The sequence below is a fragment of the Pseudonocardia sp. C8 genome (assembly GCF_014267175.1).
In the GTDB taxonomy this organism is placed as follows: Bacteria; Actinomycetota; Actinomycetes; order Mycobacteriales; family Pseudonocardiaceae; genus Pseudonocardia.
On the sequence record NZ_JACMTR010000002.1, the window covers coordinates 1,340,464 to 1,455,806 of the forward strand.

The 115,343-nt window shown below is 74.2% G+C and carries 104 protein-coding genes (2 of these 104 only partly in view); 65 read left to right on the top strand and 39 right to left on the bottom strand.

Going from position 1 to position 115,343, the window contains the following annotated elements; all coding sequences use genetic code 11:
- Positions 1–452: the 3' portion of a G/U mismatch-specific DNA glycosylase gene (gene mug, locus H7X46_RS06905; RefSeq protein ID WP_186358606.1), read on the top strand. It extends 106 nt beyond the left edge of the window; 452 of the gene's 558 nt are visible here — the last part of the coding sequence; its start codon lies beyond the left edge, outside the window; the stop codon is at positions 450–452.
- Between the two features lie 24 nt (positions 453–476).
- On the opposite strand, the gene ligD is transcribed toward mug, so the two are convergent.
- Together ligD and H7X46_RS06915 are read right to left on the bottom strand one after the other, a co-directional pair.
- Positions 477–1,451: a non-homologous end-joining DNA ligase gene (gene ligD, locus H7X46_RS06910; protein WP_186358607.1), complete on the bottom strand. Its 975-nt coding sequence runs from the start codon at positions 1,449–1,451 to the stop codon at positions 477–479.
- Between the two features lie 16 nt (positions 1,452–1,467).
- Positions 1,468–1,728: a DUF2631 domain-containing protein gene (locus H7X46_RS06915; protein ID WP_186358608.1), complete on the bottom strand. Its 261-nt coding sequence runs from the start codon at positions 1,726–1,728 to the stop codon at positions 1,468–1,470.
- A gap of 87 nt (positions 1,729–1,815) precedes the next feature.
- Here H7X46_RS06915 and dxr point away from each other — a divergent pair, with 87 nt between their 5' ends.
- The 9 genes from dxr (at position 1,816) to H7X46_RS06960 (ending at position 11,160) form a co-directional block, all read left to right on the top strand.
- Positions 1,816–2,961: a 1-deoxy-D-xylulose-5-phosphate reductoisomerase gene (gene dxr / locus H7X46_RS06920; protein ID WP_186358609.1), complete on the top strand. Its 1,146-nt coding sequence runs from the start codon at positions 1,816–1,818 to the stop codon at positions 2,959–2,961.
- A complete protein-coding gene (locus H7X46_RS06925; protein ID WP_186358610.1) occupies positions 2,958–4,280 on the top strand; it encodes a site-2 protease family protein in 1,323 nt (440 codons plus the stop codon). The genes dxr and H7X46_RS06925 overlap by 4 nt, the downstream gene beginning before the upstream one ends.
- Positions 4,277–4,765 carry a hypothetical protein gene (locus H7X46_RS06930; RefSeq protein WP_186358611.1) on the top strand — a complete coding sequence of 163 codons (489 nt, stop codon included), beginning with the start codon at positions 4,277–4,279 and terminating at the stop codon, positions 4,763–4,765. Before H7X46_RS06925 ends, H7X46_RS06930 begins: the two co-directional genes overlap by 4 nt.
- Before the next feature lie 121 nt (positions 4,766–4,886).
- Entirely contained in the window at positions 4,887–6,041 is a 1,155-nt protein-coding gene (gene ispG, locus H7X46_RS06935; protein WP_186358612.1) for a flavodoxin-dependent (E)-4-hydroxy-3-methylbut-2-enyl-diphosphate synthase, read from the top strand.
- A 51-nt stretch (positions 6,042–6,092) separates the two neighbouring features.
- Positions 6,093–6,926 (top strand): GNAT family N-acetyltransferase, encoded by an 834-nt coding sequence (locus H7X46_RS06940; protein WP_186362497.1) that lies wholly within the window; start codon positions 6,093–6,095, stop codon positions 6,924–6,926.
- A 57-nt stretch (positions 6,927–6,983) separates the two neighbouring features.
- Positions 6,984–8,816, top strand: coding sequence for a penicillin-binding transpeptidase domain-containing protein (locus H7X46_RS06945; RefSeq protein WP_186358613.1), 1,833 nt, complete (start codon positions 6,984–6,986; stop codon positions 8,814–8,816).
- A gap of 8 nt (positions 8,817–8,824) precedes the next feature.
- Complete coding sequence (locus tag H7X46_RS06950) at positions 8,825–9,238, top strand: DUF3054 domain-containing protein (protein WP_255426088.1); 414 nt, start codon at positions 8,825–8,827, stop codon at positions 9,236–9,238.
- Between the two features lie 52 nt (positions 9,239–9,290).
- Positions 9,291–10,148 (top strand): type I methionyl aminopeptidase, encoded by an 858-nt coding sequence (gene map / locus H7X46_RS06955; RefSeq protein WP_186358615.1) that lies wholly within the window; start codon positions 9,291–9,293, stop codon positions 10,146–10,148.
- A 202-nt stretch (positions 10,149–10,350) separates the two neighbouring features.
- Positions 10,351–11,160, top strand: a complete 810-nt coding sequence (locus H7X46_RS06960) for a 1-acyl-sn-glycerol-3-phosphate acyltransferase (protein WP_255426089.1) — start codon at positions 10,351–10,353, stop codon at positions 11,158–11,160.
- Positions 11,161–11,163: 3 nt separating this feature from the next.
- Here H7X46_RS06960 and H7X46_RS06965 read toward each other — a convergent pair whose 3' ends face one another.
- Entirely contained in the window at positions 11,164–12,555 is a 1,392-nt protein-coding gene (locus H7X46_RS06965; protein WP_186358616.1) for a mycothione reductase, read from the bottom strand.
- Between the two features lie 55 nt (positions 12,556–12,610).
- Between H7X46_RS06965 and H7X46_RS06970 the strand changes: the two genes are divergently transcribed.
- Positions 12,611–13,072, top strand: a complete 462-nt coding sequence (locus tag H7X46_RS06970) for a GNAT family N-acetyltransferase (RefSeq protein ID WP_186358617.1) — start codon at positions 12,611–12,613, stop codon at positions 13,070–13,072.
- Between the two features lie 102 nt (positions 13,073–13,174).
- Positions 13,175–13,615, top strand: a complete 441-nt coding sequence (locus H7X46_RS06975) for a lipopolysaccharide assembly LapA domain-containing protein (RefSeq protein WP_255426090.1) — start codon at positions 13,175–13,177, stop codon at positions 13,613–13,615.
- 48 nt (positions 13,616–13,663) lie between these two features.
- Here H7X46_RS06975 and H7X46_RS06980 read toward each other — a convergent pair whose 3' ends face one another.
- The 3 genes from H7X46_RS06980 to yaaA all read right to left on the bottom strand — a co-directional run bounded on the left by H7X46_RS06980 (position 13,664) and on the right by yaaA (position 18,125).
- On the bottom strand, positions 13,664–14,902 hold the full coding sequence (locus H7X46_RS06980) for a DEAD/DEAH box helicase (protein WP_186362499.1): 1,239 nt from the start codon (positions 14,900–14,902) through the stop codon (positions 13,664–13,666).
- Between the two features lie 1,108 nt (positions 14,903–16,010).
- Entirely contained in the window at positions 16,011–16,838 is an 828-nt protein-coding gene (locus tag H7X46_RS06985) for a serine protein kinase RIO (protein ID WP_370588646.1), read from the bottom strand.
- A gap of 537 nt (positions 16,839–17,375) precedes the next feature.
- Positions 17,376–18,125, bottom strand: a complete 750-nt coding sequence (gene yaaA, locus H7X46_RS06990) for a peroxide stress protein YaaA (protein ID WP_186358619.1) — start codon at positions 18,123–18,125, stop codon at positions 17,376–17,378.
- Between the two features lie 309 nt (positions 18,126–18,434).
- Between yaaA and H7X46_RS06995 the strand changes: the two genes are divergently transcribed.
- The 3 genes from H7X46_RS06995 to H7X46_RS07005 all read left to right on the top strand — a co-directional run bounded on the left by H7X46_RS06995 (position 18,435) and on the right by H7X46_RS07005 (position 22,175).
- The gene (locus tag H7X46_RS06995; protein WP_186358620.1) at positions 18,435–19,739 is read left to right on the top strand and encodes a bifunctional o-acetylhomoserine/o-acetylserine sulfhydrylase; all 1,305 of its coding nucleotides are present in this window, start codon (positions 18,435–18,437) and stop codon (positions 19,737–19,739) included.
- Positions 19,740–19,747: 8 nt separating this feature from the next.
- A complete protein-coding gene (locus tag H7X46_RS07000) occupies positions 19,748–20,890 on the top strand; it encodes a homoserine O-acetyltransferase (protein WP_186358621.1) in 1,143 nt (380 codons plus the stop codon).
- Between the two features lie 172 nt (positions 20,891–21,062).
- Positions 21,063–22,175, top strand: a complete 1,113-nt coding sequence (locus H7X46_RS07005; RefSeq protein ID WP_186358622.1) for an acyltransferase family protein — start codon at positions 21,063–21,065, stop codon at positions 22,173–22,175.
- On the opposite strand, the gene solA is transcribed toward H7X46_RS07005, so the two are convergent.
- From solA to H7X46_RS07025, 4 genes are read right to left on the bottom strand one after another with little or no spacing between them, the layout of a single operon-like run.
- The gene (solA, locus tag H7X46_RS07010; RefSeq protein WP_186358623.1) at positions 22,130–23,359 is read right to left on the bottom strand and encodes an N-methyl-L-tryptophan oxidase; all 1,230 of its coding nucleotides are present in this window, start codon (positions 23,357–23,359) and stop codon (positions 22,130–22,132) included. The genes H7X46_RS07005 and solA overlap by 46 nt on opposite strands.
- On the bottom strand, positions 23,356–24,603 hold the full coding sequence (locus tag H7X46_RS07015; protein WP_186358624.1) for an MFS transporter: 1,248 nt from the start codon (positions 24,601–24,603) through the stop codon (positions 23,356–23,358). Before H7X46_RS07015 ends, solA begins: the two co-directional genes overlap by 4 nt.
- Entirely contained in the window at positions 24,600–26,231 is a 1,632-nt protein-coding gene (locus tag H7X46_RS07020) for a hydantoinase B/oxoprolinase family protein (protein WP_186358625.1), read from the bottom strand. Before H7X46_RS07020 ends, H7X46_RS07015 begins: the two co-directional genes overlap by 4 nt.
- Positions 26,228–28,285 carry a hydantoinase/oxoprolinase family protein gene (locus H7X46_RS07025; RefSeq protein WP_186358626.1) on the bottom strand — a complete coding sequence of 686 codons (2,058 nt, stop codon included), beginning with the start codon at positions 28,283–28,285 and terminating at the stop codon, positions 26,228–26,230. The genes H7X46_RS07020 and H7X46_RS07025 overlap by 4 nt, the downstream gene beginning before the upstream one ends.
- A gap of 115 nt (positions 28,286–28,400) precedes the next feature.
- Between H7X46_RS07025 and H7X46_RS07030 the strand changes: the two genes are divergently transcribed.
- On the top strand, positions 28,401–29,291 hold the full coding sequence (locus H7X46_RS07030; RefSeq protein ID WP_186358627.1) for a LysR substrate-binding domain-containing protein: 891 nt from the start codon (positions 28,401–28,403) through the stop codon (positions 29,289–29,291).
- Here the strand turns inward: H7X46_RS07030 and H7X46_RS07035 are convergent, their stop codons facing one another.
- Positions 29,292–29,714, bottom strand: coding sequence for a PPOX class F420-dependent oxidoreductase (locus H7X46_RS07035; protein ID WP_186358628.1), 423 nt, complete (start codon positions 29,712–29,714; stop codon positions 29,292–29,294).
- A 149-nt stretch (positions 29,715–29,863) separates the two neighbouring features.
- On the opposite strand from H7X46_RS07035, the gene H7X46_RS07040 reads away from it, so the two are divergent.
- The gene (locus tag H7X46_RS07040) at positions 29,864–31,642 is read left to right on the top strand and encodes a proline--tRNA ligase (protein ID WP_186358629.1); all 1,779 of its coding nucleotides are present in this window, start codon (positions 29,864–29,866) and stop codon (positions 31,640–31,642) included.
- A gap of 15 nt (positions 31,643–31,657) precedes the next feature.
- Here the strand turns inward: H7X46_RS07040 and H7X46_RS07045 are convergent, their stop codons facing one another.
- On the bottom strand, positions 31,658–32,446 hold the full coding sequence (locus tag H7X46_RS07045) for a hypothetical protein (RefSeq protein WP_186358630.1): 789 nt from the start codon (positions 32,444–32,446) through the stop codon (positions 31,658–31,660).
- Between the two features lie 88 nt (positions 32,447–32,534).
- Entirely contained in the window at positions 32,535–32,945 is a 411-nt protein-coding gene (locus H7X46_RS07050; protein WP_186358631.1) for a secondary thiamine-phosphate synthase enzyme YjbQ, read from the bottom strand.
- Positions 32,946–32,982: 37 nt separating this feature from the next.
- Here H7X46_RS07050 and H7X46_RS07055 point away from each other — a divergent pair, with 37 nt between their 5' ends.
- Positions 32,983–34,053 (top strand): aminotransferase class V-fold PLP-dependent enzyme, encoded by a 1,071-nt coding sequence (locus tag H7X46_RS07055; protein ID WP_370588647.1) that lies wholly within the window; start codon positions 32,983–32,985, stop codon positions 34,051–34,053.
- Between the two features lie 10 nt (positions 34,054–34,063).
- Here the strand turns inward: H7X46_RS07055 and H7X46_RS07060 are convergent, their stop codons facing one another.
- Together H7X46_RS07060 and H7X46_RS07065 are read right to left on the bottom strand one after the other, a co-directional pair.
- Positions 34,064–34,534, bottom strand: coding sequence for a ferritin-like domain-containing protein (locus tag H7X46_RS07060; protein WP_186358632.1), 471 nt, complete (start codon positions 34,532–34,534; stop codon positions 34,064–34,066).
- The gene (locus tag H7X46_RS07065; RefSeq protein WP_186358633.1) at positions 34,531–34,980 is read right to left on the bottom strand and encodes a hypothetical protein; all 450 of its coding nucleotides are present in this window, start codon (positions 34,978–34,980) and stop codon (positions 34,531–34,533) included. Before H7X46_RS07065 ends, H7X46_RS07060 begins: the two co-directional genes overlap by 4 nt.
- 287 nt (positions 34,981–35,267) lie before the next feature.
- Here H7X46_RS07065 and rimP point away from each other — a divergent pair, with 287 nt between their 5' ends.
- From rimP to H7X46_RS07110, 9 genes are all read left to right on the top strand, one after another.
- On the top strand, positions 35,268–35,840 hold the full coding sequence (gene rimP / locus H7X46_RS07070; RefSeq protein WP_186358634.1) for a ribosome maturation factor RimP: 573 nt from the start codon (positions 35,268–35,270) through the stop codon (positions 35,838–35,840).
- The gene (gene nusA / locus H7X46_RS07075) at positions 35,837–36,877 is read left to right on the top strand and encodes a transcription termination factor NusA (protein WP_186358635.1); all 1,041 of its coding nucleotides are present in this window, start codon (positions 35,837–35,839) and stop codon (positions 36,875–36,877) included. Before rimP ends, nusA begins: the two co-directional genes overlap by 4 nt.
- A 41-nt stretch (positions 36,878–36,918) precedes the next feature.
- Positions 36,919–37,296, top strand: coding sequence for a YlxR family protein (locus H7X46_RS07080; protein WP_186358636.1), 378 nt, complete (start codon positions 36,919–36,921; stop codon positions 37,294–37,296).
- A gap of 97 nt (positions 37,297–37,393) precedes the next feature.
- Positions 37,394–40,423 (top strand): translation initiation factor IF-2, encoded by a 3,030-nt coding sequence (infB, locus tag H7X46_RS07085; RefSeq protein ID WP_186358637.1) that lies wholly within the window; start codon positions 37,394–37,396, stop codon positions 40,421–40,423.
- Between the two features lie 144 nt (positions 40,424–40,567).
- Complete coding sequence (locus H7X46_RS07090) at positions 40,568–40,864, top strand: DUF503 domain-containing protein (RefSeq protein ID WP_186358638.1); 297 nt, start codon at positions 40,568–40,570, stop codon at positions 40,862–40,864.
- 65 nt (positions 40,865–40,929) lie between these two features.
- Entirely contained in the window at positions 40,930–41,376 is a 447-nt protein-coding gene (gene rbfA / locus H7X46_RS07095) for a 30S ribosome-binding factor RbfA (RefSeq protein WP_186358639.1), read from the top strand.
- Entirely contained in the window at positions 41,373–42,419 is a 1,047-nt protein-coding gene (locus H7X46_RS07100; protein WP_186358640.1) for a DHH family phosphoesterase, read from the top strand. Before rbfA ends, H7X46_RS07100 begins: the two co-directional genes overlap by 4 nt.
- 71 nt (positions 42,420–42,490) lie before the next feature.
- Complete coding sequence (locus H7X46_RS07105) at positions 42,491–43,114, top strand: methyltransferase domain-containing protein (RefSeq protein ID WP_186358641.1); 624 nt, start codon at positions 42,491–42,493, stop codon at positions 43,112–43,114.
- Positions 43,111–44,478 carry an MATE family efflux transporter gene (locus H7X46_RS07110; RefSeq protein ID WP_186358642.1) on the top strand — a complete coding sequence of 456 codons (1,368 nt, stop codon included), beginning with the start codon at positions 43,111–43,113 and terminating at the stop codon, positions 44,476–44,478. The genes H7X46_RS07105 and H7X46_RS07110 overlap by 4 nt, the downstream gene beginning before the upstream one ends.
- Before the next feature lie 309 nt (positions 44,479–44,787).
- Here the strand turns inward: H7X46_RS07110 and H7X46_RS07115 are convergent, their stop codons facing one another.
- Both H7X46_RS07115 and H7X46_RS07120 read right to left on the bottom strand, forming a co-directional pair.
- Positions 44,788–46,482: an ATP-binding protein gene (locus tag H7X46_RS07115; RefSeq protein WP_186358643.1), complete on the bottom strand. Its 1,695-nt coding sequence runs from the start codon at positions 46,480–46,482 to the stop codon at positions 44,788–44,790.
- Between the two features lie 143 nt (positions 46,483–46,625).
- Positions 46,626–48,050, bottom strand: coding sequence for a cation:dicarboxylate symporter family transporter (locus tag H7X46_RS07120; protein WP_186358644.1), 1,425 nt, complete (start codon positions 48,048–48,050; stop codon positions 46,626–46,628).
- 115 nt (positions 48,051–48,165) lie between these two features.
- Here H7X46_RS07120 and H7X46_RS07125 point away from each other — a divergent pair, with 115 nt between their 5' ends.
- The 9 genes from H7X46_RS07125 to dapB all read left to right on the top strand — a co-directional run bounded on the left by H7X46_RS07125 (position 48,166) and on the right by dapB (position 57,130).
- Positions 48,166–48,825: a response regulator transcription factor gene (locus H7X46_RS07125; protein WP_186358645.1), complete on the top strand. Its 660-nt coding sequence runs from the start codon at positions 48,166–48,168 to the stop codon at positions 48,823–48,825.
- Positions 48,826–48,843: 18 nt separating this feature from the next.
- Entirely contained in the window at positions 48,844–49,740 is an 897-nt protein-coding gene (truB, locus tag H7X46_RS07130; protein ID WP_186358646.1) for a tRNA pseudouridine(55) synthase TruB, read from the top strand.
- Between the two features lie 51 nt (positions 49,741–49,791).
- The gene (locus tag H7X46_RS07135) at positions 49,792–50,847 is read left to right on the top strand and encodes a bifunctional riboflavin kinase/FAD synthetase (protein WP_186358647.1); all 1,056 of its coding nucleotides are present in this window, start codon (positions 49,792–49,794) and stop codon (positions 50,845–50,847) included.
- Positions 50,848–50,912: 65 nt separating this feature from the next.
- Complete coding sequence (locus H7X46_RS07140) at positions 50,913–51,449, top strand: helix-turn-helix domain-containing protein (protein WP_186358648.1); 537 nt, start codon at positions 50,913–50,915, stop codon at positions 51,447–51,449.
- 200 nt (positions 51,450–51,649) lie between these two features.
- Positions 51,650–51,919 carry a 30S ribosomal protein S15 gene (gene rpsO, locus H7X46_RS07145; protein WP_186358649.1) on the top strand — a complete coding sequence of 90 codons (270 nt, stop codon included), beginning with the start codon at positions 51,650–51,652 and terminating at the stop codon, positions 51,917–51,919.
- 240 nt (positions 51,920–52,159) lie between these two features.
- Entirely contained in the window at positions 52,160–54,448 is a 2,289-nt protein-coding gene (locus H7X46_RS07150) for a polyribonucleotide nucleotidyltransferase (protein WP_186358650.1), read from the top strand.
- Positions 54,449–54,518: 70 nt separating this feature from the next.
- On the top strand, positions 54,519–55,826 hold the full coding sequence (locus H7X46_RS07155) for a pitrilysin family protein (RefSeq protein WP_186358651.1): 1,308 nt from the start codon (positions 54,519–54,521) through the stop codon (positions 55,824–55,826).
- A gap of 62 nt (positions 55,827–55,888) precedes the next feature.
- Positions 55,889–56,338: a DUF456 domain-containing protein gene (locus H7X46_RS07160; RefSeq protein ID WP_186362502.1), complete on the top strand. Its 450-nt coding sequence runs from the start codon at positions 55,889–55,891 to the stop codon at positions 56,336–56,338.
- A gap of 42 nt (positions 56,339–56,380) precedes the next feature.
- Positions 56,381–57,130, top strand: a complete 750-nt coding sequence (gene dapB / locus H7X46_RS07165; RefSeq protein WP_186358652.1) for a 4-hydroxy-tetrahydrodipicolinate reductase — start codon at positions 56,381–56,383, stop codon at positions 57,128–57,130.
- Between the two features lie 3 nt (positions 57,131–57,133).
- On the opposite strand, the gene H7X46_RS07170 is transcribed toward dapB, so the two are convergent.
- Positions 57,134–57,664, bottom strand: coding sequence for a GNAT family N-acetyltransferase (locus H7X46_RS07170; protein WP_186358653.1), 531 nt, complete (start codon positions 57,662–57,664; stop codon positions 57,134–57,136).
- Between the two features lie 114 nt (positions 57,665–57,778).
- Between H7X46_RS07170 and H7X46_RS07175 the strand changes: the two genes are divergently transcribed.
- Positions 57,779–58,606, top strand: coding sequence for a 3,4-dioxygenase subunit beta (locus H7X46_RS07175; protein WP_186358654.1), 828 nt, complete (start codon positions 57,779–57,781; stop codon positions 58,604–58,606).
- Positions 58,607–58,698: 92 nt separating this feature from the next.
- Complete coding sequence (locus H7X46_RS07180) at positions 58,699–59,946, top strand: DNA glycosylase AlkZ-like family protein (RefSeq protein WP_186358655.1); 1,248 nt, start codon at positions 58,699–58,701, stop codon at positions 59,944–59,946.
- Positions 59,947–61,024: 1,078 nt separating this feature from the next.
- Here H7X46_RS07180 and H7X46_RS07185 read toward each other — a convergent pair.
- Both H7X46_RS07185 and H7X46_RS07190 read right to left on the bottom strand, forming a co-directional pair.
- A complete protein-coding gene (locus H7X46_RS07185) occupies positions 61,025–62,245 on the bottom strand; it encodes a DUF4097 family beta strand repeat-containing protein (RefSeq protein ID WP_186358656.1) in 1,221 nt (406 codons plus the stop codon).
- Positions 62,242–62,787: a toxin-antitoxin system HicB family antitoxin gene (locus H7X46_RS07190; protein ID WP_186358657.1), complete on the bottom strand. Its 546-nt coding sequence runs from the start codon at positions 62,785–62,787 to the stop codon at positions 62,242–62,244. Before H7X46_RS07190 ends, H7X46_RS07185 begins: the two co-directional genes overlap by 4 nt.
- Before the next feature lie 97 nt (positions 62,788–62,884).
- Here H7X46_RS07190 and thyX point away from each other — a divergent pair, with 97 nt between their 5' ends.
- Positions 62,885–63,649, top strand: a complete 765-nt coding sequence (thyX, locus tag H7X46_RS07195) for an FAD-dependent thymidylate synthase (RefSeq protein WP_186358658.1) — start codon at positions 62,885–62,887, stop codon at positions 63,647–63,649.
- A 15-nt stretch (positions 63,650–63,664) separates the two neighbouring features.
- Here the strand turns inward: thyX and H7X46_RS07200 are convergent, their stop codons facing one another.
- Together H7X46_RS07200 and H7X46_RS07205 are read right to left on the bottom strand one after the other, a co-directional pair.
- The gene (locus H7X46_RS07200; RefSeq protein WP_186358659.1) at positions 63,665–64,399 is read right to left on the bottom strand and encodes a Crp/Fnr family transcriptional regulator; all 735 of its coding nucleotides are present in this window, start codon (positions 64,397–64,399) and stop codon (positions 63,665–63,667) included.
- A 153-nt stretch (positions 64,400–64,552) separates the two neighbouring features.
- The gene (locus H7X46_RS07205; RefSeq protein WP_255426091.1) at positions 64,553–65,809 is read right to left on the bottom strand and encodes an MFS transporter; all 1,257 of its coding nucleotides are present in this window, start codon (positions 65,807–65,809) and stop codon (positions 64,553–64,555) included.
- A gap of 253 nt (positions 65,810–66,062) precedes the next feature.
- On the opposite strand from H7X46_RS07205, the gene H7X46_RS07210 reads away from it, so the two are divergent.
- The 5 genes from H7X46_RS07210 (at position 66,063) to H7X46_RS07230 (ending at position 73,259) form a co-directional block, all read left to right on the top strand.
- The gene (locus H7X46_RS07210) at positions 66,063–66,689 is read left to right on the top strand and encodes a TIGR03085 family metal-binding protein (protein ID WP_186358660.1); all 627 of its coding nucleotides are present in this window, start codon (positions 66,063–66,065) and stop codon (positions 66,687–66,689) included.
- Positions 66,690–66,726: 37 nt separating this feature from the next.
- A complete protein-coding gene (gene dapA, locus H7X46_RS07215; RefSeq protein ID WP_186358661.1) occupies positions 66,727–67,755 on the top strand; it encodes a 4-hydroxy-tetrahydrodipicolinate synthase in 1,029 nt (342 codons plus the stop codon).
- An 88-nt stretch (positions 67,756–67,843) separates the two neighbouring features.
- Positions 67,844–69,553, top strand: a complete 1,710-nt coding sequence (locus tag H7X46_RS07220) for a ribonuclease J (RefSeq protein WP_370589056.1) — start codon at positions 67,844–67,846, stop codon at positions 69,551–69,553.
- Between the two features lie 98 nt (positions 69,554–69,651).
- Positions 69,652–72,201: a DNA translocase FtsK gene (locus tag H7X46_RS07225; protein ID WP_222131223.1), complete on the top strand. Its 2,550-nt coding sequence runs from the start codon at positions 69,652–69,654 to the stop codon at positions 72,199–72,201.
- Positions 72,202–72,380: 179 nt separating this feature from the next.
- Complete coding sequence (locus tag H7X46_RS07230; protein ID WP_186358662.1) at positions 72,381–73,259, top strand: YceI family protein; 879 nt, start codon at positions 72,381–72,383, stop codon at positions 73,257–73,259.
- Here the strand turns inward: H7X46_RS07230 and H7X46_RS07235 are convergent.
- The 3 genes from H7X46_RS07235 to H7X46_RS07245 are packed head-to-tail and all read right to left on the bottom strand — an operon-like array spanning position 73,253 to position 75,550.
- Positions 73,253–74,176 carry a LysR family transcriptional regulator gene (locus tag H7X46_RS07235; RefSeq protein ID WP_186358663.1) on the bottom strand — a complete coding sequence of 308 codons (924 nt, stop codon included), beginning with the start codon at positions 74,174–74,176 and terminating at the stop codon, positions 73,253–73,255. The two genes, H7X46_RS07230 and H7X46_RS07235, sit on opposite strands and share 7 nt — an antisense overlap.
- Positions 74,177–74,186: 10 nt before the next feature.
- Entirely contained in the window at positions 74,187–75,035 is an 849-nt protein-coding gene (locus H7X46_RS07240; RefSeq protein ID WP_186358664.1) for an AraC family transcriptional regulator, read from the bottom strand.
- Between the two features lie 5 nt (positions 75,036–75,040).
- Positions 75,041–75,550 (bottom strand): amino-acid N-acetyltransferase, encoded by a 510-nt coding sequence (locus tag H7X46_RS07245; RefSeq protein WP_186358665.1) that lies wholly within the window; start codon positions 75,548–75,550, stop codon positions 75,041–75,043.
- 135 nt (positions 75,551–75,685) lie between these two features.
- Between H7X46_RS07245 and rimO the strand changes: the two genes are divergently transcribed.
- The 4 genes from rimO to H7X46_RS07265 all read left to right on the top strand — a co-directional run bounded on the left by rimO (position 75,686) and on the right by H7X46_RS07265 (position 79,365).
- Complete coding sequence (gene rimO / locus H7X46_RS07250; protein WP_186358666.1) at positions 75,686–77,176, top strand: 30S ribosomal protein S12 methylthiotransferase RimO; 1,491 nt, start codon at positions 75,686–75,688, stop codon at positions 77,174–77,176.
- Positions 77,173–77,781 (top strand): CDP-diacylglycerol--glycerol-3-phosphate 3-phosphatidyltransferase, encoded by a 609-nt coding sequence (gene pgsA / locus H7X46_RS07255; RefSeq protein WP_186358667.1) that lies wholly within the window; start codon positions 77,173–77,175, stop codon positions 77,779–77,781. The genes rimO and pgsA overlap by 4 nt, the downstream gene beginning before the upstream one ends.
- 189 nt (positions 77,782–77,970) lie before the next feature.
- Entirely contained in the window at positions 77,971–78,324 is a 354-nt protein-coding gene (locus tag H7X46_RS07260) for a helix-turn-helix domain-containing protein (protein WP_186358668.1), read from the top strand.
- A gap of 189 nt (positions 78,325–78,513) precedes the next feature.
- A complete protein-coding gene (locus H7X46_RS07265) occupies positions 78,514–79,365 on the top strand; it encodes a PspA/IM30 family protein (RefSeq protein WP_186358669.1) in 852 nt (283 codons plus the stop codon).
- A 248-nt stretch (positions 79,366–79,613) separates the two neighbouring features.
- Here the strand turns inward: H7X46_RS07265 and H7X46_RS07270 are convergent, their stop codons facing one another.
- The 4 genes from H7X46_RS07270 to H7X46_RS07285 all read right to left on the bottom strand — a co-directional run bounded on the left by H7X46_RS07270 (position 79,614) and on the right by H7X46_RS07285 (position 87,725).
- The gene (locus tag H7X46_RS07270) at positions 79,614–80,486 is read right to left on the bottom strand and encodes a DNA-formamidopyrimidine glycosylase family protein (RefSeq protein ID WP_186358670.1); all 873 of its coding nucleotides are present in this window, start codon (positions 80,484–80,486) and stop codon (positions 79,614–79,616) included.
- A 40-nt stretch (positions 80,487–80,526) separates the two neighbouring features.
- Entirely contained in the window at positions 80,527–82,017 is a 1,491-nt protein-coding gene (locus H7X46_RS07275; protein ID WP_186358671.1) for a glycosyltransferase family 39 protein, read from the bottom strand.
- Between the two features lie 203 nt (positions 82,018–82,220).
- A complete protein-coding gene (locus H7X46_RS07280; RefSeq protein ID WP_370589057.1) occupies positions 82,221–87,182 on the bottom strand; it encodes an ATP-dependent helicase in 4,962 nt (1,653 codons plus the stop codon).
- Between the two features lie 39 nt (positions 87,183–87,221).
- Entirely contained in the window at positions 87,222–87,725 is a 504-nt protein-coding gene (locus H7X46_RS07285) for a hypothetical protein (RefSeq protein ID WP_186358673.1), read from the bottom strand.
- A 91-nt stretch (positions 87,726–87,816) separates the two neighbouring features.
- On the opposite strand from H7X46_RS07285, the gene H7X46_RS07290 reads away from it, so the two are divergent.
- Positions 87,817–89,067, top strand: a complete 1,251-nt coding sequence (locus H7X46_RS07290) for an MFS transporter (RefSeq protein WP_186358674.1) — start codon at positions 87,817–87,819, stop codon at positions 89,065–89,067.
- Between the two features lie 9 nt (positions 89,068–89,076).
- Here H7X46_RS07290 and H7X46_RS07295 read toward each other — a convergent pair whose 3' ends face one another.
- Positions 89,077–89,238, bottom strand: coding sequence for a hypothetical protein (locus tag H7X46_RS07295; protein WP_186358675.1), 162 nt, complete (start codon positions 89,236–89,238; stop codon positions 89,077–89,079).
- Positions 89,239–89,312: 74 nt separating this feature from the next.
- Here H7X46_RS07295 and H7X46_RS07300 point away from each other — a divergent pair, with 74 nt between their 5' ends.
- From H7X46_RS07300 to H7X46_RS30545, 3 genes are all read left to right on the top strand, one after another.
- Complete coding sequence (locus tag H7X46_RS07300) at positions 89,313–89,507, top strand: DUF3046 domain-containing protein (protein ID WP_186358676.1); 195 nt, start codon at positions 89,313–89,315, stop codon at positions 89,505–89,507.
- A gap of 298 nt (positions 89,508–89,805) precedes the next feature.
- The gene (recA, locus tag H7X46_RS07305; protein WP_186358677.1) at positions 89,806–90,858 is read left to right on the top strand and encodes a recombinase RecA; all 1,053 of its coding nucleotides are present in this window, start codon (positions 89,806–89,808) and stop codon (positions 90,856–90,858) included.
- A gap of 2 nt (positions 90,859–90,860) precedes the next feature.
- Positions 90,861–92,003, top strand: coding sequence for a RecX family transcriptional regulator (locus H7X46_RS30545; protein ID WP_370588648.1), 1,143 nt, complete (start codon positions 90,861–90,863; stop codon positions 92,001–92,003).
- Positions 92,004–92,172: 169 nt separating this feature from the next.
- Here H7X46_RS30545 and H7X46_RS07315 read toward each other — a convergent pair whose 3' ends face one another.
- Positions 92,173–93,132: a LysR family transcriptional regulator gene (locus tag H7X46_RS07315; protein WP_370588649.1), complete on the bottom strand. Its 960-nt coding sequence runs from the start codon at positions 93,130–93,132 to the stop codon at positions 92,173–92,175.
- A gap of 87 nt (positions 93,133–93,219) precedes the next feature.
- Between H7X46_RS07315 and H7X46_RS07320 the strand changes: the two genes are divergently transcribed.
- The 3 genes from H7X46_RS07320 to H7X46_RS07330 are packed head-to-tail and all read left to right on the top strand — an operon-like array spanning position 93,220 to position 96,671.
- A complete protein-coding gene (locus H7X46_RS07320; protein WP_186362508.1) occupies positions 93,220–93,933 on the top strand; it encodes a succinate dehydrogenase cytochrome b subunit in 714 nt (237 codons plus the stop codon).
- Positions 93,934–93,936: 3 nt separating this feature from the next.
- On the top strand, positions 93,937–95,904 hold the full coding sequence (locus H7X46_RS07325) for a fumarate reductase/succinate dehydrogenase flavoprotein subunit (protein ID WP_186358678.1): 1,968 nt from the start codon (positions 93,937–93,939) through the stop codon (positions 95,902–95,904).
- 14 nt (positions 95,905–95,918) lie between these two features.
- A complete protein-coding gene (locus H7X46_RS07330; RefSeq protein WP_186358679.1) occupies positions 95,919–96,671 on the top strand; it encodes a succinate dehydrogenase/fumarate reductase iron-sulfur subunit in 753 nt (250 codons plus the stop codon).
- Between the two features lie 65 nt (positions 96,672–96,736).
- Here H7X46_RS07330 and gdhA read toward each other — a convergent pair whose 3' ends face one another.
- Positions 96,737–98,074: an NADP-specific glutamate dehydrogenase gene (gene gdhA / locus H7X46_RS07335; protein ID WP_186358680.1), complete on the bottom strand. Its 1,338-nt coding sequence runs from the start codon at positions 98,072–98,074 to the stop codon at positions 96,737–96,739.
- 302 nt (positions 98,075–98,376) lie between these two features.
- Between gdhA and H7X46_RS07340 the strand changes: the two genes are divergently transcribed.
- From H7X46_RS07340 to H7X46_RS07350, 3 genes are read left to right on the top strand one after another with little or no spacing between them, the layout of a single operon-like run.
- Positions 98,377–99,195 carry a hypothetical protein gene (locus tag H7X46_RS07340; RefSeq protein ID WP_186358681.1) on the top strand — a complete coding sequence of 273 codons (819 nt, stop codon included), beginning with the start codon at positions 98,377–98,379 and terminating at the stop codon, positions 99,193–99,195.
- A gap of 7 nt (positions 99,196–99,202) precedes the next feature.
- A complete protein-coding gene (locus tag H7X46_RS07345) occupies positions 99,203–101,101 on the top strand; it encodes a fumarate reductase/succinate dehydrogenase flavoprotein subunit (RefSeq protein WP_186358682.1) in 1,899 nt (632 codons plus the stop codon).
- 28 nt (positions 101,102–101,129) lie between these two features.
- On the top strand, positions 101,130–101,903 hold the full coding sequence (locus H7X46_RS07350) for a succinate dehydrogenase/fumarate reductase iron-sulfur subunit (protein ID WP_186358683.1): 774 nt from the start codon (positions 101,130–101,132) through the stop codon (positions 101,901–101,903).
- A gap of 4 nt (positions 101,904–101,907) precedes the next feature.
- Here H7X46_RS07350 and H7X46_RS07355 read toward each other — a convergent pair whose 3' ends face one another.
- The gene (locus H7X46_RS07355; RefSeq protein ID WP_186358684.1) at positions 101,908–102,147 is read right to left on the bottom strand and encodes a hypothetical protein; all 240 of its coding nucleotides are present in this window, start codon (positions 102,145–102,147) and stop codon (positions 101,908–101,910) included.
- 69 nt (positions 102,148–102,216) lie between these two features.
- Here H7X46_RS07355 and H7X46_RS07360 point away from each other — a divergent pair, with 69 nt between their 5' ends.
- The 3 genes from H7X46_RS07360 (at position 102,217) to H7X46_RS07370 (ending at position 106,298) form a co-directional block, all read left to right on the top strand.
- On the top strand, positions 102,217–102,909 hold the full coding sequence (locus H7X46_RS07360) for an alpha/beta fold hydrolase (RefSeq protein WP_186358685.1): 693 nt from the start codon (positions 102,217–102,219) through the stop codon (positions 102,907–102,909).
- A gap of 173 nt (positions 102,910–103,082) precedes the next feature.
- Positions 103,083–103,412, top strand: a complete 330-nt coding sequence (locus H7X46_RS07365; protein ID WP_186358686.1) for a hypothetical protein — start codon at positions 103,083–103,085, stop codon at positions 103,410–103,412.
- A gap of 882 nt (positions 103,413–104,294) precedes the next feature.
- Entirely contained in the window at positions 104,295–106,298 is a 2,004-nt protein-coding gene (locus tag H7X46_RS07370) for a prolyl oligopeptidase family serine peptidase (protein ID WP_370588650.1), read from the top strand.
- 4 nt (positions 106,299–106,302) lie between these two features.
- On the opposite strand, the gene H7X46_RS07375 is transcribed toward H7X46_RS07370, so the two are convergent.
- The 4 genes from H7X46_RS07375 to H7X46_RS07390 all read right to left on the bottom strand — a co-directional run bounded on the left by H7X46_RS07375 (position 106,303) and on the right by H7X46_RS07390 (position 109,538).
- Positions 106,303–107,154 carry an amino acid ABC transporter permease gene (locus H7X46_RS07375; RefSeq protein WP_186358688.1) on the bottom strand — a complete coding sequence of 284 codons (852 nt, stop codon included), beginning with the start codon at positions 107,152–107,154 and terminating at the stop codon, positions 106,303–106,305.
- Positions 107,151–107,798: an amino acid ABC transporter permease gene (locus H7X46_RS07380; protein WP_186358689.1), complete on the bottom strand. Its 648-nt coding sequence runs from the start codon at positions 107,796–107,798 to the stop codon at positions 107,151–107,153. The genes H7X46_RS07375 and H7X46_RS07380 overlap by 4 nt, the downstream gene beginning before the upstream one ends.
- Positions 107,799–107,878: 80 nt before the next feature.
- Positions 107,879–108,763, bottom strand: coding sequence for a glutamate ABC transporter substrate-binding protein (locus H7X46_RS07385; protein ID WP_186358690.1), 885 nt, complete (start codon positions 108,761–108,763; stop codon positions 107,879–107,881).
- Positions 108,764–108,809: 46 nt separating this feature from the next.
- Entirely contained in the window at positions 108,810–109,538 is a 729-nt protein-coding gene (locus tag H7X46_RS07390) for an amino acid ABC transporter ATP-binding protein (RefSeq protein WP_186362509.1), read from the bottom strand.
- 133 nt (positions 109,539–109,671) lie between these two features.
- Between H7X46_RS07390 and H7X46_RS07395 the strand changes: the two genes are divergently transcribed.
- Together H7X46_RS07395 and H7X46_RS07400 are read left to right on the top strand one after the other, a co-directional pair.
- Positions 109,672–110,355 carry a response regulator transcription factor gene (locus H7X46_RS07395; RefSeq protein ID WP_186358691.1) on the top strand — a complete coding sequence of 228 codons (684 nt, stop codon included), beginning with the start codon at positions 109,672–109,674 and terminating at the stop codon, positions 110,353–110,355.
- Between the two features lie 2 nt (positions 110,356–110,357).
- Positions 110,358–111,782 (top strand): HAMP domain-containing sensor histidine kinase, encoded by a 1,425-nt coding sequence (locus H7X46_RS07400; RefSeq protein WP_186358692.1) that lies wholly within the window; start codon positions 110,358–110,360, stop codon positions 111,780–111,782.
- Here the strand turns inward: H7X46_RS07400 and H7X46_RS07405 are convergent.
- Entirely contained in the window at positions 111,776–112,747 is a 972-nt protein-coding gene (locus H7X46_RS07405; RefSeq protein WP_186358693.1) for a TAXI family TRAP transporter solute-binding subunit, read from the bottom strand. The genes H7X46_RS07400 and H7X46_RS07405 overlap by 7 nt on opposite strands.
- Positions 112,748–112,829: 82 nt before the next feature.
- Between H7X46_RS07405 and miaB the strand changes: the two genes are divergently transcribed.
- Together miaB and H7X46_RS07415 are read left to right on the top strand one after the other, a co-directional pair.
- Positions 112,830–114,371 (top strand): tRNA (N6-isopentenyl adenosine(37)-C2)-methylthiotransferase MiaB, encoded by a 1,542-nt coding sequence (miaB, locus tag H7X46_RS07410; RefSeq protein ID WP_186358694.1) that lies wholly within the window; start codon positions 112,830–112,832, stop codon positions 114,369–114,371.
- Positions 114,368–114,805: a hypothetical protein gene (locus tag H7X46_RS07415; protein WP_186358695.1), complete on the top strand. Its 438-nt coding sequence runs from the start codon at positions 114,368–114,370 to the stop codon at positions 114,803–114,805. Before miaB ends, H7X46_RS07415 begins: the two co-directional genes overlap by 4 nt.
- Before the next feature lie 32 nt (positions 114,806–114,837).
- On the opposite strand, the gene H7X46_RS07420 is transcribed toward H7X46_RS07415, so the two are convergent.
- Positions 114,838–115,343 carry the 3' portion of a DUF349 domain-containing protein gene (locus H7X46_RS07420; RefSeq protein WP_186358696.1) on the bottom strand. 886 nt of this gene lie beyond the right edge of the window, so only the last 506 of its 1,392 coding nucleotides appear in the window; its start codon lies beyond the right edge, outside the window; its stop codon occupies positions 114,838–114,840.

Below are 115,343 nucleotides of genomic sequence, written 5' to 3' on the forward strand. Positions count from 1 at the left end.
GGATCAACCCGGGCCTGGTGTCCGCGGCGACCGGGCACCACTTCGCCCGGCCCGGGAACCGGTTCTGGCCGGTGCTGCACGAGTCCGGGTTCACCCCGCGCCTGCTGTCCCCCGACGAGCAGGGCGAGCTCGCCCACCTGGGGCTGGGCATCACGAACATGGCGGCGCGGGCGACCGCCCGGGCCGACGAGCTCACCGGCGCCGAGCTGGTCGCCGGCGGGGAACGGCTGCGCGCGCTCGTGCGCGAGCACCGCCCGGGGTGGCTGGCCGTGGTCGGGATCGGGGCCTTCCGGACCGCGTTCGGCCGCCGCGACGCCGTCGTGGGGGAGCAGGACGACCGGCTCGGCGACACCCGGATCTGGGTGCTGCCCAACCCGTCCGGGCTGAACGCGCACTGGTCCCGGGCGGCGATGGTCGCGGAGTTCACCCGCCTGCGGCTCGTGAGTGCTTAGCAGGGCCCGGGCCCTGCTAAGCACTCACGAGCCCGCATCGAGGTCCGGGAGGTCCGGGGGCGGGGCACCCTCGCGGGCGTCCCGGTCGGCCCACTCCAGCAGCGGGTCGAGGGCGAAGACCGCCTCGTCGATCCCCGCGTGCAGGTCACCGAGCTCGGCGTAGCGGGCCGGCACCGTCGCGATGGTGAAGTCACCGGGCTCGCAGTCGTCGATCTCGTCCCAGCGGACCGGCGTGGACACCCGGGCGTCCGGTGTCCCGCGGACCGAGTAGGCGCAGGCGATCGTGTGGTCGCGGGCGTTCTGGTTGTAGTCGACGAAGATCTTCGTGGGATCCCGGTCCTTGCGCCACCAGGACAGGTCCACCCGGTCGCAGCGCCGCCCCACCTCCCGGGCGAACGCGTGCGCGGCCCGGCGGACGTCGGCGAACCCGTGGTCCGGCGGGATCCGCACGTAGACGTGCAGCCCGGCCCCGCCCGAGGTCTTGGGGAAGCCGGTGGCGCCGAGCTCGTCGAGGACCTCGTGCACGACCGCGGCCACCCGCCGGACGTCGGCCCAGCTCGCGGACGGCATCGGGTCGAGGTCGATCCGCCACTCGTCGGGGGACTCGACGTCGGCGGCGCGCGAGTTCCAGGGGTGGAACTCCACGGTGGACATCTGCACCGCCCAGACCACATCGGCCAGATGGCGCACGCACAGCTCGTCCGCGGTCCGGTTGAACCGCGGGAAGTGCACACGCACGGTGCGGACCCAGTCCGGGGCGCCACGCGGGAGCCGCTTCTGGTGCACCTTCTCGCCGGTGACCCCGGTGGGGAAGCGGTGCAGCATGCACGGCCGGTCCCGCAGCGCCCGGACGATCCCGTCGCCGACCGAGCAGTAGTACTCGGCGAGGTCCCGCTTGGTCTCGCCGCGGGCCGGGAAGTACACGCGGTCCGGGTTGGACAGGCGCACCGTCCGGTCGCCGATCGTCAGCTCGACCGGCTCGCCCGCGCCCGCGGCCATCGGGGGATCGGCCCGGTCAGTGACGCCAGCTGCGCCGCTTGTAGATCGGGTAGGCCACGGCGCCGGCCAGGCAGGCGAAGGCCGGGATCGCCATGTAGAGGAACTCGGTCCAGCTGAGCGGATGCCCGATCAGGAACAGCAGCAGCATGATGCCGGAGACGGCGGCCGCGATCGGGAGGCCCTTCGTGAAGTTCTGGTGCCAGCCCCAGTCGACCGAGGGCTCCTCGGCCGGGTCCACGCCGGACCGGATCGCGACCTCGCGTGTCTTGCTCGCCACGTGCTTCCTCCCGCTACGACCGATGCGACCACCTGACGGTCGGGGTCATCGTCGCACAACCTCCGGACCGGAGGATGATGCGAGGTGATGAAGTCACTCGTCGTGTTGGGCAGCACCGGGTCGATCGGCACCCAGGCCCTCGAGGTGATCACCAAGGCCGGTGGGTTCACCGTCACCGGGCTGGCCGCGGGTGGGTCGGACCTGCCGCTGCTGATCGCGCAGGCCCGGGAGCACCGGGTCCCGCGGGTCGCGGTGCCGTCCCCGGCGGCCGCCGCCGAGCTCCGGGCGGCGCTGCCCGGCGTCGAGGTGCTGGACGGGCCGTCCGCGGCCGCCGAGCTGGTGACGGCCGCCGGCGCCGACATCGTGCTCAACGGCATCACCGGGTCCCGCGGCCTCGGGCCCACCCTGGCCGCGCTCGGGACCGGGGCCCGGCTGGCGCTGGCGAACAAGGAGTCGCTGATCGCGGGCGGCCCCCTGGTGCTCGCGGCGGCCGCGCCCGGGCAGATCGTGCCGGTCGACTCGGAGCACTCGGCGCTGGCGCAGTGCCTGCGCGGCGGGCGGGCCGGGGAGGTGGAACGCCTCGTCCTCACCGCGTCCGGCGGGCCGTTCCGCGGCCGGGCCCGGGAGTCGTTGCGCGGCGTCACCGTGGAGCAGGCGCTGCAGCACCCCACCTGGGACATGGGCCCGGTCATCACGATCAACTCGGCGACGCTGGTCAACAAGGGGCTCGAGGTCATCGAGGCGCACCTGCTGTTCGGCATCCCCTACGACCGGATCGACGTCACCGTGCACCCGCAGTCGATCGTCCACTCGATGGTGACGTTCAGCGACGGTTCGACGATCGCGCAGGCGTCCCCGCCGGACATGCGGCTCCCGATCGCGCTGGCGCTGGGATGGCCGGACCGCATCCCCGGCGCCTCGACGCCGTGCACCTGGGACACCGCGCAGACCTGGACCTTCGAGCCGCTCGACGACGACGCGTTCCCCGGTGTCCGGCTCGCCCGCGCGGCCGGCCGCGCCGGCGGGTGCGTCCCGGCCGTCCTCAACGCCGCCAACGAGGAGCTCGTGGAGGCGTTCGTGCGGGGGAGGATCGGGTACCTCGGGGTCACCGACCTGCTGGAAGGGGTGCTGGAGGCGGCCGACGCCTGGACCGGTGATCCGGCTACCGTGGCGGACGTGCTGGCGGCCGAGGAGTGGGCCCGCGCCCACGCGCGGGAGAAGGCGGGATCGTGAGCGTGCTCTGGACGGTCGTCGGGATCGCGATCTTCTTCTTCGGGCTGCTCGTCTCGATCGCCTGGCACGAGCTCGGGCACTTCGCCACCGCCCGCTGGTTCGGGATCAAGGTCCCGGAGTTCATGGTCGGGTTCGGCCGGACCGTCTGGTCGGTGCGGCGTGGCGAGACCGAGTACGGCATCAAGGCCATCCCGCTCGGCGGCTACGTCCGGATGATCGGGATGCTGCCGCCGGCCCCCGGTGGCGGCCGGCTCGGCCGCAGCCGCCGGACCGGCCCGTTCCAGGGGCTGATGGACGACGCGCGCCGGCAGTCCCAGGCCGACGTGCTGCCGCAGGACGAGGACCGGCAGTTCTGGACCCGGGCGCCGTGGAAGCGGATCATCGTCATGTTCGCCGGGCCGTTCATGAACCTGGTCCTGGCCGTGGCCCTGTTCTTCGTGACGCTGATGGGCGTCGGCGTGCTCACCCCGAACACCCAGGTCGCGGCGCTCGAGGAGTGCGTGGTGCCGGTGACGGCGGTGCAGAACGGCGCGCCCGACCGCTGCCCGACCGGTGCGCCGCACGCGCCGGCCCTGGCCGCCGGCATGCAGCCCGACGACCGCATCGTGTCGGTGCGCGGCCAGGCGTTCGGACCGGACGACGGCGAGGCCCTGCAGGACGCGATCCGGGCGTCCTCCGGGCCGACGCCGGTCGTCGTCGAACGGGCTGGGCAGCAGGTCCCGCTCATGGTGAACGTGATCCCGAACACCCTTCCGGACCGCGACTCGGACGACCCGAACGCCACGGTCACCGCCGGGTACCTCGGCGTGCTGCTCGACACGAGCTACCAGCCGATGAGCGCGGGCGAGACGGTCGCGCAGATCGGTGACGGTATCGGCCGGACCGCCGAGGCGATCACTCAGATCCCGGCCCGGATCCCGGCGTTGTTCGGCGCGGCGTTCCTCGGGGAGGAGCGCGGCGAGGACAGCCCGATGGGCGTGGTCGGGGTGTCCCGGATCGGCGGCGAGATCCTCGCCCAGCAGGACGCGCCGTGGCAGCAGGACGTGGGCCTGTTCCTCAACATGCTCGCCGCGGTGAACCTGTCGCTGTTCCTGCTGAACCTGCTCCCGATCCCGCCGCTGGACGGCGGCCAGATCGTCCCGGCGATCTGGGAGTCGATCAAGCGGAACACCGCCCGGGCGTTCGGCAGGCCCGACCCCGGCCCGGTCGACGCGGCCAAGCTGCTGCCCTTCGCGTACGTGTTCGTCCTGGTGTTCCTCGGTTTCTCGGTGATGGTCGCCATCGCCGACATCGTCAACCCGGTGCGGATCTTCGGGTGAGCCCGGGGGACGACGCCCGCCCGCTCGCGGTCTTCGACATCGACGGCGTCCTGGCCGACGTGTCGCACCGGCTGCACCACCTCGACCGCTACCGGTGGGACATGTTCTTCGCCGCCGCCGAGGCCGACCCGCTGCTCGACGAGGGCGCCGAGCGGCTGCGCGCGGCCCAGGAGGACCACGACGTCGTCTACCTCACCGGGCGCCCCGAACGGAACCGACGGCTGACCCAGACCTGGCTGGCCCGGTTCGGCCTGCCCACCGGCCCGCTGTTCATGCGTTCCGACGACGACCGCCGGCCCGCCCGGTACGTCAAGCGCGAGGTGCTGCGGCTGCTCGCCCGGGAACGGAAGGTCGCGATGATCATCGACGACGACCCGGCCGTCGTCCGGGTGCTCGAGGCCGACGGCTGGCCGGTCGAGCTGGCCACCTGGCTGCCGCACTCGTCGACGTTGCTGGACGCGCAGGAGCGGCAGGGCCGCACCTAAGGGGCGCTCCGCGCCCGTGAGTGGTTATCAGGGTCCTGGCCCTGATAACCACTCACGAGCACGCAGTGCCACACCTCACGGGGTACGGCGGCGTGTCGACGGCGATGGGATAGTGGGCTCCGTGAGCGTCTCCCTGGGTATGCCGTCCGCGCCCGCGCCGACCCTGGCCCCGCGCCGGAAGACCCGGCAGCTGCAGGTCGGGCCGGTCGGTGTCGGCTCCGACCACCCGATCTCCGTCCAGTCGATGACGACCACCCTGACCGCCGACGTCAACGCGACGCTGCAGCAGATCGCGGAGCTGACCGCGTCCGGCTGCGACATCGTCCGGGTGGCGTGCCCGTCGGCCGACGACGCCGAGGCCCTCCCGGCCATCGCGACGAAGTCGCAGATCCCGGTGATCGCCGACATCCACTTCCAGCCCAAGTACGTGTTCGCCGCGATCGAGGCAGGCTGCGCCGCGGTCCGGGTGAACCCCGGCAACATCCGGAAGTTCGACGACCAGGTCAAGGAGATCGCGCAGGCCGCGAAGGACCGCGGCACGCCGATCCGGATCGGGGTCAACGCCGGCTCGCTCGACAAGCGCCTGCTGGAGAAGCACGGCAAGGCCACCCCGGAGGCCCTGGCCGAGTCGGCGCTGTGGGAGGCGAGCCTGTTCGCCGAGCACGACTTCCACGACATCAAGATCTCGGTGAAGCACAACGACCCGGTCGTGATGGTGCGGGCCTACGAGCTGCTCGCCGAGCAGTGCGACTACCCGCTGCACCTCGGCGTCACCGAGGCCGGTCCGGCGTTCCAGGGCACGATCAAGTCCGCGGTCGCGTTCGGGGCGCTGCTGCGCCAGGGGATCGGCGACACGATCCGGGTGTCGCTGTCCGCGCCGCCGGTCGAGGAGATCAAGGTCGGACAGCAGATCCTGGAGTCGCTGAACCTGCGCCCGCGCCGCCTGGAGATCGTCTCCTGCCCGTCCTGCGGCCGCGCCCAGGTCGACGTCTACAAGCTCGCCGACGAGGTCACCGCCGGCCTGACCGGTATGGAGGTCCCGCTGCGGGTGGCCGTCATGGGGTGCGTCGTGAACGGGCCGGGGGAGGCCCGCGAGGCGGACCTGGGCGTCGCGTCCGGCAACGGCAAGGGCCAGATCTTCGTCAAGGGCGAGGTCATCAAGACCGTCCCCGAGCACAAGATCGTGGAGACGCTGATCGACGAGGCGATGCGGATCGCCGAGGGCATGGAGATCGCCGACGGGGCGTCCGGCGAGCCCCAGGTGACGGTGGGCTGAGCGGAGCGAGCATCTGCACCGACCACCCGCCCTCATGGCATCATGACACCCGTGCTGAGGGTGGCCGGGCCGCGGCTTCTCGACGATCGTCACCGCTCCGGGGTGCACGACGTGCTCGACGCGGACCCGGTCGCGTCCTGCATGGTCGCCGCCCGCGTCGAGGCGGTCGGCCTGGATCCGTGGCGGCTGGGTGGCGAGCTGTGGGCCTACGGCGCCCCGGTCGACGGACTCTGCTTCTCCGGCGCCAACCTCGTCCCGCTGCGCGGTGAGCGTTCCGCCATCCGCGCGTTCGCCGACCGGGCCCGCCGCGGCGGGCGGGTCTGCTCGTCGCTGGTCGGCCGCGCCGAGCTGGTGCTCCCGCTGTGGGAGGAGCTCGCTCCCGTCTGGGGGCCGGCCCGGGAGGTCCGGGCGGACCAGCCCCTGATGACGATGCACGGCATGCCCGCGATCGCGCCGGACCCGCAGGTACGTCCCGTCCGGATCGACGAGCTCGACCGCTACCTGCCCGCCGCCGTCTCGATGTTCGTCGAGGAGGTCGGTGTCGACCCGCGGGACGGCGACGGCGGGGCCGGCTACCGCGCCCGGGTCGCCGAGCTGATCACGTCGGGCCGGGCGTTCGCCCGGTTCCACGACGGCGAGGTCGTCTTCAAGGCCGAGATCGGTGCGATGTCGCGGTCGGTGGGGCAGATCCAGGGCGTGTGGGTGCACCCGGCCTGGCGCGGGCACGGGCTGGGTACGGCCGGGACCGCCAGCGTCACCCTGGCGCTGGCGTCGATGGGGCGCTGCGCGAGCCTCTACGTCAACGCCTTCAACTCGCCCGCCCGGGCCGCGTACCGGCGGGTGGGGTTCACCCAGGTCGGCCGGTTCGCGACCGTCCTGTTCTGACGCAGCTCCCGGGGGCTTCAACTCCCCATGATCCCCCGGTGGGCATACTCGGGGACCGTGCTGCGCTCCCTGCGGAACCGTCCCCTCGTCCTCGTCGCCGTGATCGCCGTGCTGGCCGCGGCCGGCGCCGTCGTGGCGCTGCTGCGCCCGTGGGGCGGCGCGGGCTCGACGGCGGAGGAGTACGTCGCGGCGTGGGCGGCCGGGAACGCCCCGGCGGCGGCCGCGCTCACGACCGACCCGCCGGGTGCGGGCGAGTACCTGGAACGGGCCCGGGGCGACCTGTCGGCGACCGCGATGACGGCCCGGGTCACCGGCACCCGGACCGATGGCGAGCGGGCGACGTCGACCGTCGAGGTGCACTGGGACCTCGGCGAGGGCCGGACCTGGGACTACACCCTGGAGCTGCCGCTGGTCGCGGCCGCCGAGACCGGCGCGAACGACACCGGGTGGGCGGTCGACTGGTCCCCGGCGGCGTTCGCGCCGGGCCTCGGTGACGGGCAGCGCCCGGTGAACCGCACGGTCACGGCCAACCCCGCACCGGTGCTGGACGCGAGCGGCGCCACGCTGCTCGCCCCCACCCCGGTCGTGACGGTCATGCTGGACAAGCGTGCCACCGGCCAGGCCGCGGGGCCGCTGGGTTCGGCACTGGGCACCGTCGACCCGTCGATCACCCGGACCTCGATCACGAACGGGGCGAACGCGACGCCGGACGGGCAGGCGTACACCGTCGCCGTCCTGCGCGAGCCGGACTACCAGCGGGTCCGCGACCGGATCCACGACCTGCCCGGGGTGCGGTTCGTGTCGTCGACCCGCCTGCTGCCCCCGGACTCCGGTTTCGCGGGCCAGGTGATCCAGGGTGCGCGTGCCGACATCGAGAAGGCCGCCGGGGGCACGCCCGGCTGGTCGGTCGACGCCGTCGGACCGGACGGCGCCACGGTCCGCTCGCTGGCCGGCACCCCGCCCGGGCCGGGGAAGCCGGTCACGCTGGAGCTGGACCGGGCCGTCCAGGACGCCGCGCAGGCCGCCGTGAACGGCGAGTCGAGGCAGGCCATGATCGTGGCGGTGCGGCCGTCGACCGGTGCGGTGCTCGCCGTCGCGCAGAACCCCGCCGCGGACCGGGACGGGGCGCTGGCCCTGACCGGCCGCTACCCGCCGGGATCCACGTTCAAGATCGTCACCGCGTACGGGGCGATGCCGGCGCAGAACCTCACCCCGCAGTCGCCCGTGGACTGCCCGGGCACCACCGTGATCGACGGGCGCACGATCCCGAACGAGGACACGTTCGCGCTCGGGACCGTCCCGCTGCAGCAGGCGTTCGCGCGGTCGTGCAACACGACGTTCTCCCGGCTCGCGCTCGCCCTGCCGCCGGACGGGCTGCCGCGGGCGGGGAAGGCGCTCGGCTTCGGCGCGGACTGGAAGGTCCCGGGGATGACGACGATCACGGGCACGGTCGACGCGGCCACCGACGACCTGCAGCGGGCCTCCGACGGCTTCGGCCAGGGCGACGTGCTGGCGTCCCCGTTCGGGATGGCGATGGTGTCGGCGACGGTCGCGCGCGGCGCCCCGGTCACGCCGACCCTCATCCGCGGCACGACCACCGAGGCCACGGTGGCCCCGGGCGCCCCGGACCCGGCGGTGCTGGACCGGCTGCGGCCGATGATGCGGGCCGTCGTGACGTCCGGCACCGCGACCGCGGCGAACGGGCAGGGCGAGGTGTTCGGCAAGACCGGCACCGCCGAGTACGCCGGCCCGGACGGCCGCAACCGGTCGCACGGCTGGTTCACCGGCTACCGCGGCGACCTGGCCTTCGCCACCCTGATCGTGGACGGCGGCTCGTCCGGTCCGGCGGTGCAGCTGAGCGCGCGGTTCCTGGGCGACGTCCCGCGATGAGGGCTCCCTTGCCCGCACCGCTTACCCTGGTCGTCGTGCATCCGAGCCGGATCCCCGCCCTGGCGCTGGCCACCGACCTGGTCGCGGTCGTGGTCTTCGCCGCCCTCGGCCGGGTCAGCCACGCCGAGGCCGGCAGCCTCACCGGTCTGATCGGCACCGCGCTGCCGTTCCTGGTGGGGGCCGGGGCGGCGTGGGCGACGCCGTGGGTGCGGGCCGACCCCGTCTCGGTGCGGGCCGGCCTGGTGGTGCTGGTACTGGCCGCCGGCATCGGCTTCCTGCTGCGCTGGGGGTTCCTCGGGCGGCTGCCGCTGTCGTTCGCGATCGTCGCGGTGTCCGCGCTCGGCGTGCTGCTGCTGGGCTGGCGCGGGCTGTCCGCCGGGGTGGCGCGGATGCGGGGCCCGCGGGAGACGTCACGCAGCTGAGCGGAGCGAGCATCTGCGCTGCGCGGCACGGGCGAGGCCTACCATGGTCGCCATGGCCACCCGCACGCTGCTCGTCCCCGGCACGCCGACCCCGATCCGCGAGGTGCCCGCCCACATTCCGCGCCCCGAGTACGTCGGCAAGCCGGCCCCGGCACGCAGCCGCGCCGGCGACGTCCAGACCGCCGAGACGATCGAGCTCATGCGCCACGCCGGCCGGATCGCCGCGCAGGCGCTGCGGCTGGCCGGCGAGACGGTGCAGCCGGGCGTCACCACCGACGAGATCGACCGGGTCGTCCACGAGTTCCTGATCGACCACGACGCCTACCCGTCGACGCTGGGCTACCGCGGCTTCCCGAAGTCCTGCTGCACCAGCCTCAACGAGGTGATCTGCCACGGCATCCCGGACACCACGGTGATCAACGACGGCGACATCGTCAACGTCGACGTCACCGCGTTCGTCGGCGGCGTGCACGGGGACACCAACGCGACGTTCCTGGCCGGGGACGTCGCCGAGGACGCCCGGCTGCTCGTCGAGCGCACCCGGGAGGCGACCATGCGGGCGATCAAGGCCGTCCGCCCGGGCCGCGAGCTCAACGTCGTCGGCCGGGTCATCGAGTCCTACGCGAAGCGGTTCGGCTACGGCGTCGTCCGCGACTTCACCGGCCACGGGATCGCGCACGAGTTCCACTCCGGGCTGGTCGTGCTGCACTACGACCGGCCCGACGTGCAGACCGTCCTGGAGCCGGGCATGACGTTCACCATCGAGCCGATGATCACGCTGGGCGGGATCGAGCACGACACCTGGGACGACGACTGGACCGTCGTCACGAAGGACAAGTCCTGGGTGGCCCAGTTCGAGCACACCATCGTGGTGACCGACGACGGCGCGGAGATCCTCACCCTTCCGTGAGCCCCGGTGAGGCGCTGCGAGTGGTGTCACAGCGCCCGAGGTGGACCGCGGGCCGCTCGTGCCGGTGAGATGCCTACGGCTCGGTAGCAGTACGGGCGCGGCCGCCCGGCCGGGCGCCGATGATGGTCGCCGGATGCCGCCGGCCGAGGCGGGCACCGGCCGGACGAGGGCGACACGACCTGACCCGGGAAGGGGCGGAACGATGGGGATGCCACCGGAGCTGACGGTGTGGCAGCGGATCGTGGCGACGCTGCGCCACCGCCGACGCGGATCAAGGTTCTGGTTCGGCCTGGCGATCGAGGTGCTCTGGCCGTTCGTGCTGTGGGGCACCCGGATCGGCTGGCGCGGCGGCGAGCACCTGCCGCGGACCGGTGGCGCGCTGCTGGTCGGCAACCACGTCTCGTTCTCCGACCCGCTGTTCGACATCGCGTTCGGGACGGTGCACGGCCGGATGCCGCGGTTCATGGCGAAGTCCGAGCTGTGGTCGGTCCCGGTCGTGAAGTGGGTGCTCGGCCACGGCGGGCACATCCCGGTGTACCGGGCGTCCAAGCGGGCCGGGGAGTCGTTCACCGCGGCACTCGACGCGCTGGCCCGGGGCGAGATCGTCGCGGTCTACCCGGAGGGCACCTACACCGCCGACCCCGAGTTCTGGCCGATGAAGCCGAAGAACGGGGTCGCCCGGATCGCGCTGAAGTCCGGTGCACCGGTCATCCCGATGGCGAACTGGGGCACCCAGGAGTTCCTGCCCGAGGACGGCAAGCCCCAGTTCTTCCCGCGGAAGCGGATCGGGATCGTGCTCGGCCCGCCCGTGGACCTGTCGGAGTTCGCGGGCAGGCCGCTGACCCGCACCACGCTGGACGCGGCCACGAAGAAGATCATGGACGAGGTCACGACACTGCTCGAGGGCATGCGCGACGAGACCCGGCCTGCGGTGCCGTACGACCCGGACCTGCCGGGCCGCCCGGAGGCTCCCGGCGAGCCGGTGGACCCGGTCGAGCGGGCCGCGAGCTAGCAGCTACACGTCCAGGCCGAGCAGGGCGTTCTCGATCACCTCGGGCAGTGCCGGGTGGATCCAGTACTGCCCGGTGGCGATCTGGCCGACGGTCTGCCCGAACGCCATGGCCTGGATGAGCTGCTGAACCAGGGTGGACGCCTGCGGGCCGAGCAGGTGCGCGCCCAGCAGCCGGCCGGTGCCCCGCTCGGCCACCAGCTTGCAGATCCCGGTGCGGTCCTCCATGGCCCAGCCGAAGGCGACGTCGCCGAAGTCCTGCACCTTGACGGCGACGTCTAACCCGGCCGTGCGGGCCTGCGCCTCGGTCATCCCGACCGACGCGATCTGCGGCTCGGTGAACACCGCGGCCGGCACCAGGTCGTGGTTGGCGGCCCGCAGGTCGTCCGGGTGCGCCAGGTTGTGCCCGACGATCTTCGCCTCGTGGTTGGCGACGTGCTTGAGCTGGTGCGTCGACGACACGTCGCCGAGCGCCCACACGCCGTCGGCGGAGACGCTGCGCTGGTGCTCGTCGACGGCGACCCGGCCGTCGGCGTGCACGGTGATCCCGGCCCGGTCGAGATCCATCCGGTCGCCGTTCGGGATCCGGCCGGTCGCGACGAGCAGGGTGTCGGCGACGACCTCGGTGCCGTCGTCCAGGGCCAGCCGGACCTCGCCGGGGCCACCGGAGCCGTCCCCGGTGACCGCCGTGACCTGGGTGCGGAGCCGGCAGTCCCAGCGCGCGGTGGCGATCTCGGTGAAGCGTTCGGAGATCGTGTCGTCGAGGTGGCGCAGGAGCTTCGGCCCGCGGGCGATGACGGTGACCTCGGCACCGAGGGCGGAGAACACGTGCGCGAACTCGGCCGCGATGTAGCCGCCGCCGAGGATGGCCAGCCGGCGCGGCACGGCGTCGATCCGCATCACGGTGTCGGACGTCTCGTACGGCACCCCGGAGGTGGTGATCACCGGGGGGATGCTCGGCCGGGACCCGGCGGCCACGACGACCCGGTCGGCGGTGATCGTGTCGGTGCCGGAGCCGTCGGTGCGGTCGACCGCGAGCGCCCGCTCGCCGGTGAAGCGGGCGTGCCCGAAGTAGACGGTGACGTTCGGGCTGCGCTCCACCCGGTACTCCCGGCCGCCCGACGAGATCGGGTCGATCCGGCCGAACACCCGGTCCCGGACGTCGGTCCAGCGGATCTTGTCGATGCTCGCGTCGACGCCGTAGGTGTGGGCGTGCCGGACGATCTCGGCGACGTCGGCGGCGTAGACGTACATCTTGGTCGGGATGCACCCGACGTTCAGGCAGGTCCCGCCGAACACGCCGTGCTCGACCAGCGCGACGTCGAGGCCGCTGAACCGCTCGTCGAGGAAGGTGTTGCCGGAGCCGGTGCCGATCACGACCAGATCATGGTGGGCCACCACCCGAGGCTAACCGCTCCCGCCGGGCCGGCGGGTTTCTGGTACCCATCGAAGGATGACCGTGCACACCCCGGGCGCGACGGTGCGCCGCAGCTGGGTCCCGGACCTGGACCTCGCGACCTTCTACGCCCTGCTCGCCCTGCGCGCGCAGGTGTTCGTCGTCGAGCAGCAGTGCGCCTACCAGGAGCTCGACGGCCGGGACCTGGAGCAGGGGACCCGGCACTACTGGCTGGCCGACCCGGACACCGCCGAGGTCCTCGCCACGCTCCGGCTGCTGGAGGAACCGGGCGGCGGGTACCGGATCGGGCGGGTCTGCACCCGGGCCGACGCCCGTGGCCGCGGGTTCGGGCACCGGCTGATGGAGGCGGCGCTGGCCGAGGCCGGCTCCGGCCGCTGCGTGCTCGACGCCCAGGAAGCCCAGGTGGGGTTCTACGCCCGGCACGGTTTCGCGGTCGCGGGGGAGACGTTCGTCGAGGACGGCATCCCGCACGTCCCCATGGTGCGCGCGGGCCGCTGAGGAGATGCCGTCCGTCACGCTGGCGTGCCACGCGCGTCGGCGGCGTGCCGGGCGGTCGTGCGCGATACTCCCCGCGCGACGACGACCGGGAGGGCGGATCGGATGAGCGAGGATCGACGGGGCGGGGACTCGCCGGCGTGGGGCCGGGTCGGGCCGGCCGACCCGACGGCGGACCCGGCGACGTACCCGGCGATGAAGGTTCCCTCGATCGAGGTGGAGCCGTCGGAGCAGCCGACGGCCGCCGTCCCCACCGGTGACGACCAGCCGTCCGGGGACGACACCCCGACGGTCCGGCGGAAGGTCCCGAACTCCCGAATCGGCGGGCTGTGGGCGGCGCTGATCCTCTCGGCGATCGTGCTGATCTTCCTGCTGGTGTTCATCGTGCAGAACACCGAGCCGGTCGCGATCAACTTCCTGTGGATGACCGGCACGCTGCCCACCGGGGTGGCCTTGCTGTTCGCAGCGATCGCCGGGATCCTGCTGGTCGCCGTGCCGGGAACCGGCCGGATCATGCAGCTGCGCCGCGAGGCGCGGAAGCGCTGACCCCCCGGTGCGCCCGGCCGCGGGGCCGGGCACACCGGACGGGTGGGATCAGCGGCGGCGCCGGCCGCCCTGCTTCGGCCGGGCGGTGCGGGCCGGCTGGTCGCGGCGCGGCGCGGGGATCGGCTCCCCGGACGGTGCGCGCGAGCCGGTCACCCGCACCAGGTCCGGGTGCCCGGGCCGGACCACGGCGACGTCCGGCCGCACGCCCGCCTGCGTGGTGAGCTGGTTCACCTCGGACCGCTGGTCCGGCGTGGCCAGCGTGACGACGACGCCGTCCTCGCCGGCCCGGGCCGTCCGCCCGGCCCGGTGCAGGTAGGCCTTCGGGTCGGCCGGCGGGTCGACGTGCACGACCAGGCCGACGTCGTCGATGTGGATGCCCCGGGCCGCGACGTCCGTCGCGACCAGCACCGGGACCTCACCGGACCGGAACTCGTCGAGCGCGCGGTTGCGCTGGTTCTGCGAGCGCCCGCCGTGCAGCGGCCCGGCCGCGACACCCTGGCGGCGCAGCACCCGCACCATCCGGTCGGCGCCGTGCTTGGTGCGCACGAACAGGATCGTCCGGCCCTCCCGGGCGGCGATCTCGGCGACCACCTGGGAGCGGTCGTCGCGGTCGACGACGAGCACGTGGTGCTCCATGGTGTCGACGCTGGCGGTCGCCGGGGCCACCGACCGGGTGACCGGGTCGGTGAGGTGCCGGCGCACCAGCGTGTCGACCTCGCCGTCCAGGGTGGCGGAGAACAGCAGGCGCTGCCCGTCGGCCGGGGTGCGGTCCAGGATCGCGCGGACCTGCGGCAGGAAGCCCATGTCGGCCATCCGGTCCGCCTCGTCCAGGGCGGTGACCGCGACCTCGGAGAGGTCGCAGGTGCCTTGCTGCAGGTGGTCGGCGAGCCGCCCCGGGGTGGCGACGAGCAGGTCGACCCCGCGGCGCAGCTCGGTGATCTGCCTGTTCATCGACAGCCCGCCGACGACGGCGGAGACCCGCAGGTCGACGGCCGCGGCGAGCGGTGCGAGGACGTCGACGACCTGGGTGGCGAGCTCCCGGGTCGGGACCAGGACCAGCCCCAGCGGGGCCTTCGGGCGGGCGCGGTCCCCGGCGAGCCGGGCGAGCAGTGCCAGCCCGAACGCGAGGGTCTTGCCGGAGCCGGTCTGGCCGCGACCGAGCAGGTCCCGCCCGGCGAGCGTGTCCGGCAGGGTCGCGGCCTGGACCGGGAACGGGGCGGTGAAACCCTGCTCGGCGAGCACCGCCACCAGGCGCTCGGGCAGGCCGAGCTCGGCGAACGAGGGCATGCCGGAGGGTGGGGGAGTCCACTGGACGACGTCCGCGTCCGCGCTCGGCGACGGCCGCCCCGCCGGGCCGGTGGCGGGGCGGCCGCCGCGGCGGGGGCCCTGCCGGCCGCCCCGGGACCGCTCGGTGCCGCGGTCGAGCGGTCCCGGCGTGCTGCCGGTCCCGCGGGGTCCGGTCGCGCCCGTCTGCTGCGTGCCGCGCCGGTCGTCGGCCCCGGCCCGGCCGCCGGCGCGGCGGCGCCCGCCCCGCCGTGACCCGGTCTCTCCGGTGGTGCGGTGCTCGCCGTCGCGGTGCGGCGCGCGTTCCGCGGAACGCGGCGCGCGTTCCGCGGGACCGGCGTGCCGGTCGCGCCGGGGCGCGGGAGTCTCGGCACTTGGCCCGGCCGGGCGGGTGGCGCGGCGGCGCGGGCGTCGTTCGGGGGCGTCCGCGGCGGGTGACGGCGGCTGGAACTGGGGCCTGGACACAGGTCTCCTTGCGTGACGTGGCACGTCACGCGGAGACCTCACGGGGGAGGGTGCTCGGCCGACGGGCCCGGGTGCGCGGCTCGGCGTTGTCGCGGCGCGCAGTCCGTGGTGGAAGGTTCGGCCCGGCGACTCGGGGCCGGGCGCTCGCCCACCGACACTACAGGCCGGAGCGGGCCCGTGATCCGTGTGGGCCGTCACCTGCGGATCAGCCGGCACGGCGTGCGGGAGGTCGTTCACCGTGCGATCGCGGACCCGGGCTCCCGGCAGCGCGGGCAGTCGTCCCCGGCGGGCGGAATCGTGCGGTCCGGTCCGGTCCGGGCGCGGCGTTCGGGTAGCGCGGTGTCGCCCCGACGAGGACGACAACGTGCAGTTCGCTCCGGGGGCGGTGCTCGGGATGCGCGTTGTCGCCCTGCCCGGGGCTACATCGTGCTGATCGACTCGTGGTCGAGGGGTGGGATGCACGTTGTCGCCCCGATGAGGGCGACAGCGTGCTGATCGACTCGTGGTCGACGGGTGGGAAGCACGGTGTCGCCCCGGTGGGGGCTGGTTCGTGCTGATCGACCGTGGCGTGGGGTTCGGGCCCGTCGCCTCCCGGGTGGGATCGAGCTGATCGATCGCGGCGTTCGAGGTGGGCGCGCCGTGGGCGTCACGGGGACAGGTGGGCCCGCTCGCGCAGCTCGGCGAGCAGCTGCTCCGGCGCCCCGGGAGGCAGCCCGCGGGCGGTGAACCACTCCCCGATCCGCCGGACGTCGCGATCCAGGAAGGCCGGCCCCTGCGGGTTCCCGACGACGTCCACCACCTGTGGCAGGTCGATCAGGACGGGGCGGCCGCCGTGCACGAGGACGTTGTAGGCGGACAGGTCGCCGTGCGCGTACCCGAGATCCGCGAGGAGCCCGAGCGCGCCGGCGAGCTCACCCCACAGCGCGGCCAGCTCGTCCGGGCCGGGACGGGTCGCGGCGAGCCGCGGTGCCGCGACGCCGTCGGGTGTGCCGACGAACTCGAGGAGCACCTCGGTGCCGGCGACCGACACCGGGTAGGGGACGGGCGCGCCCGCCCGGTGGAACCGGGCCAGCGCCGCGAACTCGGCGTCCGCCCACTGCCCGGCGATCAGCGCGCGGCCGGTCGCCGTGCGCTTCGCCATGGCCCGGGTCTCGCGGGACCGGCGCACCCGGCGTCCCTCCAGGTAGCCGGCGTCGCGGTGGAACATCCGGTGCGCGGGGTCGCGGTAGCGCTTGGCGGCGAGCAGCACGCCGGGACGGCCGGGCAGGCCGCGTTCGAGGAGGTGGACGTCGGCCTCCTTGCCGGTCTTGAGCAGCCCGCGGTCCCGGTCGACGGCGCCGGCGTCGGTGACCAGCCAGGGCGGCCACGGGCGCGGGCCGCGTGCCCCGGCCGGGACCGACGGCCAGGTGCTCCAGCGGTCGCCCTCGGGCGGGGCGTCCGGGTCGTGCCCGGCACGCCCGTCCAGATCGTCCACGGTGGACGGCGGTCGGATGGGAAGGTCGTCGTCAGCGAGATCGTCGTCGAAGCGGCGGCGACGGCGGCGGACGGGTTCGGTCCGACGGGAGGAATGCACTCTCGGGCTCCGGAGGGCAGCAGGGTGCCGCGCGGCGCCCTCGGGAGCTACCCGGGTCGGCCGCGGGGCGGGGACGGGCGGAGCGGGTGCGCGACACGCACCCGGGCACGGGTGACGGCCATCGGTCCGCACCTCCCCACTCGCGTCGCGCGGTCGTCCCGCGCACCGGTCCCTCCGGCTGCGGCCACCCTGCCCGGCGCCACGCCGCCGCGCCACCGGATTTCCGCGCGACGCCGGCCGGAACCGGATCGGCGCGGTCCTCGCGACCCGGCGGCGTCGGCGTTCGGCCGGGGATGCGGTCCGCACACCCGTTCGCCGCTCGTCACACCCGTCGCTGCGGGTGTGAAGCGGGGCGAAAGGGTGTGAGGCAGGGCGAACGGGTGTGAGGCGGGGCTGACGGGTGTGGAGCGGGGCCGATGGGAGGGAGCCGAGCGCCGCTCAGGCCGGGATCACCAGGTCCAGGTGGTCACCGGTCCGCTCCACGGTGTGCCCCGCCCGGCGGGCGATCCGGGCGACCGCACCGGCGTCGGACGGCTCGGCCCGCGAGGTCGCGAGCAGGCGTGCCAGGGCACCCTTGTGCGACTTGTTGTGGTGGCTGACCACCGAACGGCTGCCGTCGGCGCGCTCCGCGAGGACGTTCACCGTCACCGCACCCGGGACCGCGCCGAGCGCCGCGTAGCCGCCGGACCGCAGGTCGACGACGAGCTCGCCACCGGAGATGCGGTGCAGCAGCGGGTCCAGCACCGGCCGCCACCGGGCCGCGAGGGTGCCCGCCCCGGGCAGCTTCGACCCCGCGGACAGCCGGTAGGCCGGGATCGGGTCGTCCGCGCCGACCAGGCCGAACAGGGCCGAGCAGACCGCGAGCCGGGACCGCGCCCGGTCCCGGGTGGCCCGGGTGAACGACCCGGGGTCGAGCGCGTCGTACAGGACCCCGATGTAGCGGTCCAGCGCGGGCAGGGTCGGGGAGTTCCACAGCGCCGCGTTGCGGTCGATCTCGGACGACTGCCGCTCGGACACGCCCAGCGCCCGCATCGCGGCGGGCCGGTCGGCGGCGAGCGCCACCAGCTCGGCGACCAGCTCCTTGCGGACCGCCCCGAGCTCGGCGTCGTGGGAGAGGGCGGCAAGATCGAGCGGATCCCCGGCCCCTCCGGAACGTTTCGTCTCCGACGGCGGCAGCAGCACGAGCACGGCGGGCCAGCCTAGATCACTCTCGGTGGGCCCACCGGCCCCGGCCGGGCGTTGTGCGGGGTGGGGTGCCCGACTAGGTTCGGCCCCGTGACCTGCCTGGTGGCGCGCCTCCACGTCGACTGCATGCGGATCACGAGTGCGTCCTGTCGCGCCTGTCGCTGACCCCGCGCTCGTCCGGGGGCGGGCGTTCCGCGCCGGCCCCCGCCCGTGACCACGACCCCACCTGCCGACGCCGCAGAGGCCACGCGCCGATCCCCGCACGATCGGCGCCGACCGCCGGCGGTGCCGGCCGACACCGAGGAGTTCCTCATGACCGATCCCACCGCCTCCTGGTCCTTCGAGACCAAGCAGGTGCACGCCGGTGCCTCCCCCGACCCGACCACCGGCGCCCGGGCGACCCCGATCTACCAGACGACGTCGTACGCGTTCCGGGACACCGAGCACGCCGCGAACCTGTTCGGGCTCGCCGAGCTGGGCAACATCTACACCCGCATCATGAACCCGACCCAGGACGTGCTGGAGCAGCGCGTCGCCGCCCTCGAGGGCGGTCTCGGGGCGGTCGCGTTCGCGTCCGGTCAGGCCGCGCAGACCCTGGCGCTGCTCAACATCGCCGAGGCCGGTTCGCACATCGTGTCCTCCGCGTCGCTCTACGGCGGCACGTACAACCTGTTCCACTACACGTTCCCGAAGATGGGGATCGAGGTCTCGTTCGTCGAGAACCCGGACGACCCCGAGGAGTGGAAGGCCGCGATCCGGCCGAACACGAAGGCCGTCTACGGCGAGACGCTGGGCAACCCGCGCGGCAACGTGCTCGACATCGCCGCCGTCGCGCAGGTCGCGCACGACCACGGGCTGCCGCTGGTCGTCGACAACACGGTCCCGTCGCCGTACCTGCTGCGCCCGATCGAGCACGGCGCCGACATCGTCGTCCACTCGGCCACGAAGTTCCTCGGCGGCCACGGCACCACCATCGGCGGGATCGTCGTCGACTCCGGGAACTTCGACTGGGGCGCCCACGCCGATCGCTACCCGGGGCTCACCACACCGGACCCGAGCTACCACGGCCTGAACTACTGGGAGGCGCTCGGCGCGCAGTCGTACCTGATCAAGCTGCGGGTACAGCTGCTGCGTGATCTCGGCCCCGCGATCTCGCCGCAGAACAGCTTCCTGCTGCTGCAGGGCATCGAGACGCTGTCGCTGCGCATCGAGCGGCACAACCAGAACGCGCAGGCGCTGGCCGAGTGGCTGGAGCAGCGCGACGAGGTCGAGAAGGTGCACTACGCGGGCCTTCCGTCGAGCCCGTGGCACGCGCTGCAGCAGCGCTACCTGCCGAAGGGCGGGGGCGCGATCGTCTCCTTCGAGCTGCGCGGCGGCGTCGAGGCCGGCCGGAAGTTCGTCGACGCCCTCGAGCTGCACAGCCACCTCGCCAACATCGGTGACGTCCGCAGCCTGGTGATCCACCCGGCGTCCACCACGCACAGCCAGCTCTCCGGGGAGGAGCAGCTGGCCGCCGGCGCCGCCCCGGGCCTGGTCCGGCTGTCGGTGGGGCTGGAGGGCATCGAGGACATCAAGGCCGACCTGGATCTCGGGTTCCGCGCGTCGAAGGGTGCGTGAAAGTAGCTTTGACGAGCACGGACCGTCTCCCTCCCGCCAGCGGTGCCTGGCGGGAGGGAGACGACCCCGGCCGGCGCCGGTTCCTCGACCTGCCCGCCCCGCTCAAGCTGGAGGCGGGGGGTGAGCTGCCCGGTGTCCGACTGTCCTACGAGACCTGGGGCGAGCTCGCCCCGGACGGCTCCAACGCCGTCCTCGTGCTGCACGCCCTGACCGGGGACACGCACATCGAGGGGCCGGCCGGGCCCGGGCACCCGACGGCCGGGTGGTGGCCGGGGCTCATCACACCGGGCGGGCCGCTGGACCCGGCGCGCTGGTTCGTCGTCGCCCCCAACGCGATCGGCGGCTGCCAGGGCAGCACCGGGCCGGCGTCCACCGCGCCGGACGGCCGGCCGTGGGGGAGCCGGTTCCCGCTGGTCACCGCGCGGGACACGGTGGCCGCGGAGCAGCACCTCGCCGACGCGCTCGGCATCGACGCGTTCGCGTGCGTGATCGGCGGTTCGATGGGGTCGATGCGCTCGCTGGAATGGGCCGCGACCGAGCCGGACCGGGTGCAGCGGCTGTTCCTGCTGGCCGGGCCGGCGGCGTCGTCGGCGGACCAGATCGGCTGGGCGAACCCGCAGATCGCGGCGATCCGCTCCGATCCGCACTGGCACGGCGGCGACTATCACCTCCTCCCGGAGGGGCCGTGGCGCGGTCTCGGCGTCGCCCGCCGGATCGCGCACCTGAGCTACCGGTCCGGTTACGAGCTGGGGACCCGGTTCGGCCGCGACCCGCAGCACGGCGAGGACCCGTTCGACGGGGGCCGGTACGCCGTCGAGTCCTACCTGGACCACCACGCGGCCAAGCTGGTCCGGCGGTTCGACGCCGCGTCCTACGTCCGGCTCACCCAGCTCATGAACCACCACGACGTCGGCCGCGACCGCGGCGGGACGGCCGCCGCGCTGAGCCGGGTGCGGGCCCGGACCTACGTCGCCGGTGTCACCTCGGACCGGCTGTACCCGATGTCCGAGCAGGAGGAGCTGGTCGAGGGCATCCCGCTCGCCGACCCGCTCAAGGTGATCGACTCGCCGTACGGGCACGACGGCTTCCTGGTCGAGACCGCCACCGTCGCGGGGCTGCTCGGGGAGCTGCTCGACGAGCCGGCCCCCTGACGACCAGGGCGCTCAGCATCGATGTGCGCTCCGCAAGCTCCGCTCAGCATCGATGTGCGCTCCGCAAGCTCCGCTCAGCATCGATGTTCGCTCCGCAAGCTCCGCTCAGCGTTCTCTCAGGTTCGGTGTCCTACGGTTCCTCCGTCCGTGGCCCCGACGCCGGAGCTCCCCCATGGCGCGTCATCGAGCCGAGCCCGACCGGACCGCGCCGACCGCACCGCTCGGCACGGTCCCCGACACCTACCCGCCCCCGCGACGGCCCGGTGACGACCGCGCACCCGGCCGCACCGTCTGGGTGGACGCCGCGAAGGGGCTCTGCATCGTCCTCGTGGTGCTGCACCACGCGGTGATGTTCCTGGAGCCCCAGGGGCTGGTCCCCGGCCCGCTGTACCTGCTCAACACGGCGATCGCCTCGCTGCGGATGCCGCTGTTCTTCCTCGCGTCCGGCCTGTTCCTGGCGTCGGTGCTGAACCGGCCGTGGCGGGTCCTGCTGCACAAGCGGGTCGCGCTGTTCGCCTGGCTCTACCTGCTGTGGACGTGCCTGCAGTACGCCGTGCTGGCCGCGCTGCCTCACGGGATCGCGCCCCCGCTCGCCACGCAGACCTGGGAACGGCTGCTGCTGAGCCCGCTGCTCCCGGCGCCGTCGATGTGGTTCCTGTACGCCCTGGCCCTGTTCTCGGTCGCGGCGCGGCTGCTGCGCCGGGTCCCCGCCGCGGTCCTGCTCACCGCGACCGGGGTGCTCAGCGCCGTGGCCGCGGCCGGGATGCTCGAGTTCCCGTCCTTCGCCTGGGGCAGCATGTCCCGCTACGCGTTCTTCTTCGTGCTCGGCTGGCACGGCCGCGCGCTCGTCGAGCGGCTGGCGGCCGCGACCTCGCCGCTGCGGGTGCTCGTCGCCGCGGTGGTCGCCGCCGGCGCGGCCACCGCGTCGGTGGTGTTCGGGCTGCGCGACATCCCCGGTGTCGCGTTCGGCCTGAACGTCGTCGCCGTCACCGGTGGCGTGCTGGCCGCCGCCGAGCTCGCGCGGTGGCGGATCGGCCGGGTCGCGATCGGGCTGGGCCGCCGGACGCTCCCGATCTACCTGGCGAACATCCTCGTGATCGGCGTGCTGACCACGCTGCTCGCCGGGGTCCGCCTCCCGGCACCGGCGCAGTACGTGCTGGTCGCCCTGGTCACCGCGACGACCGTCGTGCTGACGCTGGGCGTGCAGCGGCTCCTGCTCACCGTCCGCGCGGGATGGCTCTACGACCTGCCGGGGCGCTGGGCGGTCCGCCCCACGACGAGCTGATCCGCCCCGGCGAGTGAACGTCCACCGGGCCGGTCCCCGCCGAAGCGCGCCGGGTCGAGGTAGCCGGTCTCGACCTCCTGGGGCTCGCCGGTGACGGCGCGGGCGACGATCTCGCCCACTCCCGGCGCGTGCTTGAACCCGTGGCCCGAGCACGCCCCGGCCAGGAGCACCTCCGGGCGGCCGGGCACCGGCCCCGCGAGGAACTGCCCGTCCGCGCTGTTCGTGATCATGCAGGGTGCGGCCCGGGCCGGGACGGGATCCAGCCCGGGCAGCGCGGACCCGAGGACGGCGGACAGGTGGGCCCAGTCGGTCGCCGCGTCGACCGAGCGGTCCAGGTGATCCGGGTCGACCCGCGGCTGGTGGCGCGGATCGGGGGACAGGCCGACCTTGGCCGGTTCGCCGAGCGTCGCTCCGTGCCCCCAGATCGTCCGCTCCTCGTCGTAGTGCCGGATGAACACGCCGAACCGGTCCAGCGTGAACCCGGCCGGGTCGGACCTGGCCGCGAACCACAGCAGCGGGACCCGGACCGGCTCGGCGACGACGCCCGGGACCAGTGCCGTCAGCCAGGCCCCGGTCGAGACGACCACCCGGTCGGCCCGCAGCGCGCCGGTGGCGGTGCGCACGACCGCGCCGGAACCGTCCGGGTCGATCGCCCGCACCCGGACACCGTCGAACACCGTGGCGCCCGACGCGCCGGCCGCCTCCACCGCGGCCCGGACCGCGGCTTCCGGGCGGAGGATGCCCGCGTCGGGGTCCCACACCCCACCCCAGTGCGGGGCGAGCCCGGCGTGCTGGGGGAACCGTTCGGACACCTCGGCCGGGGACAGCGTGGTGACGGCGAGGGCGTGGCGGTCCGCGGCGCGCACGGTTCCCGCGACCGCCCGCCCCTCCGGCGGCCCGATCATGATCCCGCCGGTCTGCTGCAGCAGGTCCGTGCCGGTCGCCGCCTCGAGCTCGCGCCACAGCCGTCGTGACGCCGTGGCCAGCGCGGGCAGCTCGGGGTGCTCCAGGCAGGCCAGCCGGAACAGCCGGGTCGCCCCGTGGCTGGACCCGAGCGCGTGCGCGAGCCCGAACTGCTCGACCCCGGCGACCCGCAGGCCCCGGCGGGCGAGCCGCCAGAGGGCCTGCGAGCCGAACGCGCCGAGCCCGACGACGACCACGTCGTACCTGCCGCCGACCGTCACACGATCTCCTTGCCGAGCGTCTCCGGCATCAGCCACAGCATCACCGTCGCCAGCCCTGCCAGGGCGGAGCCGACCAGGAGCACCGACGTGCCGAGGCCCCAGGACGCGGCCATGAGCCCGATGACCATCGGGCCGAGGGCCGCGAACCCGCGCCCCACGTTGTAGGAGAAGCCGAGCCCGGACGAGCGCACCCGGGTCGGGAACTGCTCGGACAGGATCGCGCCGAGCCCGCCCGCACAGGACGACACGCACATGCCCACCAGGAAGATCAACAGGTAGCCGACGGCCGGGGCCGGCACCGGGACCAGCAGGAACGCCACCATGCTCGACACCGCCAGCAGGTAGGCCGTGGTCTGCGTCGGACGGCGGCCGAACCGGTCGTGGAACCAGCCGCTGGACACGTACCCGACGAACCCGCCGACGATCTGCACGAGCAGGTACGTCGTCGTGCCGGAGACCTGCAGGCCGCGCTCGGTCGACAGGTACAGCGGCAGGAACGACACCACCGCGTAGTAGTTGCCGTGCCCGCCGACCATGAACAGGGTCGACACGATCGTCGTGCGGCGCAGACCCGGCGCGAACAGGGCACCGAGCCCGGCGAACGGGTTCGCGCTCCGGGACCGCTCCCGGTGCACCGCGTCGGTGACGTTGCGGCGGATCCACAGCACGAACAGCGCGGGCACGATCCCGACCAGGAACAGCACCCGCCACGCGAGCTCCTGCGGCAGCAACGAGAAGATCGCGAAGTAGGAGATCGTGGAGGCCGCCCAGCCGATCGAGTAGACGCTCTGCATGAACGCCATCACCCGCCCGCGCCGTTCCGGGGCGGTGTACTCCGACAGCAGCGCGACCCCGACCGGCCACTCGGCACCGAAGAACAGGCCCTCCAGCACCCGCCACACGATCAGCTGCTCGATGTTCTGCGCGGTCGCGGTCAGGGCGGTGAACACGCTGAACCCGATGATCACCCAGATCAGGGTGCGCGCCCGGCCGAACCGGTCGCCCAGCACACCGCCGGCCATCCCACCGACCGCCGAGGCGACCAGGCTGATCGTGGTGACCGTGCCGCCGGCCGCGGTGGAGATGCCCAGGGTCGCCAGGATCGCGCCCAGTGCCAGCGGGAACATCGTGTGGTCGAAGCCGTCGAGCCCCCACCCGATGGAGGACGCCGTCAGCGCCCGCCGGTAGGAGCGCCGGTGCTCGGGCGTCCCGGGCTGCAGCCGGGTCGTCGCGGGGGCGCTCACGAGGCCACCCGCTCGAGGTCCGAGGCCGGCCGGCGGCGGTCCCGCACGTCCGCGGCGACGAGCTCCGCGGCCCGCTCGGACGGTGGACCGTAGCCACCCGCGCCGGCAGTGCGCACGTCGACGGCCTCGCCGTGGTGCAGCGTCGTCGCGCTGCTGGACCGGCCGGTCACCGCACCGGTCGTGTCGAGCACGTCCACCCGGGTGGAGGCTCCGGGCTCGCCGCCGGCCAGGCCCCACGGCCGGGACAGCAGCCGGCTGGTGGAGACCTCGACCCGGCAGTCGTCGTGCCCGACCTCCAGGACCCGCCGGATCCCCATGCCGCCCCTGGTCCGCCCGGCACCACCGGAACCGTCCACCAGCTCGTAACGGCGGACCGTCAGCGGGTACTCGGACTCGAGGCATTCGACCGGCAGGTTCGAGGTGTTGGTCATGTGCACCTGGACCCCGTCCAGACCGTCGTGGGTCGCGCCGGCGCCCATCCCACCGCCGACCGTCTCGAGGTAGACGTAGAACTCGCCGGTGCGGGGATCGGTGCCGGAGAACGTGAGCGCCGTGACCGCGCCGTTGCCGGCCGCCGGCACGCGGTCCGGTACGGCCTGCGCGAGCGCGCCGTGCACCAGGTCGACCACGCGCTGGCAGGCGAGGATCCGGTTGTTCACCGCGGCCGGGGGCGTGCACTGCAGCAGCGAGCCCTCCGGTGCGGTGACCGTGAGCGGACGGAACATCCCGTCGTTGGCCGGGACGTCCGGTCCGACGATCGTCTTCACCGCGTAGAACACGGTGACCAGCAGCGCGGTCCGCACCATGTTGAGGCTGTTGGGCAGCTGTGGCGGCGCGTCGAAGTCCAGCTCCATCGCCGCACCCCGGACGGTGATCCGCACGCCGAGCTCGATCTCGCCGTCGTGCTCGTCGGAGTCGAAGACGTCGGTGAAGGCGTAGGTGCCGTCCGGGATCCCGGCGATCCCGGCCCGGATCATCCGCTCCGTGTGGTCCATCAGCAGCTCACCCGCCTCGGTGAGGGTGCCGGCACCGTAGCGGTCGCACAGCTCGCGTACCCGCCGCACCCCGAGCCGGTTCGCGGCCAGCTGGGCGCGGAAGTCGGCGATCCGCTCCTTCGGGACCTGGCAGTTGAGCAGGATCAGGTCCAGCACGTCGCGCTCGATCACGTCGCCGCGGGCGAACCGGACCGGGGGGATGCGGATGCCCTCGACGAAGATGTGCGCGTGCGTGCGGTCGACGAAGTCGGCGTGGTGGGCCAGGTTCGTGACCCACGCGACCAGCTCGCCGTCGTGGAACACCGGGGTGGCGAGCACGATGTCGGGCAGGTGGGTGCCGCCGCCGGTGTGCGGGTCGTTGCCGACGAAGGTGTCACCGTCGTGGATCTCGTCGGGGGCGTACCGCTCGGTGATCGCGGCGACGATGCCCATCAGCGAGCCGAGGTGCAGCGGGATGTGCTCGGCCTGGGCCAGTGTGCGGCCGCGGGCGTCGAAGATGCAGGTGGTGCAGTCGCGTCGTTCCTTGATGTTCGGCGAGTACGAGGCCTTGACCAGCATCTCGCCCATCTCCTCGGCGACCGAGGCGAGCGCCGAGCCGATGACCTCGACGCGGACCGGATCCAGGGTGCTCATGAGGCCCTCCCGAGCGTGGTGACCAGCGTGGCGGTGGCATCGACGCGGACGTGCTCGCCGGGGAGCACCAGCGTCGTCGCGTCGTACTGCTCGACGGTGGCCGGCCCGGTGAACTCGTGGCCCGGCCGGAGCAGACCGCGGTCGTAGACCGGCGCGTCGACGTGACGTCCGAGCTCCGGCAGGTACAGCGGTCGCGTCCCGGCCCGGGCCGCGGACGGGTCGGCGCCGCCGGGCTCGGCCCGGTCGAACCTCAGCAGCGGCGTGCGGCCGGTGGCCTCCAGCCGGAACGTGACCGCCTCCACCGGTTCGTCGGGGACGGCGTAGCCGTAGCGCTGCTCGTGGAGCTCGTCGAACGCCTCCCGGGCCGTCTTGAGCGCGATCTCGTCCAGCGTCGGCGGCACCGGAACGGGTAGCTCGTAGTTCTGGCCGACGTAGCGCACGTCGATCACGGCCCGCAGCGCCCGGTCGTGCTCGGCGACACCCTCGTGCGCGAACCAGCGGGCGGCCTCGGCGCGGAGCTCGGCCTGCACGGCGTCGAAGTCGGCGGCCCGTGCGGCGTCGAGGGGAAGGATCCGGGTCCGGGAGGTGTCGCTGCGGAGGTCGGTCATCAGCATCCCGAGCGCGGAGAGGGCGCCGGGCTTCTGGGGGACGAGCGTGCGGGTCATGCCGAGTTCGCGGGCCAGGCGCGACGAGTGCAGCGGGCCCGCACCGCCGAACGCGACCAGTGCGTAGTCGCGCGGGTCGTGCCCGCGCTGCACCGAGATCACCCGGATCGCCCGGGCGGTGCTCGCGACGACGACGTCGACGATGCCCTGCGCGGTCGCCTCCCGGGACATGCCGAGCCGGGCCGCGAGCCGGTCGACGGCGGCGAACGAGCGGTCGGCGTCGATCTCCATCGTGCCGCCGAGCAGGTGGGTCCGGTTCAGCACGCCGAGGACGACGTTGGCGTCGGTGACGGTCGGCTCGTCGTTCCCGCGCCCGTAGCAGGCGGGGCCGGGGTCGGCTCCTGCGCTCTGCGGCCCGACCTTCAGGTGCCCGCCGGCGTCGATCCAGGCCAGCGATCCGCCGCCGGCTCCGACCGTGTGGATGTCCAGCATGGGGGCCTGGATCGGGCGGCCGTCCATCTCCATGCCGGGAGCGGTGCCGGGTACCCCGCCGGCGACCAGCGCGACGTCGGAGCTCGTCCCGCCCATGTCGAACGTGATCAGGTCGGGGTGCCCGCACTGTGCGGCGACCTTCGTGGCACCCACGACGCCGGTGCTCGGCCCGGACAGGACCGTCCGGACGGGCAGTGCCTCGGCGGCCGGGAACGACATCATGCCGCCGTTCGACTGGGTGACCTGCGGCGTGCAGGCCAGCCCTGCGTCCGCGAGCCGCGTGCGCAGGCGGGACAGGTACCGCGACATGACCGGGCCGATGAACGCGTTGGTGACCACGGTGGACAGCCGCTCGAACTCCCGGAACTCGGGCAGCACCTCGCTCGACACCGACAGGAACGCCTCCGGGAGCTCCTCGGCGACGACCTCCCGCACCAGCCGTTCGTGGGCCGGCGACAGGTAGCTGTAGAGCAGGCAGACCGCGACCGCCTCGACCCCCTCGTCGCGCAGCTTCCGCACCTGGTCCCGGATCTGTGCGCGGTCGGCGGGAACGGCGACCGTGCCGTCGTGGCGGACCCGCTCGGTCACCTCGAGCCGGCGGTGCCGGGGCACCAGCGGGTCGCCCTTGCGGGCGGTCTGGTCGTACAGCTTCGGCCGGCGCTGGCGGGCCAGCTCGAGCAGGTCGGCGAACCCCTCGGTGGTGAGCAGCCCGGTCCGCGCGCCGCGGCCCTGCAGCAGGGCGTTGGTGGCGACGGTCGTGCCGTGCGCGAAGTGCCCGATCCCGTCGACCCCGGCCCCGGCGCGTTCCAGGATCCGGCGCACCCCGGCGAGCACCGCCTCGCCGGGGTCGTGCGGTGTGCTGGCCACCTTGGTGATCGTGAACGTGCCGCTGTCCTCGTCGAACAGGCAGACGTCGGTGAACGTGCCGCCGGTGTCGACGCCGAGCCGCCAGGCCATCGCGTCCTCCTGCTGTGGTCGCCCTCACTCGTGCGAGGCAGTGCAGCAGCGGAGGAATCATCGAGTCCAATACTGATTCCGTTGACGATCACATGATCTGCTTATAGTGAGGGGCGTGGAGACCCGGCGTCTGGAGTACTTCCGCGTGCTCGCCGAGGACGGGAACTTCAGCCGTGCCGCCGAACGGCTCCGCATCTCCCAGCCGGCCCTGTCCCAGCAGATCCAGCGGCTGGAGGCGGAGGTGGGGGCACCGCTGGTGGACCGGACGTCGCGGCCGGTGGCCCTGACCGAGGTCGGCCGCCGGTTGCTCGAGCAGACCGCGGAGCTGCTCGACCAGGTCCGGTCGATCGAACGGCTCGCGACCGCGGCCGGGCGCGGCGAGACGGGCAGCCTGCGGATCGGGGTCATCCCGCTCGCGCTGCTCGGGCCGGTGCCGGGGTGCCTGCGCGCGTTCCGCGGGACGCACCCCGACGTCCTCGTCAGCCTGCACCGCTCGGACTCGGCGCCGTTGCTGGACCTGCTCGGGTCCGGGCGGCTCGACGCCGGGTTCCTCACCGCCGCTCCGCACCCGTCGACCGGACTGCACGGCACCGACCTGTGGGAGACCGAGCTGGAGCTCGCGGTGCCCGACGACCACCGGCTCGCCGGAACCGGCCCGGTGGCACTGCGCGAGCTCGCACGGGAGCACCTCGTGCTGTTCCCGCGCGAGGCCGCACCGGAGAACTACGACCTGGTGATCACCGCGTGCGCGGCGGCGGGGTTCTCCCCGCGCCTGGTCACGACGACCGGTGGGTACGCCGACCAGATCGGCTACGTCGCCGCCGGGGTCGGGGTGGCGCTGGTGCCGCGCGAGGTCGGCGTGGTGCACGCCGAGGGAGTGGCCCGGCTCCCGCTGGCCGAGCCGCTCGGACTGACCATGCGGGTGGTGTGGAATCCGGGCCGGCCCAACCCGGCGCTGCGCGCGTTCCTCGCGGTGCTGGGCCGGGCGGCCGGCACCGGGACGTGATCAGCCGACCCGCTCGCCGTAGACCCGCTGCACGTGCATGGTCATCAGCACCCGCCGGTCGCGCACCATGACCTCGCGGTACTCGTCCCAGTCCGGGTGCTCGCCGGCAGCCGCGCGGTACCAGTCGACGAGGGCCTGCACGGCGGGGCCGTCGGGGGAGTCGTCCGGTCCGATCAGCTCGACGGGGCCCTCCGCGGTGGCCCAGGCCCGACCGTCCTCGCTCTCCACCGACAGTGCGGCCCGCGGGTCGCGACGCAGGTTGGCGGTCTTCGCCCGGCCGTCGGTCATGGAGACCTGGATCGTGCCCGCGGCGCGGTCGTAGTACGGCGTGACCGGTGACAGCTGCGGCATCCCGCTGCGCTTGATCGTCGCCAGGATGCCCTGCCGGGCCTTCTCGAGCAGCTCGTACTGTTCGTCTCCCATGCCCGGGAAACGCCCGGGACGCGGGCCGCTGTTCCCGCCGGTGCACCGGGACGAAGCACCCCCATCGCGCGAGGTACCGATGTGAGCTCCGCAAGCTGCGCTCGGTGCCGATGTGAGCTCCGCAAGCTCCGCTCGCTACCCTGACCCGGGTGTTGACCCGGATGTCGTCGCTGTTCCTGCGCACCCTGCGCGAGGACCCGGCCGACGCGGAGGTGCCCAGCCACAAGCTGCTGGTCCGCGCCGGCTACGTCCGTCGCGTCGCCCCGGGTGGCTACTCCTGGCTGCCGCTGGGCCTCAAGGTGCTCCGCCGCATCGAGAACGTGGTGCGCGAGGAGATGGACGCCATGGGCGGCCAGGAGATCCAGTTCCCGGCGCTGCTGCCGCGGGAACCGTACGAGGCGACCAACCGCTGGACCGAGTACGGCCCGGCCCTGTTCCGGATCAAGGACCGCAAGGGCGCCGACTACCTGCTCGGCCCCACCCACGAGGAGCTGTTCACCCTCGCGGTGAAGGGCGAGTACTCGTCCTACAAGGACTACCCGGTCATCCTGTACCAGATCCAGACCAAGTACCGGGACGAGGAGCGGCCGCGCGCCGGCATCCTGCGCGGGCGCGAGTTCCTGATGAAGGACTCGTACTCGTTCGACCTGTCCGACGAGGGGCTCGGCGAGTCCTACCGCAAGCACCGCGACGCCTACGTGCGGATCTTCGACCGGCTCGGCCTGAAGTACGTGATCGTCTCGGCCACGTCGGGGGCGATGGGCGGGTCGGCGTCCGAGGAGTTCCTGGCCGAGTCCGAGACCGGTGAGGACACCTATGTCCGCGGGCCCGGCGGCTACGCGGCGAACGTCGAGGCCGTGACCACGCCCGCGCCGCCGGAGATCCCCCTGGAGGGGCTGCCGGCCGCGCAGGTGCACCACACGCCGGACACCCCGACCATCGAGACGCTGGTCGACTACCTCAACGCCCATGCCGAGAGGAGCGTCAGCGGAACGAGCATCGGCACCGACCGGACGTTCACCGCGGCGGACACGCTGAAGAACGTGCTCGTCAAGATCAAGCAACCGGGCTCGGACGAGTGGGAGCTGCTCGGCATCGGCGTGCCCGGCGACCGCGAGGTCGACATGAAGCGGCTCGAGGCGTCGCTGGAGCCCGCGCAGGTGGCCCTGCTCGAGGAGGCCGACTTCGCGCGGCACCCGTTCCTGGTCAAGGGCTACATCGGCCCGGGCGCGCTGGCCGCCAACGGGGTCCGGTTCCTGGTCGACCCGCGGATCGTCACCGGCACCGCCTGGGTGACCGGCGCCGACAAGGCCGACCACCACGTCGTCGACCTGGTGTGCGGGCGGGACTTCACCCCGGACGGCACCATCGAGGCCGCCGAGGTGCGCGCCGGGGACCCGTCGCCGGACGGGACCGGCGTGCTGGAGGCCGCCCGCGGCATCGAGATCGGCCACATCTTCCAGCTGGGCCGCAAGTACGCCGACGCGTTCTCCCTCGACGCGCTCGGCCCGGACGCGAAGCCGGTCCGGATCACCATGGGCTCCTACGGGATCGGTGTCTCCCGGCTGGTCGCCGCGATCGCGGAGCAGTGCCACGACGAGCACGGCCTGGTCTGGCCGCGGTCGGTGGCGCCGTTCGACGTGCACGTCGTCGTCGCCGGGAAGTCCGCGGAGCTCCTCGAGGGCGGCGAGGCGGTGGCCGCGGAGCTGGAGGCCCAGGGCCTGTCGGTGCTGCTGGACGACCGCAAGGCCAGCCCCGGGGTGAAGTTCGCCGACGCGGAGCTGGTCGGCGTCCCGACGATCGTCGTCGTCGGGCGCGGGCTGGCCGGTGGCACGGTCGAGATCAAGGACCGGGCGACGGGGGAGCGCACCGAGATCCCGCGGGACGGGATGGCCGCGCACGTGGCCGGGATCGTCCGCGGCGCCTGACCCGGGCGCCGTTCCTCAGGGGCCGGGGCGCACGGCCGAGGACTCGAGCGCGGTGAGGTCATCGCCCGGGACCGGGTCGCCCGGCCCGCCCCCGGCGTCCGCGGCGACGACGAGCATCGCCACGCCGGTCGACCCGTCCTGGGCGTGCGTGCGGGGCACCGCGAGCACACCCACCGAGCCGTCGGTCGCCCGGCATCCGGGAACCCCGCTCGCCGTGCCGTCGGTGCGCACGGTCGCCTCCACCCAGAACCCCGGTTCGGCTCCCTCCGCGGCGGGCCGCGGGGCGGCCGGACCGACGGCCACCTGCGGCGCGGCCCCGGCGTAGGCCGACTCCCCGGCGCCGCGCGCGAACGCCTGCGCGGCCTGCTCCACCGTCGTCCCCGCCGGGACGGCGACGAGCGCGGCCGCGGCGACCCCGCGCGGCGCGGCACCGAGCGGGCACTGCCCGGCGGAGAACGGCGGGACCTCGGCCAGCCGCACGAACGGCACCCCGAAGACGTCCAGCGGCGGCGCCTGGGCGCGAGTGGCGGTCCAGCCCGCGGGTGGGGTGACCGCGAACGCATCGGACCGCGCCGCGGGCGCGTCGGCGGCAGGTGCGTCGGCCGCGGGCTCGGGAGATTCGGCGAGCCCGGGGGAGGGCCCCGGGCCGGTCGTCAGGGCGGCGGCCGCCCCGGCGAGGAGCAGCAGCACCACGACGGCGGCGAGCACCGGGCGGAACCGGCGCCCGGGATCGGGGGCGGAGCCGTGCGGGCCGGCCTGGGGTGCCGCACCCGGACGGCGGGTCGTCGTCCGGCCGGAGGTCACCGGCGCAGCGTACGTCGGTGTCGCCTGCCCCCGATCGGCGGGACGGCGGGCGGCCGGGCCCCGTCGCCGGGCGGCTCCGGTGCGCCGGTCAGCCCGGCAGCAGGGAGAGCCGGACCGAGCGGGTCGGGTTGTCCACGTTGGTGTCGACCAGGCAGATCGACTGCCAGGTCCCCAGCGCGGGCCGGCCGCCGAGCACCGGCACCGTCGTCGACGGCGGCACGAACGCCGGGAGCACGTGGTCACGGCCGTGCCCCACGCTGCCGTGCCGGTGCCGCCACCGCTCGTCGGCGGGCAGCAGCTCCCGCAGCCGCGCCAGCAGGTCGGCGTCGCTGCCCGCGCCCGTCTCGATCACGGCGATCCCGGCCGTCGCGTGCGGGACGAACACGTTGAGCAGGCCGTCCCCGGCGCCGCTGTCGGACAGGAACCCCTCGATCCGGCTCGTCAGGTCGACCACGGTCTCCTCGGAACCGGTGCGGATCTCGATCAGCTCGCTGTGCACGCCGTCCAACCTAGGACCGTCGGTAGGTTCGGGCAGCGTGGAACCTGCGGTGACGGTCTTCGGGTGGGAGCTGCCCCGGCGGCCCGGCTATCTCAACACGGCGAGCATCGGCGTCCCGCCGCTGCGCGCGTCCGCGGCGGTCGCCGAGGTGGTGCGGCGGTGGGCGGCCGCCGGCACCGCACCCGCGGAGTTCGACGCCGACGTCGAGGCCGCCCGCGCCGGGTTCGCGGCGATCACCGGGGTGCCGGTCGCCGACGTGGCCCAGGGCGCGACGGCGTCCGGGCTGATCGGGCCGCTCGCGGCGGCGGTCCCGGACGGCACCCGGGTGCTGGTCGCGGCGGGCGAGTTCTCGTCGGTCACCCGGCCGTTCGCCGGGCAGGCGCACCGCGGGGTGCGGGTCACCGAGGTGCCCCTGCCCGAGCTCGCGGCGCACGCCGGGGAGCACGACCTCGTGGCCGTCTCGGTGGTGCAGTCCGCCGACGGCCGGATCGCCGACCTCGACGCCCTGTGGGCCGCCCGGGAGCGGCACGGCGTGCGGGTGCTGCTCGACGTCACCCAGGCGGCCGGCTGGCTGCCGCTGCGGCTCGACCGGGCCGACGCCGTCGTCGGGGCCGGCTACAAGTGGCTGCTCGGGCCGCGCGGCACCGCATGGCTGGCCCAGCGGCCGTCCTGGGTGGACGGGCCGCCGGGCGGGCAGCGGTGGCCGGAGGTCGTCCGGCACGGCGCCGGCTGGTACGGCGCCCGCGACCGCTGGGGCTCCGGGCTGTACACGCCGGACCCACCGGCCCGGCCCGGACCGGCCGGCGGCGAGGAGGCGCCGGTGTGGTTCGCGCAGGCCGGCTCGGCGGTGACGGTGCCGTGGCTGGCCTCGCTGGACCCGGAGGCGCTGCGGGCGCACTGCGTCGGGCTCGCCGACGGCCTCCGGGAGCGGCTCGGGATGCCACCTGCCGGGTCGGCGATCGTGTCCGTGCGCGCCGGCGGCGCGGCGGAGCGGTTGGCCGCCGCCGGGATCGCCGCGGCCGTCCGGGACGGCGCGGTGCGACTGTCGTTCCACCTGGCCAACACCGGGTCCGACGTCGAGCTGGCCGCGCGCGTGCTGCGGTCCTGACCGGCGCGGGTCAGGAGCGGCCCGGGAACACCGGCACGACCGGGGTGCGCTCGGTCACGGTGCGCCAGTAGGCGAGCCGCCCGGTGCACTCGATCATCGCCCGCAGCCCGGCCTGCCGCAGCGGCACCTGGGTGGACCGCTCGGTCACCGACCGCCAGGCGGCGATCGCGTCGGTCTCGGCCGCCACCAGCAGCGCCCCGGCCGACGCCGCGTCGACCACCGGCTGCGGCGGCGCGTAGGCCGGCTGCGCGGAGATCGGCCGCTGGCCGAGCTGGGTCAGCGTCTCGTTGACCTGCCCGCGCAGCGTGGTGTGCGCCTCGACGTCGGCCCGGGCCCGGGCCGCCCAGTCGGGCGGCACGAACGCCACGGCCATCTTGTACGCCCACAGCGCCGCGTGCTCGCTGGCCAGCGCCCGCTGCAGCGCCTCCACCGTCACGGCGGGGACGGCCGGCTCGTCCTGCTCCTGCGCGGGGGCCCTCACCGCTGCAACACCGCCGCGTAGGTCGCGCAGCAGGCGGCCACCTCGGCCACCAGCCCGACCTGCTGGGCGGACGCCCGGGGGACGACCTCGCCCGCGGTGCGGGCCGACGCGGCGACCGAGTCCCGCACCGCGGCCAGGTCCGCGGCCGGCGGCGTCGCGGGCACGGGCACCGAGCCGGGCGCCCGCCCCCCGGCCTGGTCGAGCGCGGCGGCGTGCTCCATCCGGGCCGCCCGCAGCGGCTCCAGCCGCCCGGCCAGGCCCGGGTCCCCGGTGACGGCCGCGGCCACGAGCGCCGCGTCCCGCCGGGCCCCGTCGGCCATGGCCAGCAGCGCGTCGGTGGCGTCGTCGCGGCGGGGGGCGCCCGGTGAGCAGGCCGCGAGGGCCGGCGGGAGCGTGGCGGCGGCCGCCGCCGTCACCAGCACCTGGCGGCGGGTGAACGCGCGCACGGTTGGTCTCCGGTCCCTCACGAACGGTCATGCTGCCAGCCCGGCCCGGGCACCGGTGCACCGACCGGGCGACCCCGCCCGGCACCGTCGCCGACCGCGGCCGACGCGGACGGGGACGAACGCGCTAGGCTCGTCGGCCGTCCCTGCCGTCGTCCGGGCCGGCGTCCGCCGCCCGTGACGGTGCCCGCATCCGAGCCGAGCCGCCCCCGCGGCGGTGCCCGGGCGCGGCCGGCGACGGCCAGGCGACGGCGGCCGGCGACGAACGCGACCACGAGGAGAAGCACCCGATGCGCAGTACGGACCCCACACAGCTGGCCGACCAGCTGCGCGGAGTGCTCGGGCCCGTCGTCACCGACGCCGGGCTGGAGATCGACGCCGTGGAGGTCCGCACCGCCGGCCGGCGGCACGCGGTCAAGCTCGTCGTCGACCTGCCGGAGGGGTCGGCCGCCACCGGCATCGACCTGGACGAGATCGCCCGGCTCAGCCGGACCGCCGCGGCCGAGCTCGACGCGCACGAGCACCTCATCGAGGGCTCGTACACGCTCGAGGTCACCTCGCCCGGTGTCGACCGGCCGCTCACCCGCCCCCGCCACTGGCGGCGGAACTTCCTGCGCCTGGCCCGGATCACCCTCGCCGACGGCGGCTGCCTCGACGCCCGGATCGGCCGGGCCGGCGACGAGCGGGTGCAGGTGGCGGTGCCCGGCCGACCGCGGCCCGAGCTGCGCGAGATCGCCTACAGCGACGTGAAGCACGCCCAGGTGCAGGTGGAGTTCAAGGCGGCACCGAAGGCCGAGACCGCCCTGCTCGACCCGGGTGCCGGCGAGACCAGCGAGACCAGCGCGAACGAGGAGAACCGGTGAACGTCGACATCCCCGCACTGCGGGCCATCGAGCGGGACAAGGAGATCCCGTTCGAGACGGTGCTGGAGGCCATCGAGACCGCGCTGCTGACCGCGTACAAGCACACCGAGGGCCACCACCCGGACGCCCGGATCGACATCGACCGCAAGACCGGCGTCGTCCGCGTGATGGCCCGCGACGCCGCCGACCGGGCCGAGGACGGCACCCCCGGGCCCGAGTTCGACGACACCCCCGAGGGCTTCGGCCGGATCGCGGCCGCCACCGCCCGGCAGGTGATCGTCCAGCGGCTCCGCGACGCCGAGCACGAGCGGACCTACGGCGAGTTCTCGACCAAGGAGGGCGAGGTCGTCGCGGGCATCGTGCAGCGCGACGCCCGCGCCAACGCCCGCGGTGTGGTCGTCGTCGAGCTGGGCGGTGCCGGGGGCACCGAGGCCGTGCTGCCCGCCGCGGAGCAGGTGCCCGGCGAGGTCTACCGGCACGGCGACCGGATCCGCTGCTACGTGGTCGGGGTGAACCGCGGCCCGCGCGGGACGTCGATCACGCTGTCCCGGACGCATCCCAACCTGGTGCGCAAGCTGTTCGCGCTCGAGGTGCCGGAGCTCGTGGACGGTTCGGTGGAGATCGTGTCGGTGGCCCGCGAGTCCGGGTTCCGGTCCAAGATCGCCGTCCGGTCCACCCGGCCGGGGCTCAACGCCAAGGGCGCCTGCATCGGCCCCATGGGCGCGCGGGTGCGCGGGGTGATGGGCGAGCTCGGTGGCGAGAAGATCGACATCATCGACTGGTCCGAGGACCCGGCGGAGTTCGTCGGGAACGCGCTCTCGCCGTCGAAGGTGGTCTCGGTCACGGTGCTGGACGAGCGGGCCCGGGTCGCCCGCGTGGTCGTCCCGGACTTCCAGCTGTCGCTGGCCATCGGCAAGGAGGGGCAGAACGCCCGGCTCGCCGCCCGGCTCACCGGCTGGAAGATCGACATCCGGAGCGACGCCGACCCGCGCTCCCCGGTCGGCCCGGACGGGGACCCGGTCGAGGAGACGTCGTAGCCGGGAGGGCGCAGGCGTCCGGCCACGGGCCGGGCGAGGGAATGCCGGACGACGACGCTGCGCTACACTCACAGGCGGCCCGCGGTCGCGGACCGTCGCCCGCTCGCACCCGGTCGGTTCCGATCCGGACTTGTGTGGGGTGCCGGACCCGGGAACGGGCCGCCGCACTGTTGCGGGTGGTCGCGGAGAACGGACGTCTCGTCCCGGATCCGCGTCGCCGCCTCCCCGGCCGGGGTGCCTGGTTGCACCCGGTGCCGGGGTGCCTGGACAAAGCCGAGCGCCGCTCGGCGTTCGCCCGGGCGCTGCGCCTCCGGGGCAAGCCGGAGACCGGCGCCGTACGGCGATGGGTACAGGATCAGCAGGGGACCGGGAGCCTCCCGGTCCCGTCATCGGAAGAAAGCAAGGTCGACCAGTCATGAGCCAGCAGTGAAGATCGCACCATGAACGTGCTTCGACACTAGGTTCGAGGTCGAGCGGGAACCTGCCGCCCGGCCTCCGGTCAGGACAAGGAGAGCAGTGGCAGGCAAGGCCCGCGTGCATGAGCTCGCGAAGGAGCTCGGACTCAGCAGCAAGCAGGTCCTGAGCAAGCTGCAGGACCTCGGGGAGTACGTGAAGTCTCCCTCCTCCACCGTGGAGGCCCCGGTCGCGCGCAAGCTGCGCGACGCGATGGCCGCCGGTGGATCCGGCGGGGCCGGCAACGGTCAGCGCCGTGGCTCCGGCGCGCCCGGCGCCGGTCGTCCCCGTGCCGGTGGCGCCCCGCGTGGCGGCTCCGGCGCCCCCTCACCGTCCCGCCCGAGCGCGCCCAAGCCCGGTCCGACCCCGGGCACGGCCTCGCCCGGGCCGGCACCGAAGCCGGGCCCGCGTCCGGGCCCGCCCGCCCCGTCGCAGCCGGCCGCCGGCGCGCCGAAGCCGGGACCGGCCGCGCCCAAGCCCGGCCCGAAGCCCCAGGCCCCGGCCGCGGACTCCGCGCCGGCGCCGCAGCGGCCCGCTGCGGACTCCGCCCCGGCGCCCCAGCGGCCCGCTGCGGACTCCGCCCCGCCGGCTCCGAAGCCCGGCCCCGCCGCGCCCAAGCCCGGCCCGAAGCCGGGCCCGGCCGCGCCGAAGCCCGGCCCGAAGCCGGGTGGCCAGGGTCGTCCCGGTGGCGAGGACCAGCGCGGCTCGAAGCCGGGTCCGCGCCAGCCGCGGGTCGGCAACAACCCGTTCGGCGTCGGCCAGGGCTCGCCCAAGCCGGGGCCGCGTCCCGGCCCGCCCGCCCAGCAGGGTGGGCAGCAGGGCGGCGGTGCCCCGCAGCAGCCGGCCGCGCGGTCCGGTGAGGCCCCGCCGCGTCCGCCCCGTCCGGGCGGTGGCGCCGGTGGCCCGCGTCCGACCCCGAACAGCATGCCCCCGCGGCCGAACCCGGGCATGATGCCCGCGCGTCCGGCGGCCGGGCGGCCCGGCGCCGGTGGCCGTGGTGGCCCCGGTGGCGGTCGTGGCGGCCCCGGCGGCGGCCGTGGTGGCCCCGGTGGCGGCGGCCGTCCCGGCGGTGGCGGTGGCTTCCGCCCCGGTGGCGGCGGCGCTCCGGCCGGGGGGCCGCCCGCGGGCGGCTTCCGCGGCCGTCCCGGCGGTGGCGGCGGTCGTGGCCGCGGCGGTGCCGCAGGCGCGTTCGGCCGTCCCGGCGGCCCGGCCCGCAAGGGCCGCAAGTCGAAGCGGCAGAAGCGCCAGGAGTTCGACTCGATGGCCGCACCCTCGGTGGGCGGCGTCCGCCTGCCGAAGGGCAACGGCGAGACGATCCGGCTGCCGCGCGGCGCGTCGCTGACCGACTTCGCCGAGAAGATCAACGCCAACCCGGCGTCGCTGGTGCAGGTGTTGTTCCACCTCGGCGAGATGGTCACGGCCACCGCGTCGGTGTCCGACGAGGTCCTGGAGCTGCTCGGCCAGGAGATGAACTACCGGGTCCAGGTCGTGTCCCCCGAGGAGGAGGACCGCGAGCTGCTCGAGTCGTTCGACATCGAGTTCGGCGACGAGGGGTCCGACGAGGACCTGGCGGCCCGGCCGCCGGTCGTGACCATCATGGGTCACGTCGACCACGGCAAGACGCGCCTGCTGGACACGATCCGCAAGGCCAACGTCCGCGAGGGCGAGGCCGGCGGCATCACCCAGCACATCGGCGCGTACCAGGTGCAGTCGGAGCTGGAGGGCGAGGAGCGCTCCATCACGTTCATCGACACCCCGGGTCACGAGGCGTTCACCGCCATGCGTGCCCGCGGTGCGAAGTCCACCGACATCGCGGTGATCGTGGTGGCGGCGGACGACGGCGTGATGCCGCAGACCGTCGAGTCGATCAACCACGCGCAGGCGGCGGAGCTGCCGATCGTGGTCGCGGTCAACAAGATCGACGTCGAGGGCGCGAACCCGCAGAAGATCCGCCAGCAGCTCACCGAGTACAACCTGGTGGCCGAGGAGTACGGCGGCGACACCATGTTCGTCGACATCTCCGCCAAGCAGGGCACCAACATCGAGTCGCTGCTCGAGGCGATCCTGCTGACCGCGGACGCGGCGCTCGACCTGCGGGCCAACCCCGACATGGACGCCCAGGGCGTCACCATCGAGGGGCACCTGGACCGCGGCCGCGGCCCGGTGGCCACGGTGCTGGTCCAGCGCGGCACGCTGCGGGTCGGCGACTCGGTCGTCGCCGGCGACGCCTCCGGGCGCGTCCGGCGGATGGTCGACGAGCACGGCGAGGACGTCACCGAGGCCCTGCCGTCGCGTCCGGTGCAGGTCATCGGCCTCACGTCGGTGCCGGGCGCGGGTGACACGTTCCTCGTCGTCGACGAGGACCGGGTGGCCCGCCAGATCGCCGACCGGCGGCGCGCCCGCGAGCGGAACGCCGAGCTGGCGAGCCGGCGCAAGCGCGTCAGCCTGGAGGACCTGGACGCCGCGCTGAAGGAGACCAACACCCTCAACCTGATCATCAAGGGTGACAACTCGGGCACCGTGGAGGCGCTCGAGGAGGCCCTGATGAAGCTGGACGTGGGTGAGGAGGTCGAGCTGCGGGTCATCCACCGCGGCGTGGGTGGCATCACCGAGGGCGACATCAACCTCGCCATCGCGGACAACGTCATCGTCATGGGCTTCAACGTCCGTGCCGAGGGCAAGGCCACGGAGCTGGCCAACCGCGAGGGCGTCGAGATCCGCTACTACTCGGTGATCTACCAGGCGATCGAGGAGATCGAGGCGGCCCTCAAGGGCATGCTGAAGCCGGAGTACGAGGAGGTCGAGCTGGGCCGCGCGGAGGTCCGCGAGGTCTTCAAGTCCTCCAAGTTCGGCACGATCGCCGGTTGCCTCGTGCAGTCCGGGGAGATCCGCCGGAACGCCCGGGCGCGCCTGCTGCGCGACTCGCGGGTGGTCCAGGAGAACCTCCCGGTGTCGTCGCTGCGCCGGTTCAAGGACGACGTGGTCGAGGTCCGCGAGGGCTTCGAGTGCGGTCTGACGCTGGGCAGCTACTCCGACATCAAGATCGACGACGTCATCGAGACGTACGAGATGCGGGAGAAGCCCCGGGCCTGACGGCCCTGGTCGGTCGGGGACGGTCGCTGCGGCGGCCGTCCCCGACTTTCGTGCTGCGGGGCCGGGTCCGTGTGTTCGGGTGCGGTGCGGCCGGGGTTGCGTGGCCGGGCGCGTCGAGCGCTGTGCTGGTTCGGGAGGTGCGGGGTGTACGTCGGAGCCCTGGAGTGCGACGTCCTGCTCGGGGACGTCCGGTCGCTCAAGCAGAAGCGGTCCGCGGTGCGCCCGGTGCTGGCCGAGCTGCGCCGGTTCGAGGTCGCCGCGGCCGAGGCCGGTCACCAGGACCTGTACCGCCGCGCGTTGATCGGCGTGAGCTGCGTCTCGGCCGACGCCGGGCACGTGCGGACCCTGCTCGAACGGTGCGAGCGGCTCGTCGCCGCCCGCCCGGAACTGGAACTGCTGTCGGCGCGGATCCGGCTGTTCGGCCCCGACGACGACTCCTGACGCCCCGGCCGCCGGGCCGGGGCCGCGCTTAGACTCGCCCGGTACGCCGGTGGAAGGAGCACGACATGGTCGACCAGGCGCGCGCACGCAAGCTCGCCAAGCGGATCTCGCAGATCGTCGCGGAGGCCCTGGAGCACGAGGTCAAGGACCCTCGCCTGTCGATGGTGACGATCACCGACACCCGGGTCACCGGCGACCTGCGGGAGGCCACCGTCTACTACACGGTGATGGGGACGTCGCTGGAGGAGGCCCCGGACACCGCCGGTGCGGCGGCCGCGCTGGACAGCGCGGCCGGCGTCCTGCGCAGCCGGGTCGGACAGCGGACCGGCGTCCGGTACACGCCGAGCCTCACGTTCGTCCTGGACCAGGTCCCGGACGAGGCCCGCCGGATGGAGGAGCTACTGGCCCGGACCCGGGCCTCCGACGAGGAGGTCGCGCGGCTCGCCGCGTCGGCGTCGCCTGCGGGGGACCCGGACCCGTACAAGGCCCCGCGGGAGACCGAGGCGGAGTGACACCCGAGACCCCGCTGCCCGGCCCCGGCCCGGTCGATCCGGCCGGGGCCGCGGCATTGCTGGCCGGCGCCCGCGACGTCCTCGTCGTCGGGCACGTCCGGCCCGACGCCGACGCCGCGGGCAGCGCGATCGCGCTGGCCACGGCGCTGCGCCGGGCCGGGACCGGGGCCGCGGTCGCGTTCGGCGGGCCGGACCCGGTGCCGCACATGGTGACCGTCCTCGACCCGGACGGGATCGTCGTGCCGGCGGCCGACGCCCCGGCCGACCCGGACGTGCTCGTGTGCTGCGACATCTCCTCGGCCCCGCGGATCGGGGATCTCGGCGACCGCCTGGACCGGGCGCGGGTGTCGCTCGCGATCGACCACCACGCGTCGTTCACCGGGTTCGCGACCCACCACCTCGTCGACCCGGCCGCGCCGGCCACCGTGCTGCTGGTCCGCGACGTCCTCGTCGCGCTCGGCGCCGAGGTCGACGCGGTGATCGCCCGCGCGCTGTTCGCCGGGCTCTACACCGACACCGGCGGCTTCCGGTGGGGTGGCGCGGACGCGCTGCGGCTGGGCGCCGAGCTGGTCGAGGCCGGTGCGGAGCCGCGCGAGCTGATGCGGGAGCTGACCGGGACGCGCCCGTTCGCGTGGCTGGCCGCGCAGGCGACGGTGCTCGCGGGCGCGCGCCGGGAACCGGACGCGGCCGGGGGCGCCGGACTGGTGTGGGCGGCCGTCGACCCGGCGACCGCGACCCGGTTCCGGGACCACACACCGGGACTGGTCGGGCAGCTGCTGGCCACCGCGGGCGACGGCGTGGCCGCGCTGCTCACCGAGACCGCACCCGGCGAGTGGTCGGTGTCGTTGCGCGGCACCGGCTCCCCGGACCTGTCGCGGGCCGCGACGGCCCTCGGCGGGGGCGGGCACCCGGCAGCCGCCGGGTTCGAGCGCACCGGCACCCGGGACGGGATCCTGGACCTGCTCCGCGCGGAGCTGGCCGGTGCCGCGCAGGTGTGCGGCACCTCGCCGGAGGTACACCCGCGCGACACCCGCGTCCGGTAGGACATCGGGTCGGTCCCCAGGGGTCCCGCCGCGGGACGTAGCGTGTCCCGCGATCGCTTCAGGAGGTACGTGTGAGTTCCGAACCCGCTCCCGGTGACGGCGGCGCCTCGAGTGGATGGCGTGAGTTCCTCGGCGCGTGGGTGCGCAACCCGGCGCGGGTCGGGGCGGTCTGGCCGAGCTCGCCGCGCCTGTCGGCGAAGCTGGCCCGGGTCGCACCCGGGCACGGCAGCCCGGTCGTCGTCGAGCTGGGCCCGGGGACGGGGGCGGTGACCGCCGAGGTCTCCCGCCGCATGGCGCCCGAGGGCCGCCACCTCGCCGTCGAGCTCGACCCCGGCATGGCCCGCTACGTCGCGGAGCGGCACCCGGACGTCGAGGTCGTCAACGGGGACGCCCGCAAGCTCGGCGAGCTGCTCGCGGAGCGCGGCATCGAGCACGCCGACGCCGTGATCTCCGGGCTGCCGTGGTCCCTGTTCGACCGCGACACCCAGCGCGAGATCCTCGCCCAGGTCGTCGACGTCGTCGGGGAGACCGGCGCCTTCACCACGTTCGCCTACTCGCACACCATGCCCATGGCGTCGGCCCGGCGCTTCAAGGGGCTCCTGCAGGAGGTGTTCGACGAGGTCGTGACGACCCGGACGGTGTGGCGCAACGTGCCGCCGGCGTTCTGCTACCTCTGTCGCCGCCCGCGCCCGTGACCGCCGACCCGGAACGCACCCGGGGCGGAGCCCGGGACATCCTGCGGCTGGCCGTGCCCGCGCTGCCGGTGCTGGCGGCCGAGCCGCTGTACCTGCTGGTCGACACCGCCGTCGTCGGGCGGCTGGGCGCGCTGCCGCTGGCCTCCCTGGCCGTCGCGGCGGTGCTGTTCGCGCAGGTCACCACCCAGCTGACGTTCCTGTCCTACGGGACGACGGCCCGCGCGGCCCGGTTCTACGGGGCGGGGCGGCGGGCCGCGGCCGTCACCGAGGGCGTGCAGGCGACCTGGCTGGCCGTGGTCGTGGGGCTGCTCGTGATCGTCGTCGGGCAGCTGCTCGCGGTGCCGGTCGCCGGGGCGCTGGCCGGGGGCGCCGACATCGCCGACGGCGCGGTCGCCTGGCTGCGGATCGCCCTGCTCGGCGCGCCGCTGGTGCTGGTGACGCTGGCCGGGAACGGCTGGATGCGCGGCGTGCAGGACACGAAGCGCCCGATGTACTACGTGCTGGCCGGCAACGGGCTGTCGGCGCTGCTGTGCCCGTTCCTGGTGCACGGCGTGGGCGGCTGGGACGGCTGGGGGCTGGAAGGCTCCGCGGTCGCCAACGTCGTCGCGCAGGCGGTGGCGGCGGCGCTGTTCCTGCGGGCGCTGGCCGTGGAGCGGCGCCGGGCACCGGCGTCCGACCCGGTCCGGCTGCGGCCGGACACCGAGGTGCTGCGCGCCCAGGTCACCATGGGTCGCGACCTGGTGATCCGCTCGCTGGGCTTCCAGGCCTGCTTCCTGTCCGCGACCGCGGTCGCCGCCCGGTTCGGCGCCGAGTCGGTCGCGGCCCACCAGATCGTGCTGCAGCTGTGGGTGTTCCAGTCCCTGGTGCTCGACGCGGTGGCGATCGCCGCCCAGGCACTCGTCGGCTCCGCGCTCGGCGCGGCCGCGAGGTCCGCGGACACCGGGCACGCCCGCTCCGTCGCCGCCCGCGTGACCCGGTACGGGCTGCTGCTCGGGTGCCTGTTCGGGGTGGTGTTCGCCGCGCTCTACCCGGTGCTGCCGGGCGTGTTCACCGCCGACGCCGGGGTGCTCGCCACGATCCCGGCCGCCTGGTGGTTCTTCACCGCGCTGCAGCCGGTCGCGGGCGTGGTGTTCGCCCTCGACGGGGTGCTGCTCGGCGCCGGAGACGCCGCGTTCCTGCGGACGACGACACTGCTGGCCGCGCTGGGCGGGTTCCTGCCGCTGATCTGGCTGTCGCTCGTGTTCGGGTGGGGCCTGGCCGGGATCTGGACCGGCCTGGCCGCGTTCATGGTGGTCCGGCTGGTCGCGGTCGGTGGGCGGGCGCGCTCGGGGCACTGGGCGGTCCCGGGGGAGGTCCGCGCCTGAGCGCGTGTGGGGTTCGGCCGGCGCGGGCGCGCCCCGGCTGCCGCCGACCGCGCAGCGCGCCAGGGTCAGCGCCGCGCCGGCACCGCGCGGGCACCGCGCCCGCGCCGCACAGGTTCGGTGCTCGTCGCACAGGTTCGGTGCTCGTCGCACAGGTCCGGGTTTGTGCGGCGCGCGGCGAACCTGTGCGGCGCGCGGCGCTGTGTGGCGCTCCCGGGTTCCCGGCGGACCTGCGCGGCGGGCGACCGACCTGCCGGCGACCGCCGGGCATGGGGCGGCCACCGACCCGCCCGGCGCCGGGACCGGCGCGACTCACGTGCCGCCGTCGTGCCGGGCGTCCGCGGCCGGGGGGAGCGGCAGGCTCACGGTGAAGACCGTGCCGGTGCCGTCGGACCGGGCGCCCACCGTGACCGTCCCGCCGAGCCGCCGCGCGATCCGGTCCACCAGGGCGAGGCCGATGCCCCGCGGGCGCCCGCCCGGGGCGCCGCGCGTGCTGAACCCGAACGTGAACAGCTCCCGCGCGGTCTCCTCCGGCACGCCCGGGCCGCTGTCGTCGACGGCGATCACCGCCCGGGCGCCCGTGGTGCGGAGCGTAACCGCCACCTCCCGCGGGGCGTCGCGGCCGGCCACGACCTCGATCGCGTTGTCGACCAGGTTCCCGACCAGCGACACCAGGTCGTCGGCGGCGAACGGCAGCCGCAGGTCCGGCAGCGCGTCCGGGTCGCAGGCGTCGGTCACGGTGAACGTGACGTCGTGCTCGGCGGCCAGCCACGCCTTGTCCGCGAGGAGCGCGGCCAGCACCGGGTCGAGGACCTCGGCGACGACCCGGGACCCCGGGCCGCGGGTCCGGTCGAGGGCCGCGCTGCCCGCGGCGGCGGCGTCGGTGGTGTCGCCGAGCTCGATCAGGGTGAGGACGGTCTGCAGGCGGTTCGCGAACTCGTGCGCCTGCCCGGACAGCGCGTCGACCTTGCCGCGCGCGTCGTCGCGTTCGCGCAGCGCCCCGGCGAGCTCGGTGCGGTCGCGCAGCGTGAACACCCGGGTGCCCGGCCCGGCCGCCGGGCCGGCGTGCCGGCTGTTGACCAGCAGGACGCGTTCCCCGGCGAGCGCGGGCTCGTCGCGCAGGTCCTCGCGCAGCCCCCGGGCCAGCACCGCCTGCACGGCCGGGTCGATGCCCAGGCCGGCCAGCGGGCGTCCCGGTTCGGCGGGGTCGCCCGGGCCCGGACGGGCCGCGGCGAGCGCCAGCAGACGCCGGGCCTCGGCGTTCACGACGACGAGCCGGCCGCCGCCGTCGACCACCAGCAGGCCCTCACCGACGGCGTGCAGCACGGCGTCGTGGTGGGTGTAGGCGGCGGTGATCTCGTCGGGTTCCAGCCCGAGCGTCTGCCGGCGCAGCCGTCGGGCGAGCAGCACGGCCAGCCCGAGGCCGATCAGCAGTGCGACGCCCGCGGCCGCGGCGATCGCCGGGAGCCACCGGAACGCGAGGTCGCTGATCCGGGTCTGGAGCACGCCCACCGACACGACGGCGACGACCCGGCCGCGGTCGACGACCGGGGTGACGGTGCGGACCGACGGGCCGAGGGTGCCGGGATAGAGCTCGGTGTAGGTCCGGCCGGCCACCGCGGGCGCGATCTCGCCCTGGTAGATCCCGCCGATCCGCTCCGGGTTGTAGTGGCTGTACCGCACACCCTCGGGGGACATGACCACGACGAAGCTCGTGCCGGTCGCGGTGCGGACCCGCTCGGCGACCGGCTGCAGGCGGGCGGACAGGGCGGGGACGTCACCGCCGGCCCGCAGGGCGCCGACCACCTCCGGGTCGACGGCGACGCTGAGCGCGGTCGCCCGGGTGAGCCGTGCGGCCGCGTCGTGCTCGAGCTCCCGGGCGCCGTACACGCCGAGCACGGCGAGCCCGCCGACGGTGAGCAGGATCGTCACCACCTGCAGCACGAACAGCCGTCGCACCAGCCGTGACCGGCGGAGCGGGGACTCCCCGCGGAACGGCAGGCGCACGCACCAAAGCCTGCCACCCCCGCCGCCGCGCCACCCCCGCCGAGCGCCACTCATGGAGCTTAAGTCCCGTGCCACAGGACTTAAGCTCCATGAGTGGCGCTCGGCGGGGGCGGCGGCTGGCGGCGGGGTGGAGAGGCGGCGGGTCAGGCGCCGATGGCCGCCTTCTCGCAGGGCTCGTCGGTGACCGGGGCTGCGGCGCCGCTGCCGTGCGCGGCCTCCATGTCGGCGTCCACCAGCGACGGGTCGTCCAGCACGGCGGCGAGCCGCTCCCGGTCCAGCTCGCCGTTCCACCGGGCGACGACCAGCGTGGCGACGACGTTGCCGATGGCGTTGGTCAGCGCCCGGCCCTCGGACATCATGCGGTCGATGCCGACGATCAGCGCCAGGCCGACCACGATCGCCTCGGGGGTGAAGAACTCGCCGCCGAAGGCCTGCAGCGACGCGGCCAGGGTGACCAGCCCGGCCCCGGTGACGCCCGCGGCGCCCTTGGAAGTCAGGACCATCAGCACGGCCAGCGCGATCTGGGCGCCGAGCGGGAGGGTCTCGCCGCCGGCCTGGATGATGAACAGCGCACCGAGGGTCAGGTAGATGCAGGTGCCGTCGAGGTTGAACGAGTAGCCGGTCGGGATGACCATGCCGACGGTCTGCCGGGAGGCACCGGCCGACTGCAGCTTGGTGAGGAACCGCGGTAGCACCGACTCGGACGACGAGGTGCCGACGATGATCAGTAGCTCGTCCTTGATCAGCCGGATGACCTTGAGGACGTTGAACCCGGCGGCCCAGGACACCACGCCGAGGACCGCGACGACGAACACCGCGCAGGTGCCCCAGAAGACGGCCATCAGCGAGAGCAGGTTGTACAGCGAGTCGCCGCCCATCTGGCCGACGGTGTAGGCCATGCCGCCGAACGCGGCGACCGGCGCCGCCCACATGATGATCTTGATGATTCCGAAGATCACCTGGGAGATCGACTCGACGGCCTTCACCAGGCGGATGCGGAGGCCGTCGTCGAGCGCGGAGATCGCGCAGGCGGTCAGGATCGCCAGCACCAGGACCTGCAGGACCGAGTTCTCCACGAACGGCCCGAAGAAGCTGTGCGGCAGCAGCGAGTCCTGGATGAACGCGACGACCCCGGACTCCTGGCTGCCGGTGGCCGCCTGCTCGCCGGCCTTCGCCAGGTCGGCCGGGTCCGGCACGCCGCTGAACCCGGCGCCCGGCGTGAACAGGTTGCCCGTGATCAGGCCCATCGCCAGGGCGATCACCGTCATGATCAGGAAGTAGCCCAGCGCGCGGAGCGCGAGGCCGCCGGCGCGGGCCAGGTTGCCCAGCGAGGCGATCCCCACGATCACGGTGCAGAAGATCACCGGCCCGACGATGACCTTGATCATCTGGACGAAGGTGTCGGCCAGCCACTTCGTGTCCCCGGCGAGGTCGGGGGCCACGAACCCGACCAGGATGCCGGAGAGAATTCCGACGATCACCCAGAACCAGAGCTGGGTGTAGACCTTCTTCTTGCGCCGGGCGGGGGTGGTTCCCGCACCCGCGGATCCGGCGGCGACCTCGGCCATGTCCGTCCTCCTCGACGTGTTCGGTGCCGGAACGATGGGGCCGGCCGGCCCGCCGCGGCTACCGCACCGAGGTCGGGTTTGAGGAAGCCTTGAGGAACGCGACTACGCTGGGCGCGTGCGCGTGCTGCTGGTCGAGGACGACCCCGTCCTCGGGGACGCGTTGCGCCGCACCCTCGTCGCACACGGCCACGTGGCCGAGCTGGTCGGCAGCGGCAGCGCCGCGCTGGCCTCGGTCGCGGAGCGGGAGCCGGACGTCGTCCTGCTGGACATGGGGCTGCCGGACCGCGACGGCATCGGCGTCTGCCGGGAGATCCGCACGCGGTCCCGGGTGCCGATCCTGGCCATCACCGGCCGCGGGGACGTCGCGGCCCGTGTGCAGGGCCTGCGGTCGGGGGCGGACGACTACCTGGTCAAACCGGTCGCCACCGACGAGCTGCTGGCCCGGATCGAGGCCGTGCTGCGCCGCGCCACCGGGGCGGCGGTGGCGGCCACCGTGACGGTCGGGGACGTGGTCGTCGACCTGGACCGGCGGGCCGTCACCGCGGGCGACGACGACGTCGGCCTCACCCGCAAGGAGTTCGACCTGCTCGCCGCGCTGGCCCGGCGGGAGGGCGCCGTCGTGCCCCGCACCGAGCTCCTCGAACAGGTCTGGGGGATCGCCGACGCCTCGGCCGCGCGGACCCTGGAGGCGCACGTCGCGTCGCTGCGCTCCAAGCTCGGCGCCCGCGAGGTCGTCGTGACGGTGCGGGGGGTCGGGTACCGGCTGGCGCGCTGATTCGTACGATTCCCGCCCGTGCCGCCCCGTCATCCGCCACCACCGCCCGGACTCGTCATCGTCGACAAGGACCGGGGGCCGACCAGCCACGACGTCGTCGGGAAGCTCCGCCGGATCATGGGCACCCGCAAGGTCGGGCACGCCGGCACCCTGGACCCGATGGCCACCGGCGTGCTGGTGATCGGGATCGAGCGGGCCACCAAGCTGCTCGGGCACCTGGCCCTGGACACCAAGGCCTACACCGCGACCGTCCGGCTGGGGGTCGCGACGACCACCGACGACGCCGACGGCGAGCCGCTGGCCGAGCCGGTCCCGGTCGACGCCGGCGAGGACCGGGTCCGCGCGGCGATGACCGCGCTGACCGGGGACATCGAGCAGGTGCCGAGCGCGGTGTCCGCGGTCAAGATCGACGGAAGGCGGGCCTACCAGCGGGTCCGCGACGGTGAGGTCGTCGAGATCCCGGCCCGGCCGGTCACCGTGTCCGCGTTCGTGCTGCAGGCGACGCGGCGGGACGGCCCGTTCCTGGACCTCGACGTCGCGGTCGACTGCTCGTCGGGCACCTACGTCCGGGCGCTGGCGCGTGACCTCGGCGCCGCGCTCGGGGTGGGCGGGCACCTCACTGCGCTGCGCCGCACCCGGGTGGGGCCGTTCACCCTCGAACGGGCCCGGACCGTCGCGCAGCTGACCGCGGAGCCGGGGCTGTCGCTGGACCTGGCCGCGGCGGTCGCGACCGCGTTCCCGCGGGTCGACGTCGACGCCGGTGCCGCGACCGACGTCCGGACCGGCCGGTCGCTGCCCGCGGCCGGGATCGAGGGCACCTACGGCGTGTTCGGGCCGGACGGGACCGCGCTCGCCCTCATGGCCGACCGCGGCCGGTACGCGCGCCCGGTCGTCGTCCTGGCGCCCGCCGGGTGAACCCCGGCCCGGCCGCGCGGCCGGGCCCACCGGTTCCGTAGGCTCGCCGCCGTGCAGCGCTGGCGTGGTCTGGAGGCCGTCCCACCCGGCTGGGGACGCTGCGTCGTCACGGTCGGGGTGTTCGACGGCGTGCATCGCGGGCACCGGCAGCTCATCGCCCGGGCCGTGGAGCGGGCCCGCGCCCGGGGGCTGCCCGCGGTCGTCGTGACGTTCGACCCGCATCCCGCGGAGCTGGTCCGCCCGGGCACCCACCCGGCCCGGCTGTCCACCCTGGACCGGCGCGCCGAGCTGGTCGCCGAGACCGGCGCCGACGTCTTCTGCGTCATCCCGTTCACCGAGCAGCTGTCCCGGATGGAGCCGGCCGGTTTCGCGCACGAGGTGCTGGTCGAGCGGCTGCACGCGGCGGTCGTCGTGGTCGGCAGCAACTTCACGTTCGGGTACAAGGCGGCCGGGGACGTCACCGTGCTCGCCGAGCTGGGCCGGCGGTTCGGCTTCACCTGCGAGGCGGTGGAGCTGATCTCGGACAACGAGGTGACCTTCTCCTCCACCTACATCCGGTCCTGCATCGACGCCGGCGCGGTCCGCGACGCCGCGCACGCACTGGGCCGCTGGCACCGGGTGGACGGCGTGATCGTGCACGGCCACAAGCGGGGCCGGGACCTGGGCTTCCCGACCGCGAACGTGGCCTGCCCGCCGCACACCGCGATCCCCGCCGACGGCGTCTACGCCGGGTGGTTCCTCATGGGAGGCCGGCGGCTGATGGCGGCGATCTCGGTCGGCACGAACCCCACGTTCTCCGGGCGGGTGCGGACCCTGGAGGCCTACGTGCTCGACGTCGACGAGGACTTCTACGGCTACGAGGTCGGTGTCGAGTTCGTCGCCCGGCTGCGCGGCCAGGAACGGTTCGACGACGTCGACGCCCTGATCGCCCGGATGCACGCCGACGTGGCACGCTGCCGCAACGTCCTCACGGCGGCCGGTGACGCGGCCGGCCCGGACGACACGGCCGGCCCGGACGGCACCGCCGGTGATGCGGCCGGCGACACCGCCGGCCCGGTGGCCGGCCGGGACGGCACCGCCGGCGCGGGGCCGAACGCCGGCGGCTGAGTGGAAACCCCCACCCGGGGCGAAGCCGTCCCGGGCGGGCGCGGGCCGGGCACAGGATCACCGGCATGGACGATCCGGTGGCGGGCAACCGCGCTCGACAGCGCGAGATCTACGGCGAGCCGCTGGGGGAGCGGGTGCACCGGCTGACGACCGGTCTGGGGATCACGCAGTCGCGGCTGGCGTCGGTGATCGGGCTGAGCCCGGCGATGCTGTCGCAGCTCGCCGGGGCCCGCCGGGTGAAGATCGGTGACCCGGCGGTCCTGGGCCGGCTGATCGCCCTGGACCGGCGGCTGGCCCGCGGCCCGGTGCCGCCGGGCGACGTGCCGGCGCTGCTGGCCGAGGTCCGGGCCGCGCCGACACCCTGGGGCCGGGACGGCGGGTGCACCTGTGCCGCCGGCGACGAGGCCGCCGCGGCGCGCCGGGTGCCGCGGCCCCGCCGCCCGCACGATCCCGCCGCGGCGGCCGACGACGCGTTGCGCGGGGTGACCGCCCCGGCACGGCTGGTCGCCGCGGCGGCCGCGCTGGCGCCGTCGTTCCCGGAGATCGCGGAGGTGCTGCGGCGTGCGGCCGCCCGCCGGGAGCCGCGCCCGGGCCGGCCGTGACGGGTGCGCGGCGGGGCACCGGTACCCGCTGGTACCGTTTGTCGTGGGTCCGGCTGCAGTCCGTGGCGGCCGGGACCGACTACCTGCCGTCCCATCGGCCGGTGCCTGGACAGTGATCCGACAGGGCACTGATCCGAGGGCAGCGAGCCGGCAGACCGGGCGGCACGGCCCCACGGACCATCTCGGATGAAGGAGAAGCAGTGGCACTGTCCACCGCAGAGAAGAAGAGCACGCTCGAGAAGTACGGCACCCACGCCACCGACACCGGGTCCCCCGAGGCCCAGGTGGCGCTGCTGACGCAGCGCATCATCGGCCTGACCGAGCACCTGAAGCAGCACAAGCACGACCACCACAGCCGGCGCGGCCTGCTGCTGCTGGTCGGTCGTCGTCGCCGTCTGCTCAAGTACCTTCGCGAGGTCGACGTGACGCGTTACCGCGCGCTGATCGAGAAGCTGGGTCTGCGCCGCTGACCCGACTCCGGACCCGGCACCGGATTCCGGTGCCGGGTCCCGTCATAACCGGCGCACGACAACTGAAGACGCCCACCACGCGGAGGACGGACGGACATCCGCCGGTCCTCGGTAGTGGCTCCCGGGAGCAGCACGCTGCCCGGGGGCTTCGATCGAAGACCGGCCCAGCAGGGGATCGCCCCGGACGTCGTCGGTGGTGGGAAACGAAGACCACTCCCAACGACGAGGAGACATCCCCGTATGACCGACGTCATCAGCGAGGACGGCGTGCACGAGAGCACCGCCGTCATCGACAACGGTGCCTACGGCACCCGCACCGTCCGGTTCGAGACCGGCCGGCTCGCCCGGCAGGCCGCCGGATCCGTCGTCGCCTACCTGGACGACGAGACCATGCTGCTGTCCGCCACGACCGCCTCGAAGCGGCCGAAGGACCAGTTCGACTTCTTCCCGCTCACCGTCGACGTCGAGGAGCGGATGTACGCGGCGGGCCGGATCCCCGGCTCGTTCTTCCGCCGCGAGGGCCGTCCCGGCACCGACGCGATCCTGACCTGCCGGCTGATCGACCGGCCGCTGCGCCCGTCCTTCGTGGATGGCCTGCGGAACGAGGTCCAGGTCGTCGTGACCGTCATGTCGCTCGACCCGCAGGACCCCTACGACGTCGTGGCGATCAACGCCGCGTCCGCGTCCACCCAGCTCGCCGGCCTGCCGTTCTCCGGCCCGGTCGGCGGCGTCCGGGTCGCGCTGATCGCCAACGAGACCGGCTCGGACTCGCAGTGGGTGGCGTTCCCGACCCACGAGCAGCTCGAGCGGGCCGCGTTCGACATGGTGGTCGCCGGCCGGATCGTCGGTGACGACGTCGCGATCATGATGGTCGAGGCGGAGGCCACCGAGCAGACGATCGACCTGGTCGGCCAGGGCGGCATCGCCCCGACCGAGGGCGTCGTGGCCGACGGCCTGGAGGCGGCCAAGCCGTTCATCCGCTCGCTGTGCATCGCCCAGCAGCAGCTGGCCGACGTCGCGGCCCGGCCGACCGCCGACTTCCCGGTGTTCCCGGCCTACCAGGACGACGCGTACTCCGCGGTCGCCGAGGTCGCCGAGCAGGAGCTGGCGCAGGCGCTGACCATCGCCGGCAAGCAGGAGCGCGAGACCCGCACCGACGAGATCAAGGCGTCGGTGCTCGAGAAGCTGGGTGAGCGCTTCACCGGGCGCGAGGCCGAGCTGGGCAACGCGTTCCGCGCGCTGAACAAGAAGCTCGTCCGCCGGCGCATCCTGACCGACCAGGTCCGGATCGACGGCCGGGGCCTCACCGACATCCGGCCGCTGTCGGCCGAGGTCGAGGTCGTCCCGCGGGCGCACGGCTCGGCGCTGTTCGAGCGCGGCGAGACCCAGATCCTGGGCGTCACCACGCTGAACATGCTGCGCATGGAGCAGACGATCGACTCGCTCGGTCCGGAGACCTCCAAGCGCTACCTGCACCACTACAACTTCCCGCCGTTCTCGACCGGGGAGACCGGCCGGGTCGGCTCGCCGAAGCGCCGCGAGATCGGGCACGGCGCGCTGGCCGAGCGGGCGCTGATCCCGGTCCTGCCGAACCGCGACGAGTTCCCGTACGCGATCCGCCAGGTCTCCGAGGCGCTGGGCTCCAACGGCTCGACGTCGATGGGCTCGGTCTGCGCGTCCACGATGTCGCTGCTCAACGCCGGTGTGCCGCTGAAGGCGCCGGTCGCGGGCATCGCGATGGGCCTGGTGTCCGACCAGGTCGACGGCGAGACCCGCTACGTGGCGCTGACCGACATCCTGGGCGCGGAGGACGCGTTCGGCGACATGGACTTCAAGGTCGCCGGCACCAAGGACTTCGTGACCGCGCTGCAGCTCGACACCAAGCTGGACGGCATCCCGTCCGAGGTGCTGGCCGCGGCGCTGAACCAGGCCAAGGACGCCCGCCTGACCATCCTCGAGGTGATCGGCGAGGCCATCGACGGCCCGGACGAGATGAGCAAGTACGCGCCGCGGGTCACCGCGGTGAAGGTCCCGGTCGACAAGATCGGCGAGGTCATCGGCCCGAAGGGCAAGATGATCAACTCGATCACCGAGAAGACCGGTGCCGACATCTCGATCGAGGACGACGGCACGATCTACGTCGGCGCCAACGACGGGCCCTCCGCGGAGGAGGCGATCGGCATGATCAACGCCATCGCCAACCCGCAGCTGCCGAAGGTCGGCGAGCGGTTCCTGGGCACGGTGGTCAAGGCCGCCGCGTTCGGTGCCTTCGTCTCGCTGGTCCCGGGCAAGGACGGCCTGATCCACATCTCGAAGCTCGGCAACGGGAAGCGGATCGGCAAGGTCGAGGACGTCGTCAAGGTCGGCGACAAGATCCGTGTCGAGGTCACCGACATCGACAACCGCGGCAAGATCAGCCTGGTCCCGGTGCAGGAGGGCGACGCCGAGACGGCGGACGCCGAGGCTCCGGCGGAGGACGTGGCGGGCGCTTCGGTCGAGGCCGAGGCCGAGGCCGCCAACCCGAGCTGATCTGTTGGGCGGAACGCACGACCGTGCGGCGGCGGCCCGGGAACCTCGCGGTTCCCGGGCCGCCGCCCGCATGTCACCCGAACTGCCGGCCGCCGAGCCGGTGCGGCGCAGCGAGCTCCCCGGCGGTGTCCGGCTGATCACCGAGTCGGTGCCGGGCGTCCGCTCGGTGGCGATCGGCATCTGGATCGGCATCGGCTCGGTGGACGAGACGGCCCGGCAGGCCGGCGCCGCGCACTTCCTGGAACACCTGCTGTTCAAGGGCACCCGGCGGCGCAGCGCGGCCGGGATCGCCGAGGAGATGGACGCCGTCGGCGGTGAGCTCAACGCGTTCACCGCCAAGGAACACACCTGCTACTACGCGCACGTCCTCGACACCGATGTCGCGCTCGCGGTGGACCTGCTCGCCGACGTCGTCACCGACGCCGAGCTGGCCCGCGCCGACGTCGAGCTGGAACGCGGCGTCGTGCTCGAGGAGATCTCGATGCGCGACGACGACCCGGAGGACCTGCTCGGCGACCTGTTCGACCAGACGCTGTTCGGCGACCACCCGCTGGGCCGCCCCGTGATCGGCTCCGAGGAGTCGATCCGGGCGATGAGCCGCGAGACCCTGCACGCGTTCTGGCGGGGCGAGTACACGACCCCGCGGATGGTCGTCGCCGCGGCCGGGAACCTCGACCACGACCGGGTGGCCGAGCTCGTCGCCGCCGCGCTCGGCCGGGCCGCGCGGGAGCACACCGGCGCCGCGCCCCGGCCGCCGCGCGTCGCCACCGGGACTCGCCCGGCCCGGTCCGGGGCGCTCGCCCTGCAGACCGACGAGTCCGAGCAGGCGCACGTGATGCTCGGCGTCCCCGCACCGGGCCGGCACGCCCCCGGGCGCCCGGTGCTGGCCGTGCTCAACGCTGCCCTCGGCGGCGGGCTGTCGTCGCGGCTGTTCCAGCAGGTCCGCGAGCAGCGCGGGCTGGCCTACCAGGTGTACTCGTCGACCGTGCGCTACGCCGACGCCGGCGCCCTGTCGGTGTACGCCGGCTGCGCACCGGAGCGGCTCGGCGAGGTCGTCGCCGTCGTGCGGGACGTGCTGGGCACCGTCGCGGCCGACGGGCTCACCGAGGCCGAGGTGGCCCGGGCGAAGGGCTCGCTGCGCGGGGGACTGGTGCTGGGCTGCGAGGACACCGCCTCCCGGATGAACCGGCTCGGCCGGGCCGAGCTGGACCACGGCCGGCAGCGGTCGGTGGCCGAGAGCCTGGCCCGGATCGACGCCGTCACCCCGGAGCAGGTGGGGGCGCTGGCCGAGGAACTGCTCGACCAGCCGCTGACCGCGGCCGTGGTGGGGCCGTTCGGCGATCCTTCCGATCTTCCTGGGCCGCTGCGCGGCCTGTGAGTGGTTAACAGGGCCCTGACCCTGATAACCACTCACGAGTGATTTCTGTCCTTGCCGGCGTGATGATCGCCGCCGGGCTGGCCGGCACGGTGCTCCCGGTCCTGCCCGGGCCGCTCCTCGTCGTCGCCGGGGTCGCGGTGTGGGCGGTGCCGCGCGCCGACGCCGTCGGCTGGTGGGTGCTGGGCATCGCCGTGCTGGTGACGGCCGCCGGGCAGGTCGCGAAGTACCTGCTTCCCGGCCGGCGGCTCAGGGCCGCCGGGGTGCCGAGCCGGACGTTGCTGGCCGGGCTGGTGCTCGGCGTGATCGGGTTCTTCGTCGTCCCGGTGGTCGGGTTGTTCCTCGGGTTCGTGCTCGGCGTGTGGCTGGCCGAGCTGGCCCGCCTCCCGGACTCCGCGACGGCCTGGCGGTCGGCCCGGGGCGCGCTCGCGGCCGTCGGCTGGAGCATCCTCATCGAGCTCGCGGCGGGACTGGTCGCGACCGCGGCGTGGATCGGGGGCCTGGTCCTCGGCTGACCTACACTCGCCCGCGGTTGTCGTCGTGATCGGAGAGGGTGAGTGCGGGTGGCGATCCGGGTGGCGGTGCTCGGCGCGAAGGGCCGGATGGGCAGCGAGGTCTGCCGCGCCGTCGAGGGAGCGCAGGACACCGAGCTGGTGGCCGCCCTCGACGCGGGAGACGACCTGTCCGCACTGGACGGCGCCGACGTCGCCGTCGACTTCACGCACCCGGGCGCGGCCCTGGACAACGTGCGGGCATGCGTCACGCGCGGGGTCGCCGCGGTCGTCGGGACCAGCGGGTTCGACCGGGCGAAGTTCGACGAGGTGCGCGCGATCCTCGACGCGCACGGGTCGGGAAGCGTGCTGGTCGCGCCGAACTTCGGGGTCGGCGCGGTGCTGATGATGCACTTCGCCGGGCAGGCCGCGAAGTTCTTCGACTCGGTGGAGGTCGTCGAGCTGCACCACGCCGGGAAGGTCGACGCGCCGTCCGGCACCGCGGCCCGCACCGCGTCGGTGGTCGCCGCCGCGCGGGCCGAGGCGGGCCTCGGAGAGGTCCCGGACGCCACCACCACCGACCCGGGCGGTGCCCGCGGCGCGGTCGTCGACGGCGTCCACGTGCACGCGGTGCGGATGCCCGGCCTGGTCGCGCACCAGGAGGTCATCCTGGGCACCGACGGCGAGGTCCTCACCCTGCGGCACGACTCGATGAACCGGGCGTCGTTCATGCCCGGGGTCCTGATGGCGGTCCGCGCGGTGCGCGACCGCCCGGGCCTGACGATCGGGCTGGAGCCGTTGCTGGGGCTGGTCTGAGCCCTACTCGACCAGCTGCAGGTGCAGGGTGCCGCTGACCCGGACCTCGCGGATCGTCCCCGCACCGGTGTCCAGGGTGCGGACGGCGCCGTCCGGCTCCCAGCCGGCGCGCGCGTAGAACCCGCGCGACGCCGTGTCGGCCTCCGGCACCCACGCCCGTCCGGCGTCCTCACCGGACGCCCGCAGCGCGGCCGCCGCGGCGGCGAGCAGCCGGCCGCCGTGCCCGCGCCGCCCCCAGCGGGGTTCCACCAGCAGCGTGGACACCTCGGCGATCGAGCGGCCGTCGGCCCCCGCGTACCGGGCAGCCGCGCAGAACCCGACGGTCTCGGAACCCTCGGCGGCGACGAGCAGGTGGAAGTCCTCGCCGGCGTGGACGGCGTCGCTCCAGTGGCTACGGGCCGCGTCCGAGGTCAGGCTCGCGAACGCGGCCTCGGGCAGCAGGCCGGCGTAGGCGGTGCGCCAGGTCCGGTCCTGGATCGCCATGATCGCGTCGACGTCGTCGTCGGTGGCGGGGCGGACGGTCGCGATGGCCATGCGCCATGCCTACCCTGCCGGCTCCGGCGCCGCGCACAGGGTCTTCCGCGCGGGCACTCACACTCGCCTCGCAGCGTTGTGCGGTCACCCGGACGCCGCACCGCAGGAGACCCGATGACCGACGACCGCACCCCCGCCTACCAGGGCCGCCCGCTGCCCCGGCCCGGCGAGGAGGTGGTCGACCAGGGGCTCGGTTTCGATCTCGGTACCCTGCTCGGCCGTCGGCGGGTGCTGGCCGCCCTCGGCATCGGCGCGGTCACGGCCGGCCTCGCCGCGTGCGGGGGCCCGGGTGGCACGACGAGCGCCGGGGAGATCCCCGAGGAGACCGCGGGCCCGTTCCCGGGGGACGGCTCCAACGGCGCGAACGTCCTCACCGAGTCCGGTGTGGTCCGCCGCGACATCCGGTCCGGCTTCGGGACGGGCGGCGCGACCGCCGAGGGCGTCCTGATGACGCTGGACCTGACGATCATCGACACGGCCCGGGCGCCGATGGCCGGTGCTGCCGTCTACGTCTGGCACTGCGACCGCGAAGGCCGCTACTCGCTGTACTCGCCGGGCGTCGAGAACGAGAACTACCTGCGCGGCGTCCAGGTCGCCGACCCGGCCGGAAAGGTCACGTTCGCCAGCATCGTCCCGGCCTGCTACCCGGGCCGCTGGCCGCACGTCCACTTCGAGGTCTACCCGAGCGCCGCCGGGATCACCGACGCGGCGAACGCGATCGCGACCTCGCAGGTCGCGTTCCCCCGGGACGTCTGCGAGACCGTGTACGCCACTCCCGGCTACGAGCGGTCGGTCGCGGCCCTGTCGGAGCTGAGCCTGGAGTCCGACACCGTCTTCGGTGACGACGGCGGGGCGCTGCAGCTCGCGACCGTCACCGGCGACGTCACCTCCGGGTACCGGGTCGCGCTGACGGCCGTGGTGGACACCGGCACGGCGCCGTGACCCCGGCCGGCGGGTCACCGCGCGGGAGATGAGCCGCCGCGGCCCGGCTCCCGCGGGCGTTCCTGTCAGGGGTGCGTGGCAGCATCCGCCCCGTGCGGACGATCTCGGCGGACGTGGCCCGGCGGACCTTCCTCGCGGCGCAGGGTTTCACCGACCCGCGGCCGTCGGGACCGGTGACCCGGCGGCATCTCGGGCGGGTGCTCGACCGGGTCAAGCTCCTGCAGCTCGACTCGGTGAACGTCGCAGTGCGGGCCCACTACATGCCGGTCTTCAGCCGGCTCGGGACCTACCCGGCGGAACTGCTCGACGACGCGGCCTGGTCGCCGAGCAGCCGCAAGCCACGACTGCTGGCCGAGACGTGGGCGCACGAGGCCAGCCTGGTCCCGGTCCGGGACTGGCTGCTGCTCGGGCACAAGACGCTGCCGCCCCGCTGGTGGAGGCACTACCGGCCGCTGCTCGAGAAGCACCCGTCGCTCGCGGAGGACATCCGCGACGTCGTCGCCGAGCACGGCCCGATCGGGGCCGGGGCGATCGAGAAGGAGCTCGCCCCCGGGGGCCGGGCGGGTACGGTGCGGCCCCGCCCGCCGGGAGCGACCTGGTGGGAGCGTTCCGAGGTCAAGCGGGTCTGCGAGTACCTGTTCGCGGTCGGTGAGCTCGCCGTCGGTACCCGGCGGCACTTCGAACGCCGCTACGACCTCCCGGAGCGGGTGATCCCGCACGACGTCCTGCGGGCACCGGCTCCCGACCCGGCCGACGCGGCCCGGGTGCTGGTCGAGAAGGCGGCGTCGGCGCTCGGCATCGGCACCGCGACCGATCTGCGCGACTACTACCGGCTCGGCCTGGAGCGCACCCGGACGGCGATCGCCGAGCTCGTCGACGCCGGCCGCCTCGAACCGGTCACGGTGCGCGGCTGGGCGAAGCCGGCCTATCGCGACCCGGCCGCCGCGGCCCCGCGCCAGGTGACCGGGCGGGCGCTGCTGTGCCCGTTCGACCCGCTGGTCTGGGAGCGCGAGCGCACCGAGCGGATCTTCGGGTTCCGCTACCGCATCGAGATCTACGTGCCCGAACCGAAGCGCGAGTACGGCTACTACGTGTTCCCGTTCCTGCTGGACGGCGCCCTGGTCGCCCGGGTGGACCTCAAGGCCGACCGGGCCGCCGGGGTGCTACGGGTGCGGGGCGCGTTCGCCGAGCCCGACGCCCCGGCGCCGGAGCCGCGGATCGCCACCGAGCTCGCCGGCGAGCTGGCCACGATGGCCGGCTGGCTCGGGCTCGGTGGTGTCGAGGTGGGGGAGCGGGGCAACCTCGCCCCCGCGCTCGCCGCGGCCGTCCGAGCGGGGTGACCGCTCTGCCCGGCCCGCTGGTGCGGCACGTCGGTGTGGCACGGCTCGGTGACACGGCTCGGCGCGTGCGGCACGGTTCGGTCTGCTCGACGCCTTCGAGCTGCTCGAACCGCGGGGCGTGACACGGTTCGGTGGGCGTGACTCGGTTCGGTGGGCGTGACTCGGTTCAGTGGGCGCGGCAGCGTTCGACGCGGGCATTGCCGGCCGTGGCACCGCCGGGCGCGCTACCGCCTTGCGCGCTTTCGCCGGGCGCGGCACATCCGGCGCTCACGGAACCGGGTGACGCTCATGCGAGCCGGTGAGCGTTGCCAGATCTGGTGAGCGCTCGAGGTGGTACTGGCCGCCGATGTCACCCACCCGTTGGGGCCGGGCAGCGCAGTCGCCGTCTTCGGCCCGCAGACGTTACCGGGCGCGCTGCAGGGCGGATACGTGCTGATCGACTCCGCGGCCAGGGAGACTCGCACGTTCCGGCCCTGGAGAGCGAGAATGCGCTGATCGACTCGTGCTCGGTCGGCGAGTTGCACGTTCTGGCCGTGGTGGGGGGCGAGAGCGCGTTGATCGACTCGCTCCGCCCCGGGCGAGGTGCACGTTGTGGCCGTGGCGAGGGCGACAACGCGTTGATCGACTGTCTCCGACCGACTGAGGTGCGCGTTCCCGCCGTCGCAGGGGCGAGAACGTGCGCGTCGATTGGCTCGTGCTGGGTGAGTTGCACGTTCGGGCCGTCGCGAAGACGAGAACGCGCTGATCGACGCCTCGGGCCCGTTCGCACGGGGCGGGCCTGGCCGGGTGCGGCGAGGCGTTGCCGGCCGCGCCGACGCGTCACCTGGACGGTCCCGCTACGGGCCGGCCGGCGCGCACAGAACTTGGTGACGCTCACGCGATCCGGTGCGCTGCCCGACCCGCGGGCGCGTGAGCGCGTGTTCCGGGGTGCGGTGGTGTGTCGATGCTCTCGGCGACCCTGGCCGTGGCATGCCGCAGCGACCCGTGCTTCTGGAGCACGCCCAGGGCGCCGAGCTGCGGGCCGGTGCCACGCACCGGGCCTGCAGCGCGCACCCGATCCCCGGAGCCGTCGGGTCGGTCAGGCGGCAGCCTCCGCCGCGCGGGTGACCAGTACATCGCCGCTGCCGGTGCGCCCGGACAGCCGCAGCGCGGCGTTCGCGGCCGGCGGGTCGTGCCGGACATCCAGCTCGCTGCGGGCCCGCCCGGACCCGGTGGACAGGTCCAGCTCGGCGGCGACCCCGGAATGCACGCCGACGCGGACGTTGCCCGACCCGGTGGTCAGCGTGACGTCGCCGCTGACCGCGTCGGCCAGCACGACGTCCCCGGAGCCGGTCCGGATCTCGAGATCCCCGGTGAGCTGGCCGAGCCGGATGTCGCCGCTGCCGGTGCGGACCCGGGACGGCCCGCCCAGGGAGCCGATCTCGACCTCGCCGCTGCCGGTGCGCACCTGGGCCCGGCCGCCGCACGAACCCAGGTCGATCCCGCCGGATCCGGTGGTGAGGTCGGCGTCGCCGGTCACCTCGGCGACCCGGGCCGTCCCCGAACCGGTCCGGACCGCGACCCAGGACGCCCGCCCGGCCAGCTCGACGCCGGCGGCACCCGTGCGCACGGCGGCGCGTGACCCGGCGGGAGCCGACACGGTCACGACCAGCGGCACCCCGCTCAGCCCCGGCGCCTCCGGGCTGCGGACCACGAGACGGCGGCCCGGCTCGGACCAGTCGATGGTCACGGTCGCGAGAGCATCGCCCGACGGGTCGCCGGAGCGCTCCCACGGGGCACCGACGATCGGGTCGAACCCGCGGCCGGACCAGCCCGCACCGGCGGGTGGTCCGCCGCTCATCGACGTCCCGATCCAGTCGAGGAGCCCGCCCAGCCCGCCGGACCACGGAGGGCCGCCGCGATCGGCGGCCACCTCGACGCGGACCTCGGCGGCGTCCTCGACGAGGTCGACGCGGACCCGGCCACCGGCGATCGTGATCTCGAGCTCGGCCGGGCCGGCGGAGGCCCACCGTCCGCTGCGGGTGCGGTCGTCGCCGAGGGCTCCGTCGTCGGCGGGATCGTCAGCCGCGCCGGTGTCGCCGCTCGGGCCGGTGTGGTCGCCCGCCGCGCCGGTGTCGCCGCTTGCGCCGGTGTGGTTGCTCGCCGCACCACCGGTGTCGCGACTCTCGCCACCCGGCGCCCCCGACTCCGCAGCTCGCGACTCCGCAGCTCCCGACCCCGCAGCACCGGTGCCGGCCGCCCCGGACCCTGCCGGACCACCCTCGACGGGCCCCGTGCTGTCGTCACGCTCGTCGTTCATCCCTGCACCCACCCTCGGAGATGGCGGCCGTCGCGCGGGTCGCGGCCACCGCGTCCCCGCCCCTCGGCCCCGGCCAGCGCCCCCTGCACCGCCTGGGACACCCAGGTGTTCAGCGAGACGCCTTGCGACTGCGCGGCCTTCTCGGCCTGCGCCTTGATCTGCTCGACGATCCGCAGCGTCACCCGGCTGATGTCACCGGCGTCGCCGCCGAACGGCGCACCACCCGGGCCGCCCTCCCCGGGCCGCGGCGGCGCGGCGGGAGCGGGTGGCGGTGTGTGCTCGGTCGGCTCGTCCGCGGGCGCGGCCCCGGAGACCGACACCCGCACCTCCCGGCCGTGCAGCCGGACCTCGACGGCCCGGTCGCCGAGCGCGGCCGTCGCCTCCGATGCCAGGTCGGACAGGGCATTCATGATCGCGAGGCGGGCCGCGGGCTCGATCGCGGAGCCGAGCAGCGCCGCCGTCCGGCGGGTCTGCTCGTCCCCGGCGGCCGCGGCGGCCGCGAGGTCGTCGCGGAGCTGCGCGACGTACGGGGTGAGATCCATGACACCACTATGGCGTCAACAGTGACATCACGGCAAGGTGTCGGTGACGCCAGACCGGCCCGGAGGGCAGGCGCGGGCGGTGGTTACGCTCGTCGGCATGTCGGAGACCACGCCGCAGACCGTGCCGCTGTCCGTGCAACTCGTGGCGAAGACGGAGTTCACACCCCCGGCGGACGTCCCGTGGTCCACCGACGCCGACGGTGGCCAGGCCCTCGCCGAGTTCGCCGGGCGGGCCTGCTACCAGTCCTGGGGCAAGCCGAACCCGCGGACGGCGACCAACGCCGGTTACATCCGGCACATCCTCGAGGTCGGCCACCTGTCCGTGCTGGAGCACGGGAGCGTCAGCTTCTACCTGTCCGGGATCTCCCGGTCGCTGACCCACGAGCTGATCCGGCACCGGCACTTCTCGTACTCGCAGCTGTCCCAGCGCTACGTCCCGGAGCGGGACGCGGCGATGGTCGAGCCCGGTGTCATCGCCGAGGACCCCGAGCTGCACGAGCTGTTCCTGCAGGCCTCCGCGGACGCCCTGGCCTCCTACGAGCGGCTCCTCGAGGGCCTGGAGAAGCGGTTCGCCGACGTCCCGAACGGGACGCTGCGCCGCAAGCAGGCCCGCCAGGCCGCGCGGTCGGTGCTGCCCAACGCGACCGAGACCAAGATCGTCGTCACCGGGAACTACCGCGCCTGGCGGCACTTCATCGCGATGCGTGCCTCCGAGCACGCCGACGTCGAGATCCGCGAGCTGGCCGTCGAGTGCCTGCGCCAGCTGCAGCGCGAGGTGCCGAACGTCTTCGCCGACTTCGAGATCCAGAAGCTCGAGGACGGCTCCGAGATCGCGTCCAGCCCGCTGGTCACCGAGGGCTGAGCGTCCGGCCCGCGTTCAGGCCAGGACGGCGTGGACGCGGCGGCGGAGGTCCGGCAGGTCGCGGACCACGATGGCGCGCCCCTCCTTCTCGACCAGGCCCTCGGCGACCAGCCGGGACAGCTCGCGGCTCATCGTCACCCGGGTCAGCCCGACGAGCAGGGCGAGCTCGTCGACGGCGGGCCGGATCGACAGCCGGGTGGTGGTGTCGAGTGCGACCTCGCCGTAGGCCTCGACGAGGTGTCCGAGCAGCAGGATGACCCGTTCCCGGGCCGGCAGCCCCTCGATCAGGACGTGCAGCTGCATGACGCGCTGCTTGTAGGCGATCCGGCGGGTGAGCTCCAGCAACAGCTCCGGCTCGGCCCGGGCGGCCTCGAGCAGGGCGTCCCGGCTCACCGAGACGATCTCCGACGGCTGGGTGCAGACCGAGCCGAGGTGCCGCGGCCGCCCGTCGATGCAGGCCGCCTCGCCGAGGGTCGCCCCGGACTCGGCGTAGGCCAGCGTCCGCTCGGCGCCGTCGGGGCGGTGCAGGTAGATCCGAACCCGCCCGCCGACGACGAGGTGGAACCGGGCGGACACCTCGCCCTGCCGGTAGACGTGCTCGCCGCGCGCGTAGTGCCGGGGAGTGCCCAGCTCGCCGATCCGTGCGGTGATCGCGCTCGACGGCTCCATGAGGAACGGCGAGACGGGCCGGTCGTGCACGTCGGCGCCGGGGTGCGGGCCGCCCGGATCCGCTGCCGCTCCCGCCGTCACCCGGTCCTCCGTTCCCGCCGCGGGCGTACCCGGTGACGCCCGGTCCCGGATGACGGTAGCCGGGACGGCGGGCGACGGCCCGGTGGGCGGCGCCGGGCGACACCCACCGGGCCGGGCCGGCGCCGGGCGGCACCCACCGGGGCGGGCCGGCACTCAGGCTGCTGCGGGCTGGGCGTCCTGCTCGGCCAGCGAGCCCGCGTGCGTCGTGGGCAGGGCGACGGTGCAGCCGAGGCTGAGCAGCGAGACCGCGGCCAGCACCAGGCCGATCGCGAGGCTGCCGTAGAGCGGGACCAGGGCCGCCGCGATCAGCGGCACGACCCCGCCGCCGAGGACCCCGGCCAGGTTGTACGCGATCCCGGCACCGGTGTAGCGGAACCGGGTGGGGAACAGCTCGGGCAGCTGGGCGCCGATCGGGCCGTAGGCGACCCCGACGACACCGAGCACGATCGACAGGCCGAGCCCGAACGACCACGCGGTGCCGATGTCGACGATCGGGAAGACGACCACCCCGGCGGCGACCGAGGCCACGTTGCCGATGACGACCATGCGGCGTCGTCCCACGCGGTCGGACAGGATCGCCGAGGCGATGGTGGTCACGGCGAACACGGTGCCGCCGACGATCCCCATGGCCAGCACGGTCGGCCGGGGTAGCGAGAGCTGCTGGGTGCCGTAGCTGGTCATGTAGGTGACGCCGATGTAGAAGAACGCGAACACCGCCGTCGTCGACCCGGCGCCGAGGAACACCGCTCCCGGGCGGGTGGTGAACACCTCGGCGACCGGCAGCCGCACCGGACCGGAGGACGGGCCGGCCTCCCGGAACGCGGAGGTCTCCTCCAGGGCGAGCCGCACGTAGAGGCCGACGCCCACCAGCACCACCGAGGCGATGAACGGGACCCGCCATCCCCAGGCGGCGAAGGCGGCGTCGCTCATCGTCAGCGCGGTGGCGAGGAAGGTGGCCGAGGCGAGGGCGAAGGCCACCGACGGGCCGAGCTGCGGGTAGAGCGCGAACTTCCCGCGGGCCTTGGTGGGGGCGTTCTCCGCGGTGAGCAGGGTGGCGCCCGCCCACTCGCCGCCGACCGCGAGGCCCTGCAGGATCCGCAGGACCACCAGCAGGATCGGTGCGAGGACGCCGATCGCCCCGGTGGTCGGGAGCAGGCCGATGGCCAGTGTGGAGAAGCCCATCAGCAGCAGCGTCGTGACCAGCGTTCCCTTGCGGCCGAGCCGGTCGCCGAAGTGCCCGAACAGGATCGACCCGAACGGCCGGGCGACGAAGGCGACACCGAAGGTGGCCAGTGCGAGCGCGGTCCCGGCCGCGGCCCCGAGCTCGGGGAAGAACACCTTGTTGAACACCAGCGCGGCGGCGGTGCCGTAGATGAAGAAGTCGTAGAACTCGATGACGGTGCCGGTCATGCTCGCGAGCGCGATCCTGCGCATCGCCGATGGGGACTGCGTGGGTGCAGCGTGCGTCACGGTGGGTCCTCTCCGCCGTGGGGGCGTCGACCGGGTCACTCGAACGGGGCCCGGCCCGGACACGGGGAGTATGCGGAGGCGGTCCGGCTCGATCTGTATCACTGGCTACAAAACCGTGACGTGAGTCGCCTTCGTTGTGGACTGTTGGCGGGTCGGGCGGCACCGGCCGGGCGCGGGCACTACGTTGGGGACGGTGAGCCTCGCCACCGACGAACGTGCCGCCATCTGCGCCGAGTTCGAACGCTCCGGCCCGGACCGCCCGACGCTCTGCGAGGGCTGGAACGCCCGTGACCTGCTCACCCACCTGCTGGTGCGGGAGCGGCAGCCGTGGAACGCCGCCGGGATCCTGGTGCCCGCGCTCTCCGGCGTCACCGAGCGGGCCATGGAGTCCTACGCGGGTGAGGCCTGGCCGAACATGATCGACGACCTGCGCACGGGCCCGCCGCCGTGGTCGCCGTTCAAGCTCGGCCGGGTCGACGAGCTGGCCAACGGCGGCGAGTTCTTCGTGCACCACGAGGACCTCCGGCGCGGCGAGCCCGGCTGGGAGCCGCGCCCGGCGGACGCGGAGCGTGACGGGCAGCTGTGGCAGCTGCTGGCGTCGTCGGCGAAGGTGCTGTTCCGGCGCAGCCCGGTCGGCGTCGTGCTGCAGCGCCCGGAGGGTGCCACGCAGGTGGTCGCGACCGGGTTCGGCCTGGTCACCGTGGTCGGGGAGCCGTCGGAGCTGGTGCTCCACGCGTTCGGCCGGGACGCCGCCCGGGTCGAGGTCCAGGGGACGCCCGCCGACGTGGAGGCCTACCGCGCCGCCCCCTCCGGGTTGTGACGCGCACACCGGGGACGAGGCGGTACCGTCGACCCCCATGGAGTCCGGCCCCCAGAGCGCCCCGACGGCGCAGCACCCGCCCCGTCGCCCGTTCGGTGAGGTGCTCACCGCGATGGTCACCCCGTTCGACGCCGACGGGGAGCTCGATCTGGCGAAGGCCGAGGAGCTGGCCACCCACCTGGTGGAGCTGGGCAACGACGGCCTCGTCGTCAACGGGACCACCGGGGAGGGGCCGACGACCACCGACAGGGAGAAGCAGGAGCTGATCCGCGCCGTCGTCTCGGCCGTGGGTGACCGCGCGACGATCGTCAGCGGTGCCGGGACCTACGACACCGCGCACTCGATCGAGCTGGCCCGCGGCGCCGAGCGCGCCGGGGCGCACGGCCTGCTGGTGGTGACGCCGTACTACTCGCGGCCGCCGCAGGAGGGCCTGGTCGCGCACTTCACCGCCGTCGCCGACGCGACCGACCTGCCGGTGATGCTCTACGACATCCCGCCGCGCAGCGTGATCGGCATCGACGTCGAGACGTTCCAGCGGCTCGCCCAGCACCAGCGGATCGTCGCGGTCAAGGACGCCCGCAACGACCTGCGGGTCGGCACCGAGGTGCTCGCGACGACGACGCTGGCCTACTACTCCGGTGACGACCCGGTGAACCTGCCGTGGCTCTCCGTGGGTGCGGTCGGCTTCGTGTCCGTGATCGGCCACGTGGTCGCCGACCGGCTCCGCGCCATGATCGAGGCCTACCACGCGGGCGAGCACCAGCGCGCCCGCGCGCTGCACTACGCGATGCTGCCGGTGATCCGGGCGATGGGCCGGGTCGGCGGCGCGGTGTTCGCGAAGACCGCGCTGCGGCTGCGCGGCATCGACGTCGGCGACACCCGGCTCCCGCTGCCGCCGGCGACCGAGGAGCAGACCGCGGCGATCGCCGGTGACCTGGCCGTCGCCGGGGTCGCGCTCGACCCGCAGGCCCGCCCCGGCATCACCGCGGAGCGGCCCGGGCACGGCGCGCTCGGCGGCCGCACCGCCACCGACATCGGGGCCGAGGTGGCCTACCACCGCGCGTGACGGCCCCGTCCACGACTGACGACCCTGTGAGGCACGAACACCTGTGAGCCCCCAGCGCAACGACCGCCGGAACCGACCCGGGCGGTCCCTGAGCGCCCCGCCCGAGACGATCGACCGCCCCGAGCTGCCGGCCGGCCCGCCGCCCGCGCTCGCCGCGGGCGGCCTGCGCACGTTCGCGCTCGGCGGCATCGGCGAGGTCGGCCGCAACATGACCGTCTTCGAGTACGAGGGCCGGTTGCTCGTCGTGGACTGCGGCGTGCTGTTCCCGTCGGACGACTCGCCCGGCGTCGACCTGATCCTGCCCGACTTCCGGGCCATCGAGGACCGGCTCGACGACATCGACGCGCTCGTGCTGACCCACGGCCACGAGGACCACATCGGTGCGGTCCCGTGGCTGCTGCGCATGCGGCCGGACCTGCCCGTGATCGGGTCGCGCTTCACGCTCGCCCTGGTCGCGGCCAAGTGCAAGGAGCACCGCCTCACCCCGCACCTGCAGGAGGTGTCCGCGGGCGACCGGGTGCGGCACGGCGGCTGGGACTGCGAGTACTTCGCGGTCAACCACTCCATCCCGGACGCGATCGCGGTCGCGATCCGCACACCGGCCGGGCTGCTGCTGCACACCGGTGACATCAAGCTCGACCAGCTCCCCCTGGACGGGCGGCTCACCGACCTGGGCGGGTTCTCCCGGCTCGGCGAGGAAGGGGTCGACCTGTTCCTCGTCGACTCCACCAACGCCGAGGTGCCCGGCTTCGTCACCCCGGAGGCCGAGATCGGGCCGGTCATCTCCGACCTGGTCCGCCGGGCGCCGTCCCGGATCATCCTGGCCTGCTTCGCCAGCCACGTGCACCGCGTCCAGCAGGTGCTCGACGCGGCCGCGGCGCACGGCCGCAAGGTCTGCCTGACCGGGCGCTCGATGGTCCGCAACATGGGGCTGGCCGACGAGCACTCGCTGCTCAACATCCCCGAGGGCCTGCTCGTCGACCTCGAGGAGGCGATGCGCCTGCCGGACGACGAGCTCGTGCTCGTCTCCACCGGGTCCCAGGGCGAGCCGCTGGCGGCGCTGTCCCGGATGGCGCGCGGCGACCACCGCAGCATCACCATCCGCCCGGACGACACGATCATCCTGGCCAGCTCGCTGATCCCGGGCAACGAGACCGCGGTCTTCGCCGTGATCAACGGCCTGACCCGGCTCGGCGCGACCGTCGTGCACCAGGGCAACGCCAAGGTGCACGTCTCGGGGCACGCCCCGGCCGGTGAGCTGCTGTTCCTCTACAACGCGGTGCGCCCGTCGAACGTGATGCCGGTGCACGGCGAGTGGCGCCACCTGCGCGCCAACGCCGCGCTCGCGGTGAAGACCGGGGTGCCGGAGGAGTCGGTGGTCATCGCCGAGAACGGCGTGGTCGTCGACCTCGTCGACGGCAAGGCGGCGATCACCGGGCGGGTCGAGGTCGGCCAGGTCTACGTGGACGGCCTGTCCGTCGGCGACGTCGGCGAGACCACCCTCGGGGACCGGATCGCGCTCGGCGAGGGCGGGTTCATCGCGATCACCGTGGCGATCGACCACAAGTCCGGCCGGGCGCTGTCCCGGCCGACGCTGTCCGGCCGCGGGTTCTCCGACGACCCGAAGGCGCTCGACGCGGCCCAGCAGCTGGTCGAGGACGAGCTGTCCCGGCTGGAGACCGAGGGCGTCACCGACGCGCACCGGATCGCCCAGGGCGTCCGGCGCGTGGTCGGCCGCTGGGTGTCGGACACCTACCGGCGCCGCCCGATGATCGTGCCGACGGTGATTGCGGTGTAACGCCCGTGAGTGGTTGTGCGGGCTATGACCCTCATAACCACTCACGAGCACGGAGTGCCTCGCCGAGTCGATCTCCTCCCCGGGCTACCGTGGGTGACATGGCGGGACGTACGGGTACGGGCAGGGCCACCACGAGGGCGGCCGCGGGTCGCGGCTCGGGGCGGTCCGGTGCGCGCGCGTCGTCGTCGCGCAAGCGGTCCGCCACCCGCCGGACGCCGCCGCGGCGGCAGGGCCCCGACCTGATCGACCGCGGGATCGACGCGGTCGGCCGGGGCGTCGCGAAGACGGTCCGGGCGTCCGGGCGCGCGGTCGGGCGCACCCGTGACATCGACCCGGCGCACCGCCGCGACGGCCTCGGCTTCGGGATGCTCGTGCTCGCGGTGATCGCCGCGGCCGGGCTGTGGTGGGGCGCAGGCGGGGCGGTCGGCCACTGGTTCACGTTCGTCGTGCAGGCCGTGATGGGCGTGGCCGGCGTGCTGCTGCCGGTGATCCTGCTGGGGATCGGCGTCGTCCTCGTGACGGCGCCGGCGCACCCGGAGGCCCGCCCGCGGATCGTCGCCGGCTCGCTGCTGCTCGCGCTCGGCGTCCTCGGGCTGGTGCACCTGGCCTACGGCGCCCCCGCCGAGCCGGACGCGTGGCGGGGCGCCGGTGGTGCGCTCGGCTACGTCGCGGGCACCCCGCTGCAGGCCGGGCTGACCGCGTGGACGGCCGTCCCGGTGCTGGTCCTGCTCACCCTGTACGCGTTGCTGCTGGTCACCGGCATCCCCGTGCGCGAGCTGCCGGACCGGTTCCGCCGGCTCACCGGGCAGCTCCCGCCGGAGGACGACGAGGCCGGCGGGACGCCGCGCACGGTCGCCGACGCGGTCGCCGAGAAGGAGGCGGCCGAGGGCGGGGAGACCCCGAAGCGCCGTCGCCCGGCCCGGCGGCGCCAGCAGGCCTCGGAGGCCGACGCGTTCCGGCTGGAGGAGGGCGACCACGCGCCCGCCCCGCCGGAGACCGAGGATCCCGGTGTCTCCGCGGCCGCGTCGAGGAAGAAGCCATCGCGCGCGCCGATCGTCGAGACCCCGCCGGCAGAAGAGGTGCCACCGGCCGAGCACACAGCGGGCGAGCAGCTCTCGATGGCGATCCGCGAACCGGTCGGCGAGACCGAGTACGTGCTGCCACCTGCCGACACCCTGGAGTCGGGGCCGCCGCCGAAGACACGCAGCTCGGCGAACGACGCCATGATCGAGGCGATCACCGGCGTGCTCGACCAGTTCAACATCGACGCCCAGGTCACCGGCTTCACCCGGGGCCCGACGGTCACCCGCTACGAGATCGAGCTCGGCCCCGCGGTCAAGGTCGAGAAGATCACCCAGCTGCAGCGCAACCTCGCCTACGCGGTCGCGAACGACAACGTCCGCCTGCTCGCGCCGATCCCCGGCAAGTCCGCGGTCGGGATCGAGGTGCCCAACACCGACCGCGAGATGGTCCGCCTCGGCGACGTCCTGCGCTCGGGCAGCGCCCGCAACGAGCAGCACCCGATGGGCATCGGGCTGGGCAAGGACATCGAGGGCCACTACCTGGTCGCCAACCTCGCGAAGATGCCGCACCTGCTGGTCGCCGGGTCCACCGGCTCCGGCAAGTCGAGCTTCGTCAACTCGATGCTGGTGTCGCTGCTGACCCGGGCCACGCCGGACGAGGTCCGGATGATCCTCATCGACCCGAAGATGGTCGAGCTGACCCCGTACGAGGGCATCCCGCACCTGATCACGCCCATCATCACCCAGCCGAAGAAGGCGGCCGCCGCGCTGGCCTGGCTGGTGGAGGAGATGGAGCAGCGCTACCAGGACATGCAGGCGAACCGGGTCCGGCACATCGACGACTTCAACCGCAAGGTCCGCTCCGGCGAGATCACCGCGCCGCCCGGGTCCGAGCGGGTGTACCGGCCGTACCCCTACATCATGTGCATCGTCGACGAGCTCGCCGACCTCATGATGACCGCGCCCCGCGACGTCGAGGACGCGATCGTCCGGATCACCCAGAAGGCCCGCGCGGCCGGCATCCACCTGATCCTCGCGACCCAGCGGCCCTCGGTCGACGTCGTCACGGGCCTGATCAAGACGAACGTGCCGTCCCGGCTGGCGTTCGCGACGTCGTCGCTCACCGACTCCCGGGTCATCCTCGACCAGCCGGGCGCGGAGAAGCTGATCGGCATGGGCGACGCCCTCTACCTGCCGATGGGCGCGGGCAAGCCGGTCCGCATGCAGGGCGCGTTCGTCGACGACGACGAGATCGCCAAGGTCGTCGCGTTCACCAAGGAGCAGGCCGAGCCCAGCTACACCGAGGGCGTCACCGCGGCGAAGGCCGGCGAGAAGAAGGAGATCGACGAGGACATCGGCGACGACCTCGACCTGCTCCTGCAGGCGGCCGAGCTGATCGTCACCTCGCAGTTCGGGTCGACGTCGATGCTGCAGCGCAAGCTCCGCGTGGGCTTCGCCAAGGCCGGGCGCCTGATGGACCTGCTGGAGACCCGCAACATCGTCGGGCCCTCCGAGGGGTCGAAGGCGCGGGACGTGCTCGTGAAGCCGGACGAGCTGGAGAACGCGCTCTACCTGATCCGCGGCGGCGGCACGGCCGACGGCGGCGAGGTCGGCGACGACGAGTGAGCGGCGCCACGCACCGGGTCACGTTCGTCCGTTCCGTACTGTGACAAACACCAAGAGTAGCAACTCTTTGGCGCGAACGGATTAACGAGAGGGTGACGAACGTGCCAGAGTGACGGCGAGGGTCGTCGACCGGCGGCCCGCCGTCGTGCTGCCCGTGCGGGGTGGGGGAGGTCTGGCCGGTGTTCTGGAGGAAGAAGGGCGGTCGGCGCCCGGCGCGGGGGACCACGGACCGGCACGCGCTCGTCCCGATTCCGCTGACCGGCGGCGTGCTCTCCGGGCAGGTCCGCGACGGCCAGGGTGGCGCGCTGGCCGGCACCGAGATCTCGGTGATCGACGCCGGGGACCGCCGGGTCGCCCATCTCGAGACCGACCCGTTCGGCCGGTTCTCGGCCTCCCTGATGCCCGGCAAGTACCGGGTCCGGGTCGAGGCCGGCGGCTACCAGCAGGCCTCCGACGTCGTCGAGGTCGAGTGGGGCTCGCACACCGAGATGGGCCCGATCGTGCTCGGCGAGGACCCGGCGCTGCGGCCTCCGCGGCCGGGCGTCTTCGTGATCGACCCCGACCACAGCTCGGTGCGGTTCGTCGCCCGGCACATCGGGCTGTCCAAGGTGTACGGCCGGTTCGACCGGTTCCAGGGCCGGATCCGGATCGCGGAGCCGTTCGAGGAGTCCTCGGTGGACGTCGTCATCGACGCCGCCAGCGTGGACACCAACGTCGAGGCCCGCGACACCCACCTGCGCTCGGCCGACTTCCTCGACGTCGAACGGTTCCCCGAGCTGCGGTTCTCCAGCGTCCGGTTCACCGCGCACGGCGGGAACCGCTGGACCGTCGACGGCGACCTCACGCTGCACGGCATGACCAGCGACGTCTCGCTCGACACCACGTTCCTCGGCTCCGCGGAGTGGAACGGGGACCGGGTCGGCGCGGTCGCGACCACGCAGCTCCACCGCGAGCACTTCACGCTCAACTGGCAGCAGATGATCGCGAAGGGGCTGCCGGTCGTCGGGTCGACGATCGACATCCAGCTCGACGTGCAGGCCGTCCGGCAGGGTCAGTAGACCGGGCCGGCGGTCCCGGTCGCCAGCGGGCCGCGCACCGCCCCGGCCAGTGCCCCCACGACGTCGCACCCGGTGTCCCGGTCGGTGCTCCACACCGCGACCGTGCCGAGCTGCAGCACGGCGTCCCGGACCGGCAGCACGACCACCGGCTCCCCGGCGAACGCCGTTCCGGGCGGGCCGGCGTCCGGACCGGCCAGGGTGAACGCGCGACCCGTCGTCACCAGCTGGACCAGCCCGGCGACGTCGTGGCCCTCCAGCTCGACGTGCCGGGTGATGCCGTGCCGGCGCAGCAGGTCGACGACGCGGCGGTGGAACAGCGGCGCCGCGTCGTGCCGGACCGAGGCGTAGGCCAGGTCGCGCAGCTCCTCGAGCGCCACCGACCCGTGACCGTCGAACCCGGCGTCGGCCGCGACCACGACCGCCGCCGGAGCGGTGTCCAGGCGCACGGAGCTCAACCCCGGCTCGTCGACCGGGCCGTGCACCAGCGCGAGATCGAGCTCGCCGCCGCTCACCGCCTGCAGCAGCGGGCCGGTCCTGCCCGGCCGGAAGTGCACGTCGACGTCGGGATGGTCGCGGGTGACGGCGCCGACGAACGCGCGGCGCAGCGCGGGGGAGATGTCCGGCACGATCCCGACGGTGGCGGTCCGGACCGCGGGGACCTGGGCCTCCCGCACGACCGACGGCAGCGCGTCGAACTGCAGGACGAGGTCCCGGGCCACCGGCAGCAGCGCCTCCCCGGCCGCGGTGAGGGCGAGCCGGCGCCGGTGGCGGACGAACAGCGCCGCGCCGAGCTCGTGCTCCAGGCCGCGGATCCGCCGGGACAGCGGCGAGGCGGCCGTCCCCCGCCGGGCGGCGGCACGGGCGACGTGCAGCTCCTCGGCGACGGCGACGAAGTCCCGGAGGTGGCGGATGTCCACCGGGCGCAGTCTACGACGGCGGCGGCGCCGTTCCGGTCGTGCGCGTCGCGCCGTTGACCCGCTCGGCACGCCACGCTCGCACGGTGGTCCCGGCCAGGTCCCGGAAGTCGCGGGACAGGTGCTGCTGGTCGGCGTACCCGCACCGCGCGGCCACGGCGGCCGGGGACGGCGCTCCCGGACCGCGCAGCAGCGTGCAGGCCCGCTCGAAACGGATCACCCGGGCCGCGGTCTTCGTGCCCAGCCCGGTCTCGCGGCGCAGCCGCGCTCCGAGATGGCGGGGCGACCAGCCGACGTCCGCGGCCAGGTCGGCGACCCGCACCGTCCCGCCCGAGCGGACCAGCACGTCCCAGGCGCGTGCCACCTCCGGCGGCGGGGCGCCGGTCCCGGTTCGGGTGGCGGCGATCCGGCACAGCGCGGCGTCCAGCATCGCGCAGCGTTCGGTCCACGACGGCGCAGCATGCAACCGGTCCAGCAGCACGTCCGCGCCCGGCAGCAGCGCGCCGAGGTCGACGACGTCGAAGGCCAGCTCCGCGGCCGGCAGCCCGAGCAGCGTCCGCGCCCCGCGCCAGGTCAGGGCCAGCTGCATCCCGGACTGCGCCGCACCGGTCGCGATCACGGCGGGGGCCGCGTGCAGCCCGGCCACCGACGCGGTGAACCGGCCCGCACCGCGGGCCGGGTCCGGCTTGCGCAGCAGCTCCACCGCACCGTCCAGGCAGAGGACCACGGTGAGGTGCCCGCTGGAGACGCCCTGGTGGGTGCCCGGGGGACCGGCCGGCGTCCGCCACGCCCAGATCTCCGGGACCAGCGGGCGCAGCGCGGCCGACGTCCGCCACCGCCAGGCCCCGACCCGTTCCGCCACGCCCCCTAGAGTGTCAGCAGCATCCGCACGTTGCCGAGCGTGTTCGGCTTGACGTGGGCCAGGTCCAGGAACTCGGCGACCCCGGCGTCGTAGGAGCGGAGCATGGCCGCGAAGACCTCGGCCGACACCGGCGTCCCGTCGATCTCGGCGAACCCGTGCCGGGCGAAGAACTGCTTCTCAAAGGTCAGCACGAACAGCCGCTGCAGGCCGAGCTCGCGGGCACCCTCGATGAGCGCGTCGACGATCGTGTGCCCGACGCCCCGGCCCAGGACCGACGGGGACACCGCCACCGTCCGGATCTCGCCCAGGTCCTCCCAGAGGACGTGCAGCGCCCCGCAGCCGACGACCTTTCCCTCGATCTCGGCGACCAGGAACTCGGGGACCGCCTCGTAGAGGGTCACGGTCTCCTTGGCGAGCAGCACCCGCCCGGCGTACTCGTCGACCAGCTCGCGGATCGCGCGGACGTCGGGGGTGCGGGCGCGGCGGACGTGCACGGTGGGGGCGGGTTCGGCCACGGCCGGTCAGCTTATTCCGTGCCGCCGGGCCCGGCACACCGCGGCCCGCCGCCGCCGGGCACCGCGGCCCGGCCGCCGGACACCGCCCCGCCGCCTCCGGCCGGGGGCGGACCGGCCGCCGTCTACCCTGGAAGCGTGGCTTCCCCCGAGAACGCGCCCCGGCGCGCCGCCCTGCTGTCCCTGGGTTGCGCGCGCAACGAGGTCGACTCCGAGGAGCTCGCCGGCCGGCTGGCCGGGTCCGGCTGGGAGCTGGTGGACGCCGAGGACGGCGCGCCGGACGTCATCGTCGTCAACACCTGCGGCTTCGTCGAGCAGGCCAAGAAGGACTCCATCGACACGCTGCTGGCCGCCTCCGACGTGGCCCGCCCGGCCGGTGCGAAGGTCGTCGCCGTCGGCTGCCTGGCCGAGCGCTACGGCGCCGAGCTGGCGAAGGACCTGCCGGAGGCCGACGCCGTGCTCGGCTTCGACGCCTACCCGGAGCTGGCCGAGCGGCTCGGGGACGTCCTCGGCGGCCACACGCCCGCCCCGCACGTTCCCGTCGACCGGCGGACGCTGCTGCCGATCTCGCCGGTGGAACGCCCGGCCGCGACCGCGGACGTGTCGGTGCCGGGCCACGAGTGGGTGCCCGACATCGCGCGGACCCGGCTGTCGGACGGCCCGGTCGCGTCGCTGAAGCTCGCCTCGGGCTGCGACCGCCGCTGCGCGTTCTGCGCGATCCCGTCGTTCCGCGGCAGCTTCGTGTCCCGCCCGCCGGCCGACGTGCTCGGCGAGGCCGCCTGGCTGGCCGAGCAGGGCGTCCGCGAGCTGGTACTGGTCAGCGAGAACTCGACGTCCTACGGCAAGGACCTGCCCGGCGGCACCCGCGCGCTGGTCGACCTGCTGGGGCGGATGGCCTCGATCGAGGGCGTCGAACGGATCCGGGTGTCCTACCTGCAGCCCGCGGAGCTGCGTCCCGACCTGCTGCGGGCGATCGCGACGACACCGGGTGTCGCGCCCTACTTCGACCTGTCGTTCCAGCACGCCAGCGCGCGCGTGCTGCGCCGGATGCGCCGGTTCGGCTCGCGGGCCGACTTCCTCGACCTGTGCGCCCGGATCCGCGAGCTCGCGCCGGAGGCCGGGATCCGCTCCAACGTGATCGTCGGGTTCCCCGGGGAGACCGAGGAGGACCTGGCCGAGCTGGAGGCGTTCCTGACCGGGGCCCGGCTCGACGCCGTCGGCGTGTTCGGTTACTCCGACGAGGACGGCACCGAGGCCGAGGGCTACGACGGCAAGGTCGACCCCGCCGAGGTGGCGGCCCGGGTCGCGCGGATCTCCGAGCTGGCCGACGAGCTGATGACCCAGCGGGCCGAGGAACGGGTCGGCTCCGAGGTGGTCGTCCTGGTGGAGCGGGCCGGCTCCGACGATGACGACGACTGCGCCGGCCGGGCCGCCCACCAGGGCCCCGACGCCGACGGCGAGTCCTCCGTGGTCGCCGCAGGCGACGGTGGGCCGGATCCGGCCGGGCTGCGGCCCGGCGACCTCGTGCGGTGCCGGGTCACCGGCAGCGAGGGCGTCGACCTGCTGGTCGAGGCGCTGGAGGTGCTGCCCCGCGCGGGCACCGGCACGGTACTGGCGGGCAGCGGATGAGCTCGTCGCAGCCGGCCGGGGGCACCGTCCCGGTCGGTGGCGAGGCGCCGTTGCTGAACATCGCGAACGCGCTGACCTGCCTGCGGCTGGTCCTCGTCCCGGTGTTCGTCGCGGCGTTGTTCGCCGAGGGCGGCACGGACGTGGTCTGGCGCCTGGTCGCGTTCGCCGTGTTCGTCGTCGCCGCCCTGACCGACCGGCTCGACGGCCAGCTGGCCCGCAGCCGCGGGCTGGTCACCTGGTTCGGGGCGCTCGCCGACCCCATCGCGGACAAGGCCCTCACCGGGGCCGCGCTGATCGGGCTGTCGATGCTCGCGGTCGTGCCGTGGTGGGTGACGGTCGTGATCCTCGGCCGGGAGATCGGCATCACCGTGCTGCGGTTCGTCGTCATCCGGCGCGGGGTGATCCCGGCCAGCCGCGGCGGCAAGGCGAAGACGGTCGCGCAGACGGTCGCGATCGGGCTGTTCCTGCTGCCGCTGCCGATGCTGCTGCCGGGCGCGGTGGTCGCGATGCTCGTGGTGCAGTGGGTGGCGATGGCGGTCGCGCTCGTGCTGACCGTCGTGACCGGTGTCGACTACGTGGTGAAGGCCGTCCGCGCGGCCGTGTGACCTGCAGGGACTGAATCGGGGCCGGTCCGCGTTGAGGTGTTCGCCGTGGGCGGACACGGTCATCGGCGATCGGTCGCGGCGGCGGTGCCCGGGAGTCGGTACGGTGATTCGCACCGGGCTCGGCGGTGGTGTGCTCCGCCGGCCACGCGCCGGCGTCGGTGATCCGGGGGAACGAGTCGAGGAGGGCACATGCTCCTGCGGGAAGCGATCGGCAGCGGGCTGCGGCAGGCGCGGACCGAGCGCCGGCGCACGCTGCGCGACATCTCGCGGGCCGCGCGGGTCAGCCTCGGGTACCTCTCGGAGGTCGAGCGCGGCCGCAAGGAACCCTCCAGCGAGCTGCTCGCTGCGATCTGCGAGGCGCTCGGCATCACCGTTCCCGACCTGCTGACCTCGGTCGCCGTCGAGATGGCCGGGGAGCTGCGCCGCGACGACGTGCTGGTCCCGATCGGCCAGCGGCACGCGGAGCTGCGCCTCGCCGGGCGCCCCGGCTCGCCGGTGGGGGCCCCGGCGTCGTCCGGCGGCCCGGTCGCGTCCGCGGCGTGACCGCCTGTCCCCGCCCCGGTGCCGGCTCGTCACGGTAGGGTGCGCGCGTACTGGCAGCGGTGCCAGGATGGGAAGGGCCGGAGCGTCTGTGCCGACCGCGGGGGGAATGGCGGGGTCGGCCGGGTCCGGTGCACCCGCGCGTGACGCGGGCACAATCGTGAGCGAGCGCAGGCGGAGGTAGGCGGAGAGATGGCCAACGGACTCACCAAGGCCTGGAGCTACCTGATGGCGCTGTTCTCGTCGAAGGTCGACGAGCACGCGGACCCGAAGGTGCAGATCCAGCAGGCCATCGAGGACGCCCAGCGGCAGCACCAGCAGCTGTCCCAGCAGGCGGCCGCGGTGATCGGGAACCAGCGGCAGCTGGAGATGAAGCTGAACCGGCAGCTGGGGGAGATCGAGAAGCTGCAGTCCTCGGCGAAGCAGGCGCTCGTCCTGGCCGACCAGGCCCGGGCCCAGGGCGACGAGCAGAAGGCCCAGCAGTACGAGCAGTCGGCCCAGTCGTTCGCCACCCAGCTGGTGACCGCGGAGCAGGGCGTCGAGGACCTCAAGACCCTGCACGACCAGTCGATCGGCGCGGCCGAGCAGGCCAAGCAGGCCGTCGAGCGGAACTCGATGGTGCTGCAACAGAAGATCGCCGAGCGCACGAAGCTGCTCAGCCAGCTCGAGCAGGCCAAGATGCAGGAGCAGGCCGCGAAGTCGCTGCAGCAGATGAGCGAGCTGTCCGCGCCGCGCAACGCGCCGTCGCTGGACGAGGTCCGCGACAAGATCGAGAAGCGGTACGCCAACGCGCTCGGCTCGGCCGAGCTGGCGCAGAACTCCGTGCAGGGCCGGATGCTGGAGGTCCAGGCGTCCACCACCGACATGGCCGGGGCCTCCCGGCTCGAGCAGATCCGGGCCTCGATGTCGGGCGCCCCGATCGCCGGGGGGCAGCAGGCCCCGCAGGTCGGGCAGGGGGAGCAGACCCAGCAGCTGCCGTCGTCCCCGGCGCCGGCCCAGCAGCAGAACACCCAGCAGAACCAGCAGCAGCCCGGCACCGCCTGAGCCGCCGCTCCGCCACCTCGTCGACGCCGCCGGTCCCGCGGGCCGGCGGCGTCGACGTGTCCGGACCTCGATGCGGTCGCGGCGACGGCCCTGGGCTCGGCCGTAGCCGGGCCGCGCGGCGCCGTCGGAGGCCGCCGTGTGCTCTGCTCACCGGGGCGCACCACCGACCCGGGCTGCGTCCCCTCGCTCTGCTCACCCTGGCGCACCCGGTCGGGCGTCACCGGGCGCTCGTGGCAGCGCAGCGGTGCTCAGGGACGGGTGGCCCCGGGGGAGGGCCTGCCCGGCGCGCCGTGGCGCGGGCCGGCGTTCCGGCGCGCCGGGTGCGGCGCGGGCCCCCGCTGGCAGCCCGGGCACCAGTACGTGACCCGGGTGTAGGGCGGTTCGCCCTGGTCGGCGGCCCGGATCCGGGTCCGGCACCGGCGGCACGGGCGCCCGGCCCGGTCGAAGACCCAGTGCGCCTCGCCCGGGGCGAGCGACCCGGTCGTCGTCTGCTCCGGGCGGTCCTTGTTCGCGGTCAGCAGCCGCCTGGCGAGTGCGACGACGCGGGGCAGGTCCGGGACGTCGCGCACCGGCACCCACGGCGTCAGCCCCAGCAGGAAGCAGATGTCGTTGCGGTACAGGTTCCCCAGCCCGGCCATGACCCGCTGCTCGAGCAGCACGAGGCCCAGCTCGTGGTCGCCGCGGGCGGTCAGCCGGCGCAACGCCTCCGCCTCGTGCTCCGTGCCCCAGCCGGGGTCGAGCAGGTCCGGTCCCAGGTGGCCGACGAGGGTGTGCTCGTCCCCGGTGGGTAGCAGCGCCAGGTCGTGCAGGGCGAAACCGACCGCGACCCGGTCGGCGGTCTCCAGCACGGCGCGGGCCTCGTGCGCGGGCCGCTGCCAGCGGGTGCCGGGCCGGTAGAGGTGCCACGCGCCGTCCATCCGGAAGTGGCTGTGCAGGCTGCGGCCGTCGTCGAACCGGGTGAACAGGTGCTTGCCGACCGAGACGACACCGGTGACGGTCAGCCCGGCGAGATCCTGCTCCACCAGCCGCGGGTGCCGCAGCTCCCCGCGGAGCAGGCGGTGCCCGGCCAGCGCGGCGTGCAGCCGCCGTCCGGCCAGGTAGACCGTGTCTCCCTCGGGCACGGCGGCGACGCTACCCCGGCTCCGACCGCGGTGGGCGCGCTCAGCTCACGCCGAGCGTCCGCAGCCCCGGCCAGGCCTGCGACCACGGGCGCTGCACCGTCCCGCCGGTCCACACCGGGACCCCGGCCTCGGACCCCGGCGGCAGCAACGTGTCCCCGGACCCGGACGTCCCGGCCGGCCGCAGCCCGGTCACCGCGGGCGCGAGCACGCCCGGGTCCTCCCCCACGAAGATCACGACGTCGTGGTCGTCGGCGGGCGGGTCGAAGTAGCCGTAGCTGCGGTTGCCGCTGTGCACCGGCGGCAACGCGGTCCCCCGCGGGGCGGTGTCGAGGAAGGCGGCCCAGATGTAGGACCCGGTGACAACGACGGTCCGTTCCCGCTGGTCCGGCGGCAGCGCCGTCCACGCCCGCTGCACGGCGGCGATCGTGCCGTCCTGCACGCCCGGCGCGGAGAGCATGGCGGCGACCGGGAGGGTCGCCGCGGCGGCGGCCACCGACAGCACCGCCCCGGGCCACACCGCCCAGGACAGCCTCCGGTGCGCGGCCTCGCGCCGGTGCTGGAACCCGACCGCGCCGATCGCGGCGAGCGCCCCGTGCAGGCCGTCGAGGTAGTACGGCCGGCCGGCGGTGACCACGAAGAACACCCACAACGCCACGAAGGTGAGCGCCAGGAAGGCGTACCCGCGCAGCCGGCGGTCGGTCCCGGCGAACACCAGCCCGGCCACGAGCAGCACCATCCCGGCGAGCCCGGACATCCAGAGCAGGCCGAGCGCGATCCCGGGGCGACCGCCGGAGAGCGCCTCGGCCTCGGAGGCGACGACGGCGCCCATCGCCAGCTGCGGCCAGCCGTGCAGGGCCTGCCAGACCAGGGTCGGTGCCGCGATCAGGGCGCCGACCAGCGCCGACACCCAGAACGCCGGGCGGCGCAGCAGCGCCCGCGGGCCGGCGACGAGCACCGCGAGCACCAGGACCGCGGCGAAGAGGATCACCTGGAACTTGGTCTGCGCGGCCAGGCCGAGCACCGGTCCCACCGCGAGCAGCCACCGGTCGTCGCGCAGCCGGATCCAGCGCACCAGCAGCCACACGATCAGCAACCAGCCGAGCGGTTCCAGGGTGTAGGGGGTCAGCCAGTGCCCGGTCGCGGTGACCCAGATGCCGGTGGCCTGGGCCAGCGCGGTCACCGTCTGGGCCCGCCGGTCGCCGCCGAGCTCGCGCGCGATGAGCGCGGCGACCAGCACGGCCCCGGCGGTCGCCAGCGACGGCACGACCCGCAGCACGGCGATCGACCCCGGCGCCAGCGTGTCGGCGAGCCAGGCGATCGCCGGCGCCAGCGGTGGCTGGTCGGCCGACCCCCAGTCCAGGTGGTGCCGGCCGATGGCCAGCATCAGCGCCTCGTCGAACCAGTATCCGCGGCCGATCGCGCCGGCGACCAGGTGCACGGCGGCGACGGCGGCCGTGATCAGCCCGACCGGCCACCGGGCGAGCCGTGGCACCCCGGCCGGGTCCCGGGTGGGCTGCAGCACCGCCGTCATCGATTCCCCCTCGTGCGACGCCACCCCAGTCCACCGGGTCGCCGGGTACGCGCGCAGCGGCCGTCCGTCGGCGGGACCGGGGCGTTCGTCGCCGGGGGACACGACTTTCGTCGCGGGCGGTACCGCACACCTGGCGCACCCGCCGCCCACCGAGCAGCGACAGCACCGGGTAGCCCACCGGGGCCCGCACCTCGCCGGCCCGGTCACGCCCGCAGCCGCAGCCCCTTCGGCGTCACCCGGAACCCGGCCTCGGTGAGCACCTCGGACAGCGCGGACGCCAGCGAGTCCTCCCCGTCGGCCCGCGCGACCGCGAGGGACCCGAGCCAGCCCTCGTGCACGGCACCGGCCAGGGCCTCGGCGCCCGCACGGAGCTCGTCGTGGTCGGTGGTGAACGACAGCAGCGACTTGCCGCCCCGCTCGACGTACAGCGCGGGGGCGCCGTCGACCAGGGCGACCAGGGCGCCCGCCTTCCGGCCCGGCCGGTGCTTCGTCTCGCCCGCGGTCTCCGGCCAGGGCAGCGCGGCACCGTAGGGCTGGGCCGGGTCGGCCGCGGCGAGAACCACCCGGGGCAGGGAACGCCAGGCGTCCCGGGCGGCGGCGGAGCCGTGACCGGGGCCGTCGAACTCGTCGTGGCGGCCGGCGCCGGATCCCGGGAACATCGCCGGGCCGCGCAGGTCGTCGGGGACGCCGTCGAACGGGCCCGGGCGCCCGGAGCCGTCCGCGACGGGATCGGGTCCGCCGTCGCCTGCGGGAACGGGGCCCGCACCCGTCGTGCCGTGCGGCGAGGCCCGGACCGGTCCCTCCGGGCCGGCCAGCGCCCGGACCCGGTCGATCGCCCCGGGAACCGCGAACTGCGCGGCGCCGAGCCCCTCGACGATGTAACCCCGCCGGCACCGGCCGGACTCCTCCATCGCCCGGAGCACGTTGTAGACCCCCGCGAACCCGCCACTCACCCGCTCGGTGCCGAGGGCGCCGCGGGTCAGCACGCCGTGCCGCTCGAGGAACGCTTCCGCCGCCGCGTGGGCGCGTCGGGTCGGATCCGGCTCGCGGGTGACCGCGACCGACCAGCGCCCCCCGACCGACGGCGGGCCGGTCCGGCTCGGCATCGGCGGCCGGCCCGCGCGCAGCTGCGCGTACCGGCCGCGGGGAGCCCGGCGCCCCGGGCGGTGCGCACCACCCGGCCGCCCGGCGCCACCACGCCGGCTGCCGCCGCCGGTGAGCCGGGCCCGCAGCGGACCGAGCGTGTCGTTGGTCAGCGCCCCGGCCCAGACCAGGTCCCACACGGTGGCGACCACGTCGTCGTCGGAGGGGGCCGGCTCGCCCTGTTCCGTGAGCAGCAGTCCCGCCCGGGTGGCGAGCTCGCGGAAGAAGAGCGCCCCGCCGGCCTGCTCGGCGGCGCGGTCCGGGTCGGTCAGGGCGGCCGGATCCGGCAGGCCGAGCGCGGCGAGCACCGCGGCGTGCAGGGGGGTGCCCGCGGTGTCGAGGTCGGGCGCGGGCAACAGCAGGTCCGCCACGTCGGCCGGGGCCAGCGCGAGCCAGCCGTCCTGCCCGGCGAGCGCGCCGCACCCGGCCCAGGTGACCTCGCCGGCCGCCGTCAGCTCGTCGAGCAGCGCGGGGGTGTAGCCGGGCAGCCGGGCGGGCAGGATCAACGACTCCACGGCGCTCGCCGGGAGCGGCGCCCCGGCCAGCTGCTCGACCACGCCGAGGACGTCCTCGGCGGCCGGTGCGCGCCGCACCCGCCCGCGCCGTTCGGAGCCCGCCCGCACCTGGACGCCCTGCCAGGCGGGCAGGAACCGGCCCAGGGCCCGCTGCTCGACCGGCTCCACCTCGTGCCGCAGTTTCGCCAGCGACGCGCGCCGCAGCCGGCGCAGCACCTCGGCGTCGCAGTACTCGGTCTCGGCGTGCGATCCGGCCGGCATCGCCGCCGGTGGGCGCAGCTCGCCCTTGACCAGCCGCCCGGTCCCGGTCAACCGGTCCAGCACCCCGGCCACGACGGCCACACCGAGCCCGAACCGCGCCGCGCACTCGGCCGCGGTGAACGGGCCGTGCGTGCGCGCGTAGCGCAGCACGAGGTCACCCAGCGGGTCCGGGACCGGCTCGGTGAACACCTCCGGCACGCCGACCGGCAGGGCCGTTCCCAGCGCGTCCCGGACGCGGCCGGCGTCCTCGATCGCGACGAACCGCTCCTCGCCGGCGATCCGCACCCGCAGCGCGCGGCGGGCCCGTTCCAGCTCCGTGAACCACGCCGGGGCGACGCCGCGGGCCCGCCCGCCGGCCTCGGACAGGTCACCGACGAACCGCAGCAGGTCCGCGGCGCCCTCGACGTCGCGGACGTGCCGGTCCGGGTCGGTGCGCTGCAGCTGCGCCTCGACCTCGGCGAGCACCTCCGGGTCGAGCAGCTCGCGGATCGCCTCCGAGCCGAGCAGCTCCGACAGCAGCGTCGAGTCCAGCGACAACGCCGCCGCCCGGCGCTCGGCCAGCGGCGCGTCGGCCTCGTAGAGGAACATCCCGACGTAGCCGAACAGCAGGCTGCGGGCGAACGGCGACGGCTGCGGCGTCTCGACCTCCGCGATCTTCACCTTCCGCGCTCCGACGTCGGCCATCAGCGCGCGCAGCCCGGGCAGGTCGTAGACGTCCTGCACGCACTCCCGCATCGCCTCGAGGGTGATCGGGAACTGCTCGAACCTCCCGGCCACCCCGAGCAGCTGCGCCGACCGCTGCCGCTGTTGCCACAGCGGGCTGCGCCGCCGCGGGTCACGGCGGGGGAGCAGCAGGGCACGCGCCGCGCACTCCCGGAACCGGGAGGCGTAGAGCGCGGAGTTCCCCAGCTCCGCCACGACGATCTGCTCGACCTCGCCGGGCTCGAGCAACACGTCCTCGGCGGCCGGGACCACCTCGGCCCCCGCGTCGTCGACGGCGTCCGGCAGCCGCAGCACGATGCCGTCGTCGGCCCCGGAGGCGCTCACCTCGACGCCGCGCCGCTCCCGCATCCGGGCCGCGATCGCCAGCGCCCACGGGCCGTTGACCTGCGCGCCGAACGGGGAGTGCACCACCAGCCGCCAGTCGCCCAGCTCGTCGCGGAACCGTTCCACGAGGATGGTCCGGTCGCTGGGGACGTGCCGGGTCGCCTCACGCTGCTCGCGCAGGTAGGACAACAGGTTGTCGCAGGCCCACGGGTCGAGCCCGGCCGCGGCGGCCCGCTCCCGGGCCGCGTCCTCGGACAGCCCGGACATCTCCCGGACGAACGCGCCGACCGCCCGGCCCAGCTCCAGCGGCCGGCCGATCGACTCGCCCTTCCAGAACGGCATCCGCGCCGGCACCCCCGGCGCCGGGGTCACGATGACCCGGTCGTGCGTGATGTCCTCGACCCGCCACGACGACGTCCCCAGCAGGAAGGTGTCCCCGACCCGGGACTCGTAGACCATCTCCTCGTCGAGCTCACCGACCCGCGACCCGGCGCCCTCGGCGCCGCCGGGGGTCATCACGGTGAACAGGCCGCGGTCCGGGATGGTGCCGCCGGAGGTCACCGCGAGCCGTTGCGCACCGGGCCGGCCGCGCAGCTCGTCGGTGACCCGGTCCCAGGTGATCCGGGCGCGGAGCTCGCCGAACTCCTCCGACGGGTAGCGCCCGGCCAGCATGTCGAGCACCGAGTGCAGCGCGGAGTCCGGCAGCGCCGCGAACGGGGCGGCCCGCCGGACCGTGGCGGCGAGGTCGGGCAGCGTCCACGGCTCCAGCGCGACCATCGCCACGATCTGCTGGGCGAGCACGTCGAGCGGGTTGCGCGGGTAGCGGGTCGACTCGATCGCCCCGGAGGTCATCCGCTCGGCGACGACCGCGCAGGACACCAGGTCGCCGCGGAACTTCGGGAACACCACGCCCTCGGACACCGCACCGACCCGGTGCCCGGCGCGGCCGACCCGCTGCAGCCCGGACGCGACCGACGGCGGTGCCTCCACCTGCACCACCAGGTCGACCGCGCCCATGTCGATGCCCAGCTCCAGGCTCGACGTCGCGACCACGCACGGCAGCACCCCGGACTTCAGCTCCTCCTCGACGAGGGTGCGCTGGTCGCGGGACATCGACCCGTGGTGGGCCTTCGCCACCGAGGCCGGCGCGCCGCCGCCCACACCGGACTGCCCGACGGCCTCGGCGGGAAAGGCGCCGGCGCCCGGACCGTCGTCGAGGTCGGGGATCCCGCCGGCCGCCGCCTCCGCCTTCTCGGCCGCGAGCTCGTTCAGCCGCGAGGTGAGCCGCTCGGCGAGCCGCCGGGAGTTCGCGAACACGATCGTCGAGCGGTGCCGGCCGACCAGGTCGAGCAGCCGTTCCTCGACCGCGGGCCAGATCGAGGGCCGCTGCGCCGTGCCCGCGGCCGAGCCGACGACCTCCTCGTCGGAGCTGCCCGGGGCCGGCCGCTCGTCGAGCGCGGCGAGATCCGGCACGGGCACCTGGACCTCGACCCGGATCGTCTTCGGCGTGCTCGGCCGGACGACCTCCACCGGCCGGGCCCCGGACAGGAACGTCGACACCTCGTCGACCGGCCGGACCGTCGCGGACAGCCCGATCCGTTGCGGCGCGGCCTCGGTGATCTCCTCCAGGCGCTCCAGCGACAGCGCCAGGTGCGCGCCGCGCTTGGTGCCCGCGACGGCGTGCACCTCGTCGACGATCACCGTCGAGACCCCGCGCAGTGACTCCCGCGCGGCCGAGGTGAGCAGCAGGAACAACGACTCCGGCGTCGTCACCAGCACGTCCGGCGGGGTCCGGGCGAACTGCCTGCGCTCGTCGGCCGGGGTGTCGCCGGTCCGCATGCCGACGGTGATGTCGGGGACCGGCTCGCCGAGCCGCTGCGCGGCCTGCCGGATCCCGGCGAGCGGGGAACGCAGGTTGCGCTGGACGTCGACGGCGAGCGCCTTGAGCGGCGAGACGTAGAGGACCCGGCACCGGTGCCGCGGCTCGGCGGGCGGCGGGGTCACCGCGAGCCGGTCCAGCGCCCAGAGGAACGCCGCCAACGTCTTCCCGGACCCGGTCGGGGCCACGACCAGCGCGTTCCGCCCCTTCTGCGCGGCAACCCACGCGCCTTCCTGGGCGGCGGTGGGCGCGGCGAACGCACCGCCGAACCACTGGCGGGTCGCGGGGGAGAAACCGTCGAGTGCGCTCACGCCGACCATCATGCGGCGGGGCACCGACAGTTTCGCGGTGGCGGGGCGTCAGGTCCTCGTGCGCGCCTCGTCGGCCCGGGTGCGGGGCCAGACCTCGTCGGCGTCGTCGGCGGGGAACTCGGCGACCAGGCCGGCGACCGTCCAGACCATCGTGGGCAGGAAGTCCTCGCCGAGCGCCTCGACGTAGAGCGAGGTCTCCCGGGCGTTCGCGGGATCGACCAGCGGGGTGATGGTGTACCGGGCCCGCGCGGCGTAGCGGCGCCCGAGGTTCCGCTCGATCCAGCCCAGCGCCCGCTCGGCGCGGTCGTCGGTGCCGGACAGGGCGGTGCGGGCGGCGTCGTACCAGTCGGCGAGGACCAGGAACGCCAGCGACCAGCCCGGCGGCGTCGCCTCCTCCGGGAGCTCGTCGTCGACGGCGGTCAGCTGCCGGACGGCGAACCGGGCCGGGTCCGGCCCCGGCTCGGCCAGCGTCTCGCGGACCGCGCCCGCCAGGACGTCGGACACCAGGCGGTAGGCGTCCTCGATGTCGAGCCCGTCCTTCGCGCGTGCCATGCCGCCACCGTCCTCCCGGTCGTCGCCCGTGATCGGTCGGGAAGCGTAACGCGGTGGAATCCGCCGCCCCGGCCGGGCAGCATCGACGAGCGTGACCGTGGCCCCGGACGTCCAGGATCCCGCCCAGCCCCGCCTGCTCGCCGTCCTCGCCGCCGGCCAGGTGCTCGGGGGCATCGCCGTCGCGACCGCGATCTCGGTCAGCTCGCTGGTCGCCACGCGGTTGTCCGGATCACCCGCGGTGGGCGGCGCCGCGCAGACGGCGGCCGTGCTCGGTGCCGCCGGAAGCGCCGCCGTGGTCGCCCGGGTGGCGCAGCGCCGTGGCCGCCGCCCCGCCCTTGCCGGCGGCTACCTGATCGCGCTCGTGGGAGGCGTGGGTGCCGTCCTCGCGACCGAGGCGGGCAGCACAGCGGCGTTGCTGGTGGCACTGGTGCTGCTCGGGTCCGGGTCGGCGGTCGGGCTGGCGGCGCGGTACGCCGCGACCGACCTGGCGGCGCCCGACCGGGCCGCCCGGGCGCTGGCACTCGTCGTGTGGGCGACGACGGTCGGTGCGGTGGCCGGGCCGAACCTGCTCGGGCCGCTGCAGGCCGTCGCGGCCGGGACGGGGCTCGATCCGGCGACCGGTCCGTACCTGCTCTGCTCGGCGGCGTTCGCCGCCGCGGTGCTGGTGAGCTGGGCCGGTCTCCGCCCGGACCCGCTGGTGCGGGCGCGGGAACGCGCCGCCGCGGCCGTCCCCGGCAGCTCCGCGGCGGACGCGGGGACGGCGCGGCCGTGGGCGGTGCTGCGTGGTTCGCGCCGGGCGCTGGTCGGTGCGGCCGGGGTCGTGCTGGGACACGCCGTGATGGTCGGGCTGATGGCGATGACACCGGTGCACATGGATCACGGGGGCGCCGCGCTGACCGTCGTCGGCCTGGTGATCAGCCTGCACATCGCGGGGATGTACGCGCTCAGCCCGGTGTTCGGCTGGCTGGCCGACCGCCTGGGGGCCGGACGGGTGCTGGCCGGCGCCGCGGTGCTGCTCACCGCCGCCGGCGCCGTGTGCGCGCTGGCCGCGCCGACGGCGACCACCCTGCTCACGGTGGGCCTGGTGCTGCTCGGGCTGGGATGGTCCGGGTCGCTGGTCGGCGGGTCCGCGCTGCTGACGGCCTCGGTGCCGGTGGCGGAGCGGCCGCGGGTGCAGGGCGCGGTGGACGTCGCGATGAACCTCGGCGGGGCGGTGGCGGGTGTCGCGGCCGGGGGGCTGGTGGCGGTCGCGGGCTACGCGGTACTGGGGGTCGTCGCGACGGTGCTCACGGTGCCGTTCCTGGCGGTGGTGCTGCGGGCGGCCCGGCCGGTGGAGGGCTGAGCTCCGGTGTCAGCGCCTCCGCTGGTGGATCCACCAGCGCAGCAGCACGACGAGCGCGGAGACCAGCGCCAGCAGCGAGACGATCTGCCAGGCGAGCGGGGAGCCGATGCCGGTCGTCGCGAGGACGTCGTCGGCGACGTCCACGGGCACCGCGGCCAGCAGTTCGGACATATCTCCCATCCTACCGGTGTACCCGCGACCATGGGCCGGAACCGACCGGATCGGTGGGCGTCTACCCTCGCGGCGTGCGACTGAGCCACTTCCGCGAGCTGATGGAGGCCGAGTTCGGGCCGGTGCGGGCGGCGTCGCTGTCCCGTGACCACGTGTTCGCCGAGCTGGACGGGCAGACCGTCGAGCAGGCGATCGAGTCCGGGGTCGACCTGCGCCGGGTCTGGCGCGCGGTGTGCGAGCACTTCGAGGTGCCGCGCGCACGGCGCTGACCGGCCGGGATCCGTCGCCGGCTCGCGCGACGGGATCGTGACGGTCGAGCGACGGGGCGGTTCCCGGTGGGAGGTGGACCGCTCGGCTCCCCGGGGCGTCCGGTCGGCGTGTTCCGGTATCGGGTCGAACGCGTGTTCGGCTATCGTGGTCCCGGGACGCGATGCTGCACGACCCGGCGAGTTGTCCACAGGCGCCGATCCGGCCGCCGAAACCGTCGGGGGTACCCCATACCGTTGCGGTATGCCTCCCCGAAAGACGACTGCAAGCCCTGATCGCACACCAGCGAGGAGTCAAGAGATGTCCGCTCCGGACCGCGAGAAGGCGCTCGAACTCGCCCTCGCCCAGATCGAGAAGAACCACGGCAAGGGCTCGGTGATGCGCCTGGGCGACCAGGCGCGCACCCCGGTCAGTGCCATCTCCACCGGCTCCATCGCGCTCGACGTCGCGCTCGGGGTCGGCGGGATCCCCCGCGGCCGCGTGATCGAGATCTACGGCCCGGAGTCCAGCGGTAAGACGACGGTCGCGCTGCACGCCGTGGCGAACGCCCAGGCGGCAGGTGGTGTGGCCGCGTTCGTCGACGCCGAGCACGCGCTCGACCCGGAGTACGCCAAGGCGCTCGGTGTCGACACCGACGAGCTGCTGGTGTCCCAGCCGGACACCGGCGAGCAGGCGCTGGAGATCGCGGACATGCTGATCCGCTCCGGCGCGCTCGACATCATCGTCATCGACTCGGTCGCCGCGCTCGTGCCGCGTGCCGAGATCGAGGGCGAGATGGGGGACAGCCACGTCGGACTGCAGGCCCGGCTCATGAGCCAGGCGCTGCGGAAGATCACCGGTGCACTCAGCAACTCCGGCACCACCGCGATCTTCATCAACCAGCTGCGCGAGAAGATCGGCGTGATGTTCGGGTCCCCGGAGACCACGACCGGTGGCAAGGCGCTGAAGTTCTACGCCTCGGTCCGCATGGACATCCGCCGGATCGAGACCCTCAAGGACGGCACCGACATGGTCGGCAGCCGGACCCGCGTCAAGGTCGTGAAGAACAAGGTGGCCCCGCCGTTCAAGCAGGCCGAGTTCGACGTGCTCTACGGCGTCGGGATCAGCAAGGAGGGATCGCTGATCGACGTCGGCGTCGAGCAGGGGATCATCCGCAAGTCCGGTGCCTGGTACACCTACGAGGGCGACCAGATGGGGCAGGGCAAGGAGAACGCCCGCAAGTTCCTCAAGGAGAACCCGGACGTCGCCGCGGAGATCGAGAAGCGGATCAAGGAGAAGCTCGGCATCGGCGCGGTCGTCGACGCCGAGGAGACCTCTCCGGTCGAGCCGCTGCCGGCCCCGGTCGACTTCTGAGCGTGCCCCCGCACACCGGCCCGCGGGACACCTCCGAGGCGGGCGGTGCGGAGCCCTCCGGCCCCCGCACCGCCTCGCTCGACGAGCTGTTCGGCGAAACCCGCCCACCGGGCCCCGCCGCGGGCGAGGACACCGGTGGCGCTGCCGACATCGAGGCCGGGAGCTGGGCCGAGCTCACCACCGGCATCGAGGCCGGGAGCTGGGCCGACCCCACTGTCGCGTCGCCCGGTGCACCTGCCGAGCAGTGCGGGCCGTCCGCGCCGTCCGAGCCCGGCAGCGGTGTGGAGACCACACCGCGCACGGTCACGTTCGAGGAGCTGAGCACCGGGGGCCCGCCGGAGGCCGGTGACGTTCCGCGGGTCGTCACGATCGGGGAGCCGGTCCCCGACGCCGGTCCACCGGACGGGGAGCGTCCGGACGGCCCCCGAGCGGTCCCGTTCGAGCAGCTCGCCGGCGGGCGCGGTCGATCCCGCAGCGACCGCGCGGGCGGCCGCCGGGGAGCCGATGCCGGCGGAGCGGGCCGGCCGGGCAGTGCCGCGTCCGAGGGAGCTGCGTCCCGCCCCGGGCGTGGCCGGCGTCGTGCACGCCGTGCCGAGGCCGGGACACCCGACCGCGAGGAGACCCCCGCGGAGCAGGAGGCGCGGGCGAAGGAGATCTGCCTGCGCCTGCTCACCGACCGCGCCCGCACCGTGAAGGAACTCGGTGACGCCTTGCGCCGCAAGGAGATCCCCGACGAGGTCGCGGCGCGTGTCCTCGAACGGTTCGACGAGGTCGGCCTCGTCGACGACCGGGCGTTCGCCGACCAGTGGGTGCGTTCGCGGCACCACTACCGCGGCCTGGGCAAGCGGGCGATCGCCCGGGAGCTGCAGCGCAAGGGCGTCGACCGGGACACCGCCGACGAGGCACTCACCGGGATCGACGAGGACTCCGAGCGCGAACGCGCCCGCGAGCTGGTCGCACGGCGGCTCCGGAGCCTGCCCGTCGGCTCCCGCGAGGAGCGCCAGGCCACCGCGCGCAAGCTGGTCGGGATGCTGGCCCGGAAGGGCTACGGCCCCGGCGTCGCGTACGGCGTGGTCAAGGACGAGATCGCCGCGGCGGGCGCGGACGCCGACGAGCTCGGCGAGGCCCCGCCCGACGGCGACTGACCAACACACCCCGGCTCCGGCCGTCGCCCCGGTCGAAACGCTCACCGAATCTGGAAGTGCTCGCGGGATGGAGCGAGCGTCTCCGGGTTTCGTGAGCGTCGCGCGCCGCGCGGCTGCGGGTGCCGGCACGACCGGGTGCCGGCACCACCGAGATCCGCGGCGCCGGAGATCAGCCGAGCAGCTCCCGGCCTGACCGGTGCCGGTGCAGCACCTGCACGTCGCTCGTCCCCTCCCGCAGCGACGCCGACGTGTCCGACATGTGCTCCAGCAGGGTGTCGGCGAAGGCGATCACCGCCGGGGTCGGGGCGATGTCGGCGCGCCGGGCCAGGGCCACCGTCCGGTGCAGGGCCGGGTTCAGCACGGTCCGGCGCAGCCGGGGCCGCCCGGCGAACACCAGGTCGGGCACCACCGCGACCCCGGTCCCGGCCTCGACCATCCGCAGCACCGCGTCCATCTGGCCGCCCTCCACCGCGATCCGGGGTCGCACCCCGGCCTCGGCGTAGGCCCGGAGCGTCACCTCCCGGAGGTCGTACCCCTTGCGCACCATCACCAGGTCGTGCCGGGCCAGCTCGGTGATCGAGATCGATCCCCGTGCGGTGAGCGGGCGCCGCGCCCGGGGAGAGGCGACCGACAGCCGTTCCCGCAGCAGGGGAGCGCTGTGCAGGGCCGGGTCCACGCCCTCCGGTGGCACGATCACCAGCGCGATGTCGAGCTCGCCGGTCACCAGCGCCGTCACCAGCGGCTGCGCGCCGTCCTCGGCGAGCTCGACGGCGATCTCCGGGTGCCGCGCGTGGAAGACGCGCAGCACGTCCGACAGCACCCCGATGCACAGCGACGGCGTCGCCCCGATCCGCACCCGGCCGCTGCGCAGCCCCACCAGCTCCGCCACCGTCGTGCGGACGGTGTCGGAGTCGGCGAGCATGCGCTGGGCCAGCGGGAGCACGGCCTCGCCGGCCGGGGTCAGCGTCAGCACGGAGCCCCGGTTGATCAGCGGGGCACCCAGCTCGTCCTCCAGCGACCGCAGCGCCCGGCTCAGCGTGGGCTGTGCGACACCCACCTGGTCGGCCGCACGAGTGAAGCTGCGCACGTCGGCCACGGCCACGAAGTACATGAGCTGCTGAAGTGTCACCTGCATAGCCTACTGCTATGAGAGTCGACCGCCCGATGCATTGGACGGCTGCACTGCTTGCTATGTCCACTGGCGTCCGTGGTCACGATGTCCGAGAAGTCCCGGGCGGGCGGCGGCGTCGCCGAGCCCCGGCGCCCACGCACGCCGAGTGCGTACCTGAAGTTCGTGATGGCGGTGAGCGGCGTCTTCCTGCTGCTCTACGTCGTCCTGCACATGATCGGGAACCTGAAGATCTTCTTCGGTCCCGAGGCGATCGACCATTACGCGGCCTGGCTGCGCACGATCCTGGAGCCCGCGCTGCCGCACGAGGGCATGCTGTGGATCGTCCGCGTGGTGCTGCTCGTGTCGGTCGTCGCGCACATCTGGTCGGCGACCGTGCTCACGCTGCGCGCGAAGCGGGCCCGGCCGATCAAGTACGCCGGCGGCACGAACAAGGTCAAGGGCAGCTACGCGGCCCGCACCATGCGGTGGGGCGGCGTCATCATCGCGCTGTTCGTGGTCTACCACCTGCTCGACCTCACCACGGGCACGCTGAACCCGAACGGCGAGCACCTGCAGGTCTACGACAACGTCACCGCCGACTTCACCCTGGCCCGGTGGTACGTGACCCTGTTCTACGTCCTGGCCGTCGTCGCGCTCGGCTTCCACGTCCGGCACGGCATCTGGTCGGGCATCCAGACGCTCGGCCTGTCGACCAACAGCCGCGAGCGCACCATCAAGGCGGTGTCCACGGCGTTCGCCGTCGTGCTCACCCTGGGGTTCGTCTCGGTGCCCCTCGCCGTCACGTTCGGAGTGGTCTGACCCATGACTGACGCCAACACCCACCACGTGAGCTACAGCGACTACGCGGTCGGCGAGCCGGTCGTCGACAAGGCCGTCCCGTCCGGCCCGATCGAGACCCGCTGGGAGCGCCGCCGGTTCGGCGTGAAGCTGGTCAACCCGGCCAACAAGCGGTCCAAGAAGATCATCGTCGTCGGATCGGGGCTGGCCGGTGGCGCCGCCTCGGCGACCCTGGGCGAGGCCGGCTACCAGGTCAAGACGTTCTGCTACCAGGACAGCCCGCGGCGTGCGCACTCGATCGCCGCGCAGGGCGGCATCAACGCGGCGAAGAACTACCGCAACGACGGCGACAGCGTCTACCGGCTGTTCTACGACACCGTGAAGGGCGGCGACTTCCGCGCCCGCGAGTCGAACGTCCACCGGCTCGCGGAGATCAGCCGCCAGATCATCGACCAGTGCGTCGCCCAGGGCGTCCCGTTCGCCCGCGACTACGGCGGCCTGCTCGACACCCGCTCGTTCGGCGGCGTGCAGGTCTCCCGGACCTTCTACGCCCGCGGCCAGACCGGGCAGCAGCTGCTGCTCGGCGCCTACCAGGCCCTGGAGCGCCAGGTCCAGGCCGGCACCGTCGAGATGTTCACCCGGCACGAGATGCTGGAGCTGATCGTCGTCGAGGGCCGGGCCCGCGGCATCGTCGCCCGCGACATGGTCACCGGCGAGATCGAGGTCCACACCGCGGACGCGGTCGTCCTCTGCTCGGGCGGCTACGGCAACGTCTTCTACCTGTCGACGAACGCCAAGGGCTGCAACGTCACCGCCTCCTGGCGGGCGCACCGCAAGGGCGCGCTGTTCGCCAACCCGTGCTTCACCCAGATCCACCCGACCTGCATCCCGGTCTCGGGTGACCACCAGTCGAAGCTGACCCTGATGTCGGAGTCGCTGCGCAACGACGGCCGGGTCTGGGTCCCGAAGAAGCACGGTGACACCCGCAGGCCGGGCGACATCCCGGACGAGGAGCGCGACTACTTCCTGGAGCGCAAGTACCCGGCGTTCGGCAACCTGGTGCCCCGCGACATCGCGTCCCGGGCCGCCAAGGAGGTCTGCGACGAGAAGCGCGGCGTCGGGCCCGGCGGTCTCGGGGTGTACCTGGACTTCTCCGACGCCATCCAGCGGCTCGGCCGCAAGGCCGTCGAGGCCAAGTACGGCAACCTCTTCGAGATGTACGAGCGGATCACGGGCGAGAACCCGTACGAGGTCCCGATGCGGATCTACCCCGCCGTGCACTACACGATGGGCGGCCTCTGGGTCGACTACGACCTGCAGTCGACCATCCCGGGCCTCTACGTCGGCGGTGAGGCCAACTTCTCCGACCACGGCGCGAACCGGCTCGGCGCCTCGGCGCTGATGCAGGGCCTGGCCGACGGCTACTTCGTCCTCCCGGTCACCATCGGCGACTACATCGCCAAGCACGACCTCGCCCCGGTTCCGGAGGACGCGCCCGAGGTCCAGGAGGCGGTCAAGTCCGTCACCGACCGCATCGACCAGCTGCTGTCGATCAACGGCACGCGCACGGTGGACTCGTTCCACCGCGAGCTCGGCCAGATCATGTGGGACTACTGCGGCATGGAGCGGACCGAGGACGGCCTGCGCAAGGCGCTGGACCGGATCCCGGAGCTGCGCCGCGAGTTCTGGAGCAACGTCAAGGTCCCCGGTACGGGGGCGGAGCTGAACCAGAGCCTGGAGAAGGCCGGCCGGGTGGCCGACTTCCTCGAGCTGGGCGAGCTCATGTGCCTGGACGCGCTCGTGCGTCGCGAGTCCTGCGGTGGCCACTTCCGTGGCGAGAGCCAGACCGAGGACGGCGAGGCGCAGCGCGACGACGAGAACTTCTCCTTCACCTCGGCCTGGGAGTACACCGGCCGCGGGCAGGCGCCCGTCCTGCACAAGGAGGAACTCGTCTTCGAGTACGTGCACCCGACCCAGCGCAGCTACAAGTAAAGCGAGCCACAGACGTGAAACTGACTCTGAAGGTCTGGCGCCAGCGCGACGCGGTCGACAAGGGCCGGCTGGCCACCTATGACGTCGAGGCCGACCCGGACATGTCGTTCCTCGAGATGCTCGACGTCCTCAACGAGAAGCTGATCCTCGCCGGCGAGGAGCCGGTCGCGTTCGACCACGACTGCCGCGAGGGCATCTGCGGGGCGTGCAGCATGGTCATCGACGGCCAGCCGCACGGCCCGCAGCGGGCGACGACCACCTGCCAGCTGCACATGCGGCACTACTCCGACGGCGACACGATCGTCATCGAGCCGTTCCGGTCCGGGTCGTTCCCGGTCGTCAAGGACCTGATCGTCGACCGCAGCGCGTTCGACAAGGTCATCCAGTCCGGCGGCTACGTCTCGGTGAACACCGGGTCGGCCCCGGAGGCCAACGCCAACGCGGTGCCGAAGGCGCACGCCGACCGGGCGTTCGCGGCGGCGAACTGCATCGGCTGCGGGGCCTGCGTGGCGGCCTGCCCGAACGGCTCGGCGTCGCTGTTCCTGGGCGCCAAGCTGACCCACCTCGGTGAGCTGCCGCAGGGCCAGCCGGAGCGCTACGAGCGCGTCGTCAACATGGTCCAGACGCACGAGGACGCCGGCTTCGGCGGCTGCACCAACACCGGTGCCTGCGCCACCGCCTGCCCGAAGGAGATCCCGCTCGACGTGATCTCCCAGCTCAACCGCGACTACCTCGCGGCAACGGTGGGCGGCAAGCGCACGCAGTAGCACGCCCCGGAAAGAGGCCCGGCCCCCTCCGCGCGGAGGGGCCGGGCCTTTTCCCGGTGTGCGGGTCAGACCAGGCCGAGCGCGAGCATCGCCTCGGCGACCCGGGCGTAGCCGGCGATGTTCGCCCCGGCCACGTAGTCGCCGGGACGGCCGTACTCGTCGGCCGTGGCGTGGCAGCGGTCGTGCACGTCGACCATGATCTCGCGGAGCCGCTGCTCGGAGTACTCGAAGGTCCACGAGTCCCGCGAGGCGTTCTGCTGCATCTCCAGCGCGGACGCGGCGACACCGCCGGCGTTCGCGGCCTTGCCCGGCGCGAAGAGCACGCCCGCGTCCCGCAGGACGCGCACCCCGTCCGGTGTCGTCGGCATGTTCGCCCCCTCGCCGACGAGCAGGCAGCCGCCCCGCACCAGGGAGCGCGCGCCGTCGGCGTCGAGCTCGTTCTGGGTGGCCGAGGGCAGCGCGACCTGGCAGGGCACGTCCCAGATCGACCGGTCGGACGAGAACTCGGCGTGCCCGACCTGGTCGGCGTAGGTGCTGACCCGCTCCCGGCGGACCTCCTTGATCTCCTTGAGCAGCTCCAGGTCGACGCCCTTCGGATCGTGGACGACGCCGCTCGAGTCCGACACCGCGACGACCCGGCCACCGAGCTGGTGCACCTTCTCGACCGTGTACAGCGCGACGTTGCCGGCGCCGGACACGACGACGTCCTTGCCCGCGAGGGAGTCACCGCGGGTCTGCAGCGCCCGCTCCACGAAGAACGTGCAGCCGTAGCCGGTCGCCTCGCGGCGGACCTGGGCGCCGCCGTAGACCAGGGCCTTGCCGGTGAGCACGCCGGACTCGTAGCGGTTGGTGATCCGCTTGTACTGCCCGAACAGGAAGCCGAGCTCGCGGGCGCCGACGCCCATGTCCCCGGCGGGGACGTCGGTGTGCTCGCCCAGGTGCCGGTAGAGCTCGGTCATGAAGCTCTGGCAGAACCGCATGACCTCGCGGTCGGAGCGGCCGCGCGGGTCGAAGTCCGAGCCGCCCTTGCCCCCGCCGATCGGGAGGCCGGTCAGCGCGTTCTTGAACACCTGCTCGAAGCCGAGGAACTTCACCGTCCCGAGCAGCACCGACGGGTGGAAGCGCAGCCCGCCCTTGTAGGGCCCGAGCGCGCTGTTGAACTCGACCCGGAAGCCCCGGTTGATGTGGATGTTGCCGTCGTCGTCCTCCCACGGCACCCGGAAGATGATCTGCCGCTCGGGTTCGCAGATCCGCTCGACGATCCGGGCCTGGGCGTACTCGGGGTGCTTGTCCACCGCCGGGCCGATGCTCTCCAGGACCTCCCGGACGGCCTGGTGGAACTCGGTCTCCCCGGGGTTGCGGTCCAGGACGCGCTGGTAGATGGAATCCAATGTCGCGTGCATCGTGCTGTGTGTGCTCCTCTCTGGCGAGGCCCGGACGGCGGAACGGACCTTCTCGGAATCAATCAGAACATCGACGTCGCTGGTCGGGGGCGTCGACCGGGTCACGTCACACCGGGTGCGGAGGCGCTCGCTGTGAGCCACGTCTCGATACGGGGGTCGATACGGAGGCCGGCGTAGAACACATGTGATCTACGCCGTAACCTCTGGCGCACCACGCCGTCGCGTGGTCCGAGGAGACGACACGGCGCCGTGTCCGGGCCCGCCCGGGCGTGGTGCCGGTGAGACGACAGGAGCTCCCGCGCGTGTCATCCACCACTGACACCAGCGGCCGCACCGGCACCGGCACGGGCCGGGCCACGATCGCCGCCCGCACCCTGCGCACCGACCGGTGGTGGCTCCCACCGTTGGCGACGTTCGTCGGGCTCGTGGCCTGGGTCGCCTACGCCACGGTGCGCGCCTTCATGCAGGAGTACTACTACGTCGCCGAGTACGGCTACCTGACGCCGTTCTACTCGCCGTGCGTGTCCACCGGCTGCGTCGAGGGCGCCGCGCACTTCGGCCGCTTCCTGCCCGACGTCTGGTGGCTGCCCTACGCGGCGGTCTCGCTGCCGTTCCTGCTCCTGTTCCGGCTGACCTGCTACTACTACCGCAAGGCCTACTACCGGGCGTTCTGGCTGTCACCCCCGGCCTGCGCGGTGGCCGAGCCGCACGCCCGCTACACCGGCGAGACCCGCTTCCCGCTGATCCTGCAGAACCTGCACCGCTACTTCTTCTACATCGCGGCGATCATCTCGGTGATCAACACCTACGACGCGGTCGTCGCGTTCGCCAAGCCCGGCGGCGGGTTCGGGCTGGGGCTGGGCAACATCGTGCTGGTCGTCAACGTCGTCCTGCTCTGGGCCTACACGCTGTCCTGCCACTCCTGCCGCAGCGTGGTCGGCGGCCGGCTCAACCACTTCTCCCGGCACCCGGTGCGCTACCGGATGTGGACCTGGGTGACCAGGCTGAACACCCGGCACATGCTGTACGCGTGGATCACCCTGGCCAGCCTGGCCCTCACCGACTTCTACGTCATGGCCGTCTCGGCCGGTTGGATCTCCGACCTGCGGATCGTGGGGTGAGCTCGGCGTGAGCGAGCAGATCGAGCAGTACGAGTACGACGTCGTCGTGATCGGTGCGGGCGGGGCCGGCCTGCGTGCGGCGATCGAGGCGCGGCTGCAGGGCAAGCGGACCGCGATCATCTCGAAGTCGCTGTTCGGCAAGGCGCACACCGTGATGGCCGAGGGCGGCTGCGCGGCGTCGATGGGCAACGCCAACCCGAACGACAACTGGCAGGTCCACTTCCGCGACACCATGCGCGGCGGCAAGTTCCTCAACAACTGGCGGATGGCCGAGCTGCACGCCCGGGAGGCCCCGGACCGGGTCTGGGAGCTGGAGACGTACGGCGCGCTGTTCGACCGGACCGCCGACGGCAAGATCAGCCAGCGGAACTTCGGCGGGCACACCTACCCGCGGCTGGCGCACGTCGGCGACCGCACCGGCCTGGAGCTGATCCGCACCCTGCAGCAGAAGGTCGTGTCGCTGCAGCAGGAGGACTTCGCCGAGACCGGGGACCACGAGTCCCGGATCCGCGTCTTCCACGAGTGCACGATCACGGAGCTGTTCACCACGGACGGCGCCATCTCCGGGTGCTTCGGCTACTTCCGCGACGACGGCCGGTTCGTCCGGTTCGACGCGCCGGCGATCGTGCTGGCCACCGGCGGGGTCGGGAAGAGCTACTCGGTCACGTCGAACTCCTGGGAGTACACCGGCGACGGCCACGCGCTCGCCCTGCGCGCCGGAGCGTCGCTGATCAACATGGAGTTCCTGCAGTTCCACCCCACCGGGATGGTCTGGCCGCCGTCGGTGCGGGGGATCCTGGTGACCGAGTCGGTCCGCGGCGACGGCGGGGTGCTGCGCAACTCCGACGGCGAGCGGTTCATGTTCTCCTACGTCCCGGACGTGTTCCGCGACCAGTACGCGACCTCCGAGGAGGAGGCCGACCGCTGGTACACCGACCCGGACAACAACCGGCGCCCCCCGGAGCTGCTGCCCCGCGACGAGGTCGCCCGCGCGATCAACTCCGAGGTGAAGGCCGGGCGGGGGAGCCCGCACGGCGGCGTGTTCCTCGACGTCTCCACCCGGCTCAAGCCGGAGGAGATCCTCAAGCGGCTGCCGTCGATGCACCACCAGTTCAAGGAGCTGGCCGACGTCGACATCACCGCCGAGCCCATGGAGGTCGGGCCGACCTGCCACTACGTGATGGGCGGGGTCGAGGTCGAGCCGGACACGGCGATGTCGTCGGTGCCCGGGCTGTTCGCGGCCGGCGAGGTGGCCGGCGGCATGCACGGCTCCAACCGGCTCGGCGGGAACTCGCTGTCCGACCTGCTGGTGTTCGGGCGCCGGGCCGGGCTGCACGCCGCGCAGCACGCCGGCAAGGGCCGTCCGGCCGTCGCCGAGTCCGACGTGCAGCAGGCCGTGGACCGGGCGCTGCTGCCGTTCGCGGCCGCCACCGAGGGCGGGGAGAACCCGTTCGTGGTGCACCAGGAACTGCAGAAGACGATGCACGAGCTGGTCGGCATCATCCGCAAGGCCGACGAGATGGAGCTCGCGCTCAAGAAGCTCCAGGACATCGCGGTCCGCACCCGCACCGTGTCCGTCGAGGGGCACCGCCGGTTCAACCCCGGCTGGCACCTCGCGCTGGACCTGCGGAACATGCTGCTGGTCTCGCTGTGCGTCGGGAAGGCGGCCCTGGAGCGCCAGGAGTCCCGCGGCGGGCACACCCGCGACGACTTCCCGGTCATGGAGGCGGACTGGCGGCACCTGTTGCTCGTGTGCCGGGCCCTCGGGGAGGACGACGTGGAGCTGACCCGCAAGGAGCAGCTCCCGATGCGGTCGGACCTGTTCGACCTGTTCGAGATGGACGAGCTGAAGAAGTACTACACCGGTGACGAGCTGGGCGGGCACCGAACGGAGCTTGCGGAGTGAGCGTCGGCACGAGTGCGGAGGGATCGAAGTGACCAGCACGGAGAAGAAGCAGGCCCACCTCCAGCACTTCCGGGTCTGGCGCGGCGACGACTCCGGGGGCGGGCTGGTCGACTACGCCGTCGAGGTCAACGAGGGCGAGGTCGTCCTCGACATCGTCCACCGGCTGCAGGCCACCGAGGCCAACGACCTCGCCGTCCGATGGAACTGCAAGGCCGGCAAGTGCGGCTCCTGCTCGGCGGAGATCAACGGCCGGCCGCGGCTGATGTGCATGACCCGGATGAACACGTTCGCGGAGAACGAGGTCGTCACGATCACGCCGCTGCGGACGTTCCCCGTGGTCCGGGACCTGGTCACCGACGTGTCGTTCAACTACACGAAGGCCCGGGAGGTCCCGAGCTTCGCCCCGCCCGAGGGCGTCGCCCCCGGCGAGTACCGGATGCAGCAGGTGGACGTCGAGCGGAGCCAGGAGTTCCGCAAGTGCATCGAGTGCTTCCTGTGCCAGAACACGTGTCACGTGGTCCGCGACCACGAGGAGAACAAGGCGGCGTTCGCCGGGCCGCGCTACCTCATGCGGATGGCCGAGCTCGACATGCACCCGCTCGACGCGCACGGCAACCGGGCGGCCGAGACCCAGGAGGAGCACGGCCTCGGCTACTGCAACATCACCAAGTGCTGCACGGAGGTCTGCCCCGAGCACATCAAGATCACCGACAACGCGCTGATCCCGCTGAAGGAGCGGGCCGTCGACCGGAAGTACGACCCGCTGGTCTGGCTCGGGGACAAGATCTTCAAGCGGTCGTGAGCGCTCACCGGCCCATCGAGCGGCGGATCTCCTCGAGCCGGTCGGCGGCCTTGCGCTCCCGGTCGGCGTAGGCGTCCTGCGCCTCGCGGGCCCGGGAGTCGTCGCCGGCGAGCTCCTCCGCGGCGGCGGCGGTCGCCGCCCGCCCCTCGATCCGGTCGCGGACGAACTCGAAGGTCGGGACGCCGTCGTCGGTGTAGTCGGTGGCCGGGCCGTCCGGTTCCGGTGGCTGCGCGGGGTCGCTCATCGGTCCTCCTCTGCGACGGACCTCCGACGGTACCGATGAGAACCGCCGTCCGGGGCGGTCGGAGCGGGTATGACGACGTTCGCGCTGGTCCCCGGGGCCGGCACCGACACCTGGTACTGGGGCCCGCTGATGTGGGAGCTGACCGGCCGCGGCCACCGCGCCGTCGCCGTCGACCTCCCGTGCGACGACGACGGCGCCCACCTGGAGGACTACGCCGACGCCGTCGTGCAGGCGGTGAAGACCGGCGACGGCGACCCGGACGACCTGGTCGTCGTCGCGCACTCGTTCGGCGGGTTCACCGCCCCGCTGGTGTGCGACCGGCTGGCCGTGCGCGAGCTGGTGCTGGTGACGGCGATGGTGCCGGCACCGGGCGAGTCCGGATCGCAGTGGTGGGCCGCGACCGGGCACGCGGAAGCGCTGGCCGCGCAGGACGCGGCGGACGGCCGGGATCCCGACGACGTCGTCGCCCTGTTCCTCCACGACGTCCCCGACGAGGTCGCGGCCGAGGCGCTGCGGCACGAGCGCGACCAGTCGGCGACGGCGTTCGAGCAGCCGTGGCCGCGGGACTCCTGGCCGGAGGTCCGGACCCGGTACCTGCTCTGCCGCGACGACAAGTTCTTCCCGGAGCAGTTCGTGCGGGAGGTGCTCGCGCGGCGGCTGCCGGGCGTGGAGCCCGAGGTGGTCCCCGGCGCGCACCATCCGATGCTGTCGCACCCCGCGCGGCTGGCCGGGGCGATCCTGCGCCCCGGCACCCACGGCTGACCACCCCACCGCGTAGCGCTGTGTGGCACGCCGTGGCGCCGTGCCGCACCCCGTCGTGGCGTGCCGCACCCCGTGTCGGCGTGCCGCACCTCGCGGGAGGGGTGCGGCACGCCGGGGGAGGGTGCGGCACGGCCGCGGCCGGGCGCCCGGGACCGGTCGGCGATGATGGCCGCGTGGCACGCACGCGGATCCGGGAGCTCGTCATCGTCCACGACGCGACCTGCGCGCCCTGCTCCCGGATCGCCCGCGAGCTTCCCGGCTGCGTGACCGTCCGGGTACGGGCGCGCTCCTGCCGCGAACCCCGGCTCGCCGAGATCTACCCGAACCTGCCCGCCGGAGTCGCCGCCTGCACGACGCCCGCGATCGGGGTGGTGCGCACCGACGGCCGGGTGCGCTGGTGGACGGGCACGCGTGGGGTGCTCGGGATCGTCCCGGTGCTGCGGCCGGGGGCGCTCCCGCTGGCCGTGCGGCTGCTCCGGGACACCCTCGCCGGCGCCCGCTGAGCGCCCCGACCGCGGCAGCCCGGCCGGCACCATCCCCTCGCCGCGCACGAGTCAGCGGCGCGGCCGCGAGCACGGCGACACGTGCAAGTCACCGGGACCGGCGCCATCGATCTGCACGGTGCCGCCCGCGGCCGGGGCCGGGGCGTGCCTCTCGGACTCGAGGGCGGTGTCGATCAGCACGTTGTTGTCCGGGGCAGGGCGAGAGCGTGCAGGTCGATGGGGCTCGGCATCGTCGATCTGCACGGTCTGGCCCGGGGAGGGGCCGAAGCGTGCATCCCGAACGCCATGATGATGTCGATCAGCTCGTTGTTGCCCCGCGCGCGGCGGAAACGTGCAGGTCACTGGGGCTGGCATCGTCGATCTGCACGGTCTGGCCCGGGGAGGGGCCGGAGCGTGCATCCCGAACGCCTTGACGATGTCGATCAGCACGTTCCTGCCCCGCGCGCGGCCGCATCGTGCAGGTCACCGGCGCCGGCATCGTCGATCTGCACGATTCCGCCCGGGGCGGGGCCGAAGCGGGCATCCCGAACGCCACAAGGACGTCCCCCACCCGACCGGCGCTCGCCGCGCGATCAGCACGATCCAGCCCCGGCGCGGGCGGGAACGCGCGGATCGGCCGGCTCCCGCGGTGGCGTGCACCGCGCCGGCCTCACCCGCGGAGCGCAGCGTGCCAGGCGCGCCGTAGCGCAGCGTGCCAGGCGGGCCGTAGCGCTCCAGGCGGGACGCGACGATCGCGCCCGCGGCGTCGGCCCGGCTGAGCACATCCGCACGCGCGGTCGTCGGAGCGCTCGGTCAGGTGCGCCCGTGGGCATGGTCACGGCGGCCACGGATCACGGGTGCCGGGCGGCGCGTCCCGCCGGGACGGTGACTAGCGTGGGATCCGTGACGATCTCGGGGTACGGGTCGTGGCCGACACCGGTCACGTCCGAGCTGGTGGTGGCGGCCGCGGTGCGGCTCGGGGACGTCCGGCCGGACGGCGCACCGGGCACCGAGGGCACCGGGGTGATCTGGGCGGAGGGCCGCGCGGCCGAGGGCGGGCGGATCCAGCTCGTCCGCCGGTCCGACGACGGCACCCGCACCGACCTGCTGCCCGAGGGAGCCAACGCGCGCACCGCCGTCCACGAGTACGGCGGCGGCGCCTGGTGGCTGCACGGCGGCAGCCCCGGCGTCCTCTGGTACGTCGAGTGGGCCGACCAGCGGCTCCACCGCCTGGAGTGCGGCGCCGAGCCGGTGGCGCTCACCCCGGAGCCGTCCGTGCCGCGGGGCGACCGCTACGCCGACGGCGACGTCGCCCCGGACGGGTCCTGGATGGTCGCGGTCCGCGAGCACCACCCGGCCGAGCACGCGCCCGCGGCCGACGTCGTCAACGAGATCGTCCGGCTCGACGCCCGCGTGCCGTCCACCCCCGAGGTGCTGGTCAGCGGCCCGGACTTCGTCGCGGCACCGCGGCTGTCCCCGGACGGCGCCGCGCTGGCCTGGCTGTCCTGGAACCACCCCTCGATGCCGTGGGACGACGTCGAGCTCACCGTCCGCGACCTGGCCTCCGGGATGGACGTCGTGGTCGCCGGCGGGCCGGGGGAGTCGGTCGGCGAGCCGCAGTGGCAGCCCGACGGGTCGCTCACGTTCCTGTCCGACCGCACCGGCTGGTGGAACCTGTACCGCTGGATGCCCGGCCAGGACATCGAGCCGCTGGTCCGCATCGACGCCGAGATCGGCGTGCCCGGGTGGGCGCTCGGCGGGTCCCGGTACGCCGTCCTCGACGACGGCCGGGTGGTGTTCGCGCGGTCGTCGCAGGGCTTCGACCGCCTCGCCGTCCGCGAGCTGAACGGGACGATCGTCGAGCTGGACACCCCGTTCTCGGTGATCGGATCGGTGCGCGCGGACGGGCCGCACGCCGTCGTCTGCGTCGCCGGGAGCCCGACCGCCGAGCCGGGCGTGCACCGGGTCGTCCCGGCCCCGGCGAGCGCGGGGGAGCCCGGCGCGGCCGGGGTGCAGACCCTGCGCCCGCCCCGCGACCTCGGCCTGCACCCGGAGACGATCTCGGTGCCGGAGCCGATCCAGTTCCTGTCCACCGACGCCGAGGGCAACCCGCGCACCGGCTACGCGCTGTACTACCCGCCGCTCGGCGCGCACGAGCCGCCCGAGGGCGAGCTGCCCCCGCTGCTGGTGGTGATCCACGGCGGGCCGACCGGGTCCGCGGTCCCGGTGCTGAACGTCGGCGTCCAGTACTGGACCAGCCGCGGGTTCGGTGTCGTCGACGTCGACTACGCCGGCTCCACCGGCTACGGGCGCGAGTACCGCGAGCAGCTCAAGGGCGCGTGGGGGATCGTCGACGTCGCCGACTGCCTGGCAGCGGCCCGCACGCTCGCCGAGACCGGGCGGGTCGACCCGGACCGGATGGCGATCCGCGGCGGCTCGGCGGGCGGGTTCACCACGCTCGCCGCGCTGGCCCGCGAGGACACCCCGTTCTCCGCGGGCGCCGACCACTTCGGCGTCGCCGACCTGGCGGCACTGGCCGCGGACACGCACAAGTTCGAGTCCCGCTACCTCGACGGGCTGATCGGGCCCTACCCGGAGGCCCGCGACGTCTACACCGAACGCTCGCCGCTGACCCACGTCGAGAAGTTCTCCACCCCGCTGATCGTGCTGCAGGGCGACGAGGACGCGATCGTCCCGCCCAACCAGTCCGAGATGATCGTGGATGCGCTGCGCTCGCGCGGCGTCCCCGTCGCCTACCTGCTGTTCCGCGGTGAGCAGCACGGGTTCCGGCGGGCCGAGAGCATCCGCCGGGCGCTCGACGCCGAGCTGGCGTTCTACTCCCGGGTCTTCGGGTTCGCCCTCCCCGAGGAGGAGGGCATCGAACCCGTGGAGATCGAGAACCTCTGACCGGTCAGGACACCGGCGCGGCGGGCGCACCGGCGGGCTTCGCCGCCTTCGGGGTCCGGGTCAGCCGCATCTCCACCAGCCGCGAGATCCCGGTGAGGATCAGGCACAGCCCGATGTAGATCACGGCGATGACCAGCGCCACAGGCAGGATCGGCGCACCCAGCTGGTTCTGGCTGCCCAGGAAGCGGGCCTGGTAGAGCAGCTCCGGGTACAGGATGATGAACCCGAGCGCGGTGTCCTTCAGCACCACGACGAGCTGGGACAGGATCGTCGGCAGCATCGACCGGAACGCCTGCGGCAGCAGCACGTTCGTCATCACCTGGGTCTTGCGCATCCCCAGCGCGTACGCGGCCTCGCGCTGGCCCCGGGCGACGGCGTTGATCCCGGCGCGGAAGACCTCGGCGAGCACCGAGCCGTTGTAGAGCATCAGGCCGAGCACCACCGCCCAGAACGGGTCGATCTCGATCCCGACGCCCTGGGACAGGCCGTAGTACAGGATGAAGATCAGGACCAGCAGCGGGACGGCGCGGAAGAACTCGACGATCGTCGTCGACGGCACGCTGAGCCAGCGGTGCTCCGAGAGCCGGCCGGTCGCGAACACGGCACCGAACAGCAGCGACAACACCGCCGCGACCCCGAACGCGCTGACGGTGGCCCACAGTGCGTCCAGCAGCAGGTACTGGATGCGGACGTAGGTGATCCACTCCCACAGACGGGGCTCGAACTGGCCCGCCTGGTAGAAGCGCCAGACCACGAACGCGAGGATCCCGAGGCAGGCGGCCGTGCCGACGACGCCGAGGGTCCGGTAGCGCCGGACCGCGACGGGGCCGGGGACGTCGTAGAGGACCGAGCTCATCGGGACACACCCCACTGCGCGTCGAGCCGGCGCTGCAGCAGCGTCAGCGGTACCACCAGGATCACGAAGACCAGCGCGACCCAGAGCAGCCCGATCATGACGTTGTAGCCGCGCTCGGACAGGACGCTGTAGACGTTTCCGAGCTGGAACACCGCGAAACCGGAGGCGATCGTGGTGTTCTTCAGCAGCGCGATCTGGATGTTCGTCAGGGGCGGGACGACCGCCCGGACGGCCTGCGGCAGCACGATCTGGCCGAGGGTCTGGGCGAACGTGAAGCCGAGCGCGCGGGCGGCCTCGGACTGGCCGACCTGGACGGTGTTGATGCCCGACCGCACGACCTCGCACACGAACGCGGCGGTGTAGAGCGTCAGGCCGATGCAGGCGAGCGTGAAGAACGAGAACTCGACCAGCTCGAGCCGCGGGTAGGCGAAGGCGAAGAAGAACAGCACCAGGGTGAGCGGCGTGTTCCGCAGGACCGTCACGTACAGGGTGCCGAAGCCGCGCAGGACGGGCACCGGGCTGACCCGAAGGCCCGCGACGAGCGTGCCGAGGATCAGCGAGCCGATCGCGGAGATCACGAACAACCCGATGGTGCCGACGAGTCCCTGCCAGTAGACGTCGAGGTTGTCCAGCAGGACGGTCACCGCGCCGGTCTCCTTCCGAGGGTCGGGCGGCGGCCCGGTCGCCGGCGTGCGGGACGCCGGCGACCGGGGCCGCGCGAGGGTCAGTAGCGCTCGACCTGCGGCGGGTCGGCCGGGCTGCCGGACTTGCCCAGCGTGCCGTCGTAGATCCGCTTCCAGGTGCCGTCGTTGATGGCGGCCTCGAGGATGTCGTTCACCTTGTTCCGGAAGGCGGTGTCGCCGCGCGGGACGCCGATGCCGTAGGGCTCCTCGGAGAACGGCTCGCCGACGACCTTGAGCTGGTCGGGGTTCTGCGAGGCGTAGCCGAGCAGGATCGCGTCGTCGGTGGTGACGGCGTCGACCTGGCCGTTGATCAGCTGGTCGACGCACTGGGTGTAGGTCTGGAACTCGACGACGTTGCCGGTCAGCTTCTGGTCCCGGACCCGCTGGATCGGGGTCGACCCGGTCACCGAGCAGACCGTCTTGCCCTGCAGGGTCTGCGGGCCGGTGATCTGGTTCTCGTCCTTGCGGACCAGCAGGCTCTGGCCGGCGGTGTAGTACGGGCCGGCGAACCCGACGCGCTGCTTGCGCTTGTCGTTGATGGTGTAGGTGCCGACGTAGTAGTCGACCTCGCCGCGCTCGATCACGTCCTCGCGGGCGGCGGAGGGGACGACCTTCCAGTCGATCTGGTCCGGGGCGAAGCCGAGGCCGCCGGCGACCATCTTCGCGACGTCGATGTCGAAGCCGGAGAACTGGCCGGTCGTGGCGTCGCGGAAGCCGAGACCGGGCTGGTCGTCCTTGACGCCGATGATCACGCGGCCGCGCTGCTTCATCTTGTCGAAGGTCGGCGAGCCGGCCACCTGGACGTTCTGCGCGACGGTCGGCTCGTAGCCGGACCCCTCCGCGCCGGGCGCGCCCTCCTGGCCGCAACCGGCCAGCGCCAGCGCGGCGGCCAGGGCGGCCGCCACCAGCATGCGGGTTCTCTTCATGCGTCGATCTCCACTCGTGGAAGGGGACGGGGTACCGGTCAGTGCCTCAATGGGAGAGGATCTTGCCGAGGAAGTCCTTGGCCCGGTCGCTGCGCGGGTTGGTGAAGAAGTCGTCCGGGGTGGAGTCCTCGACGATCTCGCCGTCGCTCATGAACACCACCCGGTGCGCGGCCTTGCGGGCGAAGCCCATCTCGTGGGTGATGACCAGCATCGTCATGCCTTCGCGGGCCAGCGCCGTCATCGTGTCGAGCACCTCGTTGACCATCTCCGGGTCCAGCGCGGAGGTCGGCTCGTCGAACAGCATGACCTTCGGCCGCATCGCCAGCGCGCGGGCGATCGCCGCGCGCTGCTGCTGGCCGCCGGAGAGCTGCGCCGGGTACTTGTCGCGCTGGTTGGCGATGCCGACCCGCTCCAGCAGCTGCATGGCCTCCTTCTCGGCCTCGGCCTTGCCGAGCCCGCGGACCTTCAGCGGGGCGAGCGTGACGTTCTCGAGGATCGTCTTGTGGGCGAAGAGGTTGAACGACTGGAACACCATGCCGACGTCCGCCCGGAGCGCGGCCAGCGCCTTGCCCTCGGCCGGCAGCGGCACGCCGTCGACCTCGATCGTGCCGGTGTCGATCGGCTCCAGGCGGTTGATCGTCCGGCAGAGTGTGGACTTGCCGGACCCGGAGGGGCCGAGCACGACCACGACCTCGCCGCGGGCGACCTCGAGGTCGATGTCGCGCAGGACGTGGAGGTCCCCGAAGTGCTTCTGCACCCCGCTCATCCGGATCATGGGGGTGCGGGACTCCGACGTACTGCTCATGGTGCCTCCGGACATGGCGAGAGCCTGGACGGAACGGACATGTGAGTCCACCACCTTGAGGAAGCTTTAGGGTCTCGGCCACGTAACGGAAGGACGGGCACCGGTGCACATCCTGCTGATCGAGGACGACGACCGCGTCGCGGCCGCGCTGCGTCCCGCGTTGCACCGGCACGGCATCACCACGACCCGCCTCGACCACGGCCGCGGCGTCGTCGACCACCTCGACGGCGTCGACGTCGTCCTGCTGGACCTCGGGCTGCCGGACGCCGACGGCCTCGACGTCTGCCGGGACATCCGGGCGGTCAGCGAGGTCCCGGTGCTCATCGTGACCGCGCGCGGCGAGGTCCACGACCGGATCGCGGGCCTGCACACCGGGGCCGACGACTACCTGGTCAAGCCCTACGACATCGGGGAGCTGGTCGCCCGGGTGCACGCGGTGCAGCGCCGCCGCAAGGTCCGCGCCGACGGCACGGCCACGCCGGCCGGGGCGGCGCCGGTGACCGTCGGGGACGTGCGCGTCGACCCGGAACGGCACGAGGTGACGGTGGCCGGCGAGGAGGTCGTCCTCACCCGCAAGGAGTTCCAGGTGCTCGCGCTGCTCGCCCGGGCCGACGGTGCGGTCTGCACCCGCGCGCAGATCGTCGCCGAGGTGTGGGGGCGCGGCTGGGCCGGGGCGAACCGGACCCTGGACGTGCACGTCGCGACGTTGCGCACGAAGCTCGGCCGGCCCGAGCTGATCCGGACCGTCCGGGGCGTCGGCTACCGGTTCGCCGTTACCGAGGACTAGCGGTGCGGAGCCGGTTGCTGCTGGTCTTCCTGGTGCTCGTCGGCCTGCTGGCCGCCGGGCTGGGGGTGCCGCTGGCCCTCACCGACGCCCAGCGCAGCCAGGAGGAGGTCTTCACCGACCGGCTCACCGACACCATCTCGTTCGCGTCCGCCGCCCAGCGCCCGCTGATCGAGTCACCGGACGGCCGGGCCGCGTCGACCGCGTTCACCGCCGAGATCACCCGCTACGACGAGGTCTACGACGTGGCGGTCGCGGTCTTCGACCGCTCGGGGGCGCTGGTGGTCGCCTCCCGGCCGCCGGAACGCCTGCCCGAGCTCGCCGGGGAGCCCGCCGACCGGCTGCGGGTGGCGCTCGCGGGGCGCCGGTCGGAGACCTACCCGCTGCTGATGCCGTGGGACGAGCAGCCGATCGCGATCGCCGAGCCGGTGCTGGTCGACGGCGAGGTGGTCGGGGCCGTCATGACGGTCTCGCCGACCGAGGCCCTGCGCGCCGCGGAGCTGCGGACCTGGTCGGTCATCGCCGGCGCGGCGCTGCTGGCGCTGCTCGCCGGGACGCTGGTGGCGTTGCCGCTGACGGTGTGGATCCTGCGCCCGGTCCGCCGGCTCGACGAGGCAATGGGGCGGGTCGGCACCGCCGTCGTCGCGGGCGGGTCGCCCGGCCCGCCGATCCGCCGGAGCGGTCCGCCCGAGCTGCGGCTGCTCGCCGGGTCGTTCGACCGGATGACCGAGACGGTGCGCGAGGCCCTCGCCGCGCAGCGCGCCTTCGTCGCGGACGCCTCCCACCAGCTCCGCAACCCGCTCACCGCGTTGCGCCTGCGCCTGTCGAACCTGGACGGGCACGTGGAGCGGGACGCCGCCGAGGAGCACGTCGCGGCGATGGAGGAGGCCGAGCGGCTGTCCCGGGTGCTGGACGGCCTGCTCGCCCTGGCCCGCGCGGAGAAGGCCGCGGAGTCGTCGGCCGGGGACGCGGTCACCGGGCTCGACGCCGTCGTCGACGACCGGCTGGAGAACTGGCGGCCGCTGGCCGAGCACACCGGCGTCGAGCTGCGCCGCAGCGGCCCGCGGGGGCTGCGGGCCCGGATCACCCCGGCCGGGCTGGAGACCGTGCTCGACGCGGTGCTCGACAACGCGCTGAAGTACACGCCCCCGGGCAGGCGGGTCCGGGTCGCCACGCTGCGGATCGCCGGCCGGGTGGGGGTCAGCGTCGTCGACGGCGGCCCCGGGATGCCCGCGGAGGACCGGGCCCGGGCCACCGACCGGTTCTGGCGGGCGCCGGGGCAGTCCAACGTGGAGGGCAGCGGGCTGGGGCTGGCGATCGCCGCGCGCACCGCGGCGGCCGCCGGAGGGATCCTGGCGCTCGACCCGGCGCCGCGCCAGTACGGCGGCCTGCGCGTCACCCTGTGGCTCGACCCGGCGCCCGATCAGTAGCCCTTCGTCGAGCGGTAGAACTCGATCGCGCCCGGGTGCAGCGGGACCGGCTGGGTCCCGATCGCCGAGCGCGAGTCGATCGTCACCGCGGCCGGGCTGGTCCGGGCCAGCCGGGGCTGCTCGTCGAACGCGGCGTCGATCAGGGCGTGCGCGGTGGCGTCGTCCATCCCGGCGGTCACCAGCAGCACGTTGCGAACCGACAGGCAGGACACCGGGCCGGGCAGGCCGTAGGTGTTCGCCGGGACGGTGCCCACCGAGTAGACGGGGAACCGTTCCCGCATCCGGTCCAGCACGGCACCGAGGTCCAGCAGCCGGATGGGCAGCTCGGCCGCCAGCGCGCGGATGCCGTCGGTCGGGACCCCGCCGGACCAGAAGAACGCGTCGATCCGGTTCGCGCGCAGGCCCGAGATGGCGTCGCCGAGGCCGAGCTCGGCGCGCTCCCCGAGCCCGTCCGCCCCGAACCCGGCCACCTCCAGCAGCCGCAGCGCGATCGGCTGGTAGCCGCTGCCCGCCGGGCCGATCGACACCCGGGCCCCGCGCAGGTCGTCGAGGGTGCGGAACCGCGAGTCGCGGCGGACGACGAGGTGGGTGACGTCGTCGTAGAGCCGGGCCAGCGCGAGCGGCGCCCCGGGCCCGGTGACGCCGGTGGCGATGTCCGCGGCCACGTCCACCTGGCTGATCGCCACGGTCGCACCGCCCGAGGTCAGCAGCTGCATGTTCTGCGTGCTGCCGGCCGTCGTCAGGACCTCCGGGTGGGCCGGAAGCCGCAGCCGTTCCTGCCAGATCTCGGCGAGGGCCTTGGCGAGCGCGATGTACACGCCGGGCCGTACCCCGCCGGCGATCACCAGCCGGGGCGGCGGTGCCGACCCGGTGCAGCCGGTGGCCCCGAACGCGGCGCCGGCGAGACCGGCGCGCAGCAGCGCGCGCCGGGACACCGTCGCCGGTGCGTGTGTGGGGCCGGTCACCGCGCCATCCTCGCCGATCCCGGACCGGCGGTCACGGCGCGCCCACCCCCGCGCGCCGCCCCGCTGCCGCGGGACGCCCCGGATGCGGCCCCGCCCCACCGGTGCGGCACGGGTCGGGACCGGCGCCTACCCTCGGAGTGTGAGCCGCAGCTACACCGTGCGCACCTACGGGTGCCAGATGAACGTGCACGACACGGAGCGGATGGCCGGTCTGCTCGAGGAAGCGGGTTACGCCCGGGCCGAGGACCCGGACACCGCCGACGTCGTCGTGTTCAACACCTGCGCGGTGCGCGAGAACGCGGACAACAAGCTCTACGGCAACCTCGGCCACCTCCGGCCGCGCAAGCAGGCCAACCCGGACATGCAGATCGCCGTCGGCGGCTGCCTCGCGCAGAAGGACCGGGACACGATCACCCGCAAGGCGCCGTGGGTCGACGTCGTGTTCGGCACCCACAACGTGCACGCGCTGCCGACGCTGCTGGAGCGCGCCCGGCACAACGAGACCGCCCAGGTCGAGATCGCCGAGGCGCTCGAGGTGTTCCCCTCGACGCTGCCGGCCCGCCGCGAGTCGGCCTACGCCGGCTGGGTGTCGATCTCGGTGGGGTGCAACAACACGTGCACGTTCTGCATCGTGCCCTCGCTGCGCGGCAAGGAGCGCGACCGGCGGCCCGGTGACGTGCTCGCCGAGGTGGAGGCGCTCGCCGCGGACGGCGTGCTCGAGGTGACCCTGCTCGGGCAGAACGTCAACGCCTACGGCTCCGATTTCGGCGACCGGGAGGCGTTCTCGAAGCTGCTGCGGGCCTGCGGGGACGTGCCGGGCCTGGAACGGGTGCGGTTCACCTCGCCGCACCCGCGGGACTTCACCTCCGACGTGATCGCCGCGATGGCCGGGACGCCGAACGTCTGCCCGCAGCTGCACATGCCGCTGCAGTCCGGCTCGGACGACGTGCTGCGCCGGATGCGCCGCTCCTACCGGTCGTCGCGCTTCCTGCGGATCCTCGCCGACGTGCGTGCGGCCATCCCGCACGCGGCCATCTCGACCGACATCATCGTCGGTTTCCCCGGGGAGACCGAGGAGGACTTCCAGGCCACACTGGACGTGGTCGCCGAGTCCCGGTTCGCGCAGGCGTTCACCTTCCAGTACTCGCCGCGCCCCGGAACCCCGGCCGCCGAGATGGACGGCCAGCTGCCCAAGCAGGTCGTCCAGGAGCGCTACGAGCGGCTGGTCGCGCTGCAGGAGGAGATCTCCTGGGCGGAGAACCGCAAGCAGGAGGGCACCGAGGTCGAGCTGCTGGTGTCGACCGGTGAGGGACGCAAGGACGACGCCACCCGGCGGCTCACCGGCCGCGCCCGGGACGGCCGCCTGGTGCACTTCGCCCCGGGCGGCACCGGCGGGATCCGGCCGGGCGATCTGGTGACCGTCCGGATCGACTACGGCGCGCCGCACCACCTCGTCGCCGACGGCGGGGTGCTCACCCACCGCCGCACCCGGGCCGGGGACGCGGCCGAGGCGGGCGACCGGCCCACCGGCGCCCCCACGACGCTCGGGCTGCCCGCGTTCGGCAAGCCGGCCGCCGCGCCGGAGCCGGTCTCGCCGTGCGCCGTCCCGGGAGGTGCCCGGTGACCGGCTCGAAGGGTGCCGGTGTCGACGGCACCGGCCGGACCGCGGTGCGGCGGATCGACCCGGGCCCGCGGGCCATGCTGATCGCCGTCTGCGTCCTCGCCGCGGTGAGCTCGCTGCTGCTGCCCTGGGTGGCCGGGATGGCCGGCTGGGAGGTCCTGTCCGGTGCCGACGCCGGGCCGCTGCCCACCCTGTTCTCGATCACCCTCACGACGTTCGCCATCGCCTGCTCGGTGACCGCGCTGGTCACCCGGCTGTGGGTGCTGGCCTGGCTGTCCGCGTACGGCTGCGGGTTCTCCTCGGTGAACGGCGTGTGGGCGATCTGGTCCCAGCAGACCGGTGCCGGCGGCGGGCCCGGCTTCGGGCTGGTGCTGGGCGTGCTGGCCGTGGTGCTGCTGACGTTCGTCTGGGCGGGGGCGGCGCTGAAGCGCTCGTGAGTGGTTGTCGCGGTCAGGGCCGCGACAACCACTCACGAGCGCGTAGCGCCTTCGGCCGCCTCCAGCCACTCGCGCCACTGGGCGGCCTGCGCGCGGGCCTGCTCGGCCCGCTTCCGGTCCCCGGACGACTCGGCCTTCTCGGCCTGCGCCTCGAACTGCTCGACCCGGGCCCGGAACTGCTCGACGCGCGCCTGGGCCTCCGGGTCGCTGCGGCGCCACTGGGCGTCGGCGGCCTCGGCGACCCGCTCCTCGATCCCGCGCAGCCGCCCCTCGAGGGTGCGGATCTCCTCGCGGGGCACCTTGCCGATCTCCTCCCACCGCTCCTGGATGTCGCGCAGGGCGGCGCGGGCGGCGTCCGGATCCGAGAGGTCGATCCTCTCGGCCTCCGCCAGCAGCTGCTTCTTGGCCTCGGCGTTCGCGGCGAACTCGGCGTCCCGGGCGGCGAAGTGCTCGTTGCGGCGGGCGAAGAACCGGTCCTGGGCACCGCGGAAGCGCGCCCACAGCGCGTCGTCGGCCTCGCGGTGCGCGCGCCCGGCGG

Excerpts from the sequence above, each read along its gene's own strand:
- miaB (WP_186358694.1), top strand. The coding sequence starts at position 112,830 with ATGCGGCCCCGCCCCACCGGTGCGGCACGGGTCGGGACCGGCGCCTAC.
- H7X46_RS07190 (WP_186358657.1), bottom strand. The coding sequence starts at position 62,787 with ATGGATCTCACCCCGTACGTCGCGCAGCTCCGCGACGACCTCGCGGCC.
- H7X46_RS07280 (WP_370589057.1), bottom strand. The coding sequence starts at position 87,182 with ATGGTCGGCGTGAGCGCACTCGACGGTTTCTCCCCCGCGACCCGCCAG.
- H7X46_RS07080 (WP_186358636.1), top strand. The coding sequence starts at position 36,919 with ATGCCGGACGACGACGCTGCGCTACACTCACAGGCGGCCCGCGGTCGC.
- H7X46_RS07390 (WP_186362509.1), bottom strand. The coding sequence starts at position 109,538 with ATGATCCGGATGAGCGGGGTGCAGAAGCACTTCGGGGACCTCCACGTC.
- H7X46_RS07265 (WP_186358669.1), top strand. The coding sequence starts at position 78,514 with ATGGCCAACGGACTCACCAAGGCCTGGAGCTACCTGATGGCGCTGTTC.
- H7X46_RS07225 (WP_222131223.1), top strand. The coding sequence starts at position 69,652 with ATGGCGGGACGTACGGGTACGGGCAGGGCCACCACGAGGGCGGCCGCG.
- H7X46_RS06995 (WP_186358620.1), top strand. The coding sequence starts at position 18,435 with ATGACCGATCCCACCGCCTCCTGGTCCTTCGAGACCAAGCAGGTGCAC.
- H7X46_RS07375 (WP_186358688.1), bottom strand. The coding sequence starts at position 107,154 with ATGAGCTCGGTCCTCTACGACGTCCCCGGCCCCGTCGCGGTCCGGCGC.
- H7X46_RS07285 (WP_186358673.1), bottom strand. The coding sequence starts at position 87,725 with ATGGCACGCGCGAAGGACGGGCTCGACATCGAGGACGCCTACCGCCTG.
- H7X46_RS07025 (WP_186358626.1), bottom strand. The coding sequence starts at position 28,285 with ATGGCCTGGCGGCTCGGCGTCGACACCGGCGGCACGTTCACCGACGTC.
- ligD (WP_186358607.1), bottom strand. The coding sequence starts at position 1,451 with ATGGCCGCGGGCGCGGGCGAGCCGGTCGAGCTGACGATCGGCGACCGG.
- dapA (WP_186358661.1), top strand. The coding sequence starts at position 66,727 with ATGGAGTCCGGCCCCCAGAGCGCCCCGACGGCGCAGCACCCGCCCCGT.
- H7X46_RS06960 (WP_255426089.1), top strand. The coding sequence starts at position 10,351 with ATGGGGATGCCACCGGAGCTGACGGTGTGGCAGCGGATCGTGGCGACG.
- H7X46_RS07175 (WP_186358654.1), top strand. The coding sequence starts at position 57,779 with ATGACCGACGACCGCACCCCCGCCTACCAGGGCCGCCCGCTGCCCCGG.
- gdhA (WP_186358680.1), bottom strand. The coding sequence starts at position 98,074 with ATGCACGCGACATTGGATTCCATCTACCAGCGCGTCCTGGACCGCAAC.
- pgsA (WP_186358667.1), top strand. The coding sequence starts at position 77,173 with ATGAGCTCGTCGCAGCCGGCCGGGGGCACCGTCCCGGTCGGTGGCGAG.
- H7X46_RS07260 (WP_186358668.1), top strand. The coding sequence starts at position 77,971 with ATGCTCCTGCGGGAAGCGATCGGCAGCGGGCTGCGGCAGGCGCGGACC.
- H7X46_RS07120 (WP_186358644.1), bottom strand. The coding sequence starts at position 48,050 with ATGGCCGAGGTCGCCGCCGGATCCGCGGGTGCGGGAACCACCCCCGCC.
- H7X46_RS06970 (WP_186358617.1), top strand. The coding sequence starts at position 12,611 with ATGACCGTGCACACCCCGGGCGCGACGGTGCGCCGCAGCTGGGTCCCG.
- dxr (WP_186358609.1), top strand. The coding sequence starts at position 1,816 with ATGAAGTCACTCGTCGTGTTGGGCAGCACCGGGTCGATCGGCACCCAG.
- H7X46_RS07170 (WP_186358653.1), bottom strand. The coding sequence starts at position 57,664 with ATGGCCATCGCGACCGTCCGCCCCGCCACCGACGACGACGTCGACGCG.
- H7X46_RS07205 (WP_255426091.1), bottom strand. The coding sequence starts at position 65,809 with ATGACCGGCACCGTCATCGAGTTCTACGACTTCTTCATCTACGGCACC.
- H7X46_RS07020 (WP_186358625.1), bottom strand. The coding sequence starts at position 26,231 with ATGAGCACCCTGGATCCGGTCCGCGTCGAGGTCATCGGCTCGGCGCTC.
- rimP (WP_186358634.1), top strand. The coding sequence starts at position 35,268 with ATGCGCAGTACGGACCCCACACAGCTGGCCGACCAGCTGCGCGGAGTG.
- H7X46_RS07140 (WP_186358648.1), top strand. The coding sequence starts at position 50,913 with ATGGACGATCCGGTGGCGGGCAACCGCGCTCGACAGCGCGAGATCTAC.
- H7X46_RS07185 (WP_186358656.1), bottom strand. The coding sequence starts at position 62,245 with ATGAACGACGAGCGTGACGACAGCACGGGGCCCGTCGAGGGTGGTCCG.
- H7X46_RS06975 (WP_255426090.1), top strand. The coding sequence starts at position 13,175 with ATGAGCGAGGATCGACGGGGCGGGGACTCGCCGGCGTGGGGCCGGGTC.
- H7X46_RS07160 (WP_186362502.1), top strand. The coding sequence starts at position 55,889 with ATGATCGCCGCCGGGCTGGCCGGCACGGTGCTCCCGGTCCTGCCCGGG.
- H7X46_RS07275 (WP_186358671.1), bottom strand. The coding sequence starts at position 82,017 with ATGACGGCGGTGCTGCAGCCCACCCGGGACCCGGCCGGGGTGCCACGG.
- H7X46_RS07355 (WP_186358684.1), bottom strand. The coding sequence starts at position 102,147 with ATGAGCGACCCCGCGCAGCCACCGGAACCGGACGGCCCGGCCACCGAC.
- H7X46_RS07035 (WP_186358628.1), bottom strand. The coding sequence starts at position 29,714 with ATGGGAGACGAACAGTACGAGCTGCTCGAGAAGGCCCGGCAGGGCATC.
- H7X46_RS07360 (WP_186358685.1), top strand. The coding sequence starts at position 102,217 with ATGACGACGTTCGCGCTGGTCCCCGGGGCCGGCACCGACACCTGGTAC.
- H7X46_RS07325 (WP_186358678.1), top strand. The coding sequence starts at position 93,937 with ATGACTGACGCCAACACCCACCACGTGAGCTACAGCGACTACGCGGTC.
- thyX (WP_186358658.1), top strand. The coding sequence starts at position 62,885 with ATGTCGGAGACCACGCCGCAGACCGTGCCGCTGTCCGTGCAACTCGTG.
- H7X46_RS07320 (WP_186362508.1), top strand. The coding sequence starts at position 93,220 with ATGTCCGAGAAGTCCCGGGCGGGCGGCGGCGTCGCCGAGCCCCGGCGC.
- rbfA (WP_186358639.1), top strand. The coding sequence starts at position 40,930 with ATGGTCGACCAGGCGCGCGCACGCAAGCTCGCCAAGCGGATCTCGCAG.
- H7X46_RS07295 (WP_186358675.1), bottom strand. The coding sequence starts at position 89,238 with ATGTCCGAACTGCTGGCCGCGGTGCCCGTGGACGTCGCCGACGACGTC.
- H7X46_RS07155 (WP_186358651.1), top strand. The coding sequence starts at position 54,519 with ATGTCACCCGAACTGCCGGCCGCCGAGCCGGTGCGGCGCAGCGAGCTC.
- H7X46_RS07385 (WP_186358690.1), bottom strand. The coding sequence starts at position 108,763 with ATGAAGAGAACCCGCATGCTGGTGGCGGCCGCCCTGGCCGCCGCGCTG.
- H7X46_RS07150 (WP_186358650.1), top strand. The coding sequence starts at position 52,160 with ATGACCGACGTCATCAGCGAGGACGGCGTGCACGAGAGCACCGCCGTC.
- map (WP_186358615.1), top strand. The coding sequence starts at position 9,291 with ATGGCCACCCGCACGCTGCTCGTCCCCGGCACGCCGACCCCGATCCGC.
- H7X46_RS06980 (WP_186362499.1), bottom strand. The coding sequence starts at position 14,902 with ATGCCCTCGTTCGCCGAGCTCGGCCTGCCCGAGCGCCTGGTGGCGGTG.
- H7X46_RS07005 (WP_186358622.1), top strand. The coding sequence starts at position 21,063 with ATGGCGCGTCATCGAGCCGAGCCCGACCGGACCGCGCCGACCGCACCG.
- recA (WP_186358677.1), top strand. The coding sequence starts at position 89,806 with ATGTCCGCTCCGGACCGCGAGAAGGCGCTCGAACTCGCCCTCGCCCAG.